Here is a 115,343-nt window from a genome sequence, read left to right on the forward strand (position 1 = left end):
CGTAGATAAAGTAGCACAAAAAATTAACGCGTTCCAGCAAAACAATAACATATTAGTAAGCGATAAGGCTACCATCAACTCAAAGCCACAACTAGAGATTTTTGCAGATGATGTAAGATGTTCGCACGGTTGTACCATAGGTCAGCTTGATGAAGATGCGTTGTTCTACATGCAATCTCGTGGAATAGGTAAAAAAGAAGCACGTGCTTTATTGATGTTTGCTTTTGCAAATAGCGTACTAGAAAGTGTAAAAATTCCAGAAATTAAATCTCGTATTACAAAGCTTATTGCTAAGAAACTAGGTGTAGAGATTGGGTTTGATTTGTAGAGATTGAATAATAAACGATTCGTCACACTGAGCTTGTCGAAGTGTTGTTCTCATCGATATAAGTATTTTAAAAAATGCCTTGTCTTTTGATCAGGCATTTTTTGTAATTAAAAGTTTTTTAAAGGAATTGAATTACTCTTCTAATAATTCCTTAAAAAACATCGCATTCTCAGTCCGCATCGTACCTTTGTATTATGTTAGATATTCAAAAAATAAGAGCTGATTTCCCTATCCTTAAACGTGAGGTAAATGGCAAACCATTAGTTTATTTTGATAATGCTGCGACTTCTCAAAAACCACAACAGGTTATTGATAAAATCGTAGAATATTACACTTTGTATAATGCAAACATACATCGTGGTGTTCATGCATTAAGTCAGGAAGCAACAGACCTATTTGAAGCTTCTAGAGAGAAAGTAAGAGCTTTTTTTAATATCCCACAGGCTAAACAAGTTATTATTACCTCAGGTAACACGCATAGTATTAATGCTGTTGCAAGTGGTGCTCACGTCTTTGTGAAAAAAGATGATGAGGTCATTGTAAGCGCAGTAGAACACCATTCTAATATTGTTCCTTGGCAAATGCTTTGTGAACGAGTAGGCGCAACTTTAAAGGTGATTCCAGTGTTAGATAGCGGTGAGTTAGACATGAAGGCTTATGAAGAACTGCTTAATGATAACACAGCTTTTGTCGTTGTTAATCATGTGTCTAATGCACTAGGTGTTACTAATTCAGTAGAAGAGATTATTAAAGGCGCACACAAACATGGTGCGATGATTTTAATAGATGGCGCACAATCCTGTGGTCACATGAAACTAGACATGCAAGCGCTTGATGCAGATTTCTATACCATGTCCGGACATAAAATGTGTGGTCCTACAGGAATAGGAATTCTATATGGTAAAGAAGAAGCATTAAACGCATTACCACCATACCAAGGTGGTGGCGAGATGATTGACCAAGTCACTTTTGAGCATACAACTTATGCAGGATTACCACATAAATTTGAAGCAGGTACACCCAATATCGCTGGTGGAATCGCTCTAGGCGCTGCTGTCGACTATCTTGATGAATTAGGAATGGATAACATCGCTGCTTATGAGCACGAGTTATTAATATATGCAACTGAACAGTTAAAGGCAATCGAAGGCCTTAAAATTTATGGAGATGTTGCAAATAAAGCTGCAGTAATAAGTTTTAATGTCACAACCTTGCACCCTTATGATATAGGAACCATAGTAGATAAACTAGGTATAGCTGTAAGAACGGGTCATCATTGTGCACAACCAGTTATGGAACGCTATTCAATTCCTGGTACGGTAAGAGCAAGTTTTGCATTTTATAATACTAAAGAAGAAATAGATATTATGGTACAAGCTTTGCAACGTGCAGTAAGTATGCTGTCTTAATGGACTTCATTATCTTTGAAGACTACTTAATGAGTATACCTTAAAACATATTAATATGAGAATATTTACATTACTTTTTATTCTAACTCTTTTTACATTAACCAGTTGTGATGAACAAGATGTTACAGGTAGTTATGACGTTGTACTCGTAGGAGAGAATAATTATTCAGAACATGATATTACTTTAACCATTACGATGGGAGAAGAAAACCGCATATCTGGTAAGTCAGTATGTAATAATTACAGTGGTACATTTGAAAACTTAGGAAAAGGAAAAGTAAACATAGGTCCTTTAATGGGAACTAAAATGATGTGTAGAGATGTGCATGAGATTGAGAGAGATTATATGAGTCATCTTACTAAAGTTGTTGAAGTAAACCCTACTAAAGAAGGACTAGAACTTTTAAACGCATCAGGTGATATTATAATTACAGCAGTAAAACAATAATGGCTAGCATTCAAGACATACAAAATGAAATCGTAGAAGAGTTTGCCATGTTTGACGACTGGATGGACCGCTATGAATATATGATAGATTTAGGGAAAAGTGTTCCTGTCATAGATGAGCAATACAAAACTGATGATAATATCATAAAAGGTTGCCAGTCTAAAGTATGGGTACATGCGGATCTTGAAGATGATAAAGTAAAATTTAGTGCTGACAGTGATGCGATAATTACTAAAGGAATTATTGCCATACTTATAAGAGCGTGGTCTGGTCAGAAACCAGCAGATATTATTGCAGCAGACACGGCTTTTATAGATCAAATAGGTTTGAAAGAACATCTTTCACCTACTAGAGCAAATGGATTAGTTTCCATGATAAAACAACTTAAAATGTATGCAGTTGCATATCAATCTCAATTGAACTAATTATGGAAGAGATCAACGGACAGGAAATAGGAGAAAAAGTAGTAAAGGTTTTAAAAACAATATACGATCCAGAAATCCCTGTGGACATCTATGAGCTAGGCCTTATATATGATGTTATGGTAAGCAGCGATGCTGATGTTAAAATATTAATGACATTAACCTCTCCTAACTGTCCAGTAGCAGAAACACTACCAGTAGAAGTAGAGGAAAAAGTAAAGACTCTTAAAGAAGTCAATGATGCCGAGGTTGAAATTACCTTTGATCCGCCATGGAATAAAGACCTTATGAGTGAAGAAGCTAAGCTTGAACTAGGAATGCTCTAGAACATGGAAGGCGAGATCATTAACAGAGTCGCAAACTCAAAACTTCAGGTCATCGACTTAGAAGATTATTATCCTGTAGGAACACGCAGTGAGATAGATATTTCTCAATGGTTAATGGAAGGTATTGTGTTAGTAGAATCACGCTTTCGCGAAAGCTTAAAAAGCACAGACTTTACTGCTTTTAAGGATCATTATGTCGCAGTTAATTGCTCTACAGATGCCATCATACCTCAATGGGCATGGATGCTTATACAAATCGAATTAACCAGAATTGCAAAAATTGTAATACTGGGATCATTAGAAGATCTAGAAGCAGCTTTATATATGCCTATTATTGATCAAATAGATTTAGGTCCTTTCAGAGATATGCCGGTTATTGTTAAAGGTTGTTCAAATAAACCAGTACCGGTCGCTGCCTATATGAAAATTACAGAACGCTTGCAGGATGTCGCAAAATCAGTGATGTATGGCGAGGCCTGTAGTGCAGTGCCCGTTTATAAGAAAAAAAAGTAGTTTATCGATAGGATTGTTTTTTAATAGGCTATTGAACCGTTTTTTTATTTAAATGGTAATTTCGCACCATAACATTTCAATTTAGTATTATGAAAAAAATTATTTTACTTTTTGCATTTGCACTTTGTACAATTAGTACCTATGCGCAAACTGAAGAAGAACTTAAGGCGTTAAAAGCGTCAAAAATGGATTCTATTGCAGCCATACAAGGTAGAGCAAATGCGATCCAAGCACAGATAGATGCGCTTCCAGGTTGGAAAACAGGAGCTTTTGGTACCATTGGTGCTAATTTATCTAGTTTTGATAAATGGTATTCTCAAGGATCACCTAATGTGAATTCTGGTAATATAGGTGTTACTTTAAATGGATTTGCAAATTTGAAGAGAGAAAAATATTTCTGGAGAAATAACTTAAACGTTAACCTGCAATGGGTAAAGTTTGATGACAGAGATGACGCTACTGATGATGATAGTTTCCAAGAAGCAACTGACGTTTTTAATATTCAATCGTTATATGGGTACAAGTTAAGTGAAAAATTTGCCGTTTCTACATTAGGAGAATATAGAACTACTATACTTAATAATTTTAATGATCCAGGATATCTTGATTTAGGTGTTGGTGCTACATGGACACCTATTGATAACTTAGTAGTTGTAATTCACCCTTTGAACTATAATTTTGTTTTCAGTAGTGGTGATGATATTTTTGAATCTTCACTAGGAGCAAAAATTGTTGCAGATTATACTAGACAAATAGGGGCAATTAACTTTAAGAGTAACCTTTCTACGTTCCAAAGCTATAAGAGTTCTAACTTATCAAACTTTACATGGATCAACTCTTTCGGTTACACACTGTGGAAAAACATTGGTGTAGGTTTTGAATTTGGATTAAGAGGTAATCATCAAGAAGCGGTAAACTTTGCTACATCTCAAGATCCTACTGGTACATTTGATTTTGATAATGTAGATAATGATTTACAATCATACTGGCTACTAGGTTTAAACTATAAGTTTTAATCAGTATTTAATGATAAAAAAAAGCCCTTAATCAAATTGATTAAGGGCTTTTTTTATGAAGAATATTTACTCTTCTTCTGTTTCTACCAGATCTTCCCAATCTGGAAATAAAAAGGCGTTATAAGGGAAACGTTTTACATGTATGTCTCTTACTTGATCATAGACTTTTTTCTTAAAAGTATCTATGTTTTCCTTTTCAATTGCAGATATGAAAACTACATTTTCACCCATTCTAGCCATCCAGGTACGTTTCCATTCTTCTAAAGAATAGTGTGCGCTCGTTCTTTCTTCTAGAATATCTTCTGGATCATAATCCTCGGCTACATATTGATCAATTTTATTAAAGACCATAATAGTAGGTTTATCTACTGCGTCTATCTCACTCAATATCTTATTTACTGATGCGATATGATCTTCAAAACTACCATGTGCAATATCTACAACATGTAATAGTAAGTCTGATTCACGAACTTCATCAAGTGTTGATTTAAAAGATTCTACTAATTGGGTAGGCAATTTGCGTATAAAACCTACAGTATCTGTTAGTAAAAAAGGCAGGTTTTTCACTACAACTTTACGTACCGTTGTATCTAGAGTAGCAAATAACTTATTCTCTGCAAAGACCTCACTTTTTGAAATGACATTCATTAGTGTGCTTTTACCTACGTTAGTATAGCCTACTAGTGCAACACGCACCATCTTTCCACGGTTACCGCGCTGGGTTGCCATTTGTTTATCGATGGTAAGTAATTTTTTTTTAAGTAAGGTGATGCGATCACGTACTATACGGCGGTCTGTCTCGATCTCTGTCTCACCTGGACCACGCATACCTATACCACCTTTTTGTCTCTCAAGGTGAGTCCATAATCCGACTAATCGTGGTAATAAATATTCATATTGAGCGAGCTCTACCTGAGTACGGGCATAACTAGTCTCTGCGCGTTGAGCAAATATGTCTAGAATGAGATAAGTTCTATCGATGATTTTTACTTCAAGAATTTTCTCAATATTTTTTTGCTGTGCAGGACTTAATTCATCGTCAAAGATTACAGTGTCTATATTATGAGCGTCTACATAAGCTTTAATGTCCTCCATTTTACCAGAACCTAAAAAGGTTTTGGGATTAGGTTTCTGCATTTTTTGAGAAAAACGCTTGTGTATCGTGGCTCCTGCGGTATAAGCGAGGAACTCTAGCTCATCCAGGTACTCTGTAAGTTTCTCTTCAGATTGTTGTTGGGTAACCACTCCTACTAGAATGGCTTTTTCATATTCGTGTGTTTCTCTTTCTAACATTTATGGTTTTAAAACTATTCAACAAAGATAACAGTTTGCCAGTGAGGTGCTCTATAATTAATAAAAGCTTAAAGTAATTGTTATTACTGTAAGGATAATTGTGTATTGATGTATTAGATTTGAAATCCCTACAAAAATATAAGTATTGGCAATTTCACAACAGGCATTTGAACAGTATACTGTCGCATTCTACAATTTAGAAAATTTATTTGACGTTCACAATGATAAGCATATACTAGATGAAGATTTTACAGCCCAAGGCCGCAAGCAATGGACGCCACAACGATATCAAAAAAAATTACAAAAATTAAGCGACGCGATATCTAAAGTAGGTGTTTTACAAACTGGTAAACTACCAGCCATTATAGGCGTGGCTGAGGTAGAAAATAAAAAAGTACTTGAAGATCTGATACAACAGCCTAAGCTGGTTAAGGGAGATTATGGGATCATACATTATGATAGTCCAGATGAACGTGGTATTGATGTCGCCTTACTATATAGTAAAAAGATTTTTACAGTTCAATCATCTAATCCCATTGCAGTGGATGTTACCATGCCTAATGATGAGCCTGATCGTACCCGTGATATATTATATGTAAAAGGTTTCTTATCTGGTATGCCTGTACACTTATATGTTAATCACTGGCCATCTAGAAGGGATGGCGCAGAATCTACAAATGAGAAACGTGTCACTGTTGCAAAACAGTTAATGCATCATATAAATAGTGTTGATCCACAAAAGGATCGTACAAATCAAGAGAAGCATTTACTAGAAAGTACTAATATTATCATCATGGGTGATTTTAATGATGATCCAGAAAACGATAGTATACGCAATGAAATCTTACCGCATGGATTTCAAAATGTCACTGCGCCGCTCAAAAAGTTCCATAGAGGTAGCTTGAATCATAATTTTAAATGGAATCTTTTTGATCAGATAATGGTTAGTGATAGTTTAATTAATGATGTGCCAGACGCTTTATATTTTCATCAAGCAGATATTTTTGATGATATCATGTTGAGACAATGGAAAGGTAAATATAGAGGTCAACCAGCGAGAACTTTTGTTGGTAAAACATACAAAGGTGGTTATTCTGATCATTTCCCTGTGTATATGATACTACGTAGAAACTAATTGAATCATTTCGTCTGTGAAAGGTTGCTTTTAATCTATAAAGAAATTGTTAAACAATATAGGCCGTGTATTTTTTCTATATTCGGTTTTCTAAGTAAACACTTGACAATATAATATAATGTTAAACTTGATCCCTTAGTAGTTGATTATCAACAGGTAGGTTAAGTATAACGCTTTCGCGAAAGCGAGATATTATAAAATCAAGGAACTATGTAAGTCGCAATTGATAGCATAGTAGTATATTTAGAACCATAAAACTAACTTGTGCAACCCAAAAAACTAACTCTATAATGATGAGAAAATTACTTGCAATGGGGATTTTCCTTGTCTTGTCCGGAACCAGCGTGCTACACGCTCAACAAGATCCTCAGTACACACAGTACATGTACAACCAAAATGTCATTAATCCAGCATATGCTGGTACAAGAGATGGCTTAACTCTTACAACTCTTTACCGTCAACAATGGAGCGGTGTTACTGGTGCCCCAGAGACACTTACCTTTTCAGGTAGTACTCCTATAGGCGATCGAGTAGGTGTAGGACTTTCTGTAATTTCTGATCAAATAGGACCAGTTAAAGAGAAGAACTTCTATGGAGATTTCTCTTATAAATTACAAGTAGGGAAGAAAACAACCCTAGCTTTAGGTATAAAAGCTGGTGTTACTTTCCATGATGTAAATCTTAACTTTGTGAACACTACACAGCCAGGTGATCCATTGTTTAGTGAGCAATTAAATGAGCAGTATTTAAATCTAGGTGCAGGAGCTTTTCTTTATGGAGATAACTGGTACACCGGTTTTTCTGTTCCTAATATGTTAAACAGCACTCACCTAGATGAAGATGGTTTAACATTCGGATCTGAAACACAACATTATTTCTTAACAGGTGGATATGTATTTGATATTAATGAAAACATCAAATTAAAGCCACATGCAATGATTAAAGGAGCATTTGATTCTCCTATGAGTTTTGACTTGAATACAAACGTATTATTCAATAATAAGTTTGAGGTAGGTGTGTCTTACAGATATGAAGACTCTTTCAGTGGTCTAGTAGGTATGCAACTTACGGATAATGTAAAGGTAGGTTATGCATATGACCGCGTGGTATCAGATATACAGGTAGCGGCAAATTCTTCACATGAGATCTTCTTGACTTATGACTTGAATTTCCCTCGTAAAGTGATGCAATCACCACGTTTCTTCTAATAACCAGCAAAGAAAGAATATCATGAAAAAATATATTTACTACTCTTAATAATTATCGCTGGCTCATTTCAAGTAAATGCACAAAGCGATGCAACTAAAAAAGCAGATAAACTATATGAGCAACTGCGTTATGTGGATGCTGCAAAAGCTTATGAGAAACTCATCAAAAATGGAGAGCGTTCTCAACACGTTTATACTAATTTAGGAAACTCTTATTTCTTTAATAGTGATTTTAAAAGTGCTGAGCAATTTTATAAAAGAGCTACTAAGAACAATCCTCAAGCAGAGACTCTTTATAGATATGCTCAAACTTTAAAGGCTAATCAAAAATATGATCTTTCTAATACTATCATGAACCAGTTTGCTGGAATGGTGCCTAATGATGATCGTGCTAAAGCTTTTAAAGCAAACCCTAATTATCTAGCAGACATAACAGGAATGAATCCTGCTTATACGACTGAAGCGTTAGGGCTTAATGGTGAGGCAAGTGATTTTGCTGCACAAAAAATAGGAGATAAAATTTACTTTGCAAGTGCTCGTAATAACAAGCGTGCAAACTATGCATGGAATAAAGAACCTTACCTAGATATCTATGAAGCATCTGTTGATGAAAACGGTATGCCTGGTGAAGGGAAACTTCTTGCTGGTGATGTAAATACTAAGTATCATGAAGGTACATTAGATATAACACCTGACGGTAAATATATGTTCTTTACTCGTGTAGATTATATCGATGGAGATTATGAAAAAGCCAGTGATGGCGAGAGTAAATTGAATATTTACAGAGCTGTTAAAGCTGGTGGCGAGTGGAGAGATATTAGAACGACTTCTCTAGAAAGTCAAGAATACGGTGTAGGTCATCCTAGTATTACTGCAGATGGAAAAGCAATTTTCTTTGCAAGTGAAGCGCCAGGTGGACAAGGTGGAACTGATATCTATAAAGCGAGTCTTAAGAATGGTAAAATATCAAACCCAGTAAATTTAGGACCTACAGTTAATACTGCAGGAGATGATTCATTCCCTTGGATTGCTGAAGATGGTACACTTTATTTCTCTTCAAATGGCCACTTAGGATTAGGTGGACTAGACGTGTTCAAATATAAAGATGGTAAGGTTACTAACTTAGGAGCTCCTGTAAACTCTGCTATGGATGATTTTGCATTCACTTATTCTGAGCAAACAGGTAAAGGTTTTGTTTCTTCTAACCGTAAAGGTGGAAAAGGAAGTGATGATATTTATGCAGTGAACCGTATTGAGATTTGTGAAGTTGCTGTTACAGTAACAGCTGTTGACGCACAAACTAATCAACCTATACCAGGTGCTATTGTTTCATTACAAGATGCAGATGGTAATAGCTTACCTAGTCAGACTACAGATGGTGAAGGAAAAGCAATGTTTACTACAGAGTGTAATAAAGAATTTGTTGCTCGTGGTGTTAAAGATCAGTATGAAAGTGGTCAATCTGACATAAGCGTTGCTGAAGAAGCAACGGCTATGGTTACCGTAAACATGGAGCCTATTATTCCAGATCCTCCAGTAGTGGATGAGAAAATTATCTTAAATAAGATATACTTTGATTTAGATGCTTCAAATATCCGTCCTGATGCAGCTCTAGAATTGGATCGTTTAGTTTCTTTTATGAAGAAATATCCAGAACTAGAAGTAATGGCAGAGACTTATGCAGATATCAGAGGATCTGATTCTTATAACCTTGCACTTACACAACGTCGTGCTGAATCAATTGTGGCTTATGTAGTGTCGCAAGGAGTAGACGCAAGTCGCTTGACTGCGGTAGGTCGTGGTGAGGCAAACCCAGTAATGGATTGTGCTTCTCAAAAATGTACTTCTGCAGAATATGAGTTGTCTCGTAGATCTGAGTTTACGATTACAAAAAGATAATTATTAAGCATTACTAACTAACCAATGCTTTAAATCCCATCTCTTTATTGAGGTGGGATTTTTTATTTGAACCTTTCATGCTGAACTACGATTCAGTATCTGATAGTTATGTAAGAGATTAGATTACGTGAGTTATGGGTAATGATTCATTTAGGTATCTATAAACTAATTTTTAATCCAATTTTCTCATACTCAATTTCTTTACAACTAAACTCTAATGAACCATTTTCATAATCGATTACTTTATAGTTAATTGATTCTAGTTGATCAGAAGATAAATCAATAATATCAAATCCTGTGATTTGATGTAATCCCATAGAATTGGAAATAAAGTTTAGACTACTAACTTGTATGAATTGAAGATGTACAATTTCAAATTCATTTTTAAGATCTGGCCAAGTAGCATTTGATTTTCGCGATTGACAATAAACTTTTAAGAAAACACCGGATTCATTCCATACTAGTTCCTGAATAAATGCAACACTAGAAGGATCAAACTGTTTTAGGTTCGAGGTTATGCGTTTCATGTTTTATAAATATTATCTAAAGTAGATAGAATGGTTCCTAAAATAGGACTGATTTTTGTCTTCAATTCTTAAAGATAGGATGGTTAGAGAACACAAAAAAGCCCATTGCAAATAGCAATGGGCTTTTCTTATATGTTTTCGCTTAAAGCGAAATAACCCTTTTACTAATTACTAGTCATAGAGATGTTATCTAGCTCATAAGTACCATCAGTACCAGAATCTCCTGATCCTTCATAACGGAAAGCGATATGACCTGTGCCAGTTACACAGTCTAATGATACGTTATCAGAGAATACCCAGTTACCAAAGAACTCACCGTCATCAACGATAGTTGCGTCTGCAAGAGGTTTCCACGTTGCTGTAGCGATTCCTGCCGTTGTTCCATCCCAATCATCAGAATAAAGTACTTGCATTGTAGAACCATCAGAGAAGCTGTTAGAAGTTTCAAAAGAGAATACTTCACCTGTTTGAGCATCAAAGTCAAATTCTGGTGTGATTAACCATGCGATTGTAGAAGCATCATTTGAATTAAATGATCCTACGCGTACACTTTTACCTAGTGAAGCATTTGTTCCTCCAGAAGTGTATACTTCCCAAGTTTCTGTACCAGCTTCTTGGAAGTTAGTCCATCCTGCAGGCATTGCTGCTGCTCCTGTAGATTGTGTTTCAAAGTTCTCGCTTAGTAATGTATTAGGTCCTGCAGCTGCTGCGTTACCACAAGAAACAGGTGTTAAATCACAACGGTTAGTATCTGTAAGATCGAAGTCTTCAGGAGTATTTACATATAGTACATAAACATCATCAAAGAAATCTCTAGTTAATACGGCACTGATAGAACCTTTGCCGTCAGGAATGTTTAAGGCTTTAAAGTCAGAGAAAGTACTTGTCCATAAGTTTGCAGTCGCTCCAAAAGCATCATTACAGCTTTTAATACTACGCTCACCATCAAATTGGTCAAATGACTCAGCGGCAAATGATAAGTCGATTTGCTCTTCTACAAATTGTACGTTGTTCACTCTAACCCAAATAAGTTCTAGAGCATCAGAAAAGTCTGCAAATTCAACATCCACAGGAACGATATCTGCTACTAAGTTATCTCTTTTAATAACGTCTGCCTCACTTGATGCTGCAATACGTTCTATATCACTACCTGCACCAGCTATACCTAATGTGGTAACTCCATTTGAAGTTCCTACAGTAAGACCTGTTAACTTAACAAATACTTTTCTACCGAATTCATATCTTGTAAACAATGGGTTTACATCAATAGAAATGGCAAGACCAGCTGTAGGGTTTTCTGGTTCGTCTTGAATAATTAATTCTTTAAACCAGTTTCCTCCTTGGTCATCTGATATCACATAACCTGTAATATACTCATCTACTCCGCTTGCTGATTGCTCAAAAGTAAAGGTGTCATCACCACTTTGTGCAAGCCTAGAAGCTACAGTGCTTAATGCAACAACATTACCGTCAACAGTCACAGGTGTTGTGTCATTAAACGTAGGTACTGTAAAATCATCATCTCCTACACAAGAAAATGTGATAGCGGCGATAAACGCCAGCGCTATTATTTTATGAAAAGCTCTCATATTATTTATTTTATTTTTCATCATTAATTTTATTAAAATCTTAGGTAAACGTTTAAGTAGTATGTGCGACCATTTCCATAGAAATATCGTGGTGCAAACACTTCAATTGGGTTGTTACTATCGTCTAGAACATCTTGATAATTTGCAAGACGACCTTGTTCAAATCCACCAGTTCTATATTCTTTACCTAGTACATTATTGATAGTCGCAAAGAAACCTACAAACTTGTCACCTATTTTCCAAGATTTACCACCTACTACATTTAGTAGTTCATAAGGGTTGAATTTTTCTTGTCTTAATAAGCTTCTTGCAACGTCTTCATCATAATTTGATACTGGTAAACCGTCTAAATCAGTCACAAAGTTTTCTGATCTTCTTAATGGTGCAACGTCCACATATGAATTAGAGAAGAAGTTTGCAGTAGCACCTACCCACCAGTAATCTGGATCACGGTATTCAAAACCTACTTGATAAGCTTGTTCTGGCCCACCAGCGATGTGGTAATCTTTTAAATTAGTAGTTCCATCACCAAATGTCAAATCGACATTAGGAAAGTCATCACTATTTAAATAGATATTAGGATTGTTGCTATAAGTATTTGTACCAAACGCAGCAGCTGCTTTTAAAGCAATTGTTGGCGTTACTTGAACTTCCAGTCCTAGTTCTCCACCGATATTGCGACGATCTATGTTAGTCATCACTTCTTGTACAAAAGCGTTACCATCTTGAGTTGGAGCACCAGATAAACCTTCTACAAAATAGAAGCCTACATCCGTACCATCTTTAAATTGTGTGAAGTAACCTGTTAATCTAGCCTTTACAATAGGTGATCTGTAGATATAAGATATATCTGTAGAATATACTGTCTGAGACTCTAGACCTGTTGTAGTATTATTATTCTGTCTAGCATTAGGGAATGCATTTCTTATCGTAGGAGCGTCTGTTAAATAAGCCCCATTAAAATCTATAAAGCTTTTACCGCTTAATTTATAAGTAGCACCACCTTTAATTCCAAAGTTGGTAAAATCTAGTTGTTCTCCTTTTCCAAAAGAATTGTCAGCAAAGTTACCATTACGGAATTTTCCATCTCTTTGATAAGAAGTTTGAGTGATATTACCAGCTATATAGAAGTCAACCTTTTTGGTCTTGAATTGAGCTTGTGCAAAAGCGTCTATTTCATCAACGAGTATGTCATAGTTATACTTATAACGATCACCTTCACCAGCAATTCGGTTAGGATTATTTAAATCTGACTGTGCCGCTTGATCTTGCGTTATATTAGAAGTTTCTTGTGCAAAGAAATCTACATCCAAGTATCCACCGCCACCTAAAAGATCATCTATTCTTGCATAGTTTTCACTTTTTAAATTACGATAGCTTACTCCACCTGTGAATAAAATATTATCTGTAATATCTGCAGTAAGAATTGAGTTAACCATTAAAAGGTCGTCGTCGATACGATCTTCTTGTATTGCATAAACACTAGTTCCTCCTTGTTGAGTGAATGAAGCGTTTGCTCTATAAAGAGCGTCCCAATCTAGCTGACCATCACTTATAAATTCTTGCTGAGCTAGATAAGCATTAGAATAGTCTAAACCGTTACGTAGGAAGTAACTAGGTAAATTTTGATAATAATCAGGATTAGGGTTACGTGCACCACCTATGTAAGAATCTTGACCATCTAGAGTTACTAAACGAGTACCACCATTATCGATACGAGTGTTCCCTATACGACCAAATTGATATCCTACGTTAGTGTTTAATTTTACTTTATCATTGATTTGCCAGTTGTGGTTCAACATTAAAATAGGCTCTTCAATTTCTCTGATACGACTATTGCGTTTTTCACCATCGATATAACCCCAGTTAGGATTATAAGTAATTCCTCTTAGGTTTTTTACCTCTTCAGTCATTGGCGATTGTCTACCACGACGATTAGGAGTATACATACCTGTGAAGTTTATGAAATGATTGTCATTAATCTTTTTCTCTACAGATAGGCCTATAGAATTTGCATCATATACGGTACCATCTATAAATCCTTCTTCACCAGCTCTACGTGAAGCACTTATCGAGTATGCCCATCCATTACTTTTCAATCCACTATTGTAGGTTGCCATAAAGCGACCTGTATAACTACGGTTACCAGCAGCATATGAGATACGACTACCTTCCCTTTGTTGAGAAGCACGCATATCTATGCTCTGTACACCACCTAAACCACCAAATGTATTATCTGCAGCAGATAATCCCATAGTGAAGTTTTGGTTACGTTGTAAGTCATTTAATCCACCCCAGTTACTCCATTGCGGTCTTCCAGAGAAAATTTTATTCATAGTCAATCCATTAATAAGGACACGACCATCTTCACTATTTAATCCACGAGGTCTAAAGAAAGTAGCACTAAAATCAAATGCAGCAGCTCTTAAAAAAATATCTCTTGATGATTGTAAAAGTCCAGATACATTATTTGCAGCATTCTGGTCATCAGATAAGTCATTTTCTGTTAAGGAGATAACACCTGCAGTTTGTTCTTGATTACTGAAATCAACTCTTAAATAAAGAGGATCAATGTTTACTGGTGTTAATTCATTTACAACTATAGGTAAAGTACGGTTGTAGTGATCAGCTGCACTTACCTGCATTTTCTGATCTCCTTGTGGAATACCGCTGGCAAAATTAAAGAATCCATCAGCATCTGTAGTTGCTGTAAATTTGGTTCCTAAGATTTCAATCAGCGCTCCTTTGATAGGTTCCTCGGTTGATTCGTCAATTACTCGACCTTTTACCACTTGGGCACTCGCAATAGAGCCACAGACCAGTAAAATCAACAAAATCAACTTGCTAATTTGTTTATTCATAAGAGTTGTTTATTAATATATCGTTATTAATGGGCTGCAAAAGTACGTTTTTCTATGGTTAACAGTACCTTTGGCGCGGCGTTTGTATAAATGTTTACATAATGTTAATCTAAGTTAATAAAAAGAAATGTATAAATATCTCATTACCAGTGCTTTTGTTTTTTTCGCTTTCGCTAAAGCGTCTCATGCACAACAAGATAAGAATGATGCAAAGCAGTATAAAATTCAAACTGTTGCGTTTTACAACCTAGAAAACCTCTTTGATACAGAAGATGATCCTACTATCAATGATGAAGCTAGTCCTATGATGGAACTGGCCGAAGGATTAAGAGAAGATGTGTATCAAAAGAAATTAACAAACATGGCACGTGTTCTTAGAAAAATTGGTGCAGATAAGTCTGGTACTGCTCCTGCATTAATAGGTGTTTGTGAAGTTGAAAACCGTAAGGTGCTTGAAGACCTAGCTAGTCACGAGCTATTAAGAGACTATGATTATGGAATAGAACATTATGATTCTCCAGATAGACGTGGTATAGATGTCGCTTTACTATATAAAAAGAGTGAATTCAAAGTCATTAACTCACAATCGAGACGTCTAGACATATCAGATCCCGGTAGTGGTAAACGTATATATACGCGTGATCAGTTAGTTGTAACTGGTGAACTTAACGGCGATCCTATGAGTGTTATCGTTAATCACTGGCCATCACGTAGCGGTGGAGAAATGCGTAGTAGGGCAAAACGTGTTGCAGCAGCAGCATTAAATCAGCAAATCATCGATTCTTTACATACTACTAATGCTATGGCAAAAATCATGACTATGGGTGATTTAAATGATGACCCGACAAATGAAAGTGTTTTAGTGACACTAAACGCTCAAGCAGATCAAGAAGATGTGAGACCTCAAATGATATACAACCCGTATATTCAAATGTTGAAAGATGGTTTTAACACTCTATCTTATAGAGATGCAGGTAACATATTTGATCAAATAATGCTTACTTATCCTTTATTAAAAAAGTCAAATCAAGAAGGTTATTTTTATTACCACGCTGGTATTTACAACCCTAGTTTTATGACTAATAAATCAGGACGTTACAAAGGATATCCACTACGTAGTTATAATAATGGTAGTTTTACTAATGGTTTCAGTGACCACTTTCCTGTATATGTATACCTTATAAAGGAAGAAAAAGAATAATAACCTCATCACACTATAAAAAAGCAGCCTTTGGGCTGCTTTTTTTATTTCTAAAAATGATAAAAAGCATTTTCTAAATGTTCGATTTTTGTTCCTGCTTTATTTTTTATAATGGCAATAATATCAAATCTAGCCTCGATATCATCACCAGCATGATGTTCAATATAATGGTCGGCAGTAGAGACTAGCCTTTTAATTTGAGCAGGCTTTAAAAAATCTTGAGGATCACCAAAGTCTGGTGTAGAACGTGTTTTTACCTCTACAATAACAATGGTGCTCCCTTTTTGTGCGATAATGTCAATCTCTCCCTTGAGATACACATAGTTTGTGGTAAGAATATCATATCCATTTTTAAGCAAGTAGTTCACAGCAATTTTTTCTCCTTCTTTCCCTAGTTCGTTATGATCTGCCATAAATTAATAAGTGAAAGTGATTTGATTTCTTTTAATAGACACATGTATGTCTGCACCTAGTTTTATACTACGATTATCTTTTACATGGCCAGCAGGAAAATTAAATATTACCGGATAATCATAGCTAGCAGTTATCTCTTTTATAATCTCTTGTGCATTTTTACCAAACGGGATTTTGTGATCTCTCATATCACTCATTCCGCCTACGATTAACCCTTTAAGCTTATCTAAATGTCCAGCTCTTTTAAGTCCATATATCATACGTTCTATATGATATACATATTCATCTATATCTTCTATAAATAAAAAACACCCATCGGTATTTGTAAAACTTTTAGAGCCTAATAGACTGTAGAGAATAGATAAATTTCCGCCTACCACACGAGCTTTAAGTTCTTGAGGTTCTATATTGTTATCATTTGCAATAGATATACTTTGAGAATGACCTATTAAGGCTTTTTTAAAACTATCTATACAAGATTGTGATTTGTCTTTAAGTTCTAGTGGCATAAAGCTATGTAAACTCGTGAGATCCATCTTTTGTATATGACTATGGAGCACCGTTACGTCTGAATAACCTATGATTAGCTTTTTAAAATTCGCTTTCGCGAAAGCGGAAAAATCAACATTATCGATGATTTGCACGGTTCCATAGCCACCACGAGCAATCCATATGGCGTCGATATCTTCATCATTTAAAGCATCTTGAAAATCAGTAATTCTTAAGCTAGTTGTACCGCCAAATTGATGATTTATAGCTCCTATAGTTTTACCATAGCTCACGCGCAAGCCCCATGATTCTAATAACTCACGTGCTGGCTTTAAGTCAGCTTGATCAGCGCTTCTTGCTGTACATAAGATACGTACATGATCGTTTCTTTTTAAACCAGTATATGTATATTCTCTCAATATCAGTGAATTAGCTATTTGTGTGTTGGGTGAATTTATACTAAAAGTCTTAAAACTAAGTTAAGGAATATATATCTTTATCATTAATACTTAATGTGCTAGCTTATGGAAACCTTTACATCTTGTAACACAGCCACCTTATCGCCCTATGTTCCTACGACAACAAAACCATGGAACATACAACGAGTAAGGCATGTAGTAAAAAGGCTAGGGTATGGTCTAGACGTCGCACAAGAGAATACCATTTTATCACAATCGCCCACAGCATTTGTAGATACTTGGATTACAGATTCTATCAATTACATGAACACACCTGCGCCGGTTTGGGGCAACTGGGCACAATCTGATTATACAGATTTTAATAGCGAGGCATTTCCTCAAATGGTAGAGTGGTTAAAACAGACTTTTGATGATTCTCTTAATCTTAAATTAAGAGCAAAAATGACGCTTTTTTGGCATAATCATTTTGTGACTAAGGCAGATGATTATCAAGCGCCATCATGGCTATATCAGTATTATGATCTATTGCAAACTCATGCTCTAGGTAATTTTAAAACGCTTACTAAAGAAATCGGTAAGAATGAAGCCATGCTGGTTTATCTTAATGGAGTGCTCAATAATAAATGGAGTCCAAATGAAAATTATGCTCGAGAACTTTTTGAGTTATTCACTGTAGGAGCAAATAATAATTATACACAAACAGATATTGTAGAAGCGGCTAGAGCTTTAACAGGATATAATAGCTGGACCCAATTGGGCGCACCTATTGTATTTCAAAGTTCTACATTTGATAATACAGATAAAATAATCTTCGGTAGTGCACCTACTAATTTTGATCACGACAGTTTAATAGATCACCTCTTCAGCGTTAGAGCAAATGAGATTTCAGATTTTATCGTAAAAAAAATATATAGAGCTTTTGTGGGTCCAGAATTGCCTTCACAAACAATAATTGATCAATTAGCGACAACATTCCGCACTGGGAACTGGGAAATTGTACCGGTTTTAAGACAGCTTTTTAAAAGTGAGCACTTTTTTGAAGATGATGCTATAGGTTCTATTATTAAGGATCCTATGGATTGCTTTTTAACTTTTATAAAAGAGGCTAATTTCCCATACACACCACAACAACTTGAAGTATTGGTATATTATTCGGCAAACTTAGGTCAGGAATATTATAATCCCGTGGACGTTGCTGGATGGCAAGGTGATCGCGATTGGATCAATAGCAGTACCATCACTGGTAGATGGCAAGGTCTAGAATATATCATGTGGACGACATGGAATCTAGATCAAGAGTTATTTAGAAATCTAGTTATTTCTATAGCGAGTTCTAATAATGATCCTGCCATTATCGCTCAAGAAATGGTGGATCGATTTGTTCCAAAAACATTACATACTACGGCAGACTATGCTCTAGCAACACAAGTATTTAAAGGAGATGTGCCTCAAAATTATTATGATAACATGCAATGGAATCTTCAATGGGGTTCTGTTCCTTATCAAGTGGTTTTATTGCTGCAACACATTTTTAGAATGCCAGAATTTCAACTTAAATAAATAGCGCTATGTGTGATACTCATAAAAAACATCAAGATCCTAATTCACAGGCGCATCACGAAGAGCATGAAGCTTGGAGTCGAAGAACTTTTTTACAAGCCCTAGGCATTGCCGGTGCAGGAACATTTGCCTTAGGTGGAACACAAATTTCTAGTGCGATGGCCAGTCCTATTACAGCGGCGTTATCATCTAGTACAAATGATCGTGTTTTAGTATTAATAAGACTGAAAGGTGGAAACGATGGTTTGAATACAATTGTCCCTTTAAATCAGTACGGTACTTATGCTTCTCAACGACCTAATATCGCACTTGCTCAAAGTAGTCTTTATAATTTATCGACAGACTATGGATTGCCATCATACATGAGTAGTTTGCAATCACGATGGGGAAATGGAGAGATGAAAGTTGTACATGGTGTAGGGTATGCAGGTCAGGATTTATCACATTTCAGATCTAGTGATATATGGGCAAGTACAGATGCTGTAAATAATGAAGAAACTGGATGGATGGGCAGATTTTTTGAAAATGAGTATCCTAATTTTTTATTGAGTCCGCCAGCAATTCCGCCAGCGATACAAATAGGTAGTTTAGGCAATTTAGCTTTTGAAGGTATACAAACTAATTATGCCTTTTCTGTGGCAGATCCACAACAGCTTTACAATCTAGCGCAAAACGGATGGCAGCACGATGCGTTGAATGTACCACCATGTACTTATGGAGATCAGTTAAGCTTTTTAAGAACAACTACTAATACCACATTTGCTTATGCAGGTGTTATCAATACTGCGTATCAAGCAAGTACAACGCAAGCCACATATGGCAATCATACCATTGCAGATCAGCTGGCAATTGTTGCAAGATTGATTAAAGGTCAATTAGGAACTAAAGTTTATATGGTGACCTTAGACGGCTTTGATACACACGCAAATCAGGCAGGTACGCATGCAGACCGCATGCAAAAATTAGCAGATTCAATTGATGCTTTCTATACAGATCTTGCTGCTTATGGTAATCAGGATGAAGTATTGTGTATGACCATATCAGAATTTGGTCGTCGTGTAGAAGAAAACGGCTCAAACGGTACAGACCATGGCGCTGCGGCACCTATGATGCTTTTTGGCGGTGGATTAAACGGTAATGGCTTTATAGGGACACATCCCAGTTTGACTAACCTAGACGCAAATGGTAATATGATCTACAGTACAGACTTTAGAGATGTATATTCTACCGTTATGAAAGAATGGTTGTGTATCGATCCTACAGTAGTAGATCAGGCCATGCTTAATGGCAATTACAACAATATAAACTTAGGATTTAATTGTACTACTTTATCATCTCCATCTTTTGAAAATCAAGACTTCAAACACTTTGTGGTCAATAGACAAGACAGCGATGTACTTTATCTAAAAATGGATGTAGGGCGCAAGCTGGATATTAAGATTTATAATTTCATGGGCCAGCAAATAGGTCAATTAACAAATGAATATTACATGCCTGGTGTCCATGAGATTGATATAAAAGCAACATTACAAACTCGATTAGCATCCGGTAATTATATCTACAGAATTAGTTCTGGTTCAGATCAGTACTCGAGCCAGTTTTTGATACGATAGCTCTCTGATTATATATTGATTTGTGTTTACGCTTTCGCGAAAGCGTCATCATAACCATCAACCTGCTATAAAAACACGTGCATAGCTGTTTCATTAATCGTAAATTTGCAACTCTCAAAATAAGTTCATGAGCAGTCAACAACGATATACGATTACGGCAGCATTGCCATATACTAACGGTCCAGTTCATATAGGACACCTTGCAGGTGTATATGTGCCTGCAGATATTTTTGCACGTTACCAGCGCATGCGTGGTAGTGATGTAGCCTTTATTTGTGGTAGTGATGAGCATGGTGTTCCCATTACTATTAAGGCAAAAAAAGAAGGTATTACTCCGCAAGAACTGGTAGATCGTTACCATAAAATTATAGGAGATTCTTTTAAAGAATTTGGAATCACCTTTGACCATTACGGTCGCACTAGTTCTACAGAGCATCATAATACAGCAAGTGCTTTTTTTACAAAACTCTATAATGACGGTAAGTTTATAGAACAAGTAACAGAGCAATTATATGATCCAGAAGCAGACCAGTTTCTAGCAGATCGTTTTGTAGTAGGTACATGTCCTAAGTGTGGTAATACAGAGTCTTATGGAGATCAATGTGAGAAATGTGGAACTTCTCATAACGCAACAGATTTAATAGATCCTAAAAGCGCTATTACTGGTAACACACCAGAGTTGAAAGAAACGAAGCACTGGTTCTTGCCACTAGACGAATACAGCGACTGGCTCAACGAGTGGATTGTTGAAGGTCATTCTAAGGATTGGAAAGCAAACGTATTAGGACAAGTAAAAAGCTGGATTACAGATGGTTTGCATCCACGTGCCGTGACGCGTGACCTAGATTGGGGAATTCCGGTTCCTGTAGAAGGAGCAGATGGTAAGGTGCTATACGTTTGGTTTGATGCTCCAATTGGCTATATCTCTGCAACTAAAGAATGGGCGGCACGCGAAGGAAAAAATTGGGAAGATTACTGGAAAAAGGATGATACAAAGCTATTGCACTTTATAGGTAAGGATAACATTGTTTTTCACTGTATCATTTTCCCTGCGATGTTAAAAGCGCATGGCGATTATGTGATGCCAGATAATGTACCAGCAAATGAATTTTTAAATCTAGAAGATGATAAGATTTCTACTTCTAGAAACTGGGCCGTTTGGTTACATGAGTATCTAGAAGATTTCCCTGGACAGCAAGATGTGTTACGTTATGTATTAACGGCAAACGCACCAGAGACTAAGGATAATAATTTTACTTGGAAAGATTTTCAAGCGAGAAATAATAATGAGTTAGTTGCAAATCTAGGGAACTTTGTAAACCGTGTTATAGTGTTGACTAATAAATACTACGACGGTATTGTTCCTGAAACGGCTAATCTTGCTCAAAGAGATCTAGATGTTTTAAAACAAATCAAAGCATTTCCTAAAACCATAGGTGATAGTTTAGATCGTTACCGCTTTAGAGAAGCATTGCAAGAATTAATGAACTTATCCAGTATAGGTAATAAATACATTGCCGAAGAAGGATTAGAGCCTTGGAAACTGGCCAAAACAAATCCAGAGCAAGTGCAAAACATTATGTATGTGTGTTTACAATTAACCACAGCACTAGCCATTTTAAGCGAGCCTTTTTTACCGCATACATCAACCAAATTAAAAAACATGCTTAATTTGAAAGAGTGTCACACTGAGCCTGTCGAAGTGCCTCGCTCTGGATGGAATCGCGTAGCCAGTGACGAACCACTACTACCATCCAACCACAAAATCAATAAAGCCGAGTTGCTTTTCTCTAGAATAGAAGATGAGCAGGTAACCGCACAATTAGAAAAATTAGAAGCCACCAAAGCTGCAAATGCGGCAACAACACCTAACCTTATGCCACAAAAAGACGAAACGAACTACGACGACTTCATGAAAATGGACTTGCGAGTAGGAGAAATTCTTACTGCCGAGAAAATGCCTAAAACAGATAAGTTGATGGTTATGACGGTTGATACAGGAATCGATAAAAGAACCATAGTATCTGGAATCGCACAACACTTCAGTGCAGAGGAATTAGTAGGTCGTAAAGTAACCGTACTGGCAAATCTTGCTCCTAGAAAACTACGTGGTGTAGAATCTCAAGGAATGATTTTACTGGCTGAAGATCCAGAAGGAAAATTAGTATTTGTAAATCCAGATGATGCGGTTGTGAATGGAGCTACTATAGCATAAAAAAGATTTTCCGTAGGCAGGCATAAGTCTGCCCTTAGGAAATAAATACTACCTACTAAACTAATATTTAATTATTCAGGATATATAACTTCCCAAATAGTTCCATCTATTTCATCAAAACGGATGACACCAAAATTTTGATCATAATAGATAACATTAATATTGTGTAATAAATTTGAAGTGGTTGAACTGGAATTCCTTACCTGATTAGATCCGGAATCAAATTTAACTACTTTGTTGAAATGCATATTATTTACTTGAAACATTCCAACTTCTGTAAATTCATTTTCTCTTAAAAATAGATTTGCCGGATTCTGACTTCCTGAAAGTCCAAATCCATTAATTGAAACGTTCCATAATGGAAAATTAAGCGATTGCTTAAATGAAGAATGGCTTTTATTGACGTAATAATGCATTTGTTCTCTATACGTATGACTATTCGTGTCGTGCTCTAGCAATGTCATTTTAATCACTTGACTATCAAATGTATGCTGAGGTTTGCGATTATTGCCTGAACTGAGAAAGAATCCTGGTCCAGAAATAGGATAATATCCTCTAGCACAATTATCAACTTCAATTACCTCAAAGTTTAGTATTTCATTGTTGTCGTTCTTGTATTGGATAATTTGACCTTCAAAATAGTTGTAAGAAATACTCTTTTCCTCTTGCTCTTCTGTGAATGAATAAGTCGGATTTGTAAAATTGCATTGCTCTTTTACATCATCTTCAGAGCAACCTGAAATCAAAACAAGTAAAAAAAAATAATAGAAAATGTAATTGATTTAAATATTTTGTAAGTCATTACATCAAATTTTGATATTTAAATGTAACGATTTTATATCAAAACTATTGCATTTTTGATTCTGACATAGCATAAGCTAGTCACTATTGTGAAGAACAAAAAGTCGTATGTTAGTAACCAATATTTAATTTTCAAATAGATTTTCATATTTGACATGCTAACTATTGGTGTTGGCATTGACTAAATATAATTGCGAAAAATCTAGCCAAATTCCCAGCAACCCAAAAACCTAATCACCCAATTAATCCTTCCACTCCGCAATAAAAAGATTTGTATCGCGTCCACCGCCATTATTACGATTAGAAGAGAAGGCTAGGTATTTACCGTTGTTTGAAAATACAGGAAATGCGTCAAAAGTTTCACCGTGTGTAATGCGTTCTAGACCAGTTCCATCAGTATTAATCATATAAAGATTGAAAGGAAAACCACGCTCTGCCTCAAAGTTTGAAGAGAATAATACACGTTTTCCATCTGGTAAAAAGAAAGGCGACCAGTTGGCATTTCCTAGCTGAGTCAATTGGCGTAAATCAGACCCATCTGCATTACAAATGTAGAGTTCCATCTCTGTAGGCTGCACCAGTCCTACTTTCAATAAGTCTTTATATTCTTTGATTTCTTCTTCAGTTTTAGGACGTGAAGAGCGGAATATCAATTGCGATCCGTCAGGTGAGAAGAAAGCACCACCATCATAACCTAATTCATAAGTGATTTGCTTCACATTACTACCATCTATATCCATAGTATATAATTCTAGATCACCACTACGGTCACTGGTAAAGACTATTTTATCACCTTGTGGAGAAACAGTAGGCTCGGCATCATAACCTTTTTCGTTCGTCAATTGAGCTGTGATATTTCCATCTAGATCTGCCACAAAAATGTCGTAACTGTCATAGATAGGCCATACATATTTACCATTTTCCTTAAGTGGTGTGTCTGGACAATCATCCATCGCAAGGTGCGTACTCGCATAAATGATATGCTCATTATCTGGTAAAAAATATGCGCAAGTCGTTCTTCCTTTACCGGTAGAGACCATTTTAGGCACGCTTTCGCGAAAGCTGTCTCCATTATTCATCAAGAACATTTGATCACATTCTACATCCCAAGCGGTGTTGTTGCTTTGAAACACCAATTGTTTATCATCAAAACTCCAGTAAGCCTCGGCATTATCGCCACCAAAGGTTACCTGCTGGATATCCTTAAAGTGTTTTTCACCTTCCATGATTAATGGATTGTCATTTTGTGGTGCTATATTTTCTATTTGTGAAGAGGTAGTTTCTTCAGTTTTTGAGGCTTCTTTACAGCATACAACAGCCATTAATGCGATTAGAAATAGGAACGTTCTCATGGATGATTTAATTTTGAGCAAAATTACAAGCTTGATATGAGAATCACGATATTTTTTATAGCCATTTGTTTATTAGCCTCTTGCAAGACCGATTTAAAGAATCTAGAACCTGTAAAAGGCAATATGAAAGCCGATGTGGTTTATCTAGCATCAGACGACTTGCAAGGTCGTGAGACCGGTACTTCTTATGAATTGCAAGCAGCAGATTATATCGCAAAACGCATGAAAGAATCTGGTCTGGAACCTAAAGGTAATGCGGGAACTTATTTCCAAACTTTTTCCTTTAAACCATCCAGTGATCCACATCAAGAAGCCGCTTTTACAGACGAGAAAGGCGATGCATTTCTTACTGGTACTAACGTTCTAGGTTATATTGATAATGGCGCTGCACAAACAGTAGTCATAGGTGCGCATTATGATCACCTAGGAATGGGTGGTGAAGGTTCTCTACATCGTGAAGGAGAAGCTGTTCATAACGGAGCAGATGATAACGCTAGTGGTGTTGCGGTTATGTTAGATCTAGCTTACGAATTGAAAACGAGCGAGAAAAAAGGAAACAACTATTTATTCATGGCTTTTTCAGGCGAGGAAATGGGATTATTAGGGTCTAATTACTTTACTAAAAACCCTACCATAGCCTTAGATTCTATTACTTACATGATTAATATGGATATGGTAGGACGATTGAATGAAGAAAAAACACTTGCCGTTTATGGAACAGGAACTTCACCACGATGGAACCAAATCATCAATGCCGTAAACAAAGACTTTAATCTCGCTTTAAATGAAAGTGGTGTAGGTCCTAGTGACCACACATCATTTTACTTAAATGATATTCCCGTACTGCATTTCTTCACAGGGCAACATGAAGATTATCACAAACCAGGCGACGATGCTGATAAGTTGAACTATGAAGGAATGCAGCAAATCTCAGATTATATACTAAGAATCACAGCAGAGTTTGACAACGCAGGGAAACTAGCCTTCAGAAAGACTAAAAATGAAAGCGAAGAAGTACCACGTTTTAAAGTAGGTCTAGGCGTAGTTCCAGATTATTTGTTTACAGGAAAAGGAATGCGCATCGATGGAATAAGCGAGGAAAAGCCAGCGCAAAAAGCAGGCTTAATGAAAGGTGATATCGTTGTAAAATTAGGAGATAGCACGATAGTAGATATGATGAGTTACATGCGCACACTAGCAACATTTGATAACGGCGATAAAACCAAAGTTACCGTAGATCGTGATGGTAAAATGGTAGAGAAAGAAATTGAGTTTTAAGCTTTGAGTTTTGATTTTTTCCATAAATAAAATTGCTAATGTGCTCAACTTGAATACAACAAAAATTCAGTATTAAATAAGTTTCAATTTTATTTTTCTATTTACTTTTTCAGACTACTTTTGCACCCAATCTCAAGGGGTGCTTTTAGAAATAGAGGCTGAGATTATACCCAAGGAACCTGGGCGAGTAATGTCGCTAAGGGAAAAGATGTAAACTGGTTTTGATGTGTGAATTATTTCGCTTTCGCGAAAGCGTGCATCTAATTAATTTATGTCAAGAGAATCCTTCAAACATTTTATTTTAATCAAACCGAATAAATGCCCCTTTTATTTGAACTTAAACAAAGTTCTTATGAAACATTTATCTCGCGTTGTAATTGCTATGGCATTAACCATAACCGGCCTAGCAACAGCGCAAACAACACAAGAAGCAGACACCACAAAATCTGAAAAACTAGATGCGGTGCTTGTAAAAGCCGTACGTGTAAACGCAAAATCGCCTATTACACACAGCAACCTTACTAAAGAAGAAATTGCAAAACGTAACTTAGGACAAGACATTCCTATTCTTCTTAATTTTTTACCATCTGTAGTAACGACTACTGATGCTGGTGCAGGAATAGGTTATACAGGATTAAGAGTGCGTGGTGTGAGTTCACAATCTACTAACGTGACCATCAACGGTATCCCTTATACAGATGCAGAATCGTTAGGTACTTTTTGGGTCAATCTAGGAGACTTTTCTTCTTCTGTAGAGAGTTTACAACTACAGCGTGGAGTAGGAACTAGCACTAATGGTAGTGGTGCCTTTGGCGCAAGTATTAATGTGTTAACTGATGCAGTATCCAAAGAATCCAGCGGTGAAATCTCTAATTCTATAGGTAGTTTTAACAGTAGAAAGCACACCGTAAAGTTCTCAACAGGTCTCATGAATGATCACTTTGAGATTGCTGGTAGATTGTCTAATATACAATCTGATGGTTATATCGACAGAGCGACCTCAGATTTAAAGTCGTATTTCTTACAAGGTGCTTATGTAGACGATAATACCTTAATTAAAGCGGTAACCTTTGGTGGTAATAATGTTACTTATCAATCTTGGTTTGGTATTGATAGAACAACACTTAGGGAAAACAGAACCTTTAATCCAGCTGGTCAATATGAAGATGAAAATGGTGACACTCAATTTTATGATAACGAGGTAGATGATTATAGACAAGATCACTATCAATTACACTGGAACCAGCGTTATAACAGAAACTGGTCTACTAACATAGGGTTGAACTATACTTACGGACGTGGATTCTTTGAACAGTTTAAAGAAGATGATGACTTTTCTACTTATGGATTTGATGAACTAATAGTTGATGGACAGACCGTAAACACAACAGATTTAATACGTCGTCGCTGGTTAGATAACGACTATTACGTCCTTAACGCGAGTGCAAATTATAAAAATAGAAATCTAGACATGATTTTCGGGACATCCATCAGTCATTATGATGGTGATCATTATGGTGAGGTGATATGGGCAAGATTTGCAAGTCAAAGCAATATTAGAGACCGTTATTATGATGGTAATGGTAAAAAGAATGACTTCTCAGTATTTTCAAAAGCTACTTACAAGCTTAATGATAGAGTACAACTATATGGTGATTTACAAGTAAGAAATGTAAATTATTCTACGTCTGGGATCACATCAGATCTTGTAGAATTGTTAGTTGATGAGAATTACACATTCTTTAACCCTAAAGCTGGTGTAACATATAAGTATAATGATAATAATGATTTATACCTATCGTATGCAAGAGCAAATAGAGAGCCTAATAGAAACGATTTTGAAAGTGACTCTTCTATCAGACCAGAACAGTTGAATGACTTTGAACTAGGATGGCGTCACAAAGAAGGCAACTTCTCCTTTAATGCAAACGGTTACTTAATGTTATATAATGAGCAATTAGTGTTAAGTGGTGAGTTAAATGATGTAGGTGCACCATTAAGAACTAATAGTGGTGAAAGCTATCGTTTAGGTCTAGAATTAGAAGCTGTAATACCCGTTAATAGTAAGCTTACGATTCAGCCTAATCTAGCTTTAAGCAGCAATAAGAATAAAGAAACCATAAGATCATTTGATGGAGAGTTACAAAATCTAGGCAGTACTGATATCGCTTTTTCACCAGAAGTAGTAGCCGCAAATGCTATTGTTTTTCAACCTATAAAAAATCTACAACTTTCTTTACTTAGTAAATTTGTTGGTGAGCAGTTTATGAGTAATACTGAGGCGCAAGAATCTAAATTAGACAGCTATTTTACAAATGACATCAATTTAATTTACACCATTAAGCCACGATCAGTATTTAAAACTATTGTGTTTACTGCGCTAGTAAATAACATCTTTGATGAGAAATATGAGTCTAACGGTTATTACTTTACCTATGATGACGATTTCTCTAATCCAGGCACCATCACAACTGTAGAAGGTAATGGATTCTATCCTCAAGCAGGTATTAACTTCTTAACTGGAGTAACACTTACTTTTTAAAAAGTAGAATAAAATTTATTAAGGTTCTAATCTAGATGTGATTTTAAATATCACGCTAGGTTAGAGCCTTTTTTAATTAAAGACTCTAATAATATTACCACTACGTTCTACACGATAAGCTTTTAAACCATATTGTCCGCCACCTTGTGTAGGCTGGCCATTAAAGATACTGTACTCATTATTATCATCTGTACACGGGCAAGATGCCGTGATGCCAGAAACCGTCATTTTAGAGCACTCATTAGGCGAGTGATTAGGGTCACTCAATTCATATGCAAAGTATTGAGAATTTCCAGGATGATATATGACAAAACCACGCAAACCACCACTATTAACCACTACAAAATTACCAGGAAAGTTTAAAGCACCATATTGTGGTAAATTAGTATTCAATTCTACCTGAAAGGCAAGATTAACAAGAAATGGATTGTTGCGAGCGTCATCATCACTCGCACACGACAATGCGATAAACAGCACACTTATAATAAACGCTTTACGCATAATTTAGTTTCTTTTAAAGACTTCAAATGTATAACGATGATATTGATATTTAGTATATTTGTTTTTGAAATCCCGCAGCAATGATGGGATTTTGTTATTTATATTCTTGAGAGCTGATAATGTTGAAGTGCTTTTGAGTATATCGCTATTGCGAAAGCTGACTAAAAACAGCCTCGCAATTCACTAAAAATGAACAACTATGAGTAACATATCGTACTATACAGAAGAAGGATTTAAAAAATTAAAAGATGAGCTGAAGCAGCTTAAAGACATAGAGCGTCCTAAAGCGTCACAGGCCATCGCCGAAGCAAGAGATAAAGGTGATTTAAGTGAAAATGCAGAATATGATGCTGCCAAAGAAGCTCAAGGAATGCTAGAAATGCGTATTTCTAAACTGGAAGCTGTCGTGGCAAATGCACGTATTATTGATGAGAGTGATCTAGATATGTCTAAGGCGTTAATCCACAGTAATGTGAAGATTAAAAACTTGAACAACAACATGGTGATGAACTATAAACTCGTTGCCCAAAGTGAATCTGACTTGTCAAAAGGTCACATCTCAGTAGATTCTCCTATAGGTAAAGCTTTACTAGGTAAAGAAGTAGGTGAAGTTGCGGAGGCTGTTGTACCTGTAGGAACAATTAAGTTAGAAATTTTAGAAATCTCTAGAGGATAGTTATGAGCATATTCACAAAAATTATTAACGGTGAGATTCCATGCTATAAAGTTGCAGAAAACGACGACTTTATCGCATTTCTAGATATCAATCCTAATGCACCTGGTCACACACTATGTGTGCCCAAAAAAGAAGTCAATAAAATATTTGACCTAGATAGTGAGACTTACTTTGACTTAATGGATTTCTCTAGAGAAGTAGCACTTGCGTTGAGAGAAGAAGTGACTTGCCAGCGTATAGGTATGAGCGTGATAGGACTAGAAGTTCCTCATGTACACGTTCATTTAATACCACTAAGGGATATGGAAGACATGCGATTTGTAAATAAAGTATCACTATCTGATGAAGAAATGCAAGACATCGCTACGAGAGTTAAGGCGCGATTTGATTCCTAATTAAAAATTCTGCCTCACAAACCCTAAGACCTTTAAGGTTGTGTTCAATAACACCATAAGATTTAATGATATCATTAACAGGTAGATTAACGAGATAGGTTTTACCTTTGTAAAAAATTAATAATATGTACCCAGCAGAATTAGTTCAACCGATGCGTGATGATTTAGGAAACGCAGGATTTGAACACTTATATACCGCAGACGCTGTAAATAGCGCAATTAATAAAGAAGGAACAACACTAGTAGTAGTAAATTCAGTATGTGGATGTGCTGCTGCAAACGCACGTCCTGGAGCAAAAATGTCTTTAGAAAACGCAAAAAAACCAGACCATATCGTGACGGTATTTGCAGGTGTAGATCGTGAGGCAGTAGATGCAGCAAGAGCAGCGATGATTCCTTTCCCACCTAGTTCACCTAGTATGGCATTATTCAAAAATGGTGAGTTAGTACACATGCTAGAGCGTCACCACATTGAAGGTCGTCCAGCAGAGATGATTGCAGAGAATCTTAAAGAAGCTTACAACGAGAATTGCTAGTACATTTCTAGTTTAAAAATTATTAAAAAGGTTGTGTAGATTTACACAACCTTTTTTGTTTTTAAATAATTAATTCTTTTACTATGCACGCATATCAATTGATTCAAACATCGATGGATATGCACAGTTTGCATTATATATTTGTGCCATGCAAAAAATTATCTCGTATCCCTTAACGATACTACATTTCATACTCTTTTTTTTGATGCTGGTGATATTCCATCCTATCCAGTTGATATGTCATAAAATTTGGGGTTATGATGCCCATAGAAAAAGCGTTGCCATTTTAAATTGGTTTTTAATGCAAACCCAGCTGCCGCTTTTCAACACCTTTGATTTTAAGTTTAAAGAAGAATTGCCGGTAGGGCCATCATATATATTTGTGAGTAATCACCAGAGCATGTTTGACATACCACCATTGATTTATCACTTGCGTCACTATCATGCAAAGTTTATTGCAAAAAAAGAACTCGCAAAAGGAATCCCTAGTATATCTCTCAACCTGCGCATAGGTGAGAACTGTGCCATTGATCGCAAGGATGCAAGACAATCTATTGCGGCTTTAATCAAATTTGCAAAAAACGTCTTTGAGAAGAAACGTAGCGTCGTGATTTTTGCCGAAGGTTCTAGAAGCCGCACAGGTGTACCTAAGCCCTTTAAAACAAAAGGTTTATTGACCCTTTTCAAATATATACCTGATGCTATCGTTGTACCAGTAACGGTAAACAACTCGTGGAAAGTGGATCGATATGGTAAATTTCCATACGGTATCGGTAATAAGATTTCTGTATTAGTGCATGAACCTATCCCTATCGCTGGACGTAATGGAGAAGAAATTATAGCACAGGCAGAATCTGTGGTGCATGGCGCGGTTACCAGCACAGCAATAGATTCATAAGGGAAGATATGCTGTAAATAACTGATTATTATTGTAATTACGCTTCTGCGAAAGCGAACTAAACATTAAAACGCGTACTTTTAAAGTCTATTAAAAAATATATGAATATCAAGCCCCTTAAAAATATACGCATCGAGGTGATGCAATCGCTAGAGAGCAAGGTTCAATCTTTCATGGATGAATACTTAATCCCTATCGATAAGATATGGCAGCCTACTGATTTTTTGCCTAATTCGCAAGAAGATACTTTCTTTGATGAGGTGACAGAATTAAGAGAGCTGGCAAAAGAACTACCTTATGATTTTTGGGTAGCCTTAGTAGGAGATACCATTACTGAAGAAGCATTACCTACCTATGAGTCCTGGCTTATGGATGTAGAAGGTATTAATCAAGTAGAAGGAAAAGGTAATATATGGTCTAAATGGGTGCGCCAGTGGACTGGTGAAGAGAACCGCCATGGTGACGTGTTGAACAAGTATCTTTACCTATCTGGTCGTGTGGACATGCGCGAGATAGAGATTACTACACAACATTTGATTGCAGACGGTTTTGATATAGGAACAGATCGCGATCCATATAAAAACTTTATCTATACGAGTTTTCAAGAACTAGCCACATACATATCGCACAATCGAGTTGCAAAACTTGCGCGTGGTTATGGAAATAGTGCGCTATCTAAAATGTGTCGTATGATATCTGGTGATGAAATGCGCCATCATAAGGCATACAGCATGTTTGTTACAGAAATTTTTAAGGTAGACCCTAATAATATGATGGTTGCTTTTAAAGATATGATGGTTAATAAAATAGTGATGCCAGCCATGTTTTTAAGAGAAGCAGGACAATCTATGGGATCTGCTTTTGAAGATTTTTCAAATAGTGCACAGCGTATAGGTGTATATACCGCACAAGATTATATCGATATCATGCAAAAACTTATTGATATGTGGGATATAGCAAATATGAAAGGATTGAGTGAAGAGGCAGAGAAAGCACGTGATTACTTGATGAAACTTCCTGCACGTATGGAACGTATCTCACAACGTATAAAAATCCCGCAAGAGATAACTCGTTTTTCATGGGTAAATCCAGCCATGACTACATAATATAATGATTATTATAGTATAAAAATCCCTAGATCTTTTCTAGGGATTTTTTGTTTAGATTAAATTGAAGTTCTTCGGCTTGATTATTGATTGCTCATTACAATGTCTTATTAAGTTATTACATTTACGATTCATGAAAATCTACCAAAACAGTCTGCGCAATCGCATTTTTATAGCGATGATTTTATTGACACTTATCTCCAGTCTACTTATTGCTGGAATGTCCATATATCAATCTAGAGAACAGGCTAAAGATTACCATTCAAAAAGATTACAACGTAAAGAGCAAGCTATTAAGGAACAAATAGCCTATGAACTGCGCAAGACAGACTTTGAGGTGGTGACAGAAAATCTTCAATTTATTTTTAGAGAAGAGATTTATGGGATCAGTGATATTCATGGTATGCCTGTAAATATGTATGATTTACAAGGACGCTTAATTAAGACTTCAAAACCTAAACTTAAAGCCGATAGTCTAGAACTACAAATCAATCATATCATATTAGAAGGTCTTAAAGCCTCAGACACTAGACGTTATGTCATTGAATTTGAAGAAGATGGGAAGAAGTATTTATCTAGTTACTCTTATCTTACTGATAATCAATTTAAAAACATAGCAATTCTTAACTTGCCTTATCTTGAGAATGATGATTTTATGAATTATGAGCTCAAGGAATTTCTGACTAGGCTTTCTGGGATTTATGTATTGATGTTCTTGTCTTCTATCTTTTTGGCTTACTTTCTTTCTAAGTACATTACTAAATCTATAAGCCGTATCAGCGATCGATTTAAAGAGATTAATATCGCACAACGCAATGATAAGATTGTTATAGATGAGTCTGATGCTGGTGAGTTAAAGGCACTGGTAATGTCCTATAATAATATGGTGGATCAACTAGAGGAAAGTGCTGTTAAATTAGCTACTAGCGAGCGTGAGCAAGCCTGGCGTGAAATGGCAAAACAGGTCGCGCACGAGATTAAAAATCCGTTGACGCCCATGCGATTAACGGTACAAAGTTTTCAACGTCGTTTTGATCCGTCAGATCCAGATTCACGAGAAAAGCTCAAAGAGTATAGTAATTCACTTATTGAGCAAATCGATGTGATGAGTAATATTGCTAGCGCATTTTCTACTTATGCGACCATGCCAGCACAAAAAAGTGAGGAGACAGACGTACCTATGGTAACGCAACTTGCACTAGATATTTTTAATGAATCTTATATCACTTATGAAGAAGATGCGGCTTCATTGTTTGCCATTTTTGACCGTACACAACTTATACGAGTGGTTACTAATCTAATAAAGAATGCCATACAGGCATTAGATACCGATAGGTCTCCAGAGATCAAAGTATCTGTTACGCATGATGAATACAACGTTTATTTGAAAGTAAAGGACAATGGGACTGGTGTTCATGAAGATCATCAAACTAAAATATTTGAGCCTAAGTTTACTACAAAAAACAGTGGTATGGGATTGGGTCTGGCGATGGTTAAGCAAATCGTAGAGAATTTTAAGGGTACGATTACCATGACTACTCAGGTAAATGTAGGGACCGAATTTACGGTTCAAATACCTAGATCTCGATAGATCCGCTTTCGCGAAAGCAATACTAGAACATCTTATCATATTTTTAAAGATTCAAATTCTTGCTATAAGGTTGTTATGTCTATTTTTACATCAGTAAAAAACAAAGATCATGAACAACATTCTAGTTACTACCGAAGATAAAATCACTACTATAACTATTAATAGACCTAGTAAGCTTAATGCATTAAATAAAGAAACCATTGCAGAATTAAGTGAGGCTATAGATAGTGCGGAAGATGATGAAAACACAAGAGTTATCATTTTAACCGGTAGTGGAGAAAAAGCTTTTGTCGCTGGTGCAGATATTGCAGAGTTTGCAGATTTCTCTCCAGAACAAGGTAAAGAGCTTGCGGCGCATGGACAAGAAATTCTTTTTAATAAAGTTGAGAATTGTTCTAAGCCAGTTATTGCTGCTGTAAATGGATTTGCTTTAGGTGGCGGACTTGAACTTGCAATGTCTGCTCATTTTAGAATTGCTAGTGATAATGCAAGAGTAGGATTACCTGAGGTTTCCTTAGGTGTTATACCAGGTTATGGTGGTACACAGCGTTTACCACAATTAGTAGGTAAAGGACGTGCAATGGAAATGATTATGACTGCAGGTATGATTGATGCTGCGACTGCGCACTCTTATGGATTAGTAAACCACGTTGTGACACAAGAAGAGTTGATTTCTACTTGTGAGAAAATCGCTGGAAAAATAATGAGAAACAGTCCTGTAGCAATAGGTGCTGCAATTGATGCTGTAAATGCTGGTTATATAGATGGAGTAGATGGTTATCAGGCAGAGATTGATTGCTTTGGAGCATCTTTTGGTACAGACGACTTTAAAGAAGGAACGACTGCGTTTTTAGAGAAGAGAAAAGCTGAGTTTTAGAAATAAAACTTTTAAAAATGAAAAAAGGGCAGATTTATTTCCGCCCTTTTTTCATTTAATTCTTTAAAATTTGAATTTATCCTCTAAACAAAAAGAAATCATCTTTCATATCTTCAATCTTTTCATCTTTGTTAGTGATAATATAATCGAGAGCTTTTTCAGTGAATTCAAGACCTTTATCTGTAAGTGAAACAACTTGATTGTCGATAGTGATCATGTTATTTTTTTCGGCAAGTCGCAATACAGAATTAGCTTTTACTTTACGCCAGTTGATATGTTCTTGAAGGTGAGCTACTCTACGCTCGTTTATGCTATCGTGATTGTTTAGATGTAATAAAAAGGTAAGTAAGGAAACCTCTTTACGCTGTCTATTTTGTCTAAACAGTACGGCGATTAATCCTTTACTAGGTGCAAAAAGATAAATTAATAGAAATAGCATTCCTAATACCGTTGTGATAGATCCAGAAATAGAGGCGTCTAACCAGCGTGCAAACCAATATCCACCTATAGCACTTCCTACACCAAATAAAACAGAAAGAACCAGCATCTTGCGTAAATCTGTCGTTAATAAATATGCAGCAGCAGCAGGTGCTATCATCATCGCAACGACTAGAATAGCACCTACAGCATCAAAAGCTGCGACTGTTGTCACAGAGGCAACACTCATTAATCCATAATGTAAAATTACAGGTGAAAATCCTAAAGCACTAGATAGTCCAACATCAAAAGTGCTGATTTTTAACTCTTTATAAAACGCAAATAGTAATACAAGTGTTATCACTAATATCACTGAAATAGTCCATAATCCTTTAGGTCCAAAATCAGCATTATCGATAATAAGTCTATCAAATGGTGCATAAACGAGATCACCCAGTAGCACAGCATCCACATCTAAATGTACATCATTAGCATTTTGAGCAATTAATATAACACCTATACTAAACAGTGCTGGAAAAACTAATCCTATTGCGGTATCTTCCTTTACGAGTCCTGTTTTTTGTATGAGTTCTACAAGAACTACTGTGATGATACCACTAAAAGCGGCAAAAATAATTAACCATGGAGATGCTAGATCATGTGTGATAAAAAAACCAATTACAATCCCTGGTAAGATAGAATGACTAATGGCATCACTTATCAATGCCATCTTGCGCAATACAAGAAAAACACCTGGAATCGCACAGGCAGCAGCAGTTACGGCAGCTATAAGCTGTATGTCAATCATAGGACTCATGACTCTGGTAGATTATTGTTGTATAAATTTGCTGCCGTTTCAAAACCGTCTTCAGTCATGGACCAGTTTTGGCCTTGAATAGTAATCCACTTTTTCTCTTCTAGTTTAGACAGTGTTTTTTTAGTAAACCCTTGAAAGCTATTTAAAATCCTAATGGCGTGCGGTCGTGATATATCGTCGTGATCGCGCACAATATCATACATAAAATACAGTGTTTTCTTAAGTTGAAGATCGCGTCTGTTTTTAATCAGTCTTATTTGTTTAAAAATAATACCTCTTTCTGGTGAAAATAGAAAGGATACAATCACAAAAATCGCTGCCACTAATACGATAACTGGTCCAGTAGATAGATTATTCTGACTAGCGCTAATAGCAGTTCCAAAAACTCCCGAAAAAGCACCAAATATGGCAGCAAGCATTACCATTGTACTTAATCTATTGGTCCATTGTCTAGCAGCAGCAGCAGGCGCGAGTAACATCGCACTCATTAATACTACACCTACAGTTTGTAGGCCTATTACAATAGCCAGAACTATAAAAAAGCTTATTAAGCCATCAATGAACCTGGTATTAAATCCTAAAGTCATCGCATAGTTTTTATCAAATAGCAATAGCTTAAATTCTTTCCAAAATAATAACATCACTAACAGGCTAATCCCAGTAACTATGACCATTAATAGTACATCACTTTCTACTAGGGTTGCCGCCTGACCAAAGAGATATTTATCTAATCCTGCTTGATTTGCATTAGGTTGTTTTTGAATGTAGGTCAATAATAACATCCCAAAACCGAAAAATAGGCTTAATATCAGACCTAATGCCGTGTCTGTTTTCAAATGTGTTTTTGTGGTAATACCACGTATCCAGAAAACGCCTATAAGTCCACTTACTAAAGCACCTAATAGTAAAACATTGGAATCTTTTGCGCCAGTAATTAAAAAGGCAATCGCAATACCTGGTAATGCAGCATGAGAAATGGCATCGCCTAGAAGGCTTTGCTTACGTAGTACGGCAAAACTTCCTAGCATGCCACATATAGCACCTAGAACGGCAGTTCCTAGTGTAATGGTGCGCAAGGTATAGTCTGTAAAGTATTGAGTAATGTCCATATTATTGTTGAACTGCTACTTTATAATTAATACCATAGGTTTTAGTCAGGTTATCATCATTAAAAATATCCTTTACGGGACCTGTTGCGATGTGTTTCACATTTAAGAAAGTTACCCAATCAAAATATTCTGGTACTGTTTGCAAGTCATGATGAACAACGATAACTGTTTTACCTGCTTTACGTAGTTCTTTTAAAATATTGATAATAGCAATCTCAGTAGTAGCGTCTACACCTTGAAAGGGTTCATCCATAAAATAGATAGCAGCATTTTGAACTAACGCACGAGCTAGAAAAATACGTTGTTGTTGTCCTCCAGAAAGTTGACTTATCTGTCTGTTTTTAAAAGCAAGCATACCTACTTTTTCAAGTGCTTCTAGAGATAGTTTCTTCTCCTTTGCGCCAGGTCTTTTAATCCATCCTAGTGAGCCATAAGTACCCATCATGACTACATCTAGTGCGGTAGTTGGGAAATCCCAGTCTACACTACCTTTTTGAGGTACATATGCTACTTTATCACGTTGCTTAATATAGGGTTTACCATAAATTGCAACAGATCCAGCAATAGGATCAATGATGCCCAGTATGGATTTTATTAAGGTTGATTTTCCGGCACCATTAGGACCTACTATGGCCATTAAAACACCTTCAGGAATAGATAAATCGATATCCCACAAGACTGGTTTATAATTATAAGCGACAGTTAAATCATCTACGGCTACGGCTATTTTAGGTTCCATTATTTAAGTGCATTTACTATGGTGTTGACATTGTGTCTATACATACCTATGTATGTACCTTCATCAGTACCTGCGCTACCTAGTGCGTCACTGTAAAGTTCTCCACCTATTTCAACTACGTGATCCTGTGCTTCAACAGCAGCTTGTAGAGCCTCTACGGTACGTCTAGGAACACTGCTTTCTACAAATACAGCTTTAATTTTATGTTCAATTATAAATTGAGTAATACGTTGTACATCTTTAACACCAGCTTCTGTTGCGGTAGAAAGACCTTGTAGACCTACCACTTCAAAGTCATAACTGCGACCAAAGTAATTGAAAGCATCATGTGCGGTAACCAGAATACGGTTTTCCTTAGGCAGCTCTTCTATCTTATCACTGAGTTCCTCATTCAATGTATTTATTTTTTCTAGATATATATCTCTGTTTTTTTCAAAAGCGACTTTGTTTTCAGGATTGTATTTAATTAAAGTCTCTGTCACATAATCTGTTATTTGTGTCCAGTAATTGATATCAAACCAGATGTGTGGATCATAATTACTTGCAAAATAATCACTACCTATCAATGTTGATTTATCAATTGCATCACTTACCGCTATAGTAGTTTTACCACGCGCATTCATTTTTTCAAATACATCTACAAGCTTCCCTTCTAGATGTAGTCCATTATAAAAAATTAGATCTGCGTTTGCCAGTTTGGTCATGTCACCTTCACTAGGTTTATAAAGATGAGGATCTACACCACTGCCCATCATACCTTGTGTTTCAATAAGGTCACCACCTATATTTTCTACCAGGTCTGTAATCATTGTTGTGGTGGTAACGACTTTTAATTTACCGTTATCTTCCTTTTGTGTTCCACAGCTTATAAGTAGTATGGATAGTAGTATGTAAAGAGTGTTTTTCATAATTGTGTATTGTGATTACGCTTTCGCGAAAGCGTGATTTTTACTTTTTTAAGATTCTATAACTGAATCCAAAGCTAAATAGCAATTCTTGATTAGTATTACTGCTTTGAAAACCAGTACCAATTGTAGCATCGAGCTGTAAATTATTGTTGACGAGATAAGTCATACCTGCATCTCAAAGATGTCCAGCTTGATCACTTTCTGGAAAGAAACCATATACCTCTGCATAGGCGCCAATTTTTTCTGTAATAGAATAGCCATATGCGAGTGAATATATATATTCTAAGGATCGATCATCTCCTATTCTTGCACCTAGATTATAGGCTAATCCCGCACGATCATTTAGTGTATGGTCAAAGGAAAATAGAAAATCCATACCGGTGTCTTCCGGTTTAAACTCGCTTACTGCTGTAAATGGTAATCTTAAGTGACCTAGAAGTCCTATCTGTGGAATCCATCCTTCTTCATCAGTGATTTCAATTTTTGCACCTACAAGTAATGGAGTGAAACCAGTTGCGTCAAAGACTTCTCGACCTCTAAATTTTGTGTTTGAATTTATATAATCCCAACCTAGACGTAATTCAAAATTATCAGAAAGTCCATACCTAAGTAAGGCAGTATTGTATACGGTAGTTTTTATATCATTATCATCAAAACTGTCATCTATAAATAATGCACCTGTTTCAATTTGAAAATTTCCTTTTCCTACGGTATAGGGTGATTCTGTTGCGTCAGGCCTGTCTGTTATTAATGCGTTTTGTGATAGTTCACTGGTTTGTGCAATGGTGATGATAGAGAATAAGAGGCAGGTGGCTAGTAATACTTTTTTCATTTTAATATTTTTAAGTAAAGATTGTCTGCAATTGTTTTTGAGATATGTAATTCTTTTGAGTCTGTTTTGATAAGACATGATCCATCAAAGGCTTCTAAATCAATAAGCTGTATTTGAGTACCTAATTCTATTTGATGTTTATCTAAGTATTGTAAAAATCTAGTAGATGTATCGTGCACGCCAGCGAGAACACCTGATTGCCCTTTTTGTAATTTTGAAATAGCGGTTTTTGCTGTTTTTTCATAATTACCTTGAGCGTCTGGAATGGGATCACCATGGGGATCATATTTTGGATAATCTAATAGTTTATCTAATTCATCTATTAGTTTGCGAGATTGAATGTGCTCTAATTGTTCTGCCACTTCATGCACTTCATCCCATGAGAAATCAAGTTTTTCTACTAAAAACACTTCCCATAATCTGTGTTTTCTAATGATTTGAGTGGCACAATTGATACCATTTTGAGTTAATCGGGTTCCTTTATAAGGTATGTACTCTGCAAGATTTTTATCTGCTAATTTTTTAAGCATATCTGTAACTGATGATGCTTTTGTATTCATACGACCAGCGATGTCGTTTGTGGAAACTAAGTTTTTACCATCTTGAAGATGGTAAATCGTTTTAATATAATTTTCTTCTGATACTGAGTGCATGAGGTAAAGGTAAAGTATTTATTTGTTAAGAGTAAATTAAAGTTTAGTCTTGTCTAAAAATATATTTATTGTAAATTGATTGACACAACCTTAATTTAATGACAGAAGAATTTATAGGATAGAAATGTTAATATAATCGATAAGCTTTATGCCATACCGCGCTCTTTACGAACGATTTCATAAGCTTCTTGTACTTTACGGAATTTTTCTTCGGCACCTTTACGGTAGGCTTCATCCATATCCATTAACTTATCTGGATGGTACCGTTTTGCCATAGTACGATATGCTTTTTTAACTTCGTGATCAGGTACGCTTTTGTCGATTTCGAGAATTTTATATGCGTTATCTCGATCTTTAACAAACATCGCTTTAATTGATACGAAATCACGTTGTGTTAGTCTAAGATAGCCTGCTATTTGTTCGAGAACTCTTAGTTCTGAGTTACTTATATTACCATCTGCCTGAGCAATACCGAAAAGAAAATGAAGTATTTGAATGCGCGATTCAATTCTAGTACGTGCATTTAAAAATTGACAAATACGTGCGGCATTTAACTCTCTTTTTTTTACAACTTCATTAAATATTTTAAATATTTGAGAAGCGCGTTGCTCTCCATAACTCTGTATAAAATAATTGCGTACATACCTCAATTCACTGTCACTAACCTGACCATCTGCTTTTATTACAATAGAGGTAAGTGATAATAAATGTAATTCAAAATCTTGAGGGCTTACTGATTGTGTCTGACCTCGATATGGATTTGAACCTCTATGTGAGTTAGTATTATTGCTAGACGTAAATGCGTTAAAAACTAATCGTAAAACAAAAAATAGAACTATGTAACCTAAAAATGACATTAACTGAATTGAGCGGTGAAAAATATGAATTTACGTTTACTTTGTAGTCAATCCTTATGCCAATTGTGATGTATGACAAGTTGGCTTTAGAAGTTTTCCATTCGTCGACACTTAAACGTCATCCGTCGATAGATAGGTGTGGAATCATCGATATAATCTGAGCAAACTTAATAATCGTATTAATTTGCTATTATATTAAAGGACATGAAAGCACGTAAATTAAAAGTTTTACTCATAGAAGATGATACAATTGAGGTAATGAAAATGCATAGAGCGTTATCTACTTTAAATGAGAAACATACTATCGTTGAGGCAAATAATGGAGAGATGGCTTTGTCGATTTTAGAGAAAAAAGATCAGCTTCCTGATATTATTTTGCTAGATTTAAACATGCCTAAAATTAATGGTATTGAATTTTTATCAATTTTAAAAAAAGACGACCGGTTAAAGTATATACCGACTATTATTCTAACAACATCAAACAATCAAAGAGATTTATTAGCATGTTATAATTTAGGAATAGCTGGATATGTCTTAAAACCATTAAAGTATGAAGATTATGTCGAGAAGATCTCTAGACTTATGTCATACTGGAGTATTAATGAATTATTTATTGCTTAAATAATATGAAAGGAATCGTTTTTACAGAGTTTCTCGATCTAGTAGAAGAGAAATTTGGGTTAGGTATGGTTGATCAAATTATTGAACAATCAGAGTTACCATCTAATGGTGTATATACATCTATAGGGACTTATAGTTTTGCTGAGATGTTGCAGCTTATACAAAATCTAAGTGCAAATACTGGGCTGAGTATCGATCAACTCTTACTAGCTTATGGAGAGCATTTTTTTAATGTTATTGAAAACAGTTATCCTGGACTTCTTGCTACTTATAAAGATCCAATAGAGATGCTTTCTTCAATAGAGAACCATATCCATATTGAGGTTAGAAAGATATATCCAGATGCCGAATTGCCAACTTTTGAGGTATTAGAAAAATCTGATCAACATCTTATTATGATTTATAAATCTAGTCGAGCGATGCATCACTTTGGTCTAGGTTTAATGAATAGGACTTTTGCACATTTTGAAATGACCTCAAATATTAAAATTGAGAAGATTAAAGAAGATGGTACTGAGGTAAAATTTACTATTCATAAAACTTAATGGCAGCTTCTGATGTCGAAATATTAAAACGTGCGCTCGATAGGGAAAAAGCAGCTCGTAAGCAGGCTGAAAAAATCCTGGAACAAAAGGCAGCAGAATTATATGAACTTACTCAAAAGTTACAGCACTCAAATAAGCAATTAGAGTCATTAATAGATGAAAAAACATCAGAGTTAAATGGTGTTTTTGAAAATATTGTTGATGCTTATGTAGTGACTGATCTAGTTGGTAATGTTTTAAAGATGAATGATCCTGCAATAGGATTACTCGAAGCAGACTTTGAAAAAGAGTCTATCAATATCATGAACCTTATTCATCCTACCGAGTATGATAATGTCATGACTAATTTTCAAGAATTAATTAAACATGGCTCATTGACTGATGTTCATGTTAAAATTATGACCAAAAATCAACAGATTAAATTGGTTCATATTAATTGTAGTATTATCTACGATAATCATGGTAAGCCTAAGGCAGCTCAAGGGATTGTACGTGATATAACCAAGAGTAATGAAGATGAGAAAAAACTCATTGAGTCTGAAAATAGGTTGTCAACATTAATTTTAAATCTTGAAAATGCAGTTTTATTAGAGGACGAAAATCGTCAGATCGTTTTAACTAATAATAGGTTTTGTGAGTTTTTTGAGATTCCTATGAGACCTGAAGAAATGGTTGGATTTGACTGTTCTGAAGCGGCCAAAAATTCTAAAGAGTTATTTGTAAATCCAGATGGTTTTATTGCTAAAGTAGATGAAATACTGCGCAATAAAGAGATGGTAACAGGTGATGAATTAGTAATGGTAAACGGAAGAATTCTCGAACGAGATTTTGTACCTATTATTGAAAGCGGTGTCTATAAAGGACATCTTTGGTCTTATAAAGATGTTACATTAAAACGCTCATATCGTAAAAGCCTTGAAGCCCAAAAACAGAAATATAGTAGCATTATTGCTAATATGAATTTAGGACTTGTTGAAGTTGATCAAAATGATAATATATTGATGGTCAACCAAAGCTTTTGTAAGATGAGTGGCTATTCTGAAGAGGAACTAGTTGGGAAAAATGCCGCAGAGAGATTTTTAAATAGTGAAGATCGAAAAATATTTAAAAAAGAAACTGAAAACCGGTTAAATGGTAAATCAAGTTCTTATGAGGTGCAAATCTTTGATAAAAATAACGAGAAAAAATACTGGCTTATTAGTGGAGCTCCTAATTACGATATTAATGGGAAGATAGTAGGCTCCATTGGTATACATTTAGATATAACTGATTTTAAAAGCTTACAGTTGCAAAAGGAGTTATTGCTTTCTCAATTAGCAAAAAGTAATGACGAGTTACATGAATATGCGCATATAGTTTCTCATGATTTGAAAAGTCCTTTGCGCAGCATATATGCTTTAGTCAACTGGTTAAAGGAAGATAATCTTGAAAAATATGATGAGACCAGTTTAAAGAACATCTCTCTAATAGAGGAAACCTTAGAGAAAATGGAGCAACTTATAGGAGATATTCTCGACTATTCTAGTCTTAATTCTACTAATAAAGAGTTTACTGAAATTGATTGTAATGAGTTGTTAGTTGATTTAATAAAGGTCATTTATGTACCTAGTCATATTGAAATTAAGTTACATGGAAAGCTGCCAGTTATAAATGGAGATAGGACTAAGGTTAATCAATTATTTCAAAACCTATTGAGTAACGCTGTTAAGTTTATGGACAAGGATAAAGGACTTATTGAAGTGAGTTTTGAAGAAACGTCTACTCATTATAAGTTTAAGATTAAGGACAATGGAATAGGGATTGATCCAGCATTCCATGATAAAATATTTAAAATATTTCATGCTTTAAATAAGAACAAAGATTCTACCGGGATAGGATTGTCAATTGTCAAAAAGATTGTCGATCTACATCAAGGAGTGATTTGGTTAGAAAGTGAAGTAGGAGAAGGAACCACATTTTTCTTTACATTAAAAAAATAAAAGATGATTATTAATCAGCATTTAAAAGTAAAAAATCAACCTTGGAAAAGTATAGGTGATCAAAAGACATTGAACAAGCCATTGGTTTTAGCTTTTGGAAATAGATTTCTACTAGAATCACCTACTATTTTTAAAGAAGTACAATCAATGTATCCTGACGCTCATATTGTGCTAGGTTCTTCAAGTGGTGATATTATGGAAGATACTGTTAATGATGAATCAATTTCTTTAACAGCTATAGAGTTTGAGAAGAGCCGTTTTTCAATTAAAACCGCAAATGTTTTAAATGAGCAAAAAGATAGTTTTAAGACTGGTAAACATCTAATCGAGCAATTTGATGCTGATGGCTTAAAACATGTTTTCATTGTATCCGAAGGAAGCTTTATTAATGGGACTCAACTTACACTAGGAATGAATTCTGTATATGGAGATAAATTATTAATTACAGGTGGCTTATGTGCTGATGATGCTAGATTTGAAAAAACGATATGTGGATATAATTCCAATCCTAAATCTGGAGAAATAGTTGCTATAGGATTTTATGGTGAAAGTTTTGAAGCTACATTCTCAATACATGGAGGATGGATTCCTTTTGGGCCAGAAAGAATTGTTACTAAATCTAAAGGCAATATATTATACGAGTTAGATGATATGCCGGCACTAGATTTATATAAAAAATATTTAGGTGAAAAATCTAAAGAATTACCTGGAGCAGCTTTATTATATCCACTTAATGTGAAAATTGAAAATCAAAATCAATCTATTGTAAGATCTATATTGAATATTGAAGAAGAGGAAAATGCTATGGTTTTAGCAGGTGATATTCCAGAAAATTCTAAAGTTCAGTTAATGATGACAAATGTTGATCAGATTGCAAATGCTGCCGAAAGAGCCGCTAGACAGGCAGATGATGTTAGAAAAAACACTTCACAACTAGCTCTTTTAGTAAGTTGTATAGGTAGAAAGTTAGTCCTAGACCAAAGAGTTGAAGAAGAAATTGAAGAAGTACGTAATGTATTAGGTGAAGAGGTTGTGATATCTGGATTTTACTCTTATGGAGAGATTGCTCCTTTCCATGAAGAGATGAAGTGCCAGTTACATAATCAGACGATGACAATTACCCTATTAAGCGAATAATGAACTCATTACTTAAACGTCAAATTAGGAAGTATTTAAGTGATGACCTCGCACAACATCCAGATCTTGTGCGATTATTTGACGCAATTAATAGTTCATATAATACACATGATGATCAATTTGCCATGCTACAAAGAGCAATGTCTATAAGTTCGCAAGAACTCTTTGAGGCAAATAAAGAATTGAAAGAAAGAGCAGAATCTCAGACCTTAGTAATAGACAAGCTTAATAATGTTATTCATACTTTAAAAAATTATGATTTAAAAGAAGAAGGTCATTCAAGCGATGATACCTCTGATAGCTTTGGCTTAGTAGATTTAATAGATAGACAAACTAAAGAAATACTAGCTTTTAATCAACAAAGAGAAGAATTGTTAAGTGAACTATCACATCAAAATCAAGAGCTAAGCGATTATGCACACATGGTTTCTCATGATTTAAAATCTCCTTTGCGCAGTATTGATGCCTTAGCATCTTGGATTAGTGAAGATTATTCAAGCGCACTTGACAAGAAAGGAGTAGAGAATCTTGATTTGATTAGAAGTAATGTTCAGAAAATGGATACCTTAATTAATGGTATATTGGAATATTCAACAATTGGAAAAACTAAACTGTTGTTATACGATGTTGATTTACAAATCTTAGTCAATACTATTCTTAGTATAGTTTTTGTTCCAGATCATGTTAATATTGTTATCTTAAATCCATTGCCAGTTGTACAAGGTGATAAATATAGATTACAACAATTGTTTCAAAACTTAATAGATAATGCCATTAAGTATAATGACAAAGAAAATGGCACGATAGAAATAAATGTTGAAGATTTATCCAGTCATTGGCAGTTTTCTATTAAAGATAATGGTTCAGGAATTGATAAGGCGTATTTTGAAAAGATTTTTAATGTTTTTCAAAAACTAGAAAATAATGTCAACTCATCTGGTATAGGACTATCAATAGTTAAAAAGGTAGTTGAATTATATCAGGGAGAAATTTGGGTTGAATCTGAATTAAATCTAGGAACAACATTTTATTTTACTTTACCTAAGAAATAATGGAATTACCGAATAGATCTTATATTGACAGTTTGTGTCGTGGAGATAAAGTCTTTGAAAAGAGATTGTTAAGTGTTATTAAAGCGGAATTTCCAGTAGAGAAAGATATTTATTATAAAGCACTTGCTGTTAAGAATATTGAAGAAATTGCCGAAGCAGTTCACAAATTAAAGCACAAAATAAGTATCTTGGGACTTGAGAAAGGATACGCACTGGCGGCACAATATGAAAATGATATTCGTGATGATAAGTTTGATCTTGCTCAATCTTTTGAAGAGATCTTAGATAGTATGACAGAGTATCTTAAAACTTTATAGCAAGTAAAGAATGAAATGCATTATTATAGATGATGAAGCTACAGCTCGATTAATTATATCAAAGTATTGTGGTGATATGAAAGGCCTTAATGTATTAGAGGAATTCTCTAATGCAATAGATGCAATGAAATATTTGAATCAAAACACCGTAGACTTAATCTTTCTTGATATTCATATGCCAGGCTTTAATGGTATAGATTTTATACAAACGATTAAGAATCCGCCTAATGTTATTTTAACCACTTCTGATCCTAATTTTGCTATTGAAGCATTTGAATATGAGTGTATTGTCGATTATTTGATTAAACCAATTAATGAAGATCGATTTGTAAAAGCGATTCATAAGGTATCTAAAAAAGTAAGTACAGCCAAAAAAGAAATAGCTTCTTCAACTAAAGAATCTAATGAAGATGTACTTTATGTAAATATTGACAGACGTCTTATTAAAATTGATATGCCTAGCATCTATCTGGTAGAAGCAAAAGGTGATTATATCATGATTAAAACAGAAACAAAAAACTATATTGTTCACTCCACGCTTAAAAAAATAGAGGATAAGTTACCAGATCATACTTTTCTTAAAGTACATCGCTCTTATGTGATTAACGTTAGTAAGATTATAGATATTGAGGATAATTGTGTTTTAATTAAAAAGGACATCATTCCAGTAAGTAGATCTAATCGCCCTATTTTAATGAAACGTTTGAATTTGCTGTAGCGTCTTATCAACACTTATCTAAGTATAGATTCCATTCATCTACACTTCTCTTTGATTCATCGTTTTAAATTAAAACAGCCTTGAATCTCCTTTAGTTTTGACATGAAATTAAACAATTGTCAAGATGAAAAAATTATTACTCGGTGTCTTTTTTTTAGCTAATGTAGCTCTTAGTCAGAGCTATCAATATTTAGGCTCTTATGATTCAATGGGAACTCCTCAATATTTAGTGAATCCTAGTGATGTAGTGGATACAGCTACAATGGATATGATTGGGTACTCTTTACCAGAAGGATATCCAGTGCCTATCTATAATCCACATTATATCACATCAGGATATGAAACTGATATAATTGTTGAAAGTCTAGCAGATGTTTGGGTCACTTTTGTGAGTGAAGGTGCTGGTTATAAAAACGTTTTAGGATTTTATACTTATGATATTACAAATCCACCAACGACAAGACCTACTGCCTCAGAAATTACTATCATATTCCCTAATGTATCAGCATTATATAGCGGTGGTGGCTTACAAACTGGAGACAAAGTTAAAATAGGAACTTTTCCCGCTGGTACAGGTATAGGTTGGGTACTTCTAGCAAATGCATGGAATTCTACTACAGCAACCGTGGGAACAGCTCAATGGGACCTCTTTTCAAATCCTAGCTTCAACCCAGAATCACAGGCAGATTTGCAGTATCATAATGTACTATTGCAAGATCCTGAAAACGAAAGAATAATTTTAGGTTTTGAAGATATTAGAAGAGATTACGGTTCTTGTGATAACGACTTTAATGATGCTATTTTTTATGTAACCGCAAATCCGTATACAGCACTTAAAACTTCTAATTATGCAGATATTAGTAAATCATCTACCGTAAGTTCTGGTAATACTGGTGGCCTAGAAAGCAATGGTGATCTAGCTAGCCTGATTGCAAAAAGAAATTTTGAACGAACAAAAAGAAACTTTATATCTACTAAAGAAACTCAAACTAAATTTAACCAGTCAGATGTGCGCTTAAAAACTGGTAATAATACAGCTCAATTAGATTCTTATCTACCTCTTACAGGTATGTATGGAACAGAGACAGCTTATGTTTCAACACCACAAGACCTAATCAATGTTACTAATGCTACAGAGGTATTTTCAGTAGATTATTATGAACAAAATAATAGAATCGCTGCGGTATTAGCAACAGCCTCTACAGGATCAATTTATGACCATTCCAAAGCAACTTGTGACCGGCTCAATAACTCTATACTTGAAGATGTGAGATCAGTTACCGTCAATGGTCATAAAATAATAAGTTCAAAACTAGTTAGATCTTCTGGTGAGACTGAATATGCTCTAGGGTTTTCTGTAAAACTGGGTACAAATCAAAATGAGCTTTTCAGTTTTTGGGAAATAGGACAATATCCAACAGGTAACTACTATAACTTTCAAATTTGGGGTAGTTCTTATTCTCAAGTATTTGCATTAACTAATAGTATTTTGGCAAATTTAAATCAAGCAACACCGGTTATCAGTACACCAGTTGCAAATAATATTCCGCCAGTTTTTGTAAGCTCAGGCTATTACCAGAATGGACAGTTGCATCTAGAACTAACTAATAAGACCGGCGCAACTAGCCTTACCTTTAATGGCGATCTTGCAACTACAGAAGTTTCTGGACGCCAGGCGATCAGTCAATCTATTAATTTATCTGGTAATTTGCATGAGACGATAAGTATTCAGACTGGTAACTTATTTGACATAGGTTTTTCATTATCAGTAGCAAATCAACAACAAGACGCATTGTATCTAGCAGATGGTCCATGGGGAATGGACTACCTCACCGACTATGCTAGTGTTTCTAGTTTTAACGTTCAAAACGCACAGTCTAGCACAACAGGAAACGTTTATCATATTGAGCGCAATCCATCTGTTCAAGGAACGGTAAAAGGTAACTTAAATCTATTCAGACATTTATTACCTGGTGAGCAAACACTTGATGTATCTTCTTATACGGCACTACAATTTGATATTATTAATGATCAACCTGTAGAAATTATTTTAGTGCCAGAGACATCAATTCCATGGAGTGATCGCTTTACATTTACTATACCTGCAAACGCTTCTAGTACCACTTATGATATTGCGTTTGTCGATTTTGAAAACGCTAACGGTGTATCTTTTACACATACAGATATTAAGACTATCGTTTTCTCGATTATTAGTGATTATTCAAATACAATTCCTTTTTCTATCGATTTAAATGATGTCAGGCTAGGTGATTATCAATCTACACTAAGCATTGAAGATGACATAGACGAGGTGTTAACTCTCAATAATGCGCCTAATCCGTTTACAGGTTCAACGAACTTTCAATTACCGATTGAGAGCGCTGTAATTGAAATAAGTGTATATGATTTATATGGTCGCACAGTAGATCATAAAAGCATTAAGACTACAAATGGTAATATGGAGTTTGAATATCATTCTCCTGATCTTAAAACTGGCCTATATCACTTTAATGTGATAACAGATCAAGGTAGGAAATTCACAGGTAAATTCTTGATTAATTAAATATTATAGTAGAAAAGAGTAGGAGTAATTGGGTTGTTTTAATACGCTTTCGCGAAAGCGTACTAAGACGCCCTTTTTTTATTCAACTCTTATTGTTTCAAATAAAGGCTTACTAGATAATAGCCATTTAAATTTAAATCCAACCTCTGTAAATGTAAATCCAGCTGCTGTAGTAGATGCAATATTACTTTGCTGTCCATAAATATCAAGTGCTGTGCGATCTGAAAATTTATAGCCTAGGGATGCTTGTAATCGATAGGTAGATTGCCTACCGTTACTTTCTATAAATTGATAACCTGTTGCGGCGCTTAGATCATAATACCATTGATTTTTTTAATACTATCTAGACTTCTATTAAGGTTAAAGAAAATTTCTACAGCATTAAACCTACTAGGACTGAAGTATACTGTAGGGACTTGATTCTCAAAAGTGATGTATTGATAGTTTAGTCCAGCTTTAAGTGATGGTTTTTTAAAAAATTATAATATAGAGATGTAAACAAAAGATTCCTTGAATTACCATCATTTTGAGATGTATAAAAATATTGAGTGAACCATCCTAGGTTAAAATTAGTACTCAAATTATAATTGACGTAAAAATTACTTTGTACTAGCTGACGCTCTAATAATGCGGTGTTAAAACTTTCTACATTTCTTTTAAATCCTATATCTATGGATTGTAGCTTTATATATTTAATTTGAAGAGAGATGTCAGTCGTTAATTCTTCATAGTTATTATTATCTGCATTAATACTATTAATACCTGCGATTCCTTTTAGCTTTATATTGGGTAAAAACTCATAAGCTGCTCCTATTTGAAAAAGCTGTGTCATCGCTTGAGAAGAAAGTTGATCATTAAAAGTGTCTCTATAATTGTAGTTTCCTAAGAGGGAAAGTTTTGTGCTTACAGGTACGATAAGATTAACGTCTAGATTGTAAGCCTCGTTATCTCCATTATCAAAGCTATAACTAGGTTTAACTGTCGTTACCGGTGTAAATTGTTGATCTAGGGTTTTAATAAATTGAAGCGCATCTTTCTGGTCCTTATAAATCTCTAATGTCCTGTTAGCAGATGTATAAGCCGCTTTATAATTACCTATTGCTTTTTGAGCGTTAGACTTACCTAAGTTACCATCAAAAGAAGTGCTCTCTGTAGCAAGAATCTGATTATAATCGTTTATACTTTTCTTAAAATTACTTTTATAAATGTTTAAAGTAGCCCTTAATGCTAGCAACCAGTTCTCTGTACCAAAACGCTCTATTTGAGAATTTATTAAAGTTTCAGCTTCTTTATATTTACTATTCCATATAAGTGCTTGAATGTTGCGCTCGACGGATTGTTGCTCAATATTTTTAGGTGTAGTTGTATTTAAGGTAGACATCGCTTTTTCTGAGAATCGCAATGCTGTTTTTTCTTTTCCTTGTAAGTGCTGGACTAGGGATATACCGTTAAATGAAATAATACTGTCTGTTTTAGTCCTGTTAATTTTTTCATAGGTGATTAAAGCACTGTCTACTTGCGTAGCTATTAAATAGGTGTTTGCAAGAACCTGTAAAGTTTCTGTATCGTATTCTAGAAAAATTAAATTATCCTTTAAAAGTTGCACTGCTGGTTTAAAGTTTTGTGCTTGAACCAGTTGATTAGAATAACCTAGGTTGATATATTTTTTTGATGTTAACGCATTAGGATTGCCTGGATCGATTACAAGTGCTCTGTTAATATAATCTTGAGCTTGTGGATATTCTTTAAGGTTAGATAAGGTGTTAGCATATCCTAAAACTGCAGGAAAACTTTGATCGTTCTCTTTTAATAATCCTTGATAATAAGATTTTGCATCAATATACTTTTTGTTCCACAAAAGAGATTCGGCATAGTTTAATTTGATTTCAAAATCTTGTGGATATTGCTCTAAAAGGCCTTCAAATATAGCTGTCGCTTCATCGGGATTACCGCTTAATCCAGTAGCTCTTCCTAGACAAAGTTGAGCTGTTTTGTTATCTGGATAATCCTTAAGAATGTCTTTAAAAAAGGTTTTGGCCTCTTTAAAATCTCCCATTTCAAGTAGTTCAAAACCTGGGTTCATGTTCTGACTATAACTATAATGTGTAGCTAATAAGACGATGAGCGTTACAAAAGTCTTATTAAGTACTTTATGTAAATAAGGTTGAAAAGGTTTTATCATAAGATATTATTCATTCGTCTACACTTAATTGCCGCTAAACGAAATATGCCGTTTTGACCTCAAGTTCAGAGCCATATTTGCAATGTAATTAAAATCAGCTAACAATCTAAATATAAAATTATGTCACTTACTATTAAAAGAACAGAAGGAGTATATCAATTATCAGGAGTGTTAAATGCTACCACATCTAATTGCTTAATCAATCATATTAATTTTCTCCTTAATGAAGAGGCAGAGGTTAATATTAATATTGATGGATTACAATTAATAGATCAAAATGGTGTAGCAGCCTTTATGACTATAATGTCCTATTCTTTACGTCCAGATAAAAATATTTATATTTCTGGTAAAGGTTATAAAGACATTTATAATGAATATAGATATAGATCAATAGCCTAATTCATTTGCCCTTTAAACTGAACTTATGCAATTAATCACTTCATTAACGAGGAAAAAAATATCTCCTGAGCAGCTTTTTATGTTAAGCGTTTTGGTAGTTAATGGAGGTAATTATATTTACAATTTGGTCCTAGGTAGATTATTAGGGCCAGCCCAATTTGCAGATGCTGCTATTTTAATAACCTTTTTATTGGTTCTATCTTTTCTAGCGATGACTTTCCAATTAGTCACAGCAAAATATGCTGTATTGCTTGAAAATTCACAACTTCCTTCTTTTTTAAAAAACATTTTAAATTCTTCTCTTGTAGTAGGCATTATTGCAGGTCTTGCAGTAATATTATTTTCTGGTCAACTACAGGGTTTATTTCACACTACTAGTAAGAATATGTTTGTCATTTTTGGAGTGGCAGTTCCTTTTTACTTTTTAATGAGTGTAAATCGTGGGTTTCTACAAGGTAAGAACGATTTTAAAGGACTGGCCATTACTTATCAATCTGAAATGTTAGTAAGATTAGGTCTTACTATATTATTACTCTTTATTTTAAAAATTGATCCTATTTTTATAGTAGCCATCGGGATACTGGTGTCTTTAATATTAGGATTATTTCCTTTTAAAATGTCTTCAGTTTTACAATTAGCCGCTGGTAAAATTGACAATCATTTATCTAAGCAAATCAAACGTTTTTTCCTAGTAACTCTTTTCTATGAACTAACGCAAATTATCATTAATAATAGTGACATATTATTAGTTAAACATTACTTTGAAGATACTGAAGCAGGCTTATATGCCTCACTTGCATTAATAGGTAGAGTGGTGTATTTTATGGCCTGGATGTTTGTAATGCTCTTATTACCTAAGGTTATTTCATTGCAAAAAGAGGGGAAACAAACTCAGTCATTACTTTTTAAATATGTAGGTTACATATCTTTATTATGTATCTTAATAATTGCAGGCACCGCTTTATTTCCAGAGTTAGTAGTAGAGATACTTTTTGGGAATGCCTATACAGACATAGCACCATTGTTATGGAAGTATGCTATTGCAACCTCTTTATTTGCCATTGCAAATATTTTCTCTTATTACTTTTTGTCATTAGGTAAGTATAAGCCGGTGATTATTTCTGGTGTTATGGGATTAGCACAAGTTGCTCTTATCATCTTGTACCATAAAAACCTAGATCAAGTAGTACTCGTTCAAATATTAGCAATGACCATTCTTATGATCATGCAGATTATATACTTCATCGCTAGTAAAAAATCTTAAAACCAATTATCTACAGTTAATTGCCATTCATCTACACTTTATAACGGTCAATCTTATTATCTCTTATAGAGCTTTAATATTTACCAAATTTGTACTGTAATTAAAAATAACTACCATGAAATTAGCAATCGTAACAGCATATCCACCTAGTAAAGTAACTTTAAATGAGTATGCCTTTCATCTGGTTAAAAGCTTTAGATTAAAAGAGGAGATTACAGAAATAGTATTGCTTACAGATAAAACAGAAGGCGCTAAAGATTTAAGTTTTGAGGCTAATGGTTGTAAGATATCAGTAAAAGAATGTTGGTCATTTAATAGTTACTGGAATATTAAAAATGTAACTGCAGCAATTAATGAAACTGATCCTGATAATATTCTTTTTAATCTTCAGTTTATGAAATTTGGAGATAAGAAAGTAGCAGCAGCTCTAGGTTTAATGCTTCCTTTAATTTGTAAAATCAAGAAAATACCAACCATTGTTTTACTTCATAATATCCTTGAAGAAGTAGATTTAGGAAGCGCTGGATTCACTAATAATAAAATACTTACTTCTTTATATGGTATGGTAGGGACTTTACTTACTAAGTTAATCTTACAAGCAGATATAGTTGCTGTTACCATGAATAAGTATGTGCAAATATTAGAAAAAAAGTACAGAGCAAAAAATGTTGTTCTTATACCTCACGGAACTTTTGAGGTAGCCACTAAAGAACCTTCTTATTCCATTCCAGATGGGCCTTTACAGGTAATGACATTTGGTAAATTTGGTACATATAAAAAGGTAGAATCAATGATTGAGGCCGTTGAATTAGTTAGAAAAAGAACAAGCCTTGATATAGAAATTGTGATTGCAGGAACAGACAACCCTAACGTTCCAGGATATTTAGATCATGTGAAAAAAAATATGCTAATGTAAGTCAATTGAGATTTACCGGTTATGTAGAAGAAGTTGAGGTTCCTGTTTTATTTAATGAAAGTGCTGTAGTTGTTTTTCCTTATACATCAACGACTGGTAGTTCTGGAGTGTTGCATCAGGCAGGTAGCTATGGGAAAGCGGTTGTGATGCCAGATTTAGGAGATCTTGCATTGCTGACACAAGATGAAGGTTATAGAGGCGAGTTTTTTGATCCTACAAGTGTTGAAAGCCTAGCACTTTCAATAGAAGCAATATTGACTAATGAGGCTCATAGAGTATCTATCGCCAAAGCTAATTTTAAGGCAGCAACATCTCACCCTATGAGCAGAATCGCAGGAATGTATTTAAATACCTTTGAGCAAATCAATCAACGTAAAAATAAAACAGCGATCTCTTTTAATGCTGGTTAATATATTTAAAAGAAGATTTTTTCTTTCCCCTGGAATCTAGAAATCCATAAAATTTTTGTGGATTTCTACGCCATGGATATGTTCCTGTAACATTTTCTGGCACAGATTCAAAGTCATAAAGAGTCCAAGACATAAACGCAAGTTTATTCTTATTGAGTAGTTCTTGGGCTTCTTTATGATAATTTGCTTGTTCTTCCTCGCTAGATCCCATTAAATTCCATAAGCCCGAGTATGAGCTTACTCCATATTCTGTAACAGCAATTTTTTTGTGACCAGTTGTATTTTTTAAATCAGTTAGAGCACTTTCTAACTCATTTAAGGGTTGATAATAATGAAAGGTTACAAAGTCAACTTGATCAACTAATGCGGTTGCACTGATAATGTTAGACCACCCAATCGTTATGGGGTGCATGTCATCTATTAATTTAATTCTATAAATCATATGCTCTAACCACGATTCTACAGCTTCTTTATTTCTAGAATTATAATCTAGGTCTGGTTCATTTTTTATATCATAACCTAGAAGTGCATCATGATCCTTAATGGTCTGTACAACTTGTAATAAATGCTGTTGCGTCATGGTCCAATCGCTTACGGTATAATTGCCATAAAAATCAAATAGCGTGACTAATACTTTTATATCTGCTATTTGCGCTTGATCTAATAATACTTGCAACCTTTCAAGCTTGTCTACTGCGACATGCTCTTTGCCAAAGTCTTCATATCCTACAAAAATTCTAATACTATTAAGACCAGCATCTTTGATGATTTTGAAATCTGTTGCTATAGTGTCTTGATGAAATTGTGTGCCAAATGTGTCCCAAGGAGCACTTCTTGGGTAGTAATTAATACCTTTTAAATTAATATTTAAAGGACGAGAAGAAACCTTTTTTAGTTTCTCAGTTGAAGATGTTTTTACAAATTGTCTAATGCGCCAGTATCCATCTTCTAACAGTAAAATGATTTTGTAAGAGTTTAAGCTGCTAGATTTATTTACAAAAACTCCATCTTTATAAAGTTGTTCATGCACGAGCACATCTGTATCAGTGAGGACAATTAATTGACCATCTTCACTAAAAAACTCTACCTTGGGATGATGTTCTAGCGTGGTCATCTCGACACTAATCTTTTTACTTAAGTTGTAATCTATAAGTTGAGTAATCTTTGCGGTAGCATTTGCCGTATAATAATCTTCAATACCAGTAAGTGAATTGTTCTTTAATGCTCTTACTCTTACATACCATGCGTTTAAATAATCTTCTTCAACAGATTGTAAAGTAGTAGCATCTAGCGGTCTACCTTTTATACTGGACGTGTCCCATTCTATAATAGGGATGTAATAGCGCTCCTGTATTTGCTCAGTATGTAGCATTGTGCTACGATCTGCTCCAGTATTAAGATAGCTATAGAGGCTACTTATTCCCAGTGTAATTAATGCGATAATAAATATGTAAAATAAGATAAGCCCACCACGCAGTATGTTTTTATTTGTTCTATTCACAGTGTACATTTTTAATTTTGCGAGTAATGCCACCAGAAATAATCTCAAAAGTGTAAATACCGTTCGGTATCAAGTCTGGATTTAATTTAAATTGTACTCGACCGTTGTAGCTTTGTTTTAAATAACTTTCGTTGGTCTCTTTGCCTTTAATAATTAATTCTACCGTCACGCCATCTGGTATAATTTGTCCCATAAAACTTTTTAAGGGTCCTACAGTAATGGTTCTATTACCATCATTAAATTGAATGTCATAATCATCAAACACTTGTTCAAATTCCATATTTAAAGTATTGCTACTTGCCATACCTGCAACTGCGGCTGTTACAGACCACTTTTCGGCTTTCTCAGGATGTATCATACTAGCCGTTGCTATTCCTTTAATAGTTGTTCCTGTTGTTTGTAATACGGCGCCCCATTTATTAGTTATGTAAAAAGTGACTAAGGTGCCATCACTTACGATATTGTCATAACGGTCCTTAAGAATTGAGGTGTGGAATGTGACTAATTGATTACCGTCTGCATATGGGTGATTACGCTTTCGCGAAAGCGTAAAATCAACAGGCAGTCCTGCTTTAATGTCTACCGTAAATTCTTTACTAAACTGATCATCAACGTTTGAAGCAAATAAAATATTTTCAGTTTTTTTAGTACTGTATATATAATCGTAAGCGATGAGGTTTTCAACGTCAGATGAGTTTTGTGTGCGAGTGGTTTCTTTATTATAATTAAATAAGACTGTGGTACCATCTTTTTGTACGTTATCTAATGAATCTAGTGGTATAGAGACGGCCATACTATAATCAGTGTCACCTGCAATGATACTAGGTGGACCTATGTAGGTTTCCATTTTCACTGTTTGTGACACAGGAGTGATGGTAAAACTACCGTATTGTGCAGTATTCAAAATATGCCACTTAACTATACCTGACACATTGCTTATGAACTGTGGGATTTCATAACTAACAACGCTGTTTTCAATTTGTGGGCTAATTAACGTGCTACCTAAGTTATAAGAAAGTAATAGATCATAGGTGTCCGTTTTATGCCCATTAAATTTTAAGTTGATTTGTTCACCTGCGGTATGGGTAAATTTATGGTTAAAAGGTGATAAATCTGACTTTAGAATTGCCTCATCTTGAGTCATGCTGTTAGATATAATTAACAACATCAGTATCAATAGAAATGTGGCTTTAATTCTCATTATTTTGGATTACCTATATAAGCGTTAGTTTCTAGTTTTATGTATGGGTAAATACTGTTGTCTATTTTTTGTAGAGCATTAAAAGTAGTTTTTCTAGTAGGGACTACTTTTTGTGCGACATCTTCATTGGGTAACCCATTAACAAAGCAGTTACTCATATCAGTACTAAGGGTTTTAATTTCAATATCAGTTAGTAGATTATATTCAAATCCTTGTTTACGTTGTGGTCTTACCGCATCTTTTACAAAGTTATAATCTACCCATACTAAATCTTTATTTTGATTATAGTAAGAGATGATAAGTTGTGGGATGGTCAGTTGTTGTGTGCCTGAATTAAACAGTTGGCCTTTTATTTTCCCGTCATGAATATAAAGGTCACTTATGGATAGGCCTTTATAGAGGTCTGTATTTGCTACATTTCCAGCTGCTTGAATATTAAAAATAGCAGGTTTGTTTTTAAAGTCGACAGGTGTATACTGATCTGGATCAAAAGTTTTAGGTATGGAATCGTTTATACTGGTCCATGCGATACCTTCAAAATTGATTTTAAAGCTACTTATTTCTTTGGGCATTAATTTATGCTTAACAACAAATTTTGCATTATGACTGGCAAGTAGGTTATTTTCATTATCATATAAAGAGCCTTTTAAAACTACGTCTGCAGGTACAGTATCTATATTTTGTACTTCTCCTATAATAGAATAATGGTCTTCACATTCTATTAATCTTGCATTTAATATTTCTAAAGATGGTTGTTTAAGAATGTCTTCATGATATGTTTGTTCTGTACTAATGCGTCTTCTACCTTGATTAAAAAACACCGTTTTATTTTCTGTAAATAGCTGATCAGGTGGTAGGTCGGTTTCAACTTCCTCTGGTTCAACATACCATTTACCATCATATTTTATTGCAGTCAGGTAATCTGATTTTTTAACCTTTTCAAGAGGTGTAATCCATTCAGTATCTACTTTGAGGCTGACAGTATTTTCTGTTGATTTTAAAGTGGTCGTTTCTATGTTATCTAGCTTTGCATAAGAGCTTAATAAGCCATCTGTGACAGATATTTGTAACATATATTGATCTAGTGGAAGATCACTTTCAGGATTTATAAAGCTATGTGCTTTTTCAAACTCTTTAAAATCTATTGCGTCATAATAGGCAAGGACTACATTATCTGGACTGTGTTGGGTGTTGTTTTTAAGGTAAAAAATATACATTCCATAACAAGTAATGATTAATAGTATTAATGACCAGGCATGAATGACGTGGAGTAGATTACTTTTAAATGGTGTGTATGGGTCTGGAATTTTAAGATATGCAGCAACAGCTGTTTTCTTATATTTCAGCATTCTGGTAATTAAGAGCTGTATATTTAGTATAAACGCTACTAAAATAGTAAGTATAGGTATAGTTCCCCATAATATTTTTTGCCACTTTGCTACATCAACTAGCGGCAAGATATTAGATAATGGTGGGACGTTCATTTTTTCCCATACCATAATTCCGTTTTCTAATTGTTCTAGTCGCTGCCAGCCACAGAAATATAGCATGGGATCATAGAACTTATCATTTGAAAAAATGTATTTAAGATTATACTTTTCAGGTACGGTTAAAAATTGTTGTAAGGAACCAATGCCTTCAACACCTTTAAATTTTGAGTTTTCTAACCTTTCAATAGGTCTGGTTGTTAGTTCAGGTAGTCGTCTTGCTGAATGATAATTACCGTCTACGCTCAGTGCTTTGGTCTGTGCAGATAGCCATGCCATTTGATCTCCAAAACCTAGTGTTAAGTATCGCCAGTGATCATGCTGGTCCTGACTTAAAAAATTAACAATAGGAAGCATTTTAATCTTTGCTGGTTGAGATGGCCTAAAATAGCCCAGTGTCATTGTAAAGATGGTCATAAAAATAAATAGCCCAGCAAGAACAGCTCCAGCCAGTCTATGATAAACGGCACCTATTTTTTCTTGTATTAAGATTTTAATATCTCCTTGAATAAAGCGATAGGCAAACTCACCTAGCATAGGTAAAGACATTATAGATGCCCATAGTGTAAAGCGATCTAGTGTAAGTATGTTAAAGGCATTCTCGCCTAGAAACATCTTAGGGATAGGTGTAGTTCCTCCAGTGCCCAATACGGTAAGTATGGTTATAGATAGACCAAAAAATAAATACCGTTTACTATAATACCTATAGAATATGTAAGGTAAGATGATTAGTAAAATTCCCCAAGGGATTAAGAAAAATACTAAACCAGATGAGGTGACCTCTAAAAAATTATCCCTAGATCCATGCGGTATAGGTACTTGAGTAATAGGGTTGTTCTTTGTGTTAATCCAGTATGGTAAAATACATCCTATTATAATAAACAGTGATGACATCCCAAATCCAACGATACGTTTAAATAATTTAAAGAAACTTTTTAAAAAACACTAAAAGTAATTTCTTTAATAGAATCAACTTGTTCTCTTGCGTGATCCATGATTACCATCCCGATTAATGGGAAAATAAAGAATACCATTCCAAATATAGGAGTAACATGATGTGAGGTTACTGTTACTGCAATAAGAGAAAGAGAGGTGAAGTAATATCTATAGTTACCTGTTTTGAGCCATAAATATATCTCAGGTAAACAGTGCATTAATATAGATATTCCTATAATGCTGGGTAGCTGTCCAAAAATATGAAGCGTTTCTACAAATGAAGATGAAAATACTGCTAGCAAGGCCGCATATCCAGCAGCTGTTCTACTAGCTGTTATCAACAGCGAGAATCTATAAACACCAGTTATAAATAATATGATACCTATTATCGCAACGGTAAACATTCCAAATTTTAATCCGCCTACATAGCTTAATAGGCCTATACATTGATGTACTAACGGTGGGTAACTCATCACTGTAAAACCCGTATACCATTTGTAATTCCATGGTTCAAACCAGCTAGTTGCATAATGCTCTGCAAAAAATAGGTGTATCAAGGCATCATAAGTAGTCTCTAAAGTGAAGAATATAGCACTACCATGAAAAGCAATCCCTATAAATAGGGCTGCTATTAAAAGCTTATTAGTGGTTTTTTTCAACTTCAAGTCCATTACTTTAATGATGTGATAAAGATATGACAACCGCAGCATCCGTTCACTGGCATTGAACTATAGTAAACAACTATTCGTCTACACTTCTTTTATGCCTAACGAAAACCGCCAATTTAAGACCTCTTCTACAGGTAATTTTGGGTCATAATTAAACATCAATTATTATGAAAACTGGAATTATCATCCCTTGCTACAACGAAGAAAAAAGAATAGACACAGCTGCATTTAATGCCTTTATTCAATCTCATGAAGACTATCATTTATGTTTTGTAAATGATGGAAGTAAAGATAATACTCTAGATGTACTAAATACAATGCAAAGAGAAACTCCTAGTAGAGTAAGTATTGTAGATGTGAAAAAAAATGCAGGTAAAGCAGCAGCAGTAAGATCTGGTGCTAGGTACTTATTTAATCGTGAAGATATCGATTACATAGGCTTTATCGATGCAGATTTATCTACCGACTTTAAAGATTTCAAAAAGTTGGTAGATACTCTTCACAACAATGATGAGTTAACAATGGTATATGGATCTAGAGGTAAAGGTGAAGGTCAAATTGAGCGCAATGTATTGAGAAAACTATTTTCTCAAATCGTAAAACTATTCATCTTTATGATTTTAGGATTACCTATTGAAGACACACAATGTGGTGCAAAAGTCTTTAAAAGAGACATTATTCCACTTGCATATGATAAGCAGTTTTTAACGAGATGGTTATTTGATGTAGAGATTTTCTTGAGAATGAAAAAGCATTTTGGTAGAAAAGCAATTATGAATAAAATGTATGAGCAGCCATTAGAAAGATGGGTACATATGGATGATTCAAAATTAGGATTTAAAGACGCAATTCAAATCCCAGTAATGTTAATGAGTATCTGGTATTCTTATAATTTAACGGCTCAATTTGCAGTTACAGCACCGCAATTTCAATTAGCAGTTAATGATGGCTTTGAAGTATATGCTGGCGATGTAAATTGGGAAGGTCGTATGGCAGCATAATTACTCTTCATAAGTAGCTTTAAGTATGTATATGTCCTCAATAAGAGCTTCTATTTCTTCCATTTGAGTGCCATCATAAGTACGACTGCGCAACCTGCCTTCTTTATCTATAAGAACAAAGTTTTCAGTATGTACCATGTCATACTTACCTCCATAAGGAGCATCTTTAGCAGCTAGATAAGATTTACGCGCTAGATTGTAAATTTGTTCTTTTTCACCAGTGACGAGGTTCCATTTATGATCCAGTACACCTTTTTCAAGAGCATAGGCTTTTAATATCTCAGGCGTATCATATTCAGGCGTTACACTATGTGATAGAAAAAACACCTCATCATCATCCTTAAACTCTTTTTGCAATACGGTCATGTTTTTAGTCATCGTTGGACAAATGGTGGGACAAGTTGTGAAGAAAAAGTCAGCCACATAGATTTTGCCTTGATAATCCTGTTCAGTAATTGTATCTCCATTTTGATTAATTAATTGAAATGGCGCTACTTTGTGATATTTCTTTACAAACAGCATGCTGTCGTCTACCAGTGTAGGATCAAACTGGTCTGGTTGTAAAACTATTAAATCTTTCTTGGGCGTTAATAAATGTTGCATAGCCAGGAAAATGACCGTGCACAGCACAAGCATAAAAAGAGCACGCCATTTATTTTTAATCAAGAATTGAAGCATGTGTGATACTTTTTTACAAAATTACGACCTAATTATCAGCTGTTCTAGTCTTTGTCGGAGACTTTCATAAACACTTAAAATTTGATTTAAAAATTATAGATACTTTAATAAAGTAAAGTGGTTTTTTTACGCTTTCGCGGAAGCGTATTCTCAAAATAATACTCTCTCTTCCATCCAGTAGTTAATTACAACGACCATAAAGCTGTACGCTGTGCGCCTTAATTGCTTGAGCAATTAACCATATAGATTGTGTAAAATGAGTGCAAAGGCCTATTTTTGCGCTCGTTAAATTAGAACAGCAATGCATCCATATCTGGTAATAGCCATCAATTTTTTACTGAGTCTTTCATTACTTATCGTTTTACACGAGTTAGGACATTTTATTCCAGCACGGTTATTCAAAACGAGAGTCGAAAAATTCTTTTTATTTTTTGATATCAAATATTCTTTATTTAAGAAAAAAATAGGGGAGACAGAGTATGGAATAGGCTGGTTACCATTAGGTGGTTATGTGAAAATCGCTGGAATGATTGATGAAAGCATGGATAAAGAGCAAATGGCCGAAGAGCCTAAGCCTTGGGAATTCCGTTCTAAACCAGCATGGCAACGACTAATCATAATGTTAGGTGGTGTTGTTGTAAATGTGATGGTAGGTTTTTTCATTTACATTATGATTTTTATACCTATGGTGGTGAGCAGGCTACGGGAACAGATTATAAATTTGGTTTTGGGATGCCGCCGGTCTTACAAGAAATAGGCTTTAAGAATGGAGATCAAGTATTGCTTGTTGATGGTGATACATTACAAATTGCAGATAATCTGGTAAACAGACTTGTTTTTAGGGATGTAGAAACGGTAACGGTTATAAGAGATGGTAGTCCAGTAGATATTACTATTCCAGAAGATATAGGTAAACGTGTTTTTTATGCAGACATTATGGGACCTCTAGAGGCTAGGTTTCCATTTGAGATAGGTGATGTTGAACCAGGAACTGTTGCAGACTCTATAGGGCTTAAACCAGGAATGACTATCGTAGAGATGGCAGGATACCCTATTTCTTATAATACAGATTATACTTATGCCATTAACCATGTAGTTAATGATAGTACACCATTTGAATTAAAAATTCAGAATGAAAACGGCATGGTGCAAACCAAAATTATTGATTTTAAAAACAATAAGAGACGTGTCATAGGTTTTAGAAAGAAACCTACTGTAGAATATGCTACTGCGACAAAACTGGATTATAGTTTTAGTGAGAGTATCAATAAGGGAATTTCCCATGGATACTGGACTATGCAGGATTATGTGAAACAATTTAAATATGTGTTCACTAAAAAAGGAGCAAGTCAATTGGGTGGTTTTGGAACCATCGCAAAGTTGTATCCAGATACATGGGACTGGCGTAAATTCTGGGAACGTACGGCATGGATATCTTTTGTGCTAGCGATTATGAATATTTTACCAATTCCAGCTTTAGACGGTGGACATGTCATGTTTTTACTTTATGAAATGGTTACAGGACGTAAGCCAGGCGATAAATTTTTAGAGCGCGCTCAGTTAATTGGGATTTTTATTTTACTTGCTTTAATGCTCTATGCAAATGGAAATGACCTATATAAGGCGATTTCAGAAAATTTCTTTTAAAGTAATTTCAATTATTCGCTAAAAAATTTGGCGGCAAATAAAAAAACGTTTTATATTTGCGCTCGCTAAAGCAAATTAGTTTTAGTGTTGTGTATATCACATTCCTCTTTAGCTCAGTTGGTTAGAGCATCTGACTGTTAATCAGAGGGTCCTTGGTTCGAGCCCAAGAAGAGGAGCAAAAATAGCCGTTCAGTAATGAGCGGCTTTTTTTATGCTTTAAAGAAAAGTTATAGGGTTCTTCATATTCTCACATTACTTCCTTAAGTACACCTTATTTCCCTATACTTATTTCCCTATATTTACGTTTAATAACAATGATTCAATCCAGTGAGTTAATCGCTTGGATTTCAATATATATACGTAGGATTAATGAGCTGTAATAGTTGTGGAACCGGTGGAGGAACTCCAGGCGGTTGTAAAAATCACGGTACATGTGGTACTAGTGGATGTAATAAATTGACGGTTTTTGACTGGTTAGCAAACATGGAATTGCCAGACGGTCAGGCACCTTTTAATTATGTAGAAGTAAGGTTTAAAAATAGCCGTAAAGAATATTTTATTAACTCTGAAAATTTACAATTAAAAATAGGTGACATCGTTGCCACACAGACAGAGACTGGTCACGACATAGGTATAGTAACTCTTACTGGTGAGTTAGTACGTGTACAATTGAAGAAAAAGAAAATCCGTTATGAGACAGATGATATGCCTAAGGTTTATCGCATCGCGTCACAGACAGATATAGATAAATGGAAGGCAGCTCGTGAGAGAGAAGAACCTATGAAGGTGCGCGCACGTGAAATAGCCATACGTTTAAACCTTCAAATGAAAATCTCTGATATTGAATTTCAGGGAGACGGATCAAAAGCTACCTTTTACTATACTGCAGAAGAACGCGTTGATTTCCGCCAGTTAATTAGAGAATACGCAACAGAGTTTAAGACACGTATTGAGATGCGCCAGATAGGTTTGCGTCAAGAAGCTGCTAGATTAGGTGGTATAGGGTCATGTGGTCGCGAGTTATGCTGTTCAACTTGGTTAACAGACTTCCGTTCAGTAACAACTAGTGCAGCACGTTATCAAAACCTTTCTTTAAATCCACAAAAACTTGCTGGACAATGTGGGAAATTAAAGTGTTGTTTAAATTATGAACTAGATTCATATATGGACGCTCTCAAGGACTTTCCTAAACAAAACCAGAAATTATACACTGAAAAAGGAACCGCTGTTTGTCAGAAAATTGACATCTTTAAAGGACTGATGTGGTATTGTTATGAAGGAGAATGGATGAACTGGCATACATTAACTACAACACAAGTACATGAGATTGTTTCTAAAAATAAAGCCAAAGAAAAAGTAGCTAGTATAGAAGAATATGCAGCAGAGCATGTTGTTATTGAAGAAGTTAACTTTGAAAACGTTGTGGGACAAGATAGTTTGACTCGTTTTGATCAACCTGCTACTAAAAATAAAAAGCGTAAAAAACGTCGTAATAATCGTGGTCCTAAACCAGATGCCGCTGCAAAGAAAACATCACAGCCTAATCATAAGAAAGCACCGCAATCTAAGGCGCCACAGACTAAAGGTCCAAAACCAGATGCAAAAGGTCAGAAACCTAAACCTAAGCCTAGAAGAAAACCGACCAATCAAAATAAACCCAAAGACGGGACTCAAACCACGCAGTCAAAACCTAAGCCTAAACCAACAGGTGATGCCGCTAATAAACCGCGTAAAAAAAGGCCCAATAATCGCAATAGACCACCTAAGAAAAACGAGTAATGAGAATCACCTTACTTTTAATTTTAAGTTGTTTAACCTTGGTGTCTTGCGATAATAATTTAGTTGATTCGCAATCAGTTGCCTTTAGCGATGCTCAATGGAGTCTTCTTGAAGCGCCTGTTTTTAAGATTCAGCCAGTAGATACAGTGAACACATATGACATGTTTCTCCATATGAGAAATAATCACAACTATGCCTATAGCAACCTATACTTAATCGCCGAGATGAAATTTCCACAAGGAAAAATCGTTACAGACACATTAGAGTATAACATGGCCACACCACAAGGTCAATTCCTAGGCTCAGGTTATAGTGATGTTTATGAAAATAAATTATGGTATAAGGAAGGAGTACGCTTTCGCGAAAGCGGAACTTATCTACTCACCTTACGCCATGCAATGAGAAAAAATGGTTCTGTAGACGGTATTGCCCAGTTAGAAGGAGTACTCGATATAGGATATAGTATAGAAAAACAAGTGCAACATGGCAGCAACTAAAGCACAAAAAGCTCAAAAAGAGCAAGAAACTAAGAAGAATATTAAATTATTCTGGAAACTAGTATTTGTAGGTATAGGAATGGTAATTCTTTTATTTTTACTTACAGCATGGGGAATCTTCGGTTCTTTACCAGATCACACCATATTAGAAAACCCACAATCTGAACTAGCCACAGAAATAGTCACGGCAGATGGTAAAACGCTAGGTAGCTTTTATACAGATAATCGTAAACCAGTGAAGTATGAGGATCTACCACAAAATCTTATCGACGCACTAGTCTCGACTGAAGATGAACGTTTCTGGGATCATAGTGGTATTGATGGTTATGGTACAGCTAGAGCATTTGCCTTTTTAGGACAAAAAGGTGGTGCAAGTACCATCACGCAACAGCTAGCAAAACTGTACTTTACAGAGCAGCGCAGTAGTAACAAAATTGAACGTGGAATTCAGAAAATCCGGGAATGGATTATCGCTACACGTCTTGAAAAACAGTATACTAAAGAAGAGATAATCACGCAGTATTTAAATCAGTTTGATTTTTTAAAACAAGCCATAGGTATACGATCAGCTTCTAATATTTATTTTGGTAAAGAGCCTAAGGAATTAACTGTAGAAGAAAGTGCGGTTTTTGTAGCCATGCTCAAAAACCCTAGACAGTTCAATCCTTATAGAGAAATATCTAAAGAAAAATCATTAGGTCGTCGTAATCAGGTTTTTGTTCAAATGGTGCGCAATGGAAAAATGACTGAAGCAACTAAAGATAGTCTTAGAGAACAACCTATTAAATTAAACTTTACACCAGAAGGTCACAACGACGGTATGGGGACTTATTTCCGCGAGTATTTAAGAGACTGGTTGAAGGATTGGGCAGCTAGTAATACTAATCCAGAGACTGGAGAGAATTATAATCTCTATAATGATGGGTTAAAGATTAATGTAACGATCGATAGTCGCATGCAAAAATATGCAGAAGATGCCATGGTTGCACATATGGCAAACCTGCAGCTAGAGTTTGATTCCCAAAACGAGAAATTAAAAACGGCTCCTTTTAGAGACATCACTGCAAAACAGGTTGAATCTTCAATTAATCGCGCCATAAAAGTTTCAGAAAGATGGAAATTGATGAAGAAAGAAGGCAAGTCAGAAAAAGAAATTCTTGCAAGTTTTGATAAAGAAACAGAGATGACTGTCTTTGATTGGCAGGCTCCAGGTCGCGAGCGTGACACAGTAATGACACCACGTGATTCAATATACTACTATAAGAAATTCTTGCAAGTAGGTATGATGTCTATGGAACCTCAAACAGGTTATGTAAAAGCTTGGGTAGGTGGAATTAATCACAAGCATTTTAAATTTGATCATGTTAAAAAAGGAGTGCGCCAGGCTGGATCTACCTTTAAGCCATTTTTATATGCAACAGCTATAGATCTATTAAAATATTCTCCATGTAAAGAATTACCAGATGGAGAATATACGATACCAGCAGGCAAACATGGTAATACTAAGGACTGGACGCCTAGTAATTCTAATGGAAAGTATGGTACGATTAGGACATTGAAAGATGCTCTAGCACATTCTGTAAACACAATATCTGCTAGATTAATGGATGATGTAGGACCACAACCTGTGATAGATCTTGCAGGTCGTCTAGGTATAAATACTAAAGAAATGGCACCTGTTCCTTCACTAGCATTGGGTACTGCAGATGTAAGCCTTTTTGAAATGGTAGGCGCATATGGTGTTTTTGCAAATGAAGGTATTTACAATACTCCAGTTTTAGTAACTAGTATTCAAGATAAAAATGGTACGGTACTTTATCAATATGTTCCAGAAACAAGAGATGTGATGAATCCCGAAACCGCATTTGTAACTCTTAAATTAATGCAAGGTGTTACTCAATCTGGTAGTGGAAGCCGTTTGAGAGGTAGCTGGGCAAAAAACAATAAGTTCTATAAAAGTGTAGTAACTGGCTACCCATATGATTTTAAAAATGAAATAGCTGGTAAAACAGGTACTACTCAAAACAACTCTGATGGATGGTTTATGGGTATTGTTCCTAATTTAGTGTCTGGTGTATGGGTAGGTGGAGAAGATCGTTCAGTCCATTTTCCTAGCACTCGTTATGGTCAAGGTGCTACTATGGCACTACCTATATGGGGTTCTTACATGAAATCTGTTTATGCAGATGAAAATCTGGATATATCAAAAGCAAATTTCAATGAACCAGAAAATTTATCCATTATAGTAGATTGTGAAGAGTATAAGAATGGTGATGATGGTTTAGAAGATGAAGATGACGCTGGCGATGAATTAGGAATGTAAATAGTAACTGATATGCTAGATGCACTTAAACTCGAGAATGTCCTGTTTCTAGATATAGAAACAGTTCCTTTACATCCATCATTTGATAAACTGGATGTTTTAGATCAGCAGCTCTATGCAGATAAAACTAAATATCAACGTAAAGAAGAATTTACACCCGAGGAATTTTATGATCGTGCAGGTATCTGGGCAGAGTTTGGTAAAATAGTTTGCATATCAGTAGGGTACTTTGTAGACCGTACTTATAGACAGTTTAGAGTACGCAGTTTTACAGGATCTGAAATTGACCTCTTAGAAGAGTTCAGTACATTACTTAAAAACCATTTCTCTGGAAGACATCATTTGCTTTGTGCCCATAACGGTAAGGAGTTTGATTTCCCTTTTATAGCAAGACGTATGATTATTAATGGAATTGCTATACCTGCAAAACTTAATCTCTTTGGTAAAAAGCCATGGGAAGTACCGCATTTAGATACTATGGAGTTATGGAAATTTGGCGATTATAAGCATTTCACATCTCTAAAATTAATGACTCGTGTATTAGGTATTTCATCGCCTAAGGATGACATAGATGGCTCTCAAGTACGCAATGTGTATTATGAAGAAAACGATGTGAACCGCATTGCTAGATATTGTGAAAAAGACGTTATCGCTGTAGCTCAAATAGTTCTTAAATTGCGATTAGAACCTTTACTTACAGATGACCAAATCATCACAAAATAAGCCACTGGCTGTTGTAAAAAATCTCAATGTTACCTTTCAAAATGGTAAACAAGAGAATCAAGTCTTATTTGACGTTAATCTCGAGTTATTTGAAAATGAAATTCTTGCCATAGTTGGTGAATCTGGTAGCGGTAAGTCTGTTACTTCTAAGGCATTAATGGGTTTATTGCCTGCTCAAAAAACGATTATAGATGCCACGGTATTATCTATTCTAGAAAAGGATTTACGTTACTTCAAAGGTCGAGATTGGTCACGCTTTCGCGGAAGCGTGATAAGTATGATTTTTCAAGAACCTATGAGCTCTCTAAATCCTACTATCACATGTGGTAAGCAAGTAGCAGAAATTCTTGAGATTCATACCAGCTTATCTTCTAAAGAAATTAAAACAGAGGTTTTACAACTTTTTGAAAAGGTAAAATTGCCCATTCCTGAGCAAACGTTTCAAAAATATCCACACGAGATCAGTGGTGGTCAAATGCAACGTGTTATGATTGCTATGGCGATAGCCTGTAAACCTATAATACTAATTGCAGATGAGCCTACCACAGCGCTAGATGTTACCGTTCAAAAAGAAATTATTTTACTGATTAAAGATCTTCAAAAAGAATATGGGATGAGCGTGCTTTTTATCTCGCACGATCTAGGTCTAGTTCATGAGATAGCAGACCGTATTGCGGTGATGTATAAAGGTAAAGTAGTAGAAACAGGAACACCACATCAGTTGTTTGAAAATGCCCAAGAAACATACACTAAAGCACTTATTGCGGCTAGACCAGATACGAAGTCCAGACTTAAAAGACTACCTATAATTAACGATTTTATGGTAGATACTGTTCCTACAGAGGTGGTTACTGATATAGAAAGAGTCCAATCGCATAGCAAATTGTATACTCAAGAGCCGTTACTAGAATTAGTTAATGTGGTGAAGAAATACCCACTTAAAAAAGAGTTATTTAAAGAGCAACAATTTTTTACCGCTGTTAACGGTGTAAGTCTTAAGTTGTATGCTGGTGAGTCCTTGGGATTAGTAGGAGAAAGTGGTTGTGGTAAAAGCACGCTGGGCAATATGATACTAGGTTTGCGTGATATTACTAGTGGGCAGTTGATTTATAAAGGAGTAGATATTACAAATCTTAAGGGACATAAAATGCGATCTCTAAGAAAAGAAATACAGATTATATTTCAAGACCCATTTGCATCATTAAATCCGCGATTGACGGTTGGACAAGCGATTATGGAACCTATGAAATGGCATGGAATAGGTACTAATGATAAGGACCGTAAAGAACGCGTTATGAAATTACTGGAACGAGTAGGATTAACTCAAGATCAATATAATCGTTATCCGCATGAGTTTAGTGGTGGACAGCGGCAACGCATAGGTATAGCGAGAACTGTAGCCTTAGAACCAGAGTTGATAGTTTGTGATGAATCTGTAAGTGCATTGGACATTTCTGTACAAGCACAAGTTCTCAATTTATTGAATGAGTTTAAAGAGGATTTTGGTTTTTCTTACCTGTTTATTTCTCATGATCTAGCGGTAGTTAAATACTTTTGTGACCAAGTCATTGTGATGAATCAAGGCCGTATCGAGGAACAAAACGAGGCTGATGAACTTTATCGCAATCCTCAAACAGATTACACTAAAAAGTTAATTGCAGCTATTCCTAAAGGGTAATTATTCAACAATCACTTCATAATGTAATAATTCTTTACTGCAATTTTAATAACAGCTCGCCTGATATGTAACACTATCATATAATAATCAATAGGCATAAAAAAATCCTCTTTAGGGAAGAGGATTTTTTAAAAGTTAGTTAAGATAAGTTGTTCTTTAAAAAGTAAAGAACGTTTTTATGATCAATTTAAATAGGCCTTTGATAAAATAAAGAGTAGCCATAAACGTATTAGGTTCTTGTTTTTCTACATAGGTCGTATTCATAATCGATGTTTATTAAAGGGAATACGAATATGGCAAACTTTAATCAATTATCGAGACAATCGGTAGCTATTAATCGATAAAGCGCATATTTGTGTTAAATCATTTTTATGGACAATTGATCGTTTTAATAAAAAAACCTCAATCGTATATGCATATTTTCATATCAGATTGAGGTTTATATTATGAACTTCTATCGCTTAATTTACTGTTTTAGTTTAGGTAATTGTTTTTCAATACCGTTGTTATCGCCTACACTTATGGAACTAGCTCCAGTAATTGTTACTTGCCCAGTTGTGAAGTCGCTTTCTGTCGCCTCAAATATGTTGTCTATATACTTTTGTGGATTGCGATCTATGTAAGGAAACCATGTGCTGTGTATTTGAATCATTACTCTGTGACCTTTTTTGAAAGTGTGTAATACGTCTTGTAAAGGAAAATTTACTCTAGTTTTTTTACCTTCCTTAAATGGCTCTGGCTTTGAGAAATCATTTCTAAAACGACCTCTAAAAGTTTCTGCTCGTACTAATTGTTGATAGCCTGCAAGAGTTACATGCTCAGGTGTATGCTCTTCGTTTTTCAAATCGTCTGGGTAAACGTCTATAACCTTAACAATAAAATCAGCATCTGTAATACCTTTAAGTATTACTTCTAGATTTGCCTGTATTTCTCCGGCTAGTGTCATATCTTCTGTAAGAACACCTGTTTGAAAGGTAAGTACGTCTGGTCTTCTTGAGGCATGACGCTGGTCATCTGTCATGTAAGCTCGTGGAGTGAATGTTACAGGAGTTATCTCGCTTCTAAAAGGAACAGGTTTTGATGGGTCACTCATGTATGAGAATGAATCTTTTTTATCACCTTTTTTATTGATCAACAACTCTCCATTTTTACCAAAACTAAACACGATTTCATCTTGCTGTGGTGGCCATTGCATAAATTTTTCCCACTGTTTTAATCCAGTGTCAAACATATATGCCTCTGGTAGAACAGGATTTTTTTCTCCTTTTAAATGATGTTCAAAAAAAGGAGTTTCTATTTCTCTATGATAAAAAGTTGATAAACTATCGCCAAAATGAATGTGATTAACCATTTGATGTCCAGGTTCTCTTGCCCAGTTACCATGGCTCCATGGTCCCATTACAATTGTATTATTCTTATTATTTGGATTGTTGCGTTCTACATTTTTATAGATGTTTAACGGTCCATATAAATCCTCTGCATCAAACCAGCCACCTACGGTCATTACTGCATGATCAACATTGTTTAAATGTGGTATTATAGAACGTTTTTGCCAGAATTCGTCATAATTAGGATGTGAGGCCACGTCTTTCCAGAAAAAATTATCGGGATATATATTTTCTGTAACATTTTTTAAAGGACCTATGCCCATATTGAACGCATAAGAGTCATTCATACTACCAGCGGCTCTTAATTTATCCCATTTATCATTGTACCAGCTTTCTGTAGTAGGCTCAGTTTGATGACCAAAAACTGGATAAGCAAAAATATAGCTCTGTAGTGTCGCTCCCATGTGATGGAAATCATCAAAGAAAAAGTCTCCTATAGGTGCTTGTGGAGAGCTAGCCACCAGTGCTGGATGAGCATCAGGTAATGCTGCTGCTGTATAAAAACCAGGATATGATATTCCCCATTGACCTACTTTTCCATTATTGTTAGGTAGATTTTTTATTAACCAGTCTACAGTGTCATAAGTGTCAGAGCTTTCATCGATATCTTTTTTATTATTAATATCATTACCTGGTATGTTAGGACGCATGTTATCAAAATCACCTTCACTCATCCATCTACCGCGCACATCTTGATAAACAAATATGTAGCCTTCTTTCATAAGTAGTTCATTAGGCCCTAATCTACTAGGATACTTGCCTTCACCATATGGTCGCACACTATAACAAGTACGCTGCATCATTATGGGATATTTTTGGGTGGTGTCTTTTGGACTATAAACTTGAGTATACAGTTTTACACCATCACGCATTTCAATCTGGTGAATTGTTTTAGTATAATTATCTTTTATATACTCTTGGTTTGATGAGGATTGCGCTTTCGCGAAAGCGGAACTTAATACCACTAACGCGATTAGTAAAAATTGTTTCATATCAATAACTTTAATGCTGGCTTAAATATAATTCAACCACATAAAAAAAGGCTGTCAATTAAGAAAGCCTTTTGATTTTTAATAAAAGTTATGTTACCAGATTTTTATACGATTTTCTGGTGCGATATACATACCATCTGTTTCTGTGATTTCAAAAGCGTCATAGAAAGCATCTATGTTTTGCAGTGGCACATAACCTCTATACATACCTGGTGAATGCGTGTCACCTTTAATACGTTGTTTTAAAGCTTCTTCACGCATTTTTGTGCGCCATACAGTTCCCCAACTTAAGAAAAAACGTTGTTCTGGCGTAAATCCATCAATAGCATCTGGACGACCTTTATCTTTCATCCATAACTGGTGTGCATCATATGCGGCGTTAACTCCACCTAAATCACCTATATTTTCTCCTAGAGTGAATTCTCCGTTAATATTTACTCCAGGTAAGACCTCTATAGCGCTGTACTGATTTGCTAAATCTTTACCTAGTTCTTCAAATTGTGTCTTGTCATTTGCGGTCCACCAGTCTGTCATGTTACCATTTGCATCGAATTTTGCACCACTATCATCAAATCCATGAGAAATTTCATGACCTATTACAGCTCCCATACCTCCAAAATTAAAGGCTGCGTCTGCTTCATAATTATAAAATGGTGGTTGAAGTATAGCCGCTGGGAAAACAATCTCGTTATAGTATGGATTGTAATATGCATTTACCGTTTGTGGTGACATAAACCATTCTGTTTTGTCAACTTTTTCTCCTAGTTTATTGAGGTTATCACGGTAATTCCATGATTGAACAGCTAGCATGTTGTCAAATAAAGTGCCGCCATTTGCTGGGCTATTAATTTCCATTTCAGAGTAGTCTTTCCACTGGTCTGGATAACCTATTTTAATGGTCATTCCATTAAGCTTTTCTATAGCTTTTTCTTTAGTTTCTGGACTCATCCAGTCTAAACCATTGATGCGTACTTCATATGCTTTCTTCACATATTCAATCATTTCTTTTGCTTTGGCTTTTGCCTCAGCTGGGAATTTTTCACTAACATATAATTGACCTAAGGCTTCACCCAAAGTACCATTAACGGTAGCTAGGGCACGTTCATTTCTAGGACGTTGTTCTTTTGCACCTCGCATAGTTTTACTGTAGAAATCCCAATTTGCGTCTTCTAACTCTGTAGATAGCATAGTGGCTGCCGCGTCTATCATGGTCCATCGCATATATGTTTTCATAGCATCTAAATTGCTATTATCCCACATATTATTTAGTGCAGTCATATAAGCTGGTTGAGCAACAATGATAGTATCAAATTCTTTAATATCTAATTTTTCAAAATATTCATCCCAATTTATAGATGGCACTAGAGTCTTAAACTCTTCTATACTCATAGGGTTATAGCTTAATTGTGGATTTCTTCTCGCTACTTTATCTAATCGTGGTTGTGCCATTTGTGTTTCTATGGCTATAATCGTTTTTGCATCTTTTGCTGCTTGAATTGCATCTGTACCGGTTAAGGTTAACATGCGCGCTACGTGATTCTCATATGCGGCAAGTTTTTCCACATTATCAGCATCATCTAGATCTACATAATACTCACGTTGCATGCCTAATGCGCCAGGTCTCATTTGAGCAACATTTATGTCTGTGTTTTGTGCATCTGGTCCTACTCCAAAGCCGTAGAAACCACGCAAACCTTTAGCCGACAGGTCAGCAAGTAAAGCAGGTATTTCATCTACAGATTTAACAGCATCTATTTGTTCTAGATATGGTTTTAATGGTTCGTAACCTGCTTTGTCTCTTGCGTCAGTATCCATAATGCTTTGATATACAAAAACGGCTTTTGCCTGATCTGATGATTGATCTAGATTCTTATCATTCATAGCATTATCTAAGATCGCAAGCATATCTGCGTCAGTATCTTTTCTAAGCTTATTAAAGCCACCCCAAACGGTCTGGTCTGCTGGGATCTCTGTAGAGTCAATCCATTTACCATTAACATAGCGATAGAAATCATCTTTAGGAGAAACACTAGTATCCATGGCGGTCATATCTAGACCTGGATAATCTTTTTTGGCAGGTTCTTTACATGAAGTGACAGCAATGGCCACTGCACATGTAGCAAGTAAGGTTTGTTTTAAATTCATGCTTATATAATTTGATAGGTTAGTTAATTAAAATTGAAAAATGCTATGAAAGATAATAATTGTTAAGTTTCAAGAGATACATTTAATTTTTAATTAACTAGTAATGAAATTAAAAAGCTTGCAGAAATTGCAAGCTTTTTGAATATTAAAAATTAAAATGTCTATTTGATTAATTCACGATAAGTTTTTCAGTAACGATGCCTGAAGTCGTAGAAATATTTAAAAAGTACATTCCTTGAGCTACATTATTAAGATTAATGGAATGTCTTTCTCCAGTATTGTTAAGTCTAGATTTTATTAGTTTACCAGTTACATCATAGATGCTGTAATCAAAAGAGTCTTTATTATTCCATGATAGTATAAAATTACCTTTTGAAGGGTTAGGGGATACTTTATAAGAATCTGAAAGTGTGTTGCTATCGTTACTTAGTGTTCCAGTTACGACGACATTATCAAGAACCACACCTTCTTCAGTAACTGCTTGGTCAGAAATAAACACATATCGAAATGTGATATTACTTTCTGAATTAAATGGACTTAAGTCATAAGAATAGGTTTTCATGACGGCATCTGTACCTGTCCACTGTGCTCCTACACAATTAAAACAATCTACTCCATTAGGGTTTCTGTTAGAATTATACCAGTTAGCATCTGTTGAGCTACCTAATATATTCCAGTTTACACCACTATCAGTACTGTATTCCATAAACATGAGGTCCCAATTTTGTTCAAGCTCAAATGCCATATCAAACTGTAAAGTAGGATTAGTAACACCGTTTAAATCATAACAACCTGTGTATAAGTAGGCAACGGTGTCATTAGGGTGTTGACCACTTAAATTTGTTGCATAAACTTGTGTGCCGCTTACAGCTTGATTAAGAACAGGTCCCGTAGGGACACCTCGTTCCCATAGATTTGTTCCTCCTGTTTCATTGAAGGTTAATAGATTTCTATTTTCAAATTGATGAATATCATTAATGACACCACTATTATTTTTAAGAATTGTTGTGGTTTCATTGTTGTTACTAGCAAAAGCATCATTTGTTGTATTCACCGTTACTGTTATATCATTCGTTCCTAAATTAAATGACAGACCTGTTAAACTTATAGTAGTCTGACTTTGTGCAGGAATTGTGGTGTTGTAAGTGGTATTAACTGAAGAACCACCGTTAATAGAATAATCAAGATTAAAACTATTTATGTCTGTGGTACCTCCATTTTCTATTACAATATTAATGTCAGAGTCTCCACAAGAAAAATTACTGTTTGATGAGCCTACACTTATTAATTCAATATCTGTAGGTGGTGGACCTGCAGTGACTGATGTTTGCCAGATCCCTCTACCATAGGTTCCAGCTGTTAGTATGTTGTCAAAACCATTAATTTCAAGATCTCTAATATTCACATTAGGTAGATTATTATTAAATGTTGACCACTGTGCTGTAACATCATCATATTTATAGATTCCTATAGTTGTTCCTAGGAATATTTCTCCATCTACACTCATCGGTAAACTAGCAATAGTGTTTTTACCTAAACTGGGCAAGTTTGCTGTTATATCTGTAAAAGAGTTACCTTGATTTATACTCTTATACACCTTACCAAACGATTGACTAGTAGATACATAAACGATATTATTATCAGTATTACTTACTTCAATGGCTGCAATGTCTTGTGGGAAGTTTGAAACAACAGAAAAATTTGTACCTGCGTTAATACTTCTATAAAGCAGATTATTTATAGCAATGTATATAATATCATCATTATTAGGATCAATTTCAATTAAATCAATATTGTTACCAAATGAAAATGAAACGGCTACAAACCCATTATTTTGTACCTTGTAAAGAGAGGTGTATCCTACATATATAGTACCTTGACTATCTACCTTTAATGGGGTGATCCAATTTCCACTTTCTCCATTAGGGCGATTTATAGAATTAAGAATTGAGTTCCCACCATTATTTGTAAAATAAAGTCCACCACCATTTTGAGTAAACCCATATCGTATATTGGAATTTAATGGATCAATACCACCATCCATTCCATCAGCTCCATAGAAGTTTTTCCATTGATTACCGCTTCTTGCTTGTCCACCATTATCTTGTAAACCACCTATCACTTGTGCACTCGATTGTGTGCTAACAGCAATTCTATAAAATTGTCCTATTTGAGCTCCTGCAGTAAGATCAGTGAAAGATCCACCGTCATTATTACTTCTATAAATACCACCATCAGACATGACAAATAGTTCAGTACCAAATTGTCTGATTTGATGAATGTCTGCATGGGTATAAGTACTGCCAGTAGGGTTACTCCATGAGTTAATTTTTGTAAAAGAGCTACCACCACTGAAGGATTTCCATATATTTAAACAACCGGTGTAAACAATTTCTGCATTAGTAGTAGATACTTCTAAAGCAAGATCATAGTTTCCTTGCCCGCTTTCTAGAATGTCTGTCCCATTATCTCGACGTGTAAAAGTTAATCCACTATTAGTAGATCGATATAGACCTAACAAGTTAGCATTGCCATCAATAATTAATAAATAAACATAATTAGGATTTGCGGGAGATACACCTATAACACTTCTTCTCATACCACTAGGCAAACCTGTAGAAGGTTGTGTGAATGAAATTCCATTATCAGTTGATATAAAAAAAGAATTGTTTGTACTAAGATATATAGTATCTGGTGATCCAGGTTTTAATTTAATGTCTTTTACATTTGCAGGAAAAGTTCTTGAAAAACTCACACCACCATCAACAGATCTATAGAAACCAAAATTTGATGACACAAATATTTTGTTACTATCTCTAGGGTCTAAGTATACCTCACTTATATTTGCAGTTGCCCCTATAAAAGTAAGTCCTGTACTATTCCATGTAAGTCCTCCATCAATGGACTTCATTAATCCTATACTACTTGAGTCTCTAGCATCATCATCACCTGTACCTATATATATAACGTTAGAATTTGTTGGGTCTACTGCTATAGCACTTACTCCTATTTGAGATAAAAAATCTGAAATAGGTGTCCATGTGACTCCAGCATCGGTAGATTTCCATATTCCTCCACTTGGTGAGCCTAGGTAATAAATATTAGGGTTATTAGGGTCTATCGTCATTGTGTTTGCTCTACCAGTTCCTGTAGACCATGATCCAGTCCCTTGTATTGAAAAAGGACCTATTGCACTCCAGTTAGAGTTGTCCGAAAGGCCACTTTTTCTAAAATATCTGTTATTTACTATAGATTGTAGTTCTTGCGCTCCCTGTATAGTACCATCTTCCTTAACATAAGCCTTGGCAGCGTCCACCCATCGCATGAATGGTTTGTAACCACTTCCTTTAGCATCTTTATCATGCGTTTCCCAATAAGCCTCACCTGCATCTTTGATGTCTTGGTAAGTAATTTCATTTTCAGATTTCTGCTCTCTTAATTGCTGCATCCATGGATTGTCTAGGCCAGGTTGTGCTTGAGTTAATGCAAATCCTAAGAGGATTAGTAATGGTAAAAACTTCATAAAATGGTTTTAATGGTGCCGCAATATAATGGACAGAGTTCACGATTCAATAACATCTTGTTAATTATGTCTTAATTTCATAAATAACTGACAAAAAATCATCGACTAATAGTGCAAAATAATTTCTAGTACTGATTTTTATACCAACATTGCTCACTAACTCTTATAATGAGTTCTGGTTTAAAACTCTTCATTGTTTAATAATTCTTTCTTGTAATTAATATCCCATTGTTTTTTAAGCTCTGTAAGTGAAGCTACATTTTCATTAGGTACAGTAATAGAAAGAACATAATGTGCAATCTTATAAACTCCATCTTCTTTTTTTAGAATTCCGCTACCGCGACATATTCCCATTTGAGTATCTAGCAATTCATCAAAATAAACGACACCATTGTGTTGATAAATATGACGTTTTAGTGACGTGAAAGACCAGGCTTTACCGTTGTCAAAGTAAGGCTTTGAAAAAGCTTTAAATTCTTGTAGCTGCCAGTTTTCAGTTGCATCAGTGCCTATAAAAACGGCATCATTAGTCATTAAGTTAAAGTAGTCATTATAATTAGCGGTAGCTGCTGCTAGATGCCAATCATCTATTTTTTTATTTAATAAATCTGTCGTTCTAATTTTTTGCGAGCCACATGAAGCTAGTAGAATTGTGGTAAAGAGGAGTAAAGTGTTTTTCATAGATGTTAAAGATAAAACAGAAAACTTAATGCTTTTTCTATAAAATCTGGACATTTGGTGGTTGCGTATAGTGTTCATAAATTCGAGTCATGGAAAAACATAGATGTGGCTGGTGTTTAAGTGATGATTTATATATCGCTTATCACGATCAAGAATGGGGAAAACCAGTTTATGATGATCAAACTCTTTTTGAGTTTCTTATTCTCGAGACGATGCAGGCTGGACTGAGTTGGATTACCATCTTAAAAAAACGAGCCAATTACTATGACGCATTAGATCAATTTGACGTTCAAAAAATCGCAAATTACACACAAGATAAGCAGGATGAATTATTAAATAATGCTGGAATCATACGTAACAAGCTCAAAATTAAGTCCATAATTACAAACGCTCAACTTTTCATAGACATTCAAAAAGAATATGGTAGCTTTTCTCAATACATATGGAACTATGTAGATGGTAAGCCTATAAAAAATGAAGTGTTAGATTATAAGAATGCGCCAGCAAACACGGCGCTTTCTGATCAAATCTCTAAAGATTTAAAAAAGAGAGGTTTTAAATTTGTAGGATCTACATTAGTCTACGCTTTTATGCAAGCTACTGGAATGGTAAATGATCACGAGATAAATTGTTATCGATATGATGAGGTATAAAATTATATTGCTTTTGGTATTCGCTTTCGCGAAAGCGGATAACATCATAGCTCAGCATGACAATAATACAAAGATAGAGCAAGAAGAGCGTATAGATATTGCATATTTTCCTATCCAAGCTAGAGACATGGTTTTTACATTGAGTAAAGCCAGAAAGAAAATTAAATACTATAAAGAAACAGATGGTTCTTTGATTACTTATGAGGCAAAGTTTAAATTAAATGGTTATAAATATAGCATCGAGTGTGATCAAAAAGGTATCTTGATAGACATAGAGGTACTTATTAAAAAAAAGGAAATAGCTTCCAGTGTTTTAAATATCATCACTAATAATCTTAAAGAAATTTCTAATCGATTTAAGGTTGAAAAAATTCAAAAACAGTTTGTGATTAATCACCAAGACAGTTTGAGTATTTCTAATCGTCTAGAAAGTAATGATTTTGATAATTATGAAATGATTGTTGCTTTTAAAAAAGATAATAAGATTTACCGTAAAGAAATGCTTTTCAGTAAAGAAGGAGAATTGTTAAAGCAACGTTCTGTTAAAAAGCTAAAATATGATTTCATACTATTTTAGAGTTTTTACCTTTCTATTCTTGCCGGTTATTTCGACCGCTCAAATTGTAGATTCTTTTATCGTACAGCCATCTATAAACGTGCGCTGGGATAATAATAGTAGGTGGAGATTTAATAGTGCTATAGAACATCGCAATATTATAAATAATGGATGGAACGCTTTGCATATTCAAGCAGTACAGTTTGCTAGTTATGAAATAGGTTTTTATTCACAGATAGGTGTAGGGATAATGTATCGTGAGATATTTGATGATCAACGACCGGAAGAAATCAGGTTTACAGAACAATATGTATACGCACGTAAGTTTAATAGTTTAAGAATAGCGCACCGATTTAGGTGGGATCAACGCATAAGAGGAGAAGCCTTGAAACATAGATGGCGCTATCGACTATCGAGCTCTGTACCGCTTAGCGGTGGAAATTTAGATATATCTGAGTATTATATCACATCTAGCATAGAGGCAGTTTTTATTGCTCAAGCAAATGAGAAACCAGGATATGATCAACGAGTAGCTATAGGTATAGGTAGAGCATTGAGTAATAATATCAAACTACAAATGGTAACTGAGTATCGCTGGGAAGACTATACACAAGATATAAATCGCTCTTTATTTATTAATTTGGGAGTATTTTATTCTTTATAAATAACTTAAAAACACCTCTCGATCTATCTCTATAGCTCCTAAACTGTGTAAATGATCATTATATAGTTGTGCATCTATGAAGTGATAACCTTTAGATTTAAGAGTGTTAACTAGATGTAGTAGGGCTATTTTACTAGCATCTGTTGCCAGAGTAAACATAGATTCTCCACAAAAAATTTTTTTTTCAGATAAATCAATTCCATATAAGCCACCTACTAACTTATCGTTTTTGAAGACCTCTATGCTTTTTGCGTGGCCTAATTCATGTAATCTCGTGTATGAACTTATAAAGTCATCATTAATCCAGGTACCATCCTCATCACGACGTTTTACTAAGGCACAATGATGCATCACATCTTTAAAGCACGTATTTTCTTTAATAAGATAACCCTTGTTGCGTTGACTTTGTTTTAGAGACTTAGAAATTCTCATAGGTTGATCGCTAGATAGATCAAATACCATTCTGGGATCTGGGCTCCACCAGCATATAGGGTCACCTTCACTGTACCAAGGGAAAATACCTGATTGATAGGCTAGTAAAAGTCTTTCTACACTTAAATCACCACCTATAGCAAGTAAACCATGGTCTGGAGCACTGCTAGGATGTGGGAAAACAAGATTGTGATCTAGAATTTGCACGATTTTAGGCGATTAAGTTTGCAATTTGAGATAAAAATGTTAATCTTTGAGAAGCCTTCTTATCTAATTTATTTCATCATTGCTTTTTTTGAGTTTGTTTGAAGGCTAACCTATTAAGAAAGAAAATCCCAACTGTAGTGGTTGGGATTTTTTATTTTATAAAATTCGTTCAAAACATACACTATTCAATACATTTCTATAAGGTTCATAATTATCAATGATTTGATAACCGCTATTTTTATAGAGAGCAATAGCTGCTAGCTGTCGTGTACCAGTTTCTAATATGCATCTATTATAAGACAATTCTTTGGCCCATTGTTCTAATTCTTTTAAAATATATGTTGCAACACCTTTGTTGCGATAAGCAGCAACAGTGTACATTCTTTTAATTTCCATAGACTGATGATCATATTCTTTTATAGATCCACAGCCTGCCAGAATAGAATCTTTATAACAGAGTACCACATGTTTAATAAGGTTTAATTTATTAAACTGGTCATAGAATTCATGTTCATTACCATCAGTAACAGCAAGATATGCGTCTAGTTCTTTAACTAGTTTTTTAAAATCTGTATTATGAGTATCAGTCCTTACTAATCTCATACATTAATTTTTAAAAAGGTAAGTCGTCGTGATCTTCATCTTTAGAATTTGAGATAGGATCAAATTCATCAAACGGTGGTATCTCTTGTGGTGGTGCCGCTGGAGTAGCTCCGACACGTTCTATTCTCCATCCTACGATAGAATTAAAATATTTAATCTCTCCTTGAGGACTTTGCCATTCACGACCTCTCAAGTTAATACCTACTTTTACTGGTTCACCTACTTGAAAACTGTCCAGCAAACTTGTTTTATCTTGAACAAATTCCAGCATTAAGTGCTGTGGATATTGTTCTTCAGTAGTGATAACTAGTTCACGTTTTTGAAATCCGCTAGCACCAAAAGATTTGGTTTCTCCTATTACTTTGATTTTTCCTTGTACTTCCATGTTATAATAATATAATTTTCCATGCGTCTATGATGTTGCCTTGTAAGATCAACTCTTGTGCGCGTTTATGTTTTTCTTTAATATCTAAAATTGATAGTTTTTCCGCTTTCGCGAAAGCGATAACAGATTCTCTATCTGGTATAGCTTCAATATTCCCTAGTTTTCCTAAATCATTACCTGTAAGAATGGTGCTGTTTCTTGCATGATCAGGTAGTGCATCAACACCTACACCTAGTGTAGCTAATGGTTTAGGTACTTCAAACATGGCGTCTTTTGAACGGCAATACCAGTTGCCACCCATACGGGCAACAGTGTCGATTTTAATCTGGTCTATCTTACCATCCTCATCTAGGATCTCATCATTAACGTGAACCATAACTACCTCACATATAATCAAATTACCAGCGCCACCTTCCTGTCCTAATTCTACAATTTCTTTTACTTTACATTCAAATTGTACAGGACTTTCTGCTACTCGAGGTGGTGCAATGATATCTGATGCTACTGCTGTTAATCCAGACTTTACAAATTCATCAACATTTGCACCATACTCTGTGCTACTCAACGACATCTGTTGTACAATATCATAGTTGACAATATTGATTACAACCTCGCCTGTAGACCTAGCGTTAATTAAAGTATGTTTAATAGAATTATCTCTCACCCGACGTGCTGGTGAAAAAATCATGATTGGTGGATTTGCGCTGAAAACGTTGAAAAAAGAATAAGGCGATAAATTAACATTGCCATCTTCATCAATTGTACTTGCAAATGCGATAGGTCGAGGTTGTACCGCGCCCAGCATAATACTGTGTAAATGAGCTGTTTTTGTGTCTTTTGGATCTAGTTTCACCGTAATTTTTTAAGGATGGTAAAGGTATGGATTTTAAAGCGTTTTAATAAAGTAGAAATAAGATTTAAAGAGAACCTATTCCTAGATATCATAAAAGCTAGTTAAGCTCGTTTTACTTTATGTACTATATTTAAAATTCTTAAAAGCTTTCATGAATTTTACAGCAAATCGTAATGTGTTGAGATGGGTAATCATAGCCTTTGCAATGATTATTACAGCCCTAATTTTATGGAATACCTATGAGTTTTTTCAACAACTTAAGGAAAGTGAACAGAAAAACATGAAAGAGTATGAGATTGCTATTGATGATCTAGTTAATCAATCTCTTGATGCCGAAATGGGGAATCTGGGCTCTACCGTTACAGAAAATACGACTACAATTCCCATGATTGAGGTAAATTATAAAGGTGATATGAAGGCCCGTAATTTACCAGAGCATATAATGAACGATACTCTTAAGTTGAGGTCGTTAATAGATGAATATGCCTCCCAAAATGAACCTATACGTATTAATTATGATGGAGAACCTTTTCAGACCATCTATTATGGAGAGAGTCCTATTATTACTAAAATGAAGTACTTTCCAATGGCGTTGTTGTTGATTTTAGTCTTATTTGGTGCTGTGATTTGGTTTTTTTATCGTTCTACAAAAGCTAGTGAGCAAAATAAGCTTTGGGCAGGTATGGCTAAAGAGAGTGCTCACCAGATAGGTACACCGTTATCATCATTAGTGGGTTGGACAACGTTACTTAAAGATACAAATGTAGATCCCAGTTATATAACCGAAATGGAAAAGGATATCACTAGATTACAAACTATTACAGAGCGATTTTCTAAAATAGGTTCTATACCTACACTTTCTGAAATGGATATTGTAGATCAAACAGATAAGGCTGTACATTATATCTCTTCTCGAAGTTCAAAACTAGTTGAATTTGTTGTTGATTTACCTAGTCAGCCTATACTCGTAAAATTAAACGAGCAATTATATGCATGGGTTGTTGAGAATTTAATAAAAAATGGTATTGACGCCATGAAAGGTAAAGGGACTATAAAGATCTATTTACGTGCTGATGCTCATAAAGTTTTTATAACGGTTTCTGATACTGGAAAAGGTATTCCTAAAAATCAATGGAATCAAGTATTTACTCCTGGATTTACTACTAAAAAGAGAGGTTGGGGCTTAGGCTTATCTCTAGCTCATCGTATTATTAAAGACTACCATAAGGGCATGATAAGAGTTGCCGATAGTAAAAAAGATAAAGGAACTACTTTTGAAATCATGATTAATAGATTGAAATAAGTCTTGTAATAAGTAACGTTATCTTAATGACAACAAAAGTTTAGTATTCTAAATTTTTTCATTCCTACATCTTAACTTACTTTTGCTTATTCAAATTTATTCTAAATAAGCTTTGAGCGATACTATAGCACATCTTAAACGTGGTGAAAAGGCCACCATTGTTTCTTTTAATGAGGAACAAGTACCTCTTAAACTTCTTGAAATGGGATGTTTACCAGGTAATATTGTGATGATGATGGAAAGTGCACCTTTTCAAGATCCTATCTATCTCAATATTAATGGTACTTTTTTAGCAATAAGACGTGAAACAGCTCAACAGATAATAGTGAAACGTCATGGGTAAATCAATTAATGTTTCACTTATAGGTAATCCTAATACTGGTAAGACATCATTATTTAATAGACTTACTGGTTTAAATCAAAAAGTAGGGAACTATCCCGGTATTACCGTAGAAAAAAAAGAAGGTATTTGTAAACTAGATCGTAGTTTAAAAGCTCATATTCTAGATTTGCCTGGTACATATAGTCTCAATACATCTAGTCTAGATGAAAGTGTAGTTGTAGAGACGCTGCTCAATAAAAATTCAAAAGACTATCCAGATGTGGCTGTGGTAGTTTCTGATATTGAAAACCTCAAACGTAATTTACTTCTGTTCACTCAGATTAAAGATCTAGAAATACCTACCATATTAGTGATTAATATGGCAGACCGTATGCAGCGTAAAGCTATTTCTTTGGATATTGCGTTAATGGAACAAGAGCTCAATACTAGAGTAGTATTAGTAAGTGCTAGAAAAAACATGGGTGTTGATAACCTTAAAAGAGCTATTTCAGAGTATAAAAATTTGAAATCAGTCCCATGTGTGAATGCCTCAAGTATAGATCCAGAGTATTTTGCCACCTTAAAAAAGGCTTATCCTAGACAATCCATATATAAATTATGGCTAGTGATTACTCAAGATGTCAACTTTGGTAAAATTGATAGGAATAGAGATCTTGAAGATTTAAAATCTAGCTCATTTGCTGTTAAGTCAGAAAGCGACTTAAAAAAAATGCAGCATAAAGAAACGGTAGTACGTTATCAATTTATCAATGCTCTATTGAATAAGGTTCTTAATGTAGATAAGTCACAAGCAAAAGATTTAAGAACAAGACTAGACCGTGTGTTACTTCACAAAGTATGGGGTTACCTTATTTTCTTTGTGATATTATTACTCATATTTCAAGCGATTTATGATTGGTCTACCTATCCTATGGATTGGATTGATACATTCTTTGCAAAGGCAAGTTCATGGGCTCAAACATCACTTCCAGAAGGACCTTTTACAGATCTTATTTCTGAAGGTATTATACCTGGATTAGGTGGGATTGTCATTTTTATACCTCAAATTGCCTTTTTGTTTTTATTCATTGCCATACTTGAAGAAAGTGGTTATATGAGTAGAGTGGTTTTTTTAATGGATCACATCATGAAAAAATTTGGGCTGAGTGGTAAAAGTGTAGTGCCATTAGTATCTGGTACTGCTTGTGCTATACCTGCAGTTATGGCAACACGCAATATTGAAGACTGGAAAGAACGCTTAATTACCATTCTGGTTGTACCATTTACTACCTGTTCTGCCAGGTTACCGGTTTATTTAATTATTATTGCTCTAGTTATTCCTGAGCAAGAGGTATGGTGGATTTTTAATTTACAGGGACTAACCCTTATGTTATTATATATGCTGGGCTTTGGCGCAGCAATTTTCTCTGCTTGGGTACTCAACAAAATATTACCTATTAAACGCAAAGCCTTTTTTGTGATGGAAATGCCTGCCTACAAATTACCTATGCTTAAAAACGTAGGAATAACGGTTTTAGAAAAGACAAAAAGTTTTGTGCTAGGTGCTGGAAAAATTATTATGGCGATATCTGTTATCTTATGGTTGTTAGCCAGTCATGGATTAGGTGAGCAGTTTACTAATGCAGAAGAAATAATTAAAGAGCAATATGCTGGTCAAAATTTATCAGATGAGGAATTAACTAATAAAATTGCAGCTCAAGAATTAGAACATAGTTTTATAGGTTATATAGGTAAAGGAATAGAGCCAGCCGTAAGGCCATTAGGCTATGACTGGAAAATAGGTATCGCTATTGTAAGCTCATTTGCTGCAAGAGAGGTTTTTGTGGGAACGCTTGCAACCATTTATAGTGTAGGTAGTGATGAAGAAGAAACAATCAAAAATCGTATGAGAGCAGAGGTAAACCCTATATTAGGTGGACCTTTGTTTAATTTTGCTAGTGGTATTTCTTTATTGCTTTTTTATGCATTTGCTATGCAATGTATGAGTACCCTAGCGATAGTTAAACGTGAAACTAATAGCTGGAAATGGCCTGCCATACAGTTTTCAGCAATGACGGTGATTGCTTATTTTGCGGCACTCGCAGCATATCAAATTCTCAAATAATGGAATTATTACAATATATTTTGGTAGCTGTAGTTGTTTTAGTGGCACTGGTCTGGTTATTTAGAAAATCATTATTTCCCTCTAAGAAAACTAGTGGATGTGGTGATGGTAACTGTGGATGTCATTAATTAAACAGTAATAGAAATAAAAAAGCCCTTTCAATTTGAAAGGGCTTTTGAATACAAAAAAATATGACTTTATTACTGTACAACTCTTACGTTTACAGCATTCATTCCTTTTTTTCCTTCTTTTTCTTCATACTCAACGCGATCACCTTCTCTTATCTCATCGATAAGTCCAGTTACATGCACGAAGCATTCGTTTTGTGATCCTTCTTCAACGATAAATCCAAATCCTTTAGACTCGTTGAAAAACTTTACAGTACCTTCTTTCATTGTAATAAAATGTAATAATTAATATTAACAAAGGTATAGGGATTATTATTTCTAAATTGTTAATACTCAGATTATTTTAATTTTTTGAGTATTTATAGGAGTTCACAGGCTATTTAGGCGTGCCTTTTAAATAAATATGACTGCCTTTTATAGATCTATCGTACATAATAATACTGCCAGCCACCGCGACATTTAAGCTTTTAGGAGTGTTAAACTTTATTAAATGATGGGACTTTTCAATAGCTTCGTTAGTAAGTCCGTGATCTTCAGCACCTAGAAGGTAAACACAATTACGTGGATGCTTAAATTCTTGAAGATCTATTGCTCTTTCATCCAGCTCGACACCTATAATCATAGCACCTTTAGGTAGGTGTTCATAAAAATCTTCAAATGTATCATAATGAAAGTAAGGCATAGCTTTTACAATATCATGTGTATCACAAGCCTGTTTTGCATATCTTTTTCCGACTGTAAATACAAAACTAGCGCCTAGGTTTTGAGCACTACGCCATAAGACACCTAGGTTTTCAGGTGTTTTTCCGTGCTGTATGCCTATGCCGAAGTAACCTGGTTCTAATTGGTCTATTTTCATATATCGATTATTTTACAGTGGTTGTGGCTTCTATTAAATACATAGCAAGACGTAATTTTCCATAGCTATGTTTTCCATTGAATTTTTCAAATATGGGCTTGAGAGCATTCTCTTTCTCATAGCTTTCATAAAATGGTTCAATCTCTGCAATTTCATCTGGTGAAATATGTGCCTCTAGATTTACATCTTTATGACTTACATATCGTTTCCCTAGATGAGATAGTATCGTGTCTATTTTAAGTGCTCTTATTTCAGATATTTCTTCAAGCGTTTTTCCTGCCCAGTATAACTTTACACTTTCCATAACGGTATCCTTTTTAGGTCCGCTCTTTTTTTTCTTTTTGGGTTTTGAAATAACGACACGGTATATAAAATCGCCCTCGCGCATCATTTTAAAACCTTGTGTGAATTTTAAAAATGACTCTCCATAGGTATCTAACTTGTGTTTTCCGACACCAGTAATATCTTCAAACTCATCAATTGTTAGTGGAATTCTAGCGGCGATGTCTTTTAATGTGGCGTCACTAAAAACCATGTAAGGTGCCAGGTTCTCTTGAGAAGCTATTTGCGTTCTTAATTTGCGTAAACCAGCATACAGATCTTTGTTTATCTCGCTAGGTAAGGACTCTTGTACTGCTTTTGCATTTCTAGCAGCAAGCTCTTCAGGTTTAGGTATAACAGCTAGTTTTACTGCTTGTTTATCAAAAAGTACTGCTTTTGCCTGTGGTGTTAATTTAAGGTGGTTAGATTCATGAAAAGCGATCTCTAGCAATCCTTGATTAATCATTTGTATAATATATTGTTGCCAGTTATTCCATGAGATATCACGTCCAGCGCCATACGTTTTTATAGATTGAAAACCACTATCGATAACACTTGCATTTTGTGCACCGCGCAATACATCTATTAATAAGTTGAGTGATGCTCTTTCTTTCATTCTATAAACAGCACTTAATGCTTTTTGAGCTATAAGTGTCGCATCAAAGAAGTCTGGTTTATTGAGACATACATCACAGTTACCACAATCTTTTTCTAGATATTCATTAAAATAAGATAATAACATGCGACGGCGACAGGTGAGTGCCTCAGCAAACTGTTTCATACGTTCCAGTTTAGCAATTTGCACTTCACTATTACCACTATCTCCTGCAAAATTGCGCAGTTGAATCACGTCTGCATAGCTATGGAATAGTAGGGCATGAGCATCAATACCATCGCGCCCTGCACGACCGATTTCTTGATAATATCCTTCAATGTTTTTAGGCATATTATAATGAATCACAAATCGCACATTAGATTTGTCTATTCCCATACCGAATGCAATCGTAGCACAAACTATTTTTAATTCATCTTTAATGAATTGTTCTTGTACGCTTTCGCGGAAGCGGTGTTCTAACCCAGCATGGTAAGCAGCAGCAGAAAAACCTAGATTGGACAGCTTATCTGCTAGTTTTTCACATGATTTTCTACTTAAACAGTAAATGATACCAGAGTCGTCTTTATACTTTTTGAGAAAACGACGAACTTGAGCTAACCGGTCATTACCAGGTCGTACTTCTAGAGTTAAATTAGGTCTATCAAAGGATGCTACATATTCTTGTGCATGAGAAATAGCAAGCTGCTCCTTAATATCAGCACGTGTGGCACGATCTGCGGTGGCAGTTAATGCAATTAAGCTAGCCTGTGGAAACGATTTTTTAAGATAGGCCAGTTGTGTGTATGCTGGTCTAAAATCATGTCCCCATGTGGATATACAATGTGCCTCATCTATCGCAATTAAAGAGACGTCTGTAGGCTTTAAATGTTGTAGTAAAAGCTGGATACTTTCTGGTGCTACATAAAGTAATTTTAGTTGATTCTCTTTTAATAATTGAAGCATCTCTTGCTGCTCTGTACCTACTTGTGAACTGTTAAAATAACCAGCCGTAATGCCATTAGCTCTTAGAGAATCAACTTGATCCTTCATTAAAGCAATAAGTGGAGAAATGACTAAAGTAATTCTATCTAGCATTAAAGACGGAAGCTGAAAACACATGGATTTACCGCCACCAGTAGGCATGACAACCATAAGGTCTTGATGCGCGAGAACATCATCAATAATTTGCTCTTGTAATGGACGGAAACTATCGTAACCGAAATGCTTTTTAAGTAATTCGTGTTTATTCATTAAAATTAGTTTGTATGGCTTATAAAATCTTAAAAGACAAATTTATTCTATTTTAGCAAAGCATACAATTAGACAAATGTTGAAAATGAAACGATTACTAGCATTCTTATTGGTTTTAAGTGCAGGATTGTGTGAGGCACAAGATCTCAATAACTTTAAATATGTTATTGTGGAGAATCAATATGATTTCCAACAAGAACCCAATGAATATCGACTTAATGAGATGATGGTTTTTGAAATTAAAAAACGTGGCTTACATGCATTCAGAAACAGCGATGTTTTACCAAAAGATTTGAATATAGGAACTTGTAACGCTTTAAACTTACGTGTAATTGTGTCTAGAGGTTTACGAGTAAAAATGACTTATGAATTTGTGAATTGCACGGGTGAAGTAGTCTATACGACTCAAGAAGGTATAGGAAGAACTAAAAATTATGAAAAAGCTTATCGTGAGGCACTTAGAGATGCGATGAAATCGCTGGATGAGGTAGATTATACATATGAGAAACCTGAGTATATCAAAATAGTTCAAGGTGCTCCTGTGGACAGTGTGCGAACTAGATCTGGACGTCCTGGTCAAAGAGATTTAAAAAAAGAAAAGATTATTCTTTCTGATAACCAACAGATTGGAACAGTTCTTACAATTTCAATGAGTTCAAAAGATGGTCTTTTTACCCTAAAATTTGAAGATGAAAAAATCAACATTTTTAAAAACAACAACCTGATAGGTACTCTTAAGAAGAGTCAATCAGGTTGTTATCTTGCTATTACCACAGAGTTTACCGGAATAGGTTATGAAAAGGATGGTGGTTTTATCATTGAATATGATAAAAATGGCACTCAGTTTTTAATCTTTAATAAATAAATTCACTTATCACTTGTTTTTCATAAGGCCAGACTTTAGTCTGTACTTATTAGATGTATTAAACATGTTTCCCTACTTCAAAACCGTGTTTTCCTAGATATTGATTACCGCTATCTATAGCATCTTGTTCTAGAGTTGTTCCCATAGAGTCATTCCATCTATTTAAATAACCGAATAAAGAAATTACACCTAGCATTTCTACAATCTCTCCTTCATCCCAATATTGGTGTAATCGATCTTGTATGTCTTGATTTACGGCATTAGGCACTTGACTAGCGGCTAGCGAAAAATCTAGCGCAGCACGTTCAGCATCATTAAAAGCTGCATGCGTGCGGTATTCCCAGATGTTATCCAGTTGTTCTTGCTCTGCTCCATAACGTTCTGCAGCTCTTATCGCGTGCGCTTGACAATATCTACAACCAGTTGCATTACTAGAAACCCAAGCAATCATGCGTTTTAAAGCGCTGGTGACACGACCTTCATTTGCCATCACGGCTTTATTAAGATTGATAAATGCTTTTGAAATGGCTGGCCTGCGTTGCATGGTTAGTACAGAATTAGGGCAAAAACCTAGTGTTTCATTAAAAAAAGCAGCTAGTTCACGTGTTTCTGGATCATGACTGGCGTCTAATGGAGTTACTAATGGCATATTAAAAGTTGTAAGTTCTAGGGCAAGTTAATAATTATCTATCACAGATATTGTGATACTAAGAACCAAATCATATTTTGGTCATACATTTGAATTTATGCGCTGGACTTTAAAACCTCAACCCGATAAAGAACGACAGGAGAAACTGGCTCAAGAGCTAGGTATAGACTCTTTTCTTGCTGGTTTGCTTGTGCAGCGTGGTGTGGACGCTTTCGCGAAAGCGAAATCCTTTTTCAGACCAGATCTTAATGAATTACATGATCCTTTTTTAATGAAGGATATGGATGTGGCTGTAAAACGCATCCAAAAAGCCATAGGGAATAATGAGAATATATTAGTTTATGGGGATTATGACGTTGACGGAACTACTAGTGTTGCATTAATGTCTACCTTTTTATTGAGTTTTTATGATCGAGTAGCTACTTACATACCAGATCGATATGGTGAAGGTTATGGAGTGAGTTATCAAGGAATAGATTATGCTGCAGATAATGATTTTTCTCTAATTATAGCATTGGATTGTGGTGTGAAAGCTATTGATAAGGTTGCATATGCAAGTGAAAAAGGCATTGATTTTATAATTTGTGACCATCATAGACCAGGAAGGCAGTTGCCAGCTGCTGTTGCCGTACTAGATCCTAAACGTGATGATTGTTCTTATCCGTTTGATGAGTTATGTGGTTGCGGTGTAGGATTTAAATTATGTCAAGCGCTGGTCGAGGCAAATGACTGGGATTTTGATATTTTAATTCCTTATTTAGACCTAGTCGCTACTGCGATAGGTGCAGATATAGTTCCTATAATTGATGAAAATAGAATATTAGCTTATCATGGATTAAACGTGATTAATACCAGTCCGCGTGCTGGTTTTAAAGCGATTATCCATCAGTTAAAAAAGGATGTTTTAACTATCACAGATGTTGTTTTTATTATAGCGCCACGTATTAATGCCGCAGGTAGGATGAAGCATGCCTTACATGCCGTAGAGTTAATGGTGACTGACGATTTTAAAGAAGCACAACGGATTGCCGCAGAAATCGAAGAATATAATGCAGATAGGCGAGAGGCAGACCAATCGATAACAGAAGAGGCAAAACAACAAATTATTAATAATAAAGAGGAAGAACTTTTTACCACTGTAGTCTATAAGGAAGACTGGCACAAAGGTGTAATAGGAATAGTTGCATCTCGATTAATTGAAGTCTATTATAGACCTACTTTAGTCTTTACAAAAAGTGGAGAGTATCTAGCAGCTAGTGCACGTAGTGTAAGCGGTTTTGATGTGTATAATGCGCTTGAGCAATGTAGTGAGTTTATAGAGCAGTTTGGCGGTCATAAATATGCTGCCGGATTAACATTAAAACCTGAAAATTATCCTTCTTTTAAGGCTCGTTTTGAAGAGGTAGTTTGTGCTACTATTGAAAAGCAACACCTGACACCAGAAATAAAAATTGATGCGGTATTACCACTAGAAAACATAACACCAAAATTTTATCGCATTTTACAACAAATGGCACCATATGGACCAAGTAATATGCGACCTGTTTTTATGACTGAAAAGGTTATGGACACAGGTTATGGTAAGTGCGTAGGCAAATCAGAAGATCATTTAAAGATCAAAGTGGTAAAAAAGCAAAATGATAGACATGCTATTGATGCTATAGGTTTTAATCTGGGTAAAAAGAGTGACCTTATTAAAAACAAAGACAAATTTGATATTGCTTATACCATTAGTGAGAACGAATGGAATGGTAATGTTACCTTACAATTAATGCTTAAAGATATTAAAGCTTAATAATTGAGCATGTCTACAAGGTGATCTAATCTTAAAGGCTTTTTGTTTAAAGAGTAAAGAGGTGCTGTTTCAGCAAATTTCTTAAGATCTTTTTCTGAGTATTTTTCACTAGTCATGTGAAATTTTAAATTGAGTTTTCCTTTTTGTTCTTTAATTTTATTAGAAACTTTTTAATTAATTTCCATCCATTTACAGCGTTAGTTTTATTCTCTGTAATGATATGAATAGAATCAGTTGAATCACTTTTATCCAGTTCTTCTAAACTTTTTAAAGCCTCTTTATTATTTGAAAAAACATGAATATCTTTTGATAATTCATTTAACTCTAGCATGGTTTTGATTACGTAAGAGTCGATAGGATTATCATCTATGATCCAAATTTTAGAAGTCTTCATAATATTTTATTTTCAGAGATCTAAAGTTCCGATTTATTAATCGATGTGACTATAAATATACTAGTGTTAGGTTGTCAATCGTTTAAAGGTTATAATTATTGATGAACTGTAGGAATAAGTTCGGTTCTTTATTAAAGCTAGAATTATATTTTAATGGTAAAAGTGCTGCCTACGCCTACTTCACTTTTAACTGATATAGTGCCACCCATTGCTTCTATTTGATTTTTAGTCATGAATAGTCCTAATCCATTAGCGTTTTCATGATCATGAAAAGTTTTATACATTCCAAAAATCTTTTCTCGATGTCTGGTCAGGTCTATCCCTAATCCGTTGTCAGTTACACTAATCGTACAGCCATTTGTATCTTGAATAGCAGATATGCCTATAGTTAAAGGCTTTTTTACATTTCTATATTTTATACTATTAGTAATAAGGTTAGTTAAGGCGCTTTCTAGATATGCTGGGAAAGCTTCAATTTTTAAGTTGTCTTCTATATCTAAGGTCACAGTGTAATCACTATTTAACAGCTCGAGAGAGATACTACTTAATACTTTTTGCACAAAGCTATACAACGATATGGAGTCAAAATTAATATGAGTAGTTTGAATAGAAACTACTTGATTAAGGTCCTCAATAGTTTTATTAAGATTATCGCTAGAATCATTAAGCATTGCTATGATTTTAGATCTTACCTCTGAATCTTCATTTTCTAAGTAGAAATTAATAAGACCTTTAAAGTTGCTAGAGTGTGATCTTAAATTATGAGATACGATATAAGCAAAGTTTAAAAGACGATCATTCTTATGCATGATTTCGTCTACAAAAACTTTACGTTCTTGTGTAGCTTGTTTTTCCTTAGTAACATCAATGATTTGTATTACTAAGTTTTCTGGCTCACCGTATTCATCTTCTAGAACATTACAAATTGTTTGAGTGTACATAATAGTGCCATCAGGACCTATAAATTTAATAGGTTGCTTGATGTGATCTCTCTTGCGATTTAGTAATTTTTGCAACTTATCAAACCATATGCAAAAGTCTTTCTTATCAATAAGTTCTTCAAAAGAGGAATTTAAAAGGTTTGCATTTTTTAGTTTAGAGATTGAAACTAGTGCATTATTTACATCTAGTAACTGTAAGGTAGTAGCGTCCATGATAGCAACACCAACTTTTGAATTTCTAAACAATTTCTGAAACTTCTCTGAATTCAGTTTAGACTGGTGCTCTCTTTTTTTACGCTCACTTATATCTTCAAAAGTTCCATATTGTCTATGACATACACCATCTACAAAGTCACTTTGACCTATTGCTCTTACCCATATAGAATTTCCTTTGGCAGTTATTAATTCTAACTCTAGATCATAGGACTCATTTTTAGTAAGAGAATTAATAAAGGCTTGAGTAATTTTATTTCTAGATTCACCTTCTTTATAAAAAAGTATTGCAGTAGAAGCATCTGGTTGATAATCTTCTGGTAACTCGTGCAATTTTTTTGTAGCACTGGACCAGTAAAGTTCACTATTAATATTGTTATAATGCCAAGTACCTATATTTGCTTTAGTACACGCACTTAGTAAAATTCTATAATCTAGTTGATCTCTTTTTCTTAAGATGACCTGAGAAGTAATGTCCTCAGAAACGATAATCATTCCAGCTATTTCATTATCATAGTTATACCAAGGCTTAACACTCCATTTCAACCATTGTTCTGTACCGTCTTTCCTGATAAATAATTCTTCATCACAAGATTCTTCAGCACCTTTTAAAACGCGTTGATGCTTTTCTTTCCATTCTTGAGATATTTCAGGAAATAAATCATAGTGATACATTCCTTTAATATCTGTGTATTGAAGTTTGTAATCCTCACACCATTTTGCAGAGTGTGCAACATATCTCAAGTTATTATCTAAAAAAGCAACAGCTATAGGTGCCTGTATAAGAATATTAATTTGATCTGAAATATTAGTAATGTATTTATGAGCCATGCTTCAAATCTAGGTAAGATGTCAGTTGAAATATATTTTAATTAGGTTAAAACGTAAATAAGCCTCATAAAATCAGATTAAAAGCTATTTATTATCGACAAAATGCTTTATAGCTTTTTCAACTCAAATGTTTGCCCATCATAAATACCGTAAGTATAATGACTTATCCAATCACCTAAGTTAAAATACATAGACTTTTCACCTACAGAGATTTCCATAGGCATATGTCTATGACCAAAAATAAAATAGTCGTAATGCTCTTTTAGTAATTTACGCTTAGCATATTGAGCTAACCATTCATTTTCCTCGCCTAAGAATTTTGCATCTTCATCACCAGAGATTAGTTTGTTTTTAACTGACAGATATCTAGCGATTCCAACTCCTATGTCAGGATGTAGCCATTTGAAGCACCATTGAAAAAAAGGACTTGTAAAAACTTTTTTCATTCGTTTATAGCCTTTATCGCCGGGACCTTTTCCATCACCATGGCCTATTAAAAACTTTTTACCGTTAAATTCAAATTTCTTAGGCTCGTGATAAACTTCTATGCCTAGCTCTTCTTCAAAATAACCAAACATCCATAGATCGTGATTCCCAACAAAAAAATAAATCGGGATACCACTGTCAGCAATCTCGGCAAGCTTACCTAAAACTCGCACCTGATTTTTAGGAACAACATGTTTATATTCAAACCAGAAATCAAATAAGTCTCCTAGTAAAAATATAGCCGCCGCATCTTCCTTAACCATATCTAGCCAATCTAGAAACTTACGTTCCCTAGGCTTACTTAACTCTTGAGTCGGTGCGCCTAAATGATTATCGCTAGAGAAATAAATTTTTTTGCCTGGTGGTAATTGCATACGGGCAAAGATAGTATTCTTCAATTGATAAATATTTTTTACAAACCTTTCAAAATCGTCATAGTTTATTAAATCTTATAAGTGTCTATTAAAGATTACTCTAGATATACTTTGAATACAACACCTTTAACCTGTAATTTATTGAATCTAATGAAAATATAAATCACTTAACTTAAGTTTAATTGTATTTTCAACCTATTATTTTCTTTTGAAAGTATCTTAGACCACATGATTAATAAACGACTTCTTATAAAAAATCTGCTGGCTCATAATGATGAAAATAGTTTTTATGATAAGAAGTTACGATTAGATTTTAGTAATAAAGAAGGTAAGGCAAAATTTCTCAAGCATATTTGTGCCCTTTCTAATTCCAACCCAGCAAATAATAGTTATATCGTCATAGGAATAGATGATGCGACTAACAAAATTCTAGGAGTTGATTTTTACGATGATTCAAAATTACAAAATCTTGTAAATGCATATTTGCATAACGCACCCATTATACAATATGAAAATATTCCGTTCCCGCACTTGCCCACTGGCAAAGTTGTAGGATTAGTAACTATTAGACCTCAAAACAGCATCACATCGTTACGTAAAAATATATGGAAATATTATGGTGGTGCCGTATTCTTTAGAGATGGAAGTATTTCTATGCCTAAGAATTTTGATATTGCTGTAAAAGATGTTAATTCCACTCTAGTAGCTCAAATAGAAAAACAAGCTAGTAATAATATTGAACTGACCTTAGATAGAGTCATGGAATTTATGGCTCATAAAAATAGAGGCTTAGAAGCGCATTATAAAGTATTCAAAGAACAATTTGTACTATGCTGGTCAGGTAAACTTAAAAATAAAAATGGACAGCAGTACTATTCTAGAGTTGATATTGAACTTGTAAATGAACATGTAAGATTGTTTTATAGTGCCCTAGATGAAGTTCAAATTAGCTATGATAATGATTGCTTCAGTATTCTAGAGTTTGTCGAGCTAGGCATAGGTACACATCAAAAATATCATCCTTTAGAACGGCAGATCTTTAGATTCTTACCTAATGGTACTTATACATTAGAAACTAAAATTTTATTCAATCCACCGTATTATGATAGGCGCACATTGCATCATATCTATAATATAAATCTTGCGTTATTGTTTAAAATTTCTAACGACTTACCTCTATCAGAACAAGAGATGATAGACCTTAGGGCACTACCAGAAACCATGTTGATTTGTCATTTTAATAGCATAGGAGAACCTATAGATAAAATGAAAAAACATAAATCAAATCTTAAAAAATATCCAGACACTTATGCAGCTTATAAAGAAGCCTTAAGAGTACTTAGAAAAGTAACATACAATTCATGAGAACCATAACAATAGGCGATATCCATGGCGGTTATAAAGCGCTAGAACAATTAATAGAAAAAATCGAATTACAAGATAGAGACTTACTGATTTTTTTAGGTGATTATATAGATGGATGGTCTCAAAGCTTTGAGGTCATTGAATTTTTAATATCGCTTAAGCAAAAACGTATACAGAATAATCAAACTGCTCCTATTTATTTAAGAGGTAATCATGATGAGTTATTCTTGAATTATTTAAAAACCAAAGCACAAAACAGCATGTGGCTTCATCATGGTGGTCAAAGTACCATAGATAGCTATAAGGATAGATCAATTAATGATTTTGAAAGACACGTTGAGTTTTTTGAGAAAGGATTAAAAAATTATTATGTTGATAAATCAAACAATGGATATTTTCATGCAGGATTTCACAATTTAAAAGGACCAGAGCATGATTATTATGACAATATGCCTTATTGGGACCGCACACTTTGGGAGCTTGCACTTTGTGTAGATCCTAGTTTAACACCAGATAACGATCGGTATCCAAATAGGTTGAGGCTGTATAAAGAAATATTCATAGGTCATACACCTACATCTAGATTAGGTAAACTAAAGCCTGTTAATGCAGTAAATGTATGGAATATTGATACCGCAGCAGCATATAAAGGACCACTTACAGCATTATGTGTTGAGACTAAAGAAATCTGGCAGTCCGATCCAGTTCATACATTCTATCCAAATGAAAACGGGCGTAATGAGTAGTCATAAATGAAAGTAAATACAACGATTGTTGAGTACCTATATGATGCTTTTTAAAAATCCTTTTTCGCGTAAGCAAAATCACCTAAAATTTTGCTAACTTGAAAGACCAATTTTAACACAGTAATTATCATGAGCATATTTGATAAAATAAAAGAAAAATTAAGCCACGAATTTATAGATATAATTGAGTGGCTGGACTATACTGATGATACCATCGCGCACCGTTTTGAGCGTTACCAAAACGAAATCAAAAACGGCGCAAAATTAATAGTGCGAGAAGGACAAACAGCTGTCTTTATAAATGAAGGACAACTGGCAGACGTGTTCACGCCTGGTACCTATGATTTAACGACTCAAAACTTACCTATACTTTCAACTTTAAAAGGATGGAAATACGGATTTAATTCACCGTTTAAGGCTGAGGTTTATTTTGTTAATACACACTTATTTACTGACGAGAAATGGGGAACTAAAAATCCAATTACCTTAAATGATGATCGTTTTGGATTAGTGGAGATTAGAGCTTTTGGTACCTATGCATTTAAAATTGCAGATCCTGGAAAATTTATTGTTGATATAGTAGGTACAGATAATAATTTCACAAATTTTGAAATCAATGAACATCTTAAAAGCTTAATAGCAACTCGATTTACAGATACTGTAGGCGAGGCTAATTTACCTATTGAATTATATGCAGCAAACACTACAGAGTTGTCTGAGACCTGTCAAGCGGTAATGCAACCTGAGTTTATGGGTGTAGGTATTTCTTTAGAGCGTTTTTACATAGAGAATGTATCGATGCCAGAAGAACTCAAGAAAGAGATTTTTGAATACAGTCGTATTGATAAACTTGATCTCGACAAGCTTACTAAATTTAAAACTGCCAAAGCTATTGAAGCAGCAGCTCTTAATGAAGGAGGAACCGCTGGAGCAGGTATGGGAATGGGAATGGGATTTGTCCTAGCGCAACAAATGGGCGGTATGATGTCTCCACAAATGGGTGGACAACAATCGATGCCACAACAACAAGCGCAAGCTGCGGTAGTACCACCACCTATGCCGCAAGCCACTCAGTACTATTATGCACATAATGGTGCACAAGCTGGTCCAGTAGGCTATTCTCAATTACAATCCTTATTTGCTAGTCGTACCATTAATAAAGAAACATTAATATGGAAAGCTGGTATGGATGGCTGGAAACCATTAAATCAAGTAGAAGAGTTAAAAGGTTTCTTGGGTAGTAACACGCCGCCGCCATTACCGCAATAATATTAAGTTTTATATAAGATATTATGATTATTAAAAGAATTGTCATTCCGCATCAAGTGCGGAATCTGACAGTTTTAATAAGGTCACTTATTTAGTGTTTATTTTTTTATTTAGAATTTCATTTGGATTCAACAAATACATCCTCGCAAACATCAGAGCGTAAAAAATCATGTGTTAATTGTGGTGCTGAGCTTACTTATGAGCCTGGTACAGATTTAATTACATGTGACTATTGTGGACATCAAGAATCTATTAATCAAAGTGAACAACTTTTCAAAGAACTCGAACTGCATAAATATTTACAAGAAATGGGTGCGCAATCGCACTCTATGGAGATATCAATGCTACACTGTAAGAATTGTGGAGCAAACCAGCACGTAGAAGAAAGTTATAAGTCATTGCATTGTGTGTATTGCACGATGCCTTTAATTATTGAAGATAGTTATCAAGAGGACTGGATCGTACCAGGTGCCGTTTTACCATTTCAACTTGATCAAAAAAAGGCGCATTTAGTTTTTAAAAAATGGGTCGACGGGTTGTGGTGGGCTCCTAATAACTTGCAACGTGCTACAATCAATCCAGAGTTTACTAAAGGATTATATGTGCCATATTGGACTTTTGATGCACAACTAGTTGCAGATTATGAAGGCCAACGCGGTGATTATTATTATGTCACTAAAACAGTAGGTTCAGGTAAAAATAAACGTACTGTTCAAGAACGTAGAACCAGCTGGTCACCAACTGAGGGAACCATAAACGGATTTGTAGACGACACACTTGTAAAAGCTACAAAACAACGTGGTAGTCAAATACCTCGTGAAGTAAGCAATTGGAATCTAGATGGATTGAAAAACTTTGACACTAAATATCTAGCAGGCTATGTAACTGAAAAATATACTATACCACTTAAAGATGGCCATTTAGAAGCAAGTAAAGAGGCAGAAAAGATTGCTCAAAACTGGATACGTCGTGATATAGGTGGAGATACACAGCGTATTAGTGCCATGGATATGCGATTGTCTGAAGAAACTTTTAAGCATATCTTACTTCCGGTTTACATTAGTTCCTATAATTTTAATGGCACTAAATATAATTTTTTGTTAACGGTCAGACAGGTGCTATCTATGGGAAACGACCGTATTCGTTTTGGAAAATATTCTTGGCAATTCTGGCAGCGATTATCACCATTGTGCTTATTACAATGGTGGCACAATATGCTGGTTAGCTCGCTTTCGCGAAAGCGTAGAAAAAAAGCCTAGTAATAAGTTACTAGGCTTTTTTTTAATACATTGGATTTACATGCGACCACCTTTGTGTTCATCTTGCCATTTAGCAAGTTCTTCCCATTTGCCGTCAAATGCCATACCGGCTTGCAAAGCCCAACTTTCAGGATTGTGAACATCAAATCTCTTACCACCTGAGTTAAGTACATTTTTTCTTTCTTCTATGCTAGATGTAGATAATGAATACCATGTTTTGATATTATTGTTATGAAATAACTCTGCAATTTTAGGACCTATTCCTTCTACAATGGTTAAGTCATCTTCTTTTATTTTTTTACCCATTGCGGTTTTTGCAGCTGCAGCATCAAAATTGAGAACTGCGACTCCTTGACTTTTATGTAAATCATTTGATTCATTATTGCTTTCTTGAGCTGTACCAGCAACAAATCCTGCAGCCATGCCAGTGGTAGTAGATACTTTTGCACTAACAGCAGCTTCTTTATCTTTAATACAATTGTCTAATCTGGTTTGACATGATTTTAAATCTGCTTTAAGATTATCATGAGCAGATTGTAATTGACGATTCTTATCAATCCATTCATCACAATTGTTTGTTACCACGGAATTTGATTTTCCCCAATAGTAACCTATAATTCCTGCTATAATACCTGTAAGGAGTGGACATAGCCAGCACCATATATTTGAAATATCCATATTTATTTAATTTTTTGTTTTTATTTTAAAGTTACGACTACACGTCTATTTTGTTCTTTTCCTTCTACTGTATCATTTGTAGCAATAGGTTCATCAGGTCCTTTACCACTAGACTCTATGCGAGAAGAATTAATTCCATTCTTGACTAAATAAGATTTAGCAAATTCTGCTCTTTTTGCGCTTATGGTTGTATTGGTTGCTCTCGACCCAGTATTATCAGTGTGACCTACAGATATTAAACTGGATTGAGGTCTTGCATCTAGATAGTGGACCATTTTTGATATTTTCTCGCGCTGCTCTATGGATAAGTTTATCGTTGAAGCACCGGTTGCAAAATGAAGTACTAAAGGGTTTGCTCTAATATCGGCGGCAAGATTATCTAATTCACTTTCTAGTAAGGCTGCGCTCTTACCGCTAGGGAAGTCACTCAAATAATAATTAACAGGTCCGTAAACTACTCCATTTGTTGTGACCAATTGATCAGATAGTTTGCCGTCAATTCCCATATGGGTTGTGTCATACCCTAATGAGGAAAGATAATTTTTTACATCATTTGCTCTTGCTTCTCCTAAGTTTGTGAAAGCAGAGTTGTTTTTCTCTTCAGAACTGTAAAGTCCAGTGATATTAAACTTTTGATTGGGATGTTTATCAAGGTAGGTTTTGATTTTTTCATAGCTCTTAACAACATCAGCCTCGATAGGTTCTAAATGTTTATAATCACTAATATTAAAGTTGAGGTGGTTGGTTGCTTCTTCTATTAGATTTCCTTCCTGATCTTTAAGCATTAAATAGTTAACAGCGGTTGCTGTAGTACCTACGTTTTTGATCTGTTCCGTTTGCTCGATGACTACAGGTGCGGTTTTATCATTGTCTATAGCATTGTCATTGCCCCAGCAATTACAGCACCATAGCATGTTAAGTAGCATACCTATAATTATGGTAAGCAGTATCCCTAAAGGATATTTAAGTTTTCCCATTTTAATTATATGATTTTGATTATTCTCAATAAAGCTATATTGATTTTGATAAAACCCAATAAAATTATTTATAGAACTATCGATGTTGGTTATTTATCGTTAAAATTCTGCTTTTAATAGAGGTGTTGTTATTACGCTTTCGCGAAAGCGTATAAAAAAAGCCTAGTAACTAATTACTAGGCTTTTATATGAAATCGGTATTTCTACTATTTAGTAATCGTTAAGGTTCCTAGATGCGCACCTTCTTTATTAGATCCATAAATTAAATATTTGCCAGCGCCCTTTTGATAGGTCACAGAAGGTCTAACTACTAACTGGTTTTTCTCATAGTCTGTAGGGTCGATACGTTCCATATCGCCAGTAGAATCATCAAAAGTGAAAATTACTGGTATCATTTTTTTAATGTTTCGTACTTTTTTAACGTCATCGATATCTGTAGTTCCTATGTTTTTAGGATCATCATTCACTAATAGGCTTAGTTTTCCATTTTCATACAATGCTACACTGCTTAAATATTCAGGTCCTTCACCAAGTATAGCTAGTGGGAACAATACTCCAACACCTACACTTACAGAACCATTTGCCATTCCACCAGCGAGACCTATTGAAAACTGCGTTACCGTTACTTGCTGTTCTTTAGGTACTACATTACTCCAGTCCATTGTACCGTCTTGATTTAAAGCGGTAACGATGATTTCATTTGTGCTGTATGTAATAGGAGTAAAGGCTAGTGGACCTATACCAGATGTGTTACCTACATAAGTTGTGTACCATTCTGATAATACAATAACACCACCATTTTCTCTTTCAATAAGGTGTGTAATGCGATAGAATGGCTTTAAGTCTTTTCCTTTTTTAGCACGTCTCTCACCTATTAATTTAGTCTTGGTCTCAACACTGAATTCATTAAATGTCTCCTTTACGACACTGTTATCACTAGTTTCAACAGCAACGTCGAAAATCCCTTCTAATCTCCAATCTGCTCGACCACTTTTTCTAAGATTAGAATAGAATCCTATTAACTGTAATCTACCATCTGCAGTATTAATGACATTACAATTGAGTACTTTTTTACCTTTTAAATCGATGTCTATGTTTTCTTTAGCATACCCTTTTGAGGCATAGTAAGCATGAACAGTTAAGTTGGTCTCAGTTGTTTTTTTTGCCTTGTTACGGTAGCTATCGCTTACCACTACAAAAATGTCTCCTTTGTCATTTACTTCAAAATCGTCGAGACTAAACTCTAGATCTTTACGATCTTTAAATTGTAAGTCTACGGCTTCATTATGTACAGCAGCAAGCGTCTTATCTAATAATGCGATTTCATACCTTAGTTTTTCATCTCTTTCAAAAATCCCTACGTGCATGACTAGATAATTAACACCATCATACGAAGGTTCAAAAAAGAAAGCACCTTGCTGTGATCTTTTGGGAACCTCTACAGCAAGAACGGTTTTAGGTTTTCCTAGAATTAACTTCTCATCAATCGAGTAAGCCGCAAAAACACTTTTCTTAGCTTTTTTATCATAGTATGACCCAAAAAGAAATACCTCTCCATCAATAATAGCTAGGTCTTCTATAGTTACTTTGTTACCATTTATTTTATCAAATTTGATTTGCTTACTTTTTAAAAACTTGTTTGAGCCAGATTCAAATGTTTGTACATAAAACATTTTCTTTTGTCTCGCGAGTGTGTAGATGGTACCATTTTTTTCTCCAGCGATGTAAGTAACATCACCTTTTTTGGCTGTAATCTTTGGACCGAAATCCAGAGTTACATTTCCGACTTGCATTTGAGCATGAGCTTGAAAACTAATCACAGTGATTAGAAGGGTAAATAATAGTTTTTTCATTGGTTGGTTTTTATCAAGTTTGCAATATAAGCACTTCATGTATATATATTCTCAGATCTTTTTTAGTTCCAAAAAAATCCGCTTAAGAATTCAATCTTAAGCGGATTTTATATTTAAAAAAGAGAGATGTTACAAATCAAATTTAATTCCTTGTGCTAGTGGTAACTGATCTGAGTAGTTGACCGTATTAGTCTGTCTTCTCATATACACTTTCCAGGCGTCACTACCAGACTCGCGTCCACCACCAGTTTCTTTTTCTCCACCAAAGGCTCCACCTATCTCAGCACCACTAGTTCCTATGTTTACGTTTGCAATTCCACAATCAGATCCTGCAAAGGATAAGAACTTCTCAGCTTCTTTCATTTCATTGGTCATAATAGCACTTGATAATCCTTGTGCTACGCCATTTTGTTTCTCGATAGCGTTCTCTACCTCGCCGCTATACTTCATTAGATATAAGATAGGAGCAAAAGTCTCGTGCTGTACGATTTCAAAATGATTCTCTGCTTCAATGATCGCAGGTTTTACATAACAACCGCTTTCATATCCTTCACCTTCTAGAACGCCACCATCTACTAATACGTTTCCGCCTTCAGCTTTTGCCTTTTCAATAGCGCTTAGATACGTATTGACAGCATCTTTATCAATTAAAGGTCCTATGTGGTTCTTTTCATCTAATGGATTACCTATAGTTAACTGACCGTATGCACCTACGATTGCATCGCGTACTTTATCATATACAGATTCGTGAATAATCAGTCTTCTAGTTGATGTACAACGCTGTCCACAAGTTCCTACAGCACCAAATACGGCACCTGGAACTACCACTTTTAAATCTGCGGTAGGTGTGATGATAATAGCATTATTACCACCCAATTCTAGTAAAGATTTTCCAAAACGTTGAGCAACAGTTGCTCCTACAATTCTTCCCATTCTAGTTGATCCTGTAGCAGAGATTAGAGGAATTCTAGAATCTGTAGTCATCATTTCACCTACTTTATAATCTCCATTAATGATACATGAGATACCTTCAGGTAAATCGTTCTCTTTTAAGATATCTGCAATGATGTTTTGACAAGCTACCGAACACAAAGGTGCTTTTTCACTAGCTTTCCATACACATACATCTCCACAAATCCATGCAAGAGCGGTATTCCATGCCCATACGGCAACTGGAAAATTAAATGCCGAAATAATTCCCACCACACCTATAGGATGCCATTGTTCTCTCATCACGTGTCCAGGTCTTTCTGAAGGGATAACCTGACCGTTAAGTTGTCTAGATAAACCTACTGCAAAATCACAGATGTCGATCATCTCCTGAACCTCACCATAACCTTCTTGTAATGATTTACCCATTTCATAAGACACTAGCTTCCCTAGAGGTTCTTTAAGGTCTCTTAGTTTATTACCAAATTGTCGTACTATTTCTCCACGTTGTGGCGCAGGCATAGCTCTGAAAGAAATGAAAGCCGCTTGAGCTTTTTCCATAACCTTATCATAGTCTGCTTGAGTAGTCGTGGTAACTTTACCTATTAACTGACCATCTACAGGTGAATAGGATGCAATCTCTGGTCCACTACCGTAGTTGTCACTTCCCGTAGAAGTTCCATGGTTTACATCTTTAATACCTAGTTGTTTGAGAGCCTCATCCATACCGAAGCTACTTGCAATATTTGACATATTTGTTGTTAGTTTTAGTCCAGCTTATCAGCCAGTTTTTTAAATACCTTTTTAGGATTTTTATTTTCATATAAGATGCTATAGACGGCATCTAGGATAGGAGTGCGAGCTCCTTTTTCACTGTTGATTTTATAGGCACTATTTGTTGCATAATAACCTTCGGCAATCATACTCATTTCTAGCTGTGCACTTCTTACCGTATATCCTTTACCTAACATATTACCGAATAATCTATTTCTAGAAAAAACAGAATATCCCGTAACCAGTAAATCGCCTAAGTAAGCACTATCATTAATATTACGTTTCATTTTGTGAACTTTCTTGATGAAACGCTTCATTTCTCTAATAGAATTACTCATCAATACGCTTTGGAAATTATCTCCATAACCTAGTCCGTGAGCAATACCTGCCGCTATCGCATATATATTTTTAAGTACCGCTGCATATTCAGTACCTATGATGTCATCTGTTGTTTTACAGTTGATATAATCACTGCTTAACTTTGAGGCAACAAAGTTTGCCTTCTCTTCATCTGCACAGGCGATGGTTAAATAGGAAAGGCGTTCAAGGGCAACTTCCTCTGCATGACATGGACCTGTTAATACACCTATATCTTCAAAAGGGATGTTATAGTGTTCATTAAAATGCTCACCTACAATAAGTCCAGTCTCTGGAACAATTCCTTTAATGGCACTAAAGATGATTTTACCTTTTAAATCAACTGTTAAGTTTTCTAGTTCTGTATATAAAAATGCACTAGGAATAGCAAATATGCATACATCTGCTTCTGCAACGATTTCGTTGATGTCGTTTGATAACTTCAATTGATTGACATCAAATTCTACTGAGCTTAAATAGCTAGGATTATGATCGTTACGTTTAATGTGTTCTATAGCATATACACTGCGCATATACCATCCTACTTGATCTAGGTTTTCACAAAGCATTTTTACGATGGCTGTAGCCCAGCTTCCGCCGCCTATTACCGCAAATTTTTTGTTATTCTCCATAAGTTAATCTTGGACTGTAAAAATACCATTTTTTAAGTGGATAGCTCAATACAGCGTTAAAGCAGTTGTTCACTAAATGGTTATGAATATGATTGTAGAGATGGATTAGAGTTACGCTTTCGCGAAAGCGTAATTGATATAATTCAGTTGTCTGTAAATGAGTGTTTTAATAAAATGGCACGCTTTTCGCAAACGTTGTAGTAACTATTAAATATTACGATTATGAGAACATTTTACAAAATTTTAGGAAGCCTGTTGATTGCGGTGACTATCGCAAGTTGTGAAACAGAAGTGGTGATAGGAGATGGTTTTGATAATCGCCCTACACTTAATGAAATCTTGAGTAATCAAGAATTATGGTATGTTGATTTAAATAATACACAAGGAAACCCAGATATACCTTTTATGACCAAAGCTTTTACAGTGAGTTTTGATTTTGGAACGTTATATGCTAATAATAATCTTGTAGGAGTAGGTAGTGCTGGTGCTGGTCTAGGCCTAGATGTAGGTAGTTATCAGATATTGAATAATCAGGTTTCTATTTTACATGATATTGATGGGTTACATGATTTTACTGTGGTGGTTTTAAATTATAACAGAATAAAAATGATTGATATGCATCGTGGAACGGTTTATTATCTAGACGGTTATAATCGTAACAATTTTGATTATGATCAATTGTTTTATGATAATATTCAATATTTCTTACAAGAATACAAGGCATGGGAAAAGGTGTATACTAGTAATGTAGGTGCGCTTAATAATTTTGATCAAGAGAATTATTTACAATTCACTCCAGGTTTTAATGGAGATGAGTTTAAAAGTTCTACAGATCGTACAGGTCTTAATTATAGTAGTTTGTTTTGGGATTATACAGGAGAATATTGGATAAAAGATGAGGTTCCTGGATCAATTAACAAGCATTTAACTATGGATTATGATTTTATAGGCAATGATTTTTTCGATCTTTACGTTATTAATGATAACACGATTGAATTGTATCATTCGGCATCTGGAACTACTTATGAATTTAAAGGTAGAGGATACATTCAATTAAAAAATACTGCTGGTAAATCTAGATTAATTGATGCTAGTAGAGTAATTGAAAAAGAAAAGTAAAAAGAATTGGTTGGTTGAAAACCGTCTGTGGATCTCTTGTAGATTGCAGGCGGTTTTTGTTTTATGAAACTAAGAATGTAGGGTTAAATAATCTTGACTACATGAAATGAAGTTGCAGCTATTTATAAAAATTCATTTCTTCAATATATTCTTGCACTTTGTGATGCATAAAGTATCGCAAGTCTTTCCCTTCTTTAATTCCATTACGTATCATCGTTGAAGAGATTTCCATTATAGGAGCGTCTATCTTTGTTACACTTTTATGATGGAGTAAATCTTCTGGGATATCGCCTTGTGAAATACGAGGATATACTATGATCTGGTAGTCTTCTAATATGACTTGATAATTTTTCCACTTATGAAGACTTTTTAAATTGTCTTCTCCCATAATTAATGTAAAGTTATAATTGGGATATTTTTCAGTTAAGTGTGCTAGTGTATTTACGGTATAATTAGGCTGTGGTAGACTAAACTCTGCATTACTAGCTTTAATTTTTATATAATCCTCGGTAGCAATATAGACCATGTGTAAACGCTGATAGTCGTCTAGAAGTGTTGATTTCTTTTTATGTGGATTATGTGGTGTAACTACCATCCATATTTCATCGAGGTCGCTATTTTCTATAAGGTAATTTGCGATGGCAAGATGACCTATATGGACTGGATTAAAAGTGCCAAAATAAAGCCCAATGTTATTCTTCTTCATAAGGTCCTACCTTTTTATGGATAAAATTTCTTACGATATCCTCTGCCTGTTGCTTTGCTAGTTCAAGATCATCATTTTTAATAATGACATCAAATTGTGGTGCAGTAGCCATTTCTGTACTTGCTTTTGCAACACGCATCGCTATTTTTTCTTCAGACTCTGTCTTGCGATTTTTAAGTCTTTTTTGAAGTTCATTTATCGATGGTGGTTTTACGAATATAGAGATACAGCGATCTGGAAATTTGCTTTTTAAACGCAAACCACCTACAACATCAATATCAAAAATGACGTTTTTACCTTGTGCCCATAGACGTTCTACTTCACTTTTTAAAGTGCCGTAAAATTGATCTTTGTATACCTCTTCAAATTCGATAAAGTCATTTGCTCTAATTCTATTTTTAAATTCAGGTATCCCTAAAAAATAATAGTGTACACCATCAATTTCTCCTTCGCGAGCTTCTCTAGACGCTGCTGAAATAGAAAAGGCTAAATTCAGATCTTCAATTTTTAAAAGATGTCTTACTAATGTGGTTTTTCCAGCACCAGATGGTGCACTGAAGACGATAAGTTTAGGTTGTGCAGTCATTACAATACGTTCAACATTTGTTCTTTTACTTTCTCTAGCTCATCTTTCATTTGTACCACAAGTTGTTGCATAGTGGCATGATTTGCTTTACTTCCTATAGTGTTGATTTCACGACCTATCTCTTGACTTATAAAGCCTAGCTTTTTACCTTGAGAAAGCTCATTATCTAGTGTTTCTACAAAATAATCTAAATGATTTTTAAGGCGCACTTTCTCTTCAGTGATATCGTATTTTTCTAGATAAAAGATTAGTTCTTGTTCAAAACGGTTACCGTCGACCTTTTCTTTAAGATCACTAACTGCTTTTTCTAATCGAGTACGTATGTCTGCTAGACGAGTCTCATCTACTTCTTTTATTTGATCTAAAAGTTTATTGATGTTATTTATTCTTAAAATAAACTCATCTTTTAAGCCTTTTCCCTCATCAAGCCTATATTGATTGACCGCTTTAAGAGCTTCAATAGCTGTTTTTTCAATTACATCAAATTCTTCTTGCGAGACCTCTTCAATCTGGGTCGCAAATACATCTGGAAACTTTGACGCGATTTGTAATAAACGGCTATCATCTACGGTATCATTAAGATTTATCCCTTGAACTGTTTTTAATTGCTGTATATATGACTCTAATACCTGTGTATTAAGTTGAGTGGTGCTGTCAATGCCAGTTTTTTCTACGTGAATAGCAAAATCTATTTTACCACGAGATAACTCACTTGCAGCAAGTTGACGTAATGGTAATTCTATTTCTTTATAGGCGTTTGATAAACGCATATTAAGATCTAGGTTTTTACTATTAAGTGTTCTTATTTCTACAGTGATTTTTTTCTGGGCGAGTTGGGTAACACTTTTACCGTATCCAGTCATGGACAGTATCATACTATTCTATCATTTAGAATAGCAAAGATAAGTTAATCTCAAATCAAGGTTAAAGCTTACTCGTCAATTTTACTGCGCAATCTACTTAAGGATTGTTGTCTAATCCCTAAGAATGATGCAATCTCTTTAAGAGGTAGTCTTTCTACTATTGCTGGATATAGCTCTATAAACTTTAAATATCTACTGGTGGCATCTCTACTTATCATTCTAGCTTTTTCATCTAGTAAACCATGATACCTGCGCAACATAATTCTATGAAAGGCAGTAGCTAGTCCAGGATAAAGCTTGCTCATGTATTGGAAATCTTCATATTTAAAGCACAATACCTCAGCATCTTCCACACAGTCAATTTGTATATTAGAAGGTTTTTGTTCTATATAACTTACCATAGAGGTAACAGCGTCATTTTCTGCAACAAATCTAGTCGTGTGTAAGTTGCCGCTATCATCCATGATACTGCACTTTAAAATCCCTTTTTTTACAAAGTAAATTTTAGTTGCTGTGTCTCCTAAATAGAGAATAGTTTCTTTTTTCCGTACTTTCTTGACCTCCAAAAGATTAAAAACTTCCTGCGCATATTCTAGGCTAGGAGTGTTTTCATCCTGTGTTAATTCGTGAAGGAACTTTGGTAATTCCATAATAACTCAATTTTACTCTTTTCAAGGCTAAAGATGCTGCAAATAAATTAGAACACCTACTGATTGTGTAAACTTTAATATCTTTAATGTAGTTTAAAGTACTTTAAATCAGTTTATTAAAGGCATAATATTTTTTTACATATTTTAAAAATCTGCATCCGATAAAGTGTATATTTTGATTAAATTATTTATCAAACTTCTAAATTGTCCGTAGATTCTTCCATAATAAAATAGGGTTCTCTAAAACTAGAAATCGATATAAGAGAACTACTTATCTTTATACTTTAAAACTTACTTTCAATTCTGACTATAAAATAAGAAATTGAATATTAATAAACGCATTCTTTCAACTAAAAAGCTCACTACTGCACAATCAGAGTTGTTACTTGCTACTGGATTGTCGATGGTGCATTTTGATGTGCTTGAGATAAAAAAGATTGACTATGATGCCACTGGACTGCATTGTGAACATATTATCGTCACCAGTTCAAATGCATTAGAAGCTATAAGTTCGTTACAAATATCTGATCATGATTTCTATGTAGTAGGTGAGAAGACAGCATCTCATTTAATTGAGAAAGGTTATTTCATTAAAGAGCAAGCAGAAAATGCAGCACAGCTAGCCCAGATTATTATAGAAAAATATTCTCACTTAAAATTTGTCTACTTCTGTGGTGCACATCGTCGTGATGAGCTGCCACAGGCACTTTTATCGACACAAATAAGTTTTATAGAGGTAAAAGTGTATGATTCTATCGCGGTAGAAAAGTCATTTGATTGTATTTTTGATGCTGTAATGTTCTTCAGTCCTCGTGGTGTTCACGCTTTCGCGAAAGCGAACCCTCAAAATTTCCGTCTAGCCATATGTATAGGGGAAACGACAGCCGCAGCTGCAAGAATATATACCCAAAATGTGAAAGTGGCACATAAAACCACAGTAGAAAACACCATAGTCACCGCTGTAAAAGCATTACAAAATGATTAAAAACGATTTATTTTTAAGAGCACTTAAAGGAGAAACTGTAGATAGACCACCGGTATGGATGATGCGTCAAGCTGGTAGATATCTTCCAGATTTTATGAAGCTTAAAGAGAAGTATGACTTCTTTACACGTTGCCAGACTCCAGAGCTAGCTACTGAAATAACCGTAATGCCTATCAAGCAAATAGGTACTGACGCTGCTATTCTTTTCTCAGATATTTTAGTGATACCACAAGCTATGAATATCGAGGTGGAAATGAAAAATGGTGTAGGACCATGGTTACCCAATCCTATAAGAACTGCAGCTGATTTAAATAGAGTAGTGGTACCAGATGTAGCAGACTCATTAAATTATGTAATGCAGGCTATTGATTTAACTAAACAGGAACTGAATGATGAGGTGCCACTGATAGGTTTTGCCGGTTCTCCATGGACTATATTATGTTATTGTGTGCAAGGTCAAGGAAGTAAGAACTTTGATAAGGCCAAAGAGTTTTGCTTTACGCAACCAGAGGCTGCTCACGAATTATTACAACGCATTACAGATACTACCATAGCATACTTGAAATTAAAAGTACAACATGGCGTAAATGCAGTGCAGGTGTTTGACTCATGGGGTGGAATGCTTTCTCCAGTAGATTATCAAGAATTTTCTTGGAAATATATACAGCAAATCGTGGATGCCTTAAAACCACATACTGAAGTAATCGTTTTTGGTAAAGGATGTTGGTTTGCGCTTAGTGACATGGCAAAAAGTGGTGCTGCAGCGCTAGGTGTAGACTGGACCTGTAGCGCGCGTAATGCTCGTTACCTAACAGGTGGAAACATCACCCTTCAAGGGAATTTTGATCCATCTAGATTATTCTCGCCTCCAGCGACTATAAAAAAGATGGTTAAACAGATGATAGACGAATTTGGTAAAGATAAATTTGTGGCTAATTTAGGTCATGGTATTTTACCTAATATACCTGTGCCTAATGCACAAGCATTTGTAGATGCAGTAAAAGAATACTAGACGTGTTTAAAAACATTATAAAAGGATTAAAGGCTTATGCTGATGGGTTTTCACTC

Annotated in this window: 99 protein-coding genes, 1 tRNA gene and 4 pseudogenes (2 of these 104 running past the window's edge); 59 read left to right on the forward strand and 45 right to left on the reverse strand. The window is 34.9% G+C overall.

Annotated features, from left to right (window positions below; all coding sequences use genetic code 11):
• The 7 genes from sufD to BST92_RS06480 form a co-directional block, all read left to right on the forward strand.
• A protein-coding gene (gene sufD, locus BST92_RS06450; RefSeq protein WP_105070704.1) for a Fe-S cluster assembly protein SufD crosses the window boundary here: on the forward strand, positions 1-328 show its 3' end. 986 nt of this gene lie to the left of the window's left edge; only the last 328 of its 1,314 coding nucleotides appear in the window; its start codon lies beyond the left edge, outside the window; its stop codon occupies positions 326-328.
• 194 nt (positions 329-522) lie between these two features.
• Positions 523-1,737: an aminotransferase class V-fold PLP-dependent enzyme gene (locus BST92_RS06455; RefSeq protein WP_105070705.1), complete on the forward strand. Its 1,215-nt coding sequence runs from the start codon at positions 523-525 to the stop codon at positions 1,735-1,737.
• A 55-nt stretch (positions 1,738-1,792) separates the two neighbouring features.
• Complete coding sequence (locus BST92_RS06460) at positions 1,793-2,185, forward strand: META domain-containing protein (protein ID WP_105070706.1); 393 nt, start codon at positions 1,793-1,795, stop codon at positions 2,183-2,185.
• Entirely contained in the window at positions 2,185-2,610 is a 426-nt protein-coding gene (locus tag BST92_RS06465; protein WP_105070707.1) for a SufE family protein, read from the forward strand. Before BST92_RS06460 ends, BST92_RS06465 begins: the two co-directional genes overlap by 1 nt.
• A 2-nt stretch (positions 2,611-2,612) precedes the next feature.
• The gene (locus tag BST92_RS06470; RefSeq protein WP_006796533.1) at positions 2,613-2,933 is read left to right on the forward strand and encodes an iron-sulfur cluster assembly protein; all 321 of its coding nucleotides are present in this window, start codon (positions 2,613-2,615) and stop codon (positions 2,931-2,933) included.
• A 3-nt stretch (positions 2,934-2,936) separates the two neighbouring features.
• Entirely contained in the window at positions 2,937-3,446 is a 510-nt protein-coding gene (locus BST92_RS06475; RefSeq protein WP_105070708.1) for a DUF2480 family protein, read from the forward strand.
• Positions 3,447-3,535: 89 nt separating this feature from the next.
• The gene (locus tag BST92_RS06480; RefSeq protein WP_105070709.1) at positions 3,536-4,462 is read left to right on the forward strand and encodes a DUF3078 domain-containing protein; all 927 of its coding nucleotides are present in this window, start codon (positions 3,536-3,538) and stop codon (positions 4,460-4,462) included.
• 66 nt (positions 4,463-4,528) lie between these two features.
• Here BST92_RS06480 and hflX read toward each other — a convergent pair whose 3' ends face one another.
• Positions 4,529-5,755 (reverse strand): GTPase HflX, encoded by a 1,227-nt coding sequence (gene hflX, locus BST92_RS06485; protein WP_105070710.1) that lies wholly within the window; start codon positions 5,753-5,755, stop codon positions 4,529-4,531.
• A 145-nt stretch (positions 5,756-5,900) separates the two neighbouring features.
• Here hflX and BST92_RS06490 point away from each other — a divergent pair, with 145 nt between their 5' ends.
• From BST92_RS06490 to BST92_RS15345, 3 genes are all read left to right on the forward strand, one after another.
• On the forward strand, positions 5,901-6,890 hold the full coding sequence (locus BST92_RS06490) for an endonuclease/exonuclease/phosphatase family protein (protein WP_105070711.1): 990 nt from the start codon (positions 5,901-5,903) through the stop codon (positions 6,888-6,890).
• Between the two features lie 293 nt (positions 6,891-7,183).
• Positions 7,184-8,098, forward strand: coding sequence for a PorP/SprF family type IX secretion system membrane protein (locus BST92_RS06495; RefSeq protein ID WP_211292453.1), 915 nt, complete (start codon positions 7,184-7,186; stop codon positions 8,096-8,098).
• 132 nt (positions 8,099-8,230) lie between these two features.
• Entirely contained in the window at positions 8,231-9,997 is a 1,767-nt protein-coding gene (locus tag BST92_RS15345; protein WP_281256984.1) for an OmpA family protein, read from the forward strand.
• Positions 9,998-10,155: 158 nt separating this feature from the next.
• Here BST92_RS15345 and BST92_RS06505 read toward each other — a convergent pair whose 3' ends face one another.
• From BST92_RS06505 to BST92_RS06515, 3 genes are all read right to left on the reverse strand, one after another.
• A complete protein-coding gene (locus tag BST92_RS06505; protein ID WP_105070714.1) occupies positions 10,156-10,524 on the reverse strand; it encodes a hypothetical protein in 369 nt (122 codons plus the stop codon).
• Between the two features lie 164 nt (positions 10,525-10,688).
• Entirely contained in the window at positions 10,689-12,134 is a 1,446-nt protein-coding gene (locus BST92_RS06510) for a DUF5689 domain-containing protein (RefSeq protein WP_211292454.1), read from the reverse strand.
• A gap of 11 nt (positions 12,135-12,145) precedes the next feature.
• Complete coding sequence (locus BST92_RS06515) at positions 12,146-14,974, reverse strand: carboxypeptidase regulatory-like domain-containing protein (RefSeq protein ID WP_105070716.1); 2,829 nt, start codon at positions 14,972-14,974, stop codon at positions 12,146-12,148.
• Between the two features lie 127 nt (positions 14,975-15,101).
• Here BST92_RS06515 and BST92_RS06520 point away from each other — a divergent pair, with 127 nt between their 5' ends.
• Complete coding sequence (locus tag BST92_RS06520; RefSeq protein ID WP_105070717.1) at positions 15,102-16,175, forward strand: endonuclease/exonuclease/phosphatase family protein; 1,074 nt, start codon at positions 15,102-15,104, stop codon at positions 16,173-16,175.
• 50 nt (positions 16,176-16,225) lie between these two features.
• Here the strand turns inward: BST92_RS06520 and BST92_RS06525 are convergent, their stop codons facing one another.
• Together BST92_RS06525 and BST92_RS06530 are read right to left on the reverse strand one after the other, a co-directional pair.
• The gene (locus BST92_RS06525; protein WP_105070718.1) at positions 16,226-16,588 is read right to left on the reverse strand and encodes a YraN family protein; all 363 of its coding nucleotides are present in this window, start codon (positions 16,586-16,588) and stop codon (positions 16,226-16,228) included.
• Positions 16,589-16,591: 3 nt separating this feature from the next.
• Positions 16,592-17,497 carry a S66 peptidase family protein gene (locus BST92_RS06530; protein WP_105070719.1) on the reverse strand — a complete coding sequence of 302 codons (906 nt, stop codon included), beginning with the start codon at positions 17,495-17,497 and terminating at the stop codon, positions 16,592-16,594.
• Positions 17,498-17,602: 105 nt separating this feature from the next.
• On the opposite strand from BST92_RS06530, the gene BST92_RS06535 reads away from it, so the two are divergent.
• The 3 genes from BST92_RS06535 (at position 17,603) to metG (ending at position 22,885) form a co-directional block, all read left to right on the forward strand.
• Positions 17,603-19,057: a DUF1800 domain-containing protein gene (locus tag BST92_RS06535; protein ID WP_105070720.1), complete on the forward strand. Its 1,455-nt coding sequence runs from the start codon at positions 17,603-17,605 to the stop codon at positions 19,055-19,057.
• Between the two features lie 8 nt (positions 19,058-19,065).
• Entirely contained in the window at positions 19,066-20,670 is a 1,605-nt protein-coding gene (locus BST92_RS06540) for a DUF1501 domain-containing protein (protein ID WP_105070721.1), read from the forward strand.
• 127 nt (positions 20,671-20,797) lie between these two features.
• Positions 20,798-22,885, forward strand: coding sequence for a methionine--tRNA ligase (gene metG / locus BST92_RS06545; RefSeq protein WP_105070722.1), 2,088 nt, complete (start codon positions 20,798-20,800; stop codon positions 22,883-22,885).
• Between the two features lie 71 nt (positions 22,886-22,956).
• Here metG and BST92_RS06550 read toward each other — a convergent pair whose 3' ends face one another.
• Positions 22,957-23,631 (reverse strand): hypothetical protein, encoded by a 675-nt coding sequence (locus BST92_RS06550; RefSeq protein WP_105070723.1) that lies wholly within the window; start codon positions 23,629-23,631, stop codon positions 22,957-22,959.
• Between the two features lie 297 nt (positions 23,632-23,928).
• Positions 23,929-25,038: a TolB family protein gene (locus tag BST92_RS06555; protein ID WP_105070724.1), complete on the reverse strand. Its 1,110-nt coding sequence runs from the start codon at positions 25,036-25,038 to the stop codon at positions 23,929-23,931.
• 36 nt (positions 25,039-25,074) lie between these two features.
• On the opposite strand from BST92_RS06555, the gene BST92_RS06560 reads away from it, so the two are divergent.
• Together BST92_RS06560 and BST92_RS06565 are read left to right on the forward strand one after the other, a co-directional pair.
• On the forward strand, positions 25,075-26,316 hold the full coding sequence (locus BST92_RS06560) for a M28 family peptidase (RefSeq protein WP_105070725.1): 1,242 nt from the start codon (positions 25,075-25,077) through the stop codon (positions 26,314-26,316).
• Positions 26,317-26,668: 352 nt separating this feature from the next.
• Complete coding sequence (locus BST92_RS06565; RefSeq protein ID WP_105070726.1) at positions 26,669-28,858, forward strand: TonB-dependent receptor; 2,190 nt, start codon at positions 26,669-26,671, stop codon at positions 28,856-28,858.
• Between the two features lie 72 nt (positions 28,859-28,930).
• Here BST92_RS06565 and BST92_RS06570 read toward each other — a convergent pair whose 3' ends face one another.
• Positions 28,931-29,359 carry a Rieske (2Fe-2S) protein gene (locus BST92_RS06570; protein WP_105070727.1) on the reverse strand — a complete coding sequence of 143 codons (429 nt, stop codon included), beginning with the start codon at positions 29,357-29,359 and terminating at the stop codon, positions 28,931-28,933.
• 199 nt (positions 29,360-29,558) lie between these two features.
• On the opposite strand from BST92_RS06570, the gene greA reads away from it, so the two are divergent.
• The 7 genes from greA to BST92_RS06605 all read left to right on the forward strand — a co-directional run bounded on the left by greA (position 29,559) and on the right by BST92_RS06605 (position 35,438).
• On the forward strand, positions 29,559-30,035 hold the full coding sequence (gene greA / locus BST92_RS06575) for a transcription elongation factor GreA (protein WP_105070728.1): 477 nt from the start codon (positions 29,559-29,561) through the stop codon (positions 30,033-30,035).
• A 2-nt stretch (positions 30,036-30,037) separates the two neighbouring features.
• Entirely contained in the window at positions 30,038-30,430 is a 393-nt protein-coding gene (locus BST92_RS06580) for an HIT family protein (protein WP_105070729.1), read from the forward strand.
• 125 nt (positions 30,431-30,555) lie between these two features.
• Positions 30,556-30,966 (forward strand): BrxA/BrxB family bacilliredoxin, encoded by a 411-nt coding sequence (locus BST92_RS06585; RefSeq protein ID WP_105070730.1) that lies wholly within the window; start codon positions 30,556-30,558, stop codon positions 30,964-30,966.
• 205 nt (positions 30,967-31,171) lie between these two features.
• Complete coding sequence (locus BST92_RS06590; RefSeq protein ID WP_245910879.1) at positions 31,172-31,864, forward strand: lysophospholipid acyltransferase family protein; 693 nt, start codon at positions 31,172-31,174, stop codon at positions 31,862-31,864.
• Positions 31,865-31,965: 101 nt separating this feature from the next.
• Positions 31,966-32,970, forward strand: a complete 1,005-nt coding sequence (locus BST92_RS06595; RefSeq protein ID WP_105070732.1) for an acyl-ACP desaturase — start codon at positions 31,966-31,968, stop codon at positions 32,968-32,970.
• Between the two features lie 133 nt (positions 32,971-33,103).
• Positions 33,104-34,561 carry a sensor histidine kinase gene (locus BST92_RS06600; RefSeq protein ID WP_105070733.1) on the forward strand — a complete coding sequence of 486 codons (1,458 nt, stop codon included), beginning with the start codon at positions 33,104-33,106 and terminating at the stop codon, positions 34,559-34,561.
• A 109-nt stretch (positions 34,562-34,670) separates the two neighbouring features.
• Complete coding sequence (locus BST92_RS06605; RefSeq protein ID WP_105070734.1) at positions 34,671-35,438, forward strand: enoyl-CoA hydratase/isomerase family protein; 768 nt, start codon at positions 34,671-34,673, stop codon at positions 35,436-35,438.
• A gap of 76 nt (positions 35,439-35,514) precedes the next feature.
• Here the strand turns inward: BST92_RS06605 and BST92_RS06610 are convergent, their stop codons facing one another.
• From BST92_RS06610 to BST92_RS06640, 7 genes and pseudogenes are all read right to left on the reverse strand, one after another.
• Positions 35,515-36,672, reverse strand: coding sequence for a metal ABC transporter permease (locus tag BST92_RS06610; RefSeq protein WP_105070735.1), 1,158 nt, complete (start codon positions 36,670-36,672; stop codon positions 35,515-35,517).
• Positions 36,669-37,781, reverse strand: coding sequence for a metal ABC transporter permease (locus BST92_RS06615; protein ID WP_105070736.1), 1,113 nt, complete (start codon positions 37,779-37,781; stop codon positions 36,669-36,671). Before BST92_RS06615 ends, BST92_RS06610 begins: the two co-directional genes overlap by 4 nt.
• A gap of 1 nt (position 37,782) precedes the next feature.
• Positions 37,783-38,520, reverse strand: a complete 738-nt coding sequence (locus BST92_RS06620) for a metal ABC transporter ATP-binding protein (RefSeq protein ID WP_105070737.1) — start codon at positions 38,518-38,520, stop codon at positions 37,783-37,785.
• Positions 38,520-39,428 (reverse strand): metal ABC transporter solute-binding protein, Zn/Mn family, encoded by a 909-nt coding sequence (locus BST92_RS06625; protein WP_105070738.1) that lies wholly within the window; start codon positions 39,426-39,428, stop codon positions 38,520-38,522. Before BST92_RS06625 ends, BST92_RS06620 begins: the two co-directional genes overlap by 1 nt.
• Positions 39,429-39,468: 40 nt before the next feature.
• Positions 39,469-40,338: pseudogene (locus BST92_RS06630) on the reverse strand (transporter).
• A complete protein-coding gene (locus BST92_RS06635; RefSeq protein ID WP_105070739.1) occupies positions 40,257-40,913 on the reverse strand; it encodes a metal-dependent transcriptional regulator in 657 nt (218 codons plus the stop codon). Before BST92_RS06635 ends, BST92_RS06630 begins: the two are co-directional and overlap by 82 nt.
• Before the next feature lie 146 nt (positions 40,914-41,059).
• Positions 41,060-41,770 (reverse strand): molecular chaperone DjiA, encoded by a 711-nt coding sequence (locus BST92_RS06640; RefSeq protein ID WP_105070740.1) that lies wholly within the window; start codon positions 41,768-41,770, stop codon positions 41,060-41,062.
• A gap of 204 nt (positions 41,771-41,974) precedes the next feature.
• Between BST92_RS06640 and BST92_RS06645 the strand changes: the two genes are divergently transcribed.
• The 8 genes from BST92_RS06645 (at position 41,975) to BST92_RS06680 (ending at position 50,702) form a co-directional block, all read left to right on the forward strand.
• A complete protein-coding gene (locus BST92_RS06645; protein ID WP_105070741.1) occupies positions 41,975-42,391 on the forward strand; it encodes a response regulator in 417 nt (138 codons plus the stop codon).
• A 5-nt stretch (positions 42,392-42,396) separates the two neighbouring features.
• Positions 42,397-42,936: a heme NO-binding domain-containing protein gene (locus BST92_RS06650; protein ID WP_105070742.1), complete on the forward strand. Its 540-nt coding sequence runs from the start codon at positions 42,397-42,399 to the stop codon at positions 42,934-42,936.
• Entirely contained in the window at positions 42,936-44,915 is a 1,980-nt protein-coding gene (locus BST92_RS06655) for a PAS domain-containing sensor histidine kinase (RefSeq protein ID WP_105070743.1), read from the forward strand. The genes BST92_RS06650 and BST92_RS06655 overlap by 1 nt, the downstream gene beginning before the upstream one ends.
• A 3-nt stretch (positions 44,916-44,918) precedes the next feature.
• Complete coding sequence (locus BST92_RS06660) at positions 44,919-46,052, forward strand: FIST signal transduction protein (RefSeq protein ID WP_105070744.1); 1,134 nt, start codon at positions 44,919-44,921, stop codon at positions 46,050-46,052.
• Positions 46,052-47,104 (forward strand): sensor histidine kinase, encoded by a 1,053-nt coding sequence (locus tag BST92_RS06665; protein WP_105070745.1) that lies wholly within the window; start codon positions 46,052-46,054, stop codon positions 47,102-47,104. The genes BST92_RS06660 and BST92_RS06665 overlap by 1 nt, the downstream gene beginning before the upstream one ends.
• Positions 47,104-47,421, forward strand: coding sequence for an Hpt domain-containing protein (locus BST92_RS06670; RefSeq protein ID WP_105070746.1), 318 nt, complete (start codon positions 47,104-47,106; stop codon positions 47,419-47,421). The genes BST92_RS06665 and BST92_RS06670 overlap by 1 nt, the downstream gene beginning before the upstream one ends.
• Positions 47,422-47,431: 10 nt before the next feature.
• Positions 47,432-48,139 (forward strand): LytR/AlgR family response regulator transcription factor, encoded by a 708-nt coding sequence (locus BST92_RS06675; RefSeq protein ID WP_105070747.1) that lies wholly within the window; start codon positions 47,432-47,434, stop codon positions 48,137-48,139.
• A 124-nt stretch (positions 48,140-48,263) separates the two neighbouring features.
• On the forward strand, positions 48,264-50,702 hold the full coding sequence (locus tag BST92_RS06680) for a DUF4114 domain-containing protein (RefSeq protein WP_105070748.1): 2,439 nt from the start codon (positions 48,264-48,266) through the stop codon (positions 50,700-50,702).
• 445 nt (positions 50,703-51,147) lie between these two features.
• On the opposite strand, the gene BST92_RS06685 is transcribed toward BST92_RS06680, so the two are convergent.
• Positions 51,148-52,884 carry a tetratricopeptide repeat protein gene (locus BST92_RS06685; protein ID WP_342747843.1) on the reverse strand — a complete coding sequence of 579 codons (1,737 nt, stop codon included), beginning with the start codon at positions 52,882-52,884 and terminating at the stop codon, positions 51,148-51,150.
• A 120-nt stretch (positions 52,885-53,004) separates the two neighbouring features.
• Here BST92_RS06685 and BST92_RS06690 point away from each other — a divergent pair, with 120 nt between their 5' ends.
• The 3 genes and pseudogenes from BST92_RS06690 to BST92_RS06700 all read left to right on the forward strand — a co-directional run bounded on the left by BST92_RS06690 (position 53,005) and on the right by BST92_RS06700 (position 55,873).
• Positions 53,005-53,283, forward strand: coding sequence for a hypothetical protein (locus BST92_RS06690; protein WP_105070749.1), 279 nt, complete (start codon positions 53,005-53,007; stop codon positions 53,281-53,283).
• Positions 53,284-53,308: 25 nt separating this feature from the next.
• Positions 53,309-54,547 (forward strand): oligosaccharide flippase family protein, encoded by a 1,239-nt coding sequence (locus BST92_RS06695; RefSeq protein ID WP_105070750.1) that lies wholly within the window; start codon positions 53,309-53,311, stop codon positions 54,545-54,547.
• Positions 54,548-54,662: 115 nt separating this feature from the next.
• Positions 54,663-55,873, forward strand: a pseudogene (locus BST92_RS06700) (glycosyltransferase).
• On the opposite strand, the gene BST92_RS06705 reads toward BST92_RS06700, so the two are convergent.
• From BST92_RS06705 to BST92_RS06715, 3 genes and pseudogenes are all read right to left on the reverse strand, one after another.
• Positions 55,860-57,374: a cellulase family glycosylhydrolase gene (locus BST92_RS06705; RefSeq protein ID WP_105072214.1), complete on the reverse strand. Its 1,515-nt coding sequence runs from the start codon at positions 57,372-57,374 to the stop codon at positions 55,860-55,862. The pseudogene BST92_RS06700 and the gene BST92_RS06705 sit on opposite strands and share 14 nt — an antisense overlap.
• Positions 57,367-58,575, reverse strand: coding sequence for a hypothetical protein (locus tag BST92_RS06710; RefSeq protein ID WP_105070751.1), 1,209 nt, complete (start codon positions 58,573-58,575; stop codon positions 57,367-57,369). Before BST92_RS06710 ends, BST92_RS06705 begins: the two co-directional genes overlap by 8 nt.
• A pseudogene (locus tag BST92_RS06715) lies at positions 58,575-61,657 on the reverse strand (hypothetical protein). Before BST92_RS06715 ends, BST92_RS06710 begins: the two are co-directional and overlap by 1 nt.
• Before the next feature lie 176 nt (positions 61,658-61,833).
• Between BST92_RS06715 and BST92_RS06720 the strand changes: the two are divergent.
• The gene (locus BST92_RS06720) at positions 61,834-62,667 is read left to right on the forward strand and encodes a dolichyl-phosphate beta-glucosyltransferase (RefSeq protein ID WP_105070752.1); all 834 of its coding nucleotides are present in this window, start codon (positions 61,834-61,836) and stop codon (positions 62,665-62,667) included.
• Here BST92_RS06720 and BST92_RS06725 read toward each other — a convergent pair whose 3' ends face one another.
• Positions 62,668-63,345 carry an SCO family protein gene (locus BST92_RS06725; RefSeq protein WP_105070753.1) on the reverse strand — a complete coding sequence of 226 codons (678 nt, stop codon included), beginning with the start codon at positions 63,343-63,345 and terminating at the stop codon, positions 62,668-62,670.
• Between the two features lie 301 nt (positions 63,346-63,646).
• Here BST92_RS06725 and rseP point away from each other — a divergent pair.
• The 7 genes and pseudogenes from rseP to BST92_RS06760 all read left to right on the forward strand — a co-directional run bounded on the left by rseP (position 63,647) and on the right by BST92_RS06760 (position 71,992).
• Positions 63,647-64,992, forward strand: a pseudogene (rseP, locus tag BST92_RS06730) (RIP metalloprotease RseP).
• A gap of 102 nt (positions 64,993-65,094) precedes the next feature.
• A tRNA-Asn gene (locus tag BST92_RS06735) sits at positions 65,095-65,168 on the forward strand.
• Positions 65,169-65,361: 193 nt separating this feature from the next.
• On the forward strand, positions 65,362-66,771 hold the full coding sequence (locus BST92_RS06740; RefSeq protein ID WP_105070754.1) for a PSP1 domain-containing protein: 1,410 nt from the start codon (positions 65,362-65,364) through the stop codon (positions 66,769-66,771).
• Complete coding sequence (locus tag BST92_RS06745) at positions 66,771-67,268, forward strand: gliding motility lipoprotein GldH (RefSeq protein ID WP_105070755.1); 498 nt, start codon at positions 66,771-66,773, stop codon at positions 67,266-67,268. The genes BST92_RS06740 and BST92_RS06745 overlap by 1 nt, the downstream gene beginning before the upstream one ends.
• Positions 67,255-69,591, forward strand: coding sequence for a penicillin-binding protein 1A (locus tag BST92_RS06750; RefSeq protein WP_105070756.1), 2,337 nt, complete (start codon positions 67,255-67,257; stop codon positions 69,589-69,591). The genes BST92_RS06745 and BST92_RS06750 overlap by 14 nt, the downstream gene beginning before the upstream one ends.
• Before the next feature lie 12 nt (positions 69,592-69,603).
• Positions 69,604-70,314: a 3'-5' exonuclease gene (locus tag BST92_RS06755; RefSeq protein ID WP_105070757.1), complete on the forward strand. Its 711-nt coding sequence runs from the start codon at positions 69,604-69,606 to the stop codon at positions 70,312-70,314.
• Entirely contained in the window at positions 70,292-71,992 is a 1,701-nt protein-coding gene (locus BST92_RS06760; RefSeq protein WP_105070758.1) for an ABC transporter ATP-binding protein, read from the forward strand. The genes BST92_RS06755 and BST92_RS06760 overlap by 23 nt, the downstream gene beginning before the upstream one ends.
• A gap of 466 nt (positions 71,993-72,458) precedes the next feature.
• Here the strand turns inward: BST92_RS06760 and BST92_RS06765 are convergent, their stop codons facing one another.
• From BST92_RS06765 to BST92_RS06780, 4 genes are all read right to left on the reverse strand, one after another.
• On the reverse strand, positions 72,459-74,372 hold the full coding sequence (locus BST92_RS06765) for a CocE/NonD family hydrolase (RefSeq protein ID WP_105070759.1): 1,914 nt from the start codon (positions 74,370-74,372) through the stop codon (positions 72,459-72,461).
• Positions 74,373-74,465: 93 nt separating this feature from the next.
• Positions 74,466-76,517 (reverse strand): M13 family metallopeptidase, encoded by a 2,052-nt coding sequence (locus tag BST92_RS06770; protein ID WP_105070760.1) that lies wholly within the window; start codon positions 76,515-76,517, stop codon positions 74,466-74,468.
• Between the two features lie 169 nt (positions 76,518-76,686).
• The gene (locus BST92_RS06775) at positions 76,687-80,040 is read right to left on the reverse strand and encodes a T9SS type A sorting domain-containing protein (protein WP_105070761.1); all 3,354 of its coding nucleotides are present in this window, start codon (positions 80,038-80,040) and stop codon (positions 76,687-76,689) included.
• A 180-nt stretch (positions 80,041-80,220) separates the two neighbouring features.
• Positions 80,221-80,721 carry a nuclear transport factor 2 family protein gene (locus tag BST92_RS06780; protein WP_105072215.1) on the reverse strand — a complete coding sequence of 167 codons (501 nt, stop codon included), beginning with the start codon at positions 80,719-80,721 and terminating at the stop codon, positions 80,221-80,223.
• A gap of 89 nt (positions 80,722-80,810) precedes the next feature.
• On the opposite strand from BST92_RS06780, the gene BST92_RS06785 reads away from it, so the two are divergent.
• From BST92_RS06785 to BST92_RS06795, 3 genes are read left to right on the forward strand one after another with little or no spacing between them, the layout of a single operon-like run.
• The gene (locus BST92_RS06785) at positions 80,811-81,374 is read left to right on the forward strand and encodes a DNA-3-methyladenine glycosylase I (protein WP_105070762.1); all 564 of its coding nucleotides are present in this window, start codon (positions 80,811-80,813) and stop codon (positions 81,372-81,374) included.
• 7 nt (positions 81,375-81,381) lie between these two features.
• Positions 81,382-81,951 carry a hypothetical protein gene (locus BST92_RS06790; protein ID WP_146105120.1) on the forward strand — a complete coding sequence of 190 codons (570 nt, stop codon included), beginning with the start codon at positions 81,382-81,384 and terminating at the stop codon, positions 81,949-81,951.
• Positions 81,932-82,594: a DUF2490 domain-containing protein gene (locus BST92_RS06795; protein WP_105070764.1), complete on the forward strand. Its 663-nt coding sequence runs from the start codon at positions 81,932-81,934 to the stop codon at positions 82,592-82,594. The genes BST92_RS06790 and BST92_RS06795 overlap by 20 nt, the downstream gene beginning before the upstream one ends.
• On the opposite strand, the gene aat is transcribed toward BST92_RS06795, so the two are convergent.
• From aat to BST92_RS06815, 4 genes are all read right to left on the reverse strand, one after another.
• The gene (aat, locus tag BST92_RS06800) at positions 82,589-83,233 is read right to left on the reverse strand and encodes a leucyl/phenylalanyl-tRNA--protein transferase (RefSeq protein WP_105070765.1); all 645 of its coding nucleotides are present in this window, start codon (positions 83,231-83,233) and stop codon (positions 82,589-82,591) included. The genes BST92_RS06795 and aat overlap by 6 nt on opposite strands.
• A gap of 156 nt (positions 83,234-83,389) precedes the next feature.
• Positions 83,390-83,836: a GNAT family N-acetyltransferase gene (locus BST92_RS06805; RefSeq protein ID WP_105070766.1), complete on the reverse strand. Its 447-nt coding sequence runs from the start codon at positions 83,834-83,836 to the stop codon at positions 83,390-83,392.
• Positions 83,837-83,846: 10 nt separating this feature from the next.
• Positions 83,847-84,221, reverse strand: coding sequence for a DUF3127 domain-containing protein (locus tag BST92_RS06810; protein WP_105070767.1), 375 nt, complete (start codon positions 84,219-84,221; stop codon positions 83,847-83,849).
• Position 84,222: 1 nt separating this feature from the next.
• On the reverse strand, positions 84,223-85,074 hold the full coding sequence (locus BST92_RS06815) for a flavin reductase family protein (RefSeq protein ID WP_105070768.1): 852 nt from the start codon (positions 85,072-85,074) through the stop codon (positions 84,223-84,225).
• Positions 85,075-85,225: 151 nt separating this feature from the next.
• Between BST92_RS06815 and BST92_RS06820 the strand changes: the two genes are divergently transcribed.
• The 4 genes from BST92_RS06820 to BST92_RS15520 all read left to right on the forward strand — a co-directional run bounded on the left by BST92_RS06820 (position 85,226) and on the right by BST92_RS15520 (position 88,952).
• Positions 85,226-86,377, forward strand: a complete 1,152-nt coding sequence (locus BST92_RS06820) for a sensor histidine kinase (protein ID WP_105070769.1) — start codon at positions 85,226-85,228, stop codon at positions 86,375-86,377.
• Positions 86,378-86,489: 112 nt separating this feature from the next.
• Positions 86,490-86,720, forward strand: a complete 231-nt coding sequence (locus BST92_RS06825; RefSeq protein ID WP_105070770.1) for a FeoA family protein — start codon at positions 86,490-86,492, stop codon at positions 86,718-86,720.
• Positions 86,713-88,824, forward strand: coding sequence for a ferrous iron transport protein B (gene feoB / locus BST92_RS06830; protein WP_105070771.1), 2,112 nt, complete (start codon positions 86,713-86,715; stop codon positions 88,822-88,824). Before BST92_RS06825 ends, feoB begins: the two co-directional genes overlap by 8 nt.
• Complete coding sequence (locus BST92_RS15520) at positions 88,824-88,952, forward strand: FeoB-associated Cys-rich membrane protein (protein ID WP_105070772.1); 129 nt, start codon at positions 88,824-88,826, stop codon at positions 88,950-88,952. Before feoB ends, BST92_RS15520 begins: the two co-directional genes overlap by 1 nt.
• 72 nt (positions 88,953-89,024) lie before the next feature.
• Here BST92_RS15520 and BST92_RS06840 read toward each other — a convergent pair whose 3' ends face one another.
• The 3 genes from BST92_RS06840 to recQ form a co-directional block, all read right to left on the reverse strand.
• On the reverse strand, positions 89,025-89,219 hold the full coding sequence (locus BST92_RS06840) for a cold-shock protein (RefSeq protein ID WP_036582883.1): 195 nt from the start codon (positions 89,217-89,219) through the stop codon (positions 89,025-89,027).
• A 109-nt stretch (positions 89,220-89,328) separates the two neighbouring features.
• Positions 89,329-89,811: an RNA methyltransferase gene (locus BST92_RS06845; protein ID WP_105070773.1), complete on the reverse strand. Its 483-nt coding sequence runs from the start codon at positions 89,809-89,811 to the stop codon at positions 89,329-89,331.
• A gap of 7 nt (positions 89,812-89,818) precedes the next feature.
• Complete coding sequence (gene recQ / locus BST92_RS06850; RefSeq protein WP_105070774.1) at positions 89,819-91,978, reverse strand: DNA helicase RecQ; 2,160 nt, start codon at positions 91,976-91,978, stop codon at positions 89,819-89,821.
• An 85-nt stretch (positions 91,979-92,063) separates the two neighbouring features.
• Between recQ and BST92_RS06855 the strand changes: the two genes are divergently transcribed.
• Positions 92,064-92,843, forward strand: a complete 780-nt coding sequence (locus BST92_RS06855; protein WP_105070775.1) for a hypothetical protein — start codon at positions 92,064-92,066, stop codon at positions 92,841-92,843.
• A 58-nt stretch (positions 92,844-92,901) separates the two neighbouring features.
• Here the strand turns inward: BST92_RS06855 and BST92_RS06860 are convergent, their stop codons facing one another.
• Positions 92,902-93,492 carry a carboxymuconolactone decarboxylase family protein gene (locus tag BST92_RS06860; RefSeq protein ID WP_105070776.1) on the reverse strand — a complete coding sequence of 197 codons (591 nt, stop codon included), beginning with the start codon at positions 93,490-93,492 and terminating at the stop codon, positions 92,902-92,904.
• 97 nt (positions 93,493-93,589) lie between these two features.
• Between BST92_RS06860 and recJ the strand changes: the two genes are divergently transcribed.
• On the forward strand, positions 93,590-95,287 hold the full coding sequence (gene recJ, locus BST92_RS06865) for a single-stranded-DNA-specific exonuclease RecJ (RefSeq protein WP_105070777.1): 1,698 nt from the start codon (positions 93,590-93,592) through the stop codon (positions 95,285-95,287).
• 124 nt (positions 95,288-95,411) lie between these two features.
• Here the strand turns inward: recJ and BST92_RS06870 are convergent, their stop codons facing one another.
• The 3 genes from BST92_RS06870 to BST92_RS06880 form a co-directional block, all read right to left on the reverse strand.
• Positions 95,412-95,681 (reverse strand): response regulator, encoded by a 270-nt coding sequence (locus BST92_RS06870; RefSeq protein ID WP_105070778.1) that lies wholly within the window; start codon positions 95,679-95,681, stop codon positions 95,412-95,414.
• A gap of 143 nt (positions 95,682-95,824) precedes the next feature.
• On the reverse strand, positions 95,825-97,666 hold the full coding sequence (locus tag BST92_RS06875; protein ID WP_105070779.1) for a PAS domain-containing sensor histidine kinase: 1,842 nt from the start codon (positions 97,664-97,666) through the stop codon (positions 95,825-95,827).
• Between the two features lie 107 nt (positions 97,667-97,773).
• Complete coding sequence (locus BST92_RS06880) at positions 97,774-98,526, reverse strand: UDP-2,3-diacylglucosamine diphosphatase (protein WP_105070780.1); 753 nt, start codon at positions 98,524-98,526, stop codon at positions 97,774-97,776.
• 228 nt (positions 98,527-98,754) lie between these two features.
• Here BST92_RS06880 and BST92_RS06885 point away from each other — a divergent pair, with 228 nt between their 5' ends.
• The 4 genes from BST92_RS06885 (at position 98,755) to BST92_RS06900 (ending at position 103,165) form a co-directional block, all read left to right on the forward strand.
• Positions 98,755-99,891 carry an ATP-binding protein gene (locus BST92_RS06885; protein WP_105070781.1) on the forward strand — a complete coding sequence of 379 codons (1,137 nt, stop codon included), beginning with the start codon at positions 98,755-98,757 and terminating at the stop codon, positions 99,889-99,891.
• Positions 99,888-100,637: a metallophosphoesterase family protein gene (locus BST92_RS06890; protein WP_105070782.1), complete on the forward strand. Its 750-nt coding sequence runs from the start codon at positions 99,888-99,890 to the stop codon at positions 100,635-100,637. Before BST92_RS06885 ends, BST92_RS06890 begins: the two co-directional genes overlap by 4 nt.
• 129 nt (positions 100,638-100,766) lie before the next feature.
• A complete protein-coding gene (locus BST92_RS06895) occupies positions 100,767-101,906 on the forward strand; it encodes an SPFH domain-containing protein (RefSeq protein ID WP_105070783.1) in 1,140 nt (379 codons plus the stop codon).
• Positions 101,907-102,028: 122 nt separating this feature from the next.
• Positions 102,029-103,165, forward strand: coding sequence for a TFIIB-type zinc ribbon-containing protein (locus tag BST92_RS06900; RefSeq protein ID WP_342747844.1), 1,137 nt, complete (start codon positions 102,029-102,031; stop codon positions 103,163-103,165).
• 36 nt (positions 103,166-103,201) lie between these two features.
• On the opposite strand, the gene BST92_RS06905 is transcribed toward BST92_RS06900, so the two are convergent.
• From BST92_RS06905 to BST92_RS06925, 5 genes are all read right to left on the reverse strand, one after another.
• Positions 103,202-103,843, reverse strand: coding sequence for a hypothetical protein (locus BST92_RS06905; protein ID WP_105070784.1), 642 nt, complete (start codon positions 103,841-103,843; stop codon positions 103,202-103,204).
• Between the two features lie 20 nt (positions 103,844-103,863).
• Positions 103,864-104,820: an OmpA family protein gene (locus BST92_RS06910; RefSeq protein WP_105070785.1), complete on the reverse strand. Its 957-nt coding sequence runs from the start codon at positions 104,818-104,820 to the stop codon at positions 103,864-103,866.
• Between the two features lie 206 nt (positions 104,821-105,026).
• Positions 105,027-106,673, reverse strand: a complete 1,647-nt coding sequence (locus tag BST92_RS06915) for a hypothetical protein (protein ID WP_105070786.1) — start codon at positions 106,671-106,673, stop codon at positions 105,027-105,029.
• Positions 106,674-106,802: 129 nt separating this feature from the next.
• Positions 106,803-108,356, reverse strand: coding sequence for an L-piperidine-6-carboxylate dehydrogenase (gene amaB, locus BST92_RS06920; RefSeq protein WP_105070787.1), 1,554 nt, complete (start codon positions 108,354-108,356; stop codon positions 106,803-106,805).
• A gap of 14 nt (positions 108,357-108,370) precedes the next feature.
• Positions 108,371-109,366, reverse strand: coding sequence for an NAD(P)H-dependent glycerol-3-phosphate dehydrogenase (locus tag BST92_RS06925; protein ID WP_105070788.1), 996 nt, complete (start codon positions 109,364-109,366; stop codon positions 108,371-108,373).
• Between the two features lie 222 nt (positions 109,367-109,588).
• Between BST92_RS06925 and BST92_RS06930 the strand changes: the two genes are divergently transcribed.
• Positions 109,589-110,485, forward strand: a complete 897-nt coding sequence (locus BST92_RS06930) for a nicotinic acid mononucleotide adenyltransferase (protein WP_105070789.1) — start codon at positions 109,589-109,591, stop codon at positions 110,483-110,485.
• Positions 110,486-110,603: 118 nt separating this feature from the next.
• Here BST92_RS06930 and nadD read toward each other — a convergent pair whose 3' ends face one another.
• The 4 genes from nadD to BST92_RS06950 are packed head-to-tail and all read right to left on the reverse strand — an operon-like array spanning position 110,604 to position 113,290.
• Positions 110,604-111,191 (reverse strand): nicotinate (nicotinamide) nucleotide adenylyltransferase, encoded by a 588-nt coding sequence (gene nadD / locus BST92_RS06935; protein ID WP_105070790.1) that lies wholly within the window; start codon positions 111,189-111,191, stop codon positions 110,604-110,606.
• Positions 111,178-111,777 carry a guanylate kinase gene (gene gmk / locus BST92_RS06940; RefSeq protein ID WP_105070791.1) on the reverse strand — a complete coding sequence of 200 codons (600 nt, stop codon included), beginning with the start codon at positions 111,775-111,777 and terminating at the stop codon, positions 111,178-111,180. Before gmk ends, nadD begins: the two co-directional genes overlap by 14 nt.
• Entirely contained in the window at positions 111,777-112,652 is an 876-nt protein-coding gene (locus tag BST92_RS06945) for a YicC family protein (protein WP_105070792.1), read from the reverse strand. Before BST92_RS06945 ends, gmk begins: the two co-directional genes overlap by 1 nt.
• 56 nt (positions 112,653-112,708) lie before the next feature.
• Positions 112,709-113,290: a Crp/Fnr family transcriptional regulator gene (locus BST92_RS06950; RefSeq protein ID WP_036582839.1), complete on the reverse strand. Its 582-nt coding sequence runs from the start codon at positions 113,288-113,290 to the stop codon at positions 112,709-112,711.
• A gap of 322 nt (positions 113,291-113,612) precedes the next feature.
• Here BST92_RS06950 and BST92_RS06955 point away from each other — a divergent pair, with 322 nt between their 5' ends.
• The 3 genes in view from BST92_RS06955 to BST92_RS06965 are tightly spaced (at most 2 nt apart) and all read left to right on the forward strand, a layout consistent with a single transcriptional unit that may run on beyond the window.
• Positions 113,613-114,275: a uroporphyrinogen-III synthase gene (locus tag BST92_RS06955; protein ID WP_105070793.1), complete on the forward strand. Its 663-nt coding sequence runs from the start codon at positions 113,613-113,615 to the stop codon at positions 114,273-114,275.
• On the forward strand, positions 114,268-115,287 hold the full coding sequence (gene hemE / locus BST92_RS06960) for a uroporphyrinogen decarboxylase (RefSeq protein WP_105070794.1): 1,020 nt from the start codon (positions 114,268-114,270) through the stop codon (positions 115,285-115,287). The genes BST92_RS06955 and hemE overlap by 8 nt, the downstream gene beginning before the upstream one ends.
• Positions 115,288-115,289: 2 nt before the next feature.
• Positions 115,290-115,343, forward strand: the 5' portion of a protein-coding gene (locus BST92_RS06965) for an EI24 domain-containing protein (protein WP_105070795.1). It continues 738 nt past the right edge of the window; 54 of the gene's 792 nt are visible here — the first part of the coding sequence; its start codon is at positions 115,290-115,292; its stop codon lies off the right edge, out of view.

It is taken from the genome of Nonlabens arenilitoris (genome assembly GCF_002954765.1).
Classification (GTDB): Bacteria; Bacteroidota; Bacteroidia; order Flavobacteriales; family Flavobacteriaceae; genus Nonlabens; species Nonlabens arenilitoris.

Bases quoted from the DNA above. Each gene is read 5' to 3' on its own strand.
- BST92_RS06740 (WP_105070754.1), top strand. From the start codon at position 65,362: ATGAGCTGTAATAGTTGTGGAACCGGTGGAGGAACTCCAGGCGGTTGT.
- BST92_RS06760 (WP_105070758.1), top strand. From the start codon at position 70,292: ATGACCAAATCATCACAAAATAAGCCACTGGCTGTTGTAAAAAATCTC.
- BST92_RS06455 (WP_105070705.1), top strand. From the start codon at position 523: ATGTTAGATATTCAAAAAATAAGAGCTGATTTCCCTATCCTTAAACGT.
- BST92_RS06720 (WP_105070752.1), top strand. From the start codon at position 61,834: ATGAAAACTGGAATTATCATCCCTTGCTACAACGAAGAAAAAAGAATA.
- BST92_RS06580 (WP_105070729.1), top strand. From the start codon at position 30,038: ATGAGCATATTCACAAAAATTATTAACGGTGAGATTCCATGCTATAAA.
- BST92_RS06505 (WP_105070714.1), bottom strand. From the start codon at position 10,524: ATGAAACGCATAACCTCGAACCTAAAACAGTTTGATCCTTCTAGTGTT.
- BST92_RS06525 (WP_105070718.1), bottom strand. From the start codon at position 16,588: ATGGCAGATCATAACGAACTAGGGAAAGAAGGAGAAAAAATTGCTGTG.
- BST92_RS06945 (WP_105070792.1), bottom strand. From the start codon at position 112,652: ATGATACTGTCCATGACTGGATACGGTAAAAGTGTTACCCAACTCGCC.
- BST92_RS06480 (WP_105070709.1), top strand. From the start codon at position 3,536: ATGAAAAAAATTATTTTACTTTTTGCATTTGCACTTTGTACAATTAGT.
- BST92_RS06810 (WP_105070767.1), bottom strand. From the start codon at position 84,221: ATGGAAGTACAAGGAAAAATCAAAGTAATAGGAGAAACCAAATCTTTT.
- BST92_RS06585 (WP_105070730.1), top strand. From the start codon at position 30,556: ATGTACCCAGCAGAATTAGTTCAACCGATGCGTGATGATTTAGGAAAC.
- BST92_RS06820 (WP_105070769.1), top strand. From the start codon at position 85,226: ATGAATTTTACAGCAAATCGTAATGTGTTGAGATGGGTAATCATAGCC.
- BST92_RS06840 (WP_036582883.1), bottom strand. From the start codon at position 89,219: ATGAAAGAAGGTACTGTAAAGTTTTTCAACGAGTCTAAAGGATTTGGA.
- BST92_RS15520 (WP_105070772.1), top strand. From the start codon at position 88,824: ATGGAATTATTACAATATATTTTGGTAGCTGTAGTTGTTTTAGTGGCA.
- BST92_RS06910 (WP_105070785.1), bottom strand. From the start codon at position 104,820: ATGGGAAAACTTAAATATCCTTTAGGGATACTGCTTACCATAATTATA.
- BST92_RS06880 (WP_105070780.1), bottom strand. From the start codon at position 98,526: ATGCAATTACCACCAGGCAAAAAAATTTATTTCTCTAGCGATAATCAT.
- BST92_RS06695 (WP_105070750.1), top strand. From the start codon at position 53,309: ATGCAATTAATCACTTCATTAACGAGGAAAAAAATATCTCCTGAGCAG.
- BST92_RS06875 (WP_105070779.1), bottom strand. From the start codon at position 97,666: ATGGCTCATAAATACATTACTAATATTTCAGATCAAATTAATATTCTT.
- BST92_RS06675 (WP_105070747.1), top strand. From the start codon at position 47,432: ATGAAATGCATTATTATAGATGATGAAGCTACAGCTCGATTAATTATA.
- hemE (WP_105070794.1), top strand. From the start codon at position 114,268: ATGATTAAAAACGATTTATTTTTAAGAGCACTTAAAGGAGAAACTGTA.
- BST92_RS06605 (WP_105070734.1), top strand. From the start codon at position 34,671: ATGAACAACATTCTAGTTACTACCGAAGATAAAATCACTACTATAACT.
- BST92_RS06645 (WP_105070741.1), top strand. From the start codon at position 41,975: ATGAAAGCACGTAAATTAAAAGTTTTACTCATAGAAGATGATACAATT.
- BST92_RS06795 (WP_105070764.1), top strand. From the start codon at position 81,932: ATGATTTCATACTATTTTAGAGTTTTTACCTTTCTATTCTTGCCGGTT.
- BST92_RS06600 (WP_105070733.1), top strand. From the start codon at position 33,104: ATGAAAATCTACCAAAACAGTCTGCGCAATCGCATTTTTATAGCGATG.
- BST92_RS06770 (WP_105070760.1), bottom strand. From the start codon at position 76,517: ATGAATTTAAAACAAACCTTACTTGCTACATGTGCAGTGGCCATTGCT.
- BST92_RS06895 (WP_105070783.1), top strand. From the start codon at position 100,767: ATGAGCATATTTGATAAAATAAAAGAAAAATTAAGCCACGAATTTATA.
- BST92_RS06930 (WP_105070789.1), top strand. From the start codon at position 109,589: ATGAGAACATTTTACAAAATTTTAGGAAGCCTGTTGATTGCGGTGACT.
- greA (WP_105070728.1), top strand. From the start codon at position 29,559: ATGAGTAACATATCGTACTATACAGAAGAAGGATTTAAAAAATTAAAA.
- BST92_RS06460 (WP_105070706.1), top strand. From the start codon at position 1,793: ATGAGAATATTTACATTACTTTTTATTCTAACTCTTTTTACATTAACC.
- BST92_RS06775 (WP_105070761.1), bottom strand. From the start codon at position 80,040: ATGAAGTTTTTACCATTACTAATCCTCTTAGGATTTGCATTAACTCAA.
- BST92_RS06750 (WP_105070756.1), top strand. From the start codon at position 67,255: ATGGCAGCAACTAAAGCACAAAAAGCTCAAAAAGAGCAAGAAACTAAG.
- BST92_RS06845 (WP_105070773.1), bottom strand. From the start codon at position 89,811: ATGAAAATAGACCAATTAGAACCAGGTTACTTCGGCATAGGCATACAG.
- BST92_RS06710 (WP_105070751.1), bottom strand. From the start codon at position 58,575: ATGAGAATTAAAGCCACATTTCTATTGATACTGATGTTGTTAATTATA.
- BST92_RS06470 (WP_006796533.1), top strand. From the start codon at position 2,613: ATGGAAGAGATCAACGGACAGGAAATAGGAGAAAAAGTAGTAAAGGTT.
- BST92_RS06685 (WP_342747843.1), bottom strand. From the start codon at position 52,884: ATGATAAAACCTTTTCAACCTTATTTACATAAAGTACTTAATAAGACT.
- BST92_RS06860 (WP_105070776.1), bottom strand. From the start codon at position 93,492: ATGCCATTAGTAACTCCATTAGACGCCAGTCATGATCCAGAAACACGT.
- BST92_RS06610 (WP_105070735.1), bottom strand. From the start codon at position 36,672: ATGAGTCCTATGATTGACATACAGCTTATAGCTGCCGTAACTGCTGCT.
- BST92_RS06890 (WP_105070782.1), top strand. From the start codon at position 99,888: ATGAGAACCATAACAATAGGCGATATCCATGGCGGTTATAAAGCGCTA.
- BST92_RS06780 (WP_105072215.1), bottom strand. From the start codon at position 80,721: ATGAAAAACACTTTACTCCTCTTTACCACAATTCTACTAGCTTCATGT.
- nadD (WP_105070790.1), bottom strand. From the start codon at position 111,191: ATGAAGAAGAATAACATTGGGCTTTATTTTGGCACTTTTAATCCAGTC.
- BST92_RS06805 (WP_105070766.1), bottom strand. From the start codon at position 83,836: ATGAGATTAGTAAGGACTGATACTCATAATACAGATTTTAAAAAACTA.
- BST92_RS06650 (WP_105070742.1), top strand. From the start codon at position 42,397: ATGAAAGGAATCGTTTTTACAGAGTTTCTCGATCTAGTAGAAGAGAAA.
- BST92_RS06755 (WP_105070757.1), top strand. From the start codon at position 69,604: ATGCTAGATGCACTTAAACTCGAGAATGTCCTGTTTCTAGATATAGAA.
- BST92_RS06905 (WP_105070784.1), bottom strand. From the start codon at position 103,843: ATGGATATTTCAAATATATGGTGCTGGCTATGTCCACTCCTTACAGGT.
- BST92_RS06515 (WP_105070716.1), bottom strand. From the start codon at position 14,974: ATGAATAAACAAATTAGCAAGTTGATTTTGTTGATTTTACTGGTCTGT.
- BST92_RS06620 (WP_105070737.1), bottom strand. From the start codon at position 38,520: ATGGAACCTAAAATAGCCGTAGCCGTAGATGATTTAACTGTCGCTTAT.
- BST92_RS06635 (WP_105070739.1), bottom strand. From the start codon at position 40,913: ATGCACTCAGTATCAGAAGAAAATTATATTAAAACGATTTACCATCTT.
- BST92_RS06595 (WP_105070732.1), top strand. From the start codon at position 31,966: ATGAATATCAAGCCCCTTAAAAATATACGCATCGAGGTGATGCAATCG.
- BST92_RS06660 (WP_105070744.1), top strand. From the start codon at position 44,919: ATGATTATTAATCAGCATTTAAAAGTAAAAAATCAACCTTGGAAAAGT.
- hflX (WP_105070710.1), bottom strand. From the start codon at position 5,755: ATGTTAGAAAGAGAAACACACGAATATGAAAAAGCCATTCTAGTAGGA.
- BST92_RS06465 (WP_105070707.1), top strand. From the start codon at position 2,185: ATGGCTAGCATTCAAGACATACAAAATGAAATCGTAGAAGAGTTTGCC.
- BST92_RS06870 (WP_105070778.1), bottom strand. From the start codon at position 95,681: ATGAAGACTTCTAAAATTTGGATCATAGATGATAATCCTATCGACTCT.
- BST92_RS06885 (WP_105070781.1), top strand. From the start codon at position 98,755: ATGATTAATAAACGACTTCTTATAAAAAATCTGCTGGCTCATAATGAT.
- BST92_RS06615 (WP_105070736.1), bottom strand. From the start codon at position 37,781: ATGGACATTACTCAATACTTTACAGACTATACCTTGCGCACCATTACA.
- BST92_RS06690 (WP_105070749.1), top strand. From the start codon at position 53,005: ATGTCACTTACTATTAAAAGAACAGAAGGAGTATATCAATTATCAGGA.
- BST92_RS06520 (WP_105070717.1), top strand. From the start codon at position 15,102: ATGTATAAATATCTCATTACCAGTGCTTTTGTTTTTTTCGCTTTCGCT.
- BST92_RS06590 (WP_245910879.1), top strand. From the start codon at position 31,172: ATGCTGGTGATATTCCATCCTATCCAGTTGATATGTCATAAAATTTGG.
- BST92_RS06555 (WP_105070724.1), bottom strand. From the start codon at position 25,038: ATGAGAACGTTCCTATTTCTAATCGCATTAATGGCTGTTGTATGCTGT.
- BST92_RS06785 (WP_105070762.1), top strand. From the start codon at position 80,811: ATGGAAAAACATAGATGTGGCTGGTGTTTAAGTGATGATTTATATATC.
- BST92_RS06640 (WP_105070740.1), bottom strand. From the start codon at position 41,770: ATGTCATTTTTAGGTTACATAGTTCTATTTTTTGTTTTACGATTAGTT.
- BST92_RS06765 (WP_105070759.1), bottom strand. From the start codon at position 74,372: ATGAAACAATTTTTACTAATCGCGTTAGTGGTATTAAGTTCCGCTTTC.
- BST92_RS06725 (WP_105070753.1), bottom strand. From the start codon at position 63,345: ATGCTTCAATTCTTGATTAAAAATAAATGGCGTGCTCTTTTTATGCTT.
- amaB (WP_105070787.1), bottom strand. From the start codon at position 108,356: ATGTCAAATATTGCAAGTAGCTTCGGTATGGATGAGGCTCTCAAACAA.
- BST92_RS06745 (WP_105070755.1), top strand. From the start codon at position 66,771: ATGAGAATCACCTTACTTTTAATTTTAAGTTGTTTAACCTTGGTGTCT.
- BST92_RS06855 (WP_105070775.1), top strand. From the start codon at position 92,064: ATGAAACGATTACTAGCATTCTTATTGGTTTTAAGTGCAGGATTGTGT.
- feoB (WP_105070771.1), top strand. From the start codon at position 86,713: ATGGGTAAATCAATTAATGTTTCACTTATAGGTAATCCTAATACTGGT.
- BST92_RS06655 (WP_105070743.1), top strand. From the start codon at position 42,936: ATGGCAGCTTCTGATGTCGAAATATTAAAACGTGCGCTCGATAGGGAA.
- BST92_RS06510 (WP_211292454.1), bottom strand. From the start codon at position 12,134: ATGAAAAATAAAATAAATAATATGAGAGCTTTTCATAAAATAATAGCG.
- BST92_RS06495 (WP_211292453.1), top strand. From the start codon at position 7,184: ATGAGAAAATTACTTGCAATGGGGATTTTCCTTGTCTTGTCCGGAACC.
- BST92_RS06915 (WP_105070786.1), bottom strand. From the start codon at position 106,673: ATGAAAAAACTATTATTTACCCTTCTAATCACTGTGATTAGTTTTCAA.
- recJ (WP_105070777.1), top strand. From the start codon at position 93,590: ATGCGCTGGACTTTAAAACCTCAACCCGATAAAGAACGACAGGAGAAA.
- BST92_RS06475 (WP_105070708.1), top strand. From the start codon at position 2,937: ATGGAAGGCGAGATCATTAACAGAGTCGCAAACTCAAAACTTCAGGTC.
- BST92_RS06560 (WP_105070725.1), top strand. From the start codon at position 25,075: ATGAGAATCACGATATTTTTTATAGCCATTTGTTTATTAGCCTCTTGC.
- BST92_RS06570 (WP_105070727.1), bottom strand. From the start codon at position 29,359: ATGCGTAAAGCGTTTATTATAAGTGTGCTGTTTATCGCATTGTCGTGT.
- BST92_RS06535 (WP_105070720.1), top strand. From the start codon at position 17,603: ATGGAAACCTTTACATCTTGTAACACAGCCACCTTATCGCCCTATGTT.
- gmk (WP_105070791.1), bottom strand. From the start codon at position 111,777: ATGACTGCACAACCTAAACTTATCGTCTTCAGTGCACCATCTGGTGCT.
- BST92_RS06565 (WP_105070726.1), top strand. From the start codon at position 26,669: ATGAAACATTTATCTCGCGTTGTAATTGCTATGGCATTAACCATAACC.
- BST92_RS06670 (WP_105070746.1), top strand. From the start codon at position 47,104: ATGGAATTACCGAATAGATCTTATATTGACAGTTTGTGTCGTGGAGAT.
- recQ (WP_105070774.1), bottom strand. From the start codon at position 91,978: ATGAATAAACACGAATTACTTAAAAAGCATTTCGGTTACGATAGTTTC.
- metG (WP_105070722.1), top strand. From the start codon at position 20,798: ATGAGCAGTCAACAACGATATACGATTACGGCAGCATTGCCATATACT.
- BST92_RS06925 (WP_105070788.1), bottom strand. From the start codon at position 109,366: ATGGAGAATAACAAAAAATTTGCGGTAATAGGCGGCGGAAGCTGGGCT.
- BST92_RS06950 (WP_036582839.1), bottom strand. From the start codon at position 113,290: ATGGAATTACCAAAGTTCCTTCACGAATTAACACAGGATGAAAACACT.
- BST92_RS06625 (WP_105070738.1), bottom strand. From the start codon at position 39,428: ATGAAAAACACTCTTTACATACTACTATCCATACTACTTATAAGCTGT.
- BST92_RS06680 (WP_105070748.1), top strand. From the start codon at position 48,264: ATGAAAAAATTATTACTCGGTGTCTTTTTTTTAGCTAATGTAGCTCTT.
- BST92_RS06540 (WP_105070721.1), top strand. From the start codon at position 19,066: ATGTGTGATACTCATAAAAAACATCAAGATCCTAATTCACAGGCGCAT.
- BST92_RS06665 (WP_105070745.1), top strand. From the start codon at position 46,052: ATGAACTCATTACTTAAACGTCAAATTAGGAAGTATTTAAGTGATGAC.